We start from the raw sequence: 90,412 nt of genomic DNA on the forward strand, positions 1-90,412 counted from the left end.
TGTCAACCCAAAGTAGAAATGTCCCCTATTCCGCAAAGTAGAGATGTCCCCTGTTGGCGGGGGCAGGGGGCGAGATGCAGGGGAGGGGCCGCCGGGTCGGCGGGCCAGACGTAGGGAGCCCGTAGGGCGACCGGAGTCTGGCCCGCCGACCCGGCGGGGCGCCACGGACCGGGGTCAGACCGCGGGGGCGGCAGGGCTTGGCGCAGCGGTCGCGGCGCCGGGGATAGCTGGGCGGCGCCACGGATGGTCGGCGCCGGGCTTGGACGTGCGGTGCTGCGTGGCGAGCGCCGCGTCGACGCGCGCGTTGAGCGTCTTGTCGTCGGCCGGTGGCGGCGGGTGCTCGCCCTTGCGATAGGTCGTGTAAGGCAGCTCCCGCCCGTCGTAGAGCAAGGTGACCTCGCCACTCGGCAGCGCGCAGACCGTCACCTTGGCCCCGCGCAGGCGATACCCTGGTCCGTCGTGGCGAACCTGGTAGAGGACGTTGCGAAATTGCAGGGCGAGGTTCTTGGACAGGACCCGCTCGTGGTGCTCGCACAGGAGCAGGTCGAGCTCACGGGGACGGTGCGCAAGTGTTCGGTGCGCGTCCTCCTCAATGCTCGGGGCCACGGCGAAGCGGCGGTTGTAGTCGGCGATAAACTCGGGCAGGAAGGCGTTGGCAGCCACCATCGCGTCGATGCCGCGCAGGCGCAACTCCTTGACCAGCCGGTCCTGCAAGGTCTGATTGGCGCGCTCCACGCGCCCCTTGGCCTGCGGGCTGTGCGCCTGGATCGCCTCAATCTCCAACCCCGCCAGCGCGCGCCCGAACTGGGTCAGCGTGTGGCCGTTGGCGGCCTCCTCGCGCGTCAGCCGGAAGATGCTGTGGCGGTCGGAGTACAGCGCCACCGGCCGCCCATGACGCTCCAGATGCGCGCGCAGCAGTTGCATGTACGCCGCCGTGGTCTCGGCGGGGAAGAACCCCAATTGCACCAGCCGCCCGGTGGCGTCGTCGATGAAGACCAGGAGCGTGCAGCGCCCGCTGCGACCCTCGAACCAGTCGTGCGGCGAGCCGTCGATCTGGATCGGCTCGCCGAAGCGACCCCGCCGCGCGCGCAGTTGGTACGCACGTGCCGCCTTGCGCCGCTTGGGTTTCCACAGCGCCAGCTCGATTTGCAGCCCGCGTACCGTCTCCACCGAGACCGCCATCCCATGCACCTCGCGCAGCTTCTCGCACGCCAGCGTGGGACCGAAGTCCGCATAGCGCTCCACCAACAGGGCGCGAATGGCTTCGCGCACCGGCTCCTTCAGCCGCCGGTTCGACGGCCGACCCACCCGCTGGCTCACCAGTGCGCCCGCCCCGTCCCGCCGGTACGCCGCCACCAGCCGCTTCACCTGCCGCGTCGTCACCCCCAACTGCTCGGCCGCCTGCCCCTGCTTCAGCCGCCCCTCCGCCACCGCCTCGACCGCCCGCAGACGGTGCAGCGCCTTCTTCGTCATCTCGATGGTCTCCTCCGGCATCACGCCCCCTCGGTTGCCCAAAGGGGACATCTCTACATTGCACGGAGGGGACATTACTACTTTGGGTTAACACTGGCGGTGAGTAATGATTGTATCCGTGAGGCGGTTTATCGTAAACTACTGATGAATTAACCAACGAGCATGAGGCCAGCTATGATCGACTCGCGTGACATTCGTCCCACCGACGGCTTGCGCCAGGACGCACCCAGCGCTACCACGCAGGGGGCGCGGAAACTCTATCTGGCACCCCATATTCGGCGGATCGAAGTGGGCGGCGGCACCCAGGCCGGAACGGGGTCGTATAACGATGCGACCAATTATCCCGATCCGGGAATCTCCTAATCACTCAAAATCTCAGCAAAAAAAGACCCACCCCCAGACCACGCAGCAGGATGGTGAGGGCCCGGCGACTGGTGTCGCGCGTCACCGCCTGCCCCAGGTCTTGATAGGCGGCGTGCATTTTGGGCAGGTCAAGCCACGCGCGCGCCAGCGGGTGAGCGGTGAGCCGCGCCAGCGCCGCGCCGACTGCCGCGCGCTCTTGGTTCAGCCGATAGCCGACATCGGCCCCCTGCAGGCCCCGCGGACCCGGGTGCAGCACGGCGTCCGGCAGGTCGCCGCTAAACCCGGCCCGGATCAGACCGCGGCCCCGGCCCTGCGCCCAAAACACCGGGTCCGGCGTCTGCCAGCAGAATTCAATCACCCGGCGATCCCGGGTCGGGTCGCGGACCTCGAGTCGATGTGCAGCGCCGTTTTCCATCCACGCGGCCCCCAAGGTGGTCGAACCGCGTCGGCCCAGGCGAAACTGGGCGAGCAGGGGATGACGGGGATCGAACAGGGTACTGAAGTCGCCGTTACAACGGGCAGCGCGCATGCGCCGCGCGAGCCTCAGGTCGGCGGCGAACGCGGGATTGATCGCAGAATACTGCCCCCAGGGCACGGCGCCGCGACGGCCGATGCGCTGCACCGCTTGCCTGGCCGGCGCCAACAGCGGACGCACGAGCCGCCGTTTAATGAGCTGTCCCGCACCCAGCGGGCTGTCACGCAATGCGGCCCGCAGGGCACCCCAGCGGCCGCCCAGCAGCGCGGGCAGCAGGCTGCCGGTACCGCTCCACGAGACCGTGGCATTGCCACCCTGACCGGTCAGCAACACCCGCACACCGTGTTGCCTGGCCTGGGCCAGGATATCCAGTATCCAGTAGGCATTGGCGACGCCATGTTGCGGCTGATCGTGGAGCTCAAGCATCCGCTCGATGGCACCCACCAGGTCGGCGCGCGGGGCGGCGATCGGGATGAACTCGATGTTGCCGATATGCTCGGCGGTCGCGCGCGCCAGCGGGCCTTCATCGCCCAGCCGGGAGGCCCACAGGGCACTGGCCGGGCCGAAGTGGGGCACCGAGGTATAGGCCACCAGCCGTTCGCCGCGCGCCGCCAGACGCGGCGCGGCGAGGGCCGCCACCGATCCGGAATCGAGCCCCGCACTGAGCATGAGTGCCACCGGCCCCGCGGCGGTGCATAGACGATCCTGCACCGCGCGACCATAAACGTCTCGAAAGGCCGATAGATAGTCCCCGCCCGGCGCCGCCGCGAATTCACTCAACCGCTCGGGATACCACCAGCGCTCGACCGCCACGCCGCCGGGGCCGGCGCACAAGGCGCAGCCGCCGGGCAGACGGCGGATGTCGGCATAGGCGGTGGAGTCGGCCCGGGCGGGGTCATGGAAGACGGTCAACAGCCGGGCCAGGTAATCGGCATCGGGCCGCTTGGGGATCGCGGGATGAACCAGCAGCGCCTTGATACTGGTCGCAAACACCAGCCGACGGGCATCGTGCCAGAAATACAGGCCGGTATTGCCCGCTGCATCGCGCCCGATCCACAGACGGCGGCGGCGCCGATCCCAGATGGCACAGACCCAGTCGCCATACAGGTGCTGCGCACACGCCTCGCCCCAGCGCCGCCAGGCCAGGGCCACCAGCCGACTATCCGGGAGTGTCGGCCACGCGGCCCGCGCCACACCCAGCTCGCGGGCCAGATTGTCGCGGTCGTCCAGCCGGATATGGCCCGCCAACACCAGGTCCGACTCGATCAGCGGCTGGCAATCCTGGGTGTCCTGCGGCCTGATGTGCAGCAGGCGCGCACCCAGGGCCAGGGGGCCCTCCTGCCAGCGCCCGCCGCCATCCGGCCCCCAGTCCGCCATGGCCCGCTCCATGGCCGCCAGCGTTGCTGGCGCGGGACTCGCCGGCGCCAGCGAGAGTTCACCGTAGAGGCCAGCCATGGGCGATGCTCCAGGATCGATTGGAATGAAACAGGTTCGCGTAGAGATCGCGCCGCGACCCGGTGGGCGCGGCTTGCCGGCATCGGCGGGGCGCCGGACGCGCGGCGTCAGGCATCGAGATAGCCGAACCGCCGCATGACCTCGGCATGATCGTCGATGATGCGTTCGACCTGCCCAGCGGTCAATTGTGTGCGCCAGTCGCCACTGCGGCCCCGACGGAAGAAGCGTTCAGTGTGCTGGGGGCGTTCGTGAAAGCCCCGCTGCGCCTCCTGCCGGGCCAGTTCACCGAAGGCGCTGAAGCGGATGGCCTTGTCGATGCGTGCAGCGTCCTGCGGCAGGCCGAGAAAGGCCGCGGCAGCGGTAAAGGTGGGCCGCGGGGCGCCCAGCATGTCCTCGAAGCGGATAATCTTCACCCGCAACCCCGGCGCCTCCACCCAACTGCGCACATGCTCCGACCAAGTGCCCAGGCACTGTTGGACCTGGGACGGCAGCGCGCGGCGCGACTTGGCCAGGGCCATGCGCGGATTCCCCATCCGGGCGATCGCCTCCTCCACGGTGCAGTGCCAGTGATTGGCGGCCGAGGGGGCGACATCCAGCGGATTGCGGATGAGATAGAGCGCGCCCAGCGTGGCCTCCCGGCTGACGAGCGGTTCGCCGTCGGCGGTCAGGGTATAGGCATCATGGATCTTGTGATAGCCGATTGCCGCGCCCTCGTCTTGCAAGGACCAGCGGTAGACCGCCGGGCGCAGGCGCTCCACCTCCTCGGGCGTCAGTTCGGCGGTATCGAAGCCGAGCACCTGGTCCAGCCAGCCCCGGGCGCTGGCGATGTTGCCGGTGCGCAGTTCATTGATATCGACCGGGGCCTCGCCATCCTCTTGCAGATTGCGCAGGAAGGCACGCAACCAAGTATTGCCCGACTTGGGATAGGAGGCGAGCCAATAGATCCCGACCATTTCAGGGATGCGCGGCGAGGTCGGCGAGGATGCGATCCACCAGTGCGTCCAGTTCGAAACCGCGCTCCGGGCGGGTGATGCGGGTGAGGTGGATACGCCCGGCGAGCTTGCCACAGAGTTGCAGATGTTCGCGCTTGAGGGCCATCCCTTCCAGAAAACGGACGCGATAGGTGTTGTTGCGCAGCGGCGTAAAGCGCTCCAGACCGTGGATGGGCTCACAGCGGGTGTCCGGCAGCGGGTGACTGCCCAGGATGTAGACCCAGCGGATCGGCAGGGGCACCCCGATCACGGGGCTCGCCAGTGGATAGTTGAACTTCGCCAGCGCTGGGCGGATGCGGCGCAACTGCGCGGTGTCGATGTGCAGCCGCTGCGCAGTGTCCTGCCACAGCTTGATGCGCGGGAAGCCCGGCAGGGCGCGACAGTCGGCATCCACTGCAATGACGTCATCGCCCAGGATCTCATAACCGCGCCGCAGGAAGCCCGCCGCCAGGGTGGACTTACCCGCACCCGAAGCCCCGACGCAGACCATACATTGCTCGCCAATGCGAATGGCGTTGCCGTGCAGCACCAGCAGACCGCGTTGGAAGAGCAGCGCCCCGAGTGCCGAGCCGAGCAGAAAGACCCGGATGCTGTCCTCGTCCACGCCGGGTTCGGGGGCGATCGTAATCAGGTTCCCATCGCTCACCAGAAACCGCGCGATCCGCGGCACCCGCAGCCAGAGCGCACGGGGGCTAACCCACAGGAAGGGGCCGCGTTGCCGGCCGTCAGTCAAACCTTCAGTGGGAACCTGACCGAGGCGAATCTGCACATCGGGTTCGCTTCGCGCGGCTGAGGCAGCGGCGGCCAACAGTTCCGGCAGGGCGAGATCGCTGACGAAGGTCAGTCCGTAGCAGGTGTAGATCATCGCTGGACGGACGGCCGTAACGCCCGCCTGACGACCAAAAGGCGTGAAGGGCGCGCTGTCATGCGAGCTGCACCAGCCCCAGGCCGATCAATTCTTGGGTAAAGTGCAGCAGGTCGCTGCGGCAGGTGGGTTCGTCAACCGCGAATTCACCACAAATGGTCACGGCGAGCTCATCCACCGTCACCGGCCGCTCCAGCAATTCCCAGATACGCGGCCCGACGCCGCTGATACCGTAATATTCGCCTTCCTCAATGCTCATCATGACCAGATCGCCATCCATGTCGGCGGCGACCAGGTCCGAGTTGCGAATGATCGGGGTGGTCGGATCAATGGTCGTCATGGGTCCACAGCTCATGGTTGGAGGTCATTACGGCGAGGCGGCGGATGCGGCGAACGCGGGTTCGATGCAACAGCACCAAGGCAACACAAGACAACCTCTTAGGGGAGCCTTGAACATGACGCCGGGCACCCCACGGGGCCCGTCGGTGCCGCAATGTGCAATCAAGGTCCCAACATCTCGACTGGATTCCATGATAACCCAGATGCGCGCGCGCGTGCAGCACGGGCGGCCCCGGCTCAGGGTGGCGCGGGGTCCATCCAGGGTTCCGCGGGAATGTGCGCGGGGCTCTGGAGATAGCGGCCGCCGGGTGGCGGCGGTGTACTGTGCGCGGGGGACTTTGCCCGTTGCCGCTGCCGGGCGCTACGCTCCTCGAGCACGCGGCGGGTCTCGGCGCTCAATTGCCCCGTCATCGCGAGCCCGGATTCGCGTTGGAACTCGCGCAATACTACCGCAAAGGCGCGGTCGAAGCGGTCCGATGCCGGATCGCAAGGGTATCCCAAGTCACTGAGTTGCTGCCGCACCCGACGCCGCTCGTCGCTCGTGAGCGCGGGTGCCGACTGGGCGCGCGCGGGAGGCGGCTCCAGGTGCAGGCGCACGGTGACCGGCGCGGCGTCCGGCAGGTCGACCGTCGCCGCGGCGGGCGTGTAGCCGGGCGTGAGCGGAGACGCCTCGATGCGATGGCTACCGTGTCGCAGACCGGTCAATTCCAGGGGCGTCCCCACCCCAAAGGAGCCCTGTAGCTCGCCATCGAGCAGCACCATCGCACGGGCATCCAGCTCGATGCGCAGGCGTGCGTCCGCCACGCTGGCCGCCGCGCTGCCCCCCGAGGTGACGACCGGGGCGGCCAGCACCACCCGCAAGCCGGTGTCGGCGCTCGTCACGTCCCCGGCCGTATCATAGGGCTGGACCTCGACCCGGGCATCCGCGCGCAGTTCGTCATCGGCGCTGTGGATGCCCCCGCCCATCAACACATCGCCCCCGACCTGACCGGGGAACTGCGTTGAGCGATAGGGGTCGTTCATGACCTCCCAGGCGTTTCCATAGAGGTCATGCAGACCCAGCGGATTGGGCAGGCGCCGGCCGATGGGGGCAATCTCGCCGTCGGCATTGCGGTTGTACCAGGCGTGGCGCGCCAGTCCCTCCGGCATGGGATAACGGCGCGCCGCAAAGGTGTCGTCTGTCACCTGCGCCCCACCCCGGGCGGCATATTCCCATTCCGTACTCAGGGGCAGCCGGACGAAGGCCGGCTGGCCGTCGACCCGCGGCAGGCAGGGTGTTGGCCCAATCGTGCAGGGCGGAATCCGCGCGGCATTGGCGTGCAACCAGCGCGAGAGTTGCGCCGCAAAATTCACCGCGTCGATGCGGCTGACGCCGACCTGGGCGGTCGCCAGCATCGCCGCTTGGGCGTTCCCGGGGGGCGGCAGCGCCGGACAGGACCGCCCGGCAGCCTGCGCGATGACCGCCCGATACTGGAGGACCGTGACCTCGTATTTGCCGATCAGCAGATAGCGTTGCCCGGCCTCGCCGGGGCCGGTCACGGGGCCGGTAAAGGGCCCGACCAGCGTGGTGCGGGGGCTGCCCGCCGGGGTCGCGACCGGCCGGAAGGCCAAGGCACCGCCGCAGGGCAGCGGCAGGATCACGTCGTCGGGCAGTGGGCGGGGGTTGTAAGACCCCGGCGGCCAGGGCGACGGAGCGGCCACCGCACCCACCGCGGCGAGCACAAGTGCGGCCCCGAGAACGGGGCCGCACCTGGTCGCCGGACGCGACATGCTGGGCGTGTCGGTGAACACTGTCGTTGAACACGGTCCTTGAACCTGAGAGATCAGGCACTTATTTTAGAACTTATTCTGACGCCCAGTGGAACCCCATGCGCCCTGCCCCGCCCCTGCCCCAACGCCCCACCACCCGCAACCTGGGCCCGCTGCTGCGGCTCTTGAGCTTCGTCCGACCCTATCGGGGGCGCGTCCTGTTGGCCGCCCTCGCCCTGCTGGTGGCCGCCGCCGCGGTACTCGCCTTCGGGCAGGTGATTCGGGAGGTGGTGGACCATGGACTCAAGACCGGATCGGCGGACGCCCTCAACCGTTCACTCGTGTTCTTTCTCGCCGTAGTGCTGGCGATGGCCGCGGCCATCCTGGTGCGCTCCTACCTGCTCGCGTGGATCGGCGAGCGGGTCATCGCCGACGTGCGCACGGCGGTCTTTACCCGGGTCTTGAGCCTGGACGTGGGCTTCTTCGAGACCACCCGCACCGGCGAGGTCATCTCGCGTCTGACCTCCGACACCACACTGTTACAAACGGTGGTTGGCTCCACCCTGGCGATGGCGCTGCGCACCTCGCTCCTGGTGCTCGGCGGTCTGATCATGCTGGCCCTGACCAGTCCGCATCTCACCGGCCTGGTGCTGCTCGGGGTGCCGGTGGTGGTCCTGCCGCTGTGGCTGATCGGTTACCGCCTGCGGCGCCTGGCGCGCGCCAGTCAGGACCGCATCGCCGATGTCGGTGCCTATGTGGATGAGTCGATGCATGCCATCCGCACCGTGCAGTCCTTCTGCCACGAGGCGATCGACCGGGCGCGCTACGGTGAACGGGTGGAGTCGGCCTTCGAGACCGCCCGGCGGCGTGCCGGCCTGAGCGCCGCCCTGAGCGCCATCGCCACCGCGCTCACCTTCGGTGCCATCGGCGCGGTGCTGTGGGTCGGCGGCCGGGAGGTGCTGGCGGGACGCCTGAGCGGCGGCGAACTCTCCGCCTTCCTCTTCTATGCCGTGCTGGTGGCCAGCTCAGTGGGCAGCCTGAGCGAGTTGGTGGGTGAACTGTTGCGCGGCGCCGGGGCGAGCGAGCGGTTGATGGAACTGCTCGCCACCCAGTCGCAGATCCGTCCGCCCGCCGAGCCGCGGCCCCTGCCGAGCCCGGTGCGGGGACAAATCGACTTTGTGGACCTGGGGTTCGCCTATCCGGCCCATCCGGACCTGCCGGTGCTCCGGGACCTGCGGGTAACCATCGAACCTGGGGCCAAGGTCGCGCTGGTCGGTCCCTCGGGTGCCGGCAAGACCACCCTGTTTCAACTCCTGCTGCGTTTCTATGACCCGCAACAGGGCGCCATCCAGTTCGATGGGGTCGATCTGCGCGAGCTCGACCCGCAGCGCCTGCGCGGGCAGATCGCCGTCGTCCCCCAGGACCCGACGATCTTCGGCGCGGATGCCTGGGAGAACATCCGCTATGGCCTCACCGGCGTCCCGGATGCCGCGGTACGCCGCGCCGCCGACGCGGCACATGCAAGCGAGTTCCTGGACCGACTGCCGAACGGCTTCGACACCTTCCTGGGCGAGCGCGGGGTGCGGCTCTCAGGCGGCCAGCGCCAGCGCATCGCCATCGCGCGGGCGATCCTGCGCGACCCGGCCCTGCTGTTGCTGGATGAGGCGACCAGCGCGCTCGACGCCGAGAGCGAGCGGTTAGTCCAACTCGCACTGGAGGAGTTGATGAAAGGGCGCACCAGCATCGTCATCGCCCACCGCCTGGCGACCGTGCGCAAGGTCGACCGCATCCTGGTTATGGAGCACGGACGCCTGGTGGCCGACGGCACCCACGAGGCGCTGATGGGCCAGGGGGGGCTCTATGCGCGGCTCGCCTCGCTCCAGTTTCGCGACCAGGTAGGGGAATGAGGACTGCGCCGGCCACAACGATGGGCCTAAACAGCGCCGTTCTCACACGGAGACACAAAGATCACAAAGGCGTTCTGTGAGCGGTTTCCGGATTCAGACGTAGCCCGGATGGAGCGGCGGAATCCGGGTGCAGACTCGCAGAGGCACAAGATATCGGCCATTTGCGGCGGCGCCCTGGATTCCGCTGCGCTCCATCCAGGCTACAACGGCCGCGAGGTTCAGCGCTGCCAGCAGGTCGCTACGTCGCCGCTCGCCCCCTGAATCCCTGCCTGATCCAGTGTCAGGGTGCCACAGGCATCGCCGGTCATGGTTCCGGTCGGCACCGCGGACAGGGTGAAGCAGTGCCCCAAGGTGCAGGGCGCTTCGTCTGAATAGGCGACGGTGATAGTGTACTTGGCCGCGCCGCGCTCGGGCGATTGCTCGCGAGGGAGGCTCACGCAACCTGATCCGGGTGGGGTGCAGGCCGTCGTGCAGTTGGCATCCGTGCGATGGTAGCAATTGTTCACCGTATAGTTGCGCTCCAGAAATTGCGCATCCTCCAGCAGCGCCCCCTTGACCTCGGCACGGCTGCCGCGCCGCACCTGAGCGACATAGGAGGGATAGGCCACTGCCGCCAGGATGGCGACAATGACCAGAGTGACCATCAGCTCGACGAGGGTGAAACCCACCAACCCCGCACCCGGTGAGTGCCGCCCGGCGCTTTTGTTACAGTGCATCATCTTCACCACCCTGCCATTGTCTATCGGAGGATTTCCCGCCAATTCAAGCGCCCGGTATTGCCGAAACCGAAGTTGATCAGGGTCGAAACCAAGCGTCCATTGACCAATGACGAGACGCTCACACCGGTCCCGGCCCCGGGCGCGCCAGTGATCAGGGTGCTGCCGCCCAAGGCCGCGCCGACCTGGTATCCCGCTACGGGCTTGTCTTTTGAGTCGATCATACCATCGCCATTCGTATCGAATATATTGAAACTTGGCTGGCCACCGCTTTTCCAATCCAAGACCATAAGAAAACCAGTCCCGCCAGCGTCACAAGACTTTGTCCCAGCAGCGGCTGTCGAAGGAATCAAGGTGTTGAAAAAAATGAGGTTCCGAACCCGCTTCGGGATCCCCGTATTACGTTCTCCCGGCTTGATCATTGGAATAGAGGTCATGTTCATTAGGTCCAGATACCAACCCAGATGCGTTGCCGTGCAGGTACCCGTACAGTTTGCATCCGCACCCGTCGCTGCGGTGCGCCAGTTGATCGGGTTCGTGCTGACGATGCGGTATGCCGTCAATGACGCCGCTGCGGTCCCTGCGGTCACTGTTTGCTTAAGTAGATCCTGCCCACGCGACCGCCCCCCCACCGCCACCCGCGTTGCGCCATCGTGCCTGTCCCAAATACCATACAGCGTTTGTACCGCCGTACTAAGATTATCGGTCGTTTCGAGATACTTGCCGGTACCGATAAAGAGCATCTGTCCACCAAGGTCATGGAAGATCACCTCGGGCGGTGCCACGATGGGCTGGCGACTACCGGTGGGACCCTGAGCAACAAACAGTGGTGCGCCGGAGAAAGCGACTTTCGCGGTCGCTGTATCCGTCACGCTGACATCGCTCGCATTAGGCCCGATCAGGAATTTCCACAGGTTGCCTTGCAGATCGCCGGCATAGACGGTATCGGCATAACCGTCGCCGTCGCTGTCGATCGGGACTGGAGTGGAGAGGCCATTATCGACCGCCGTCATCGCGGCAGCAGCGGTAATCTTGACAAAGCCATCGGAACTCAGATGCCCGTCGCTGCCTGCTCCAATGAATGCGACATAGAGTACAGCGCCGCCTCCCGTGCGGTAACCGTTGCCCAGAACCACCGCCCACCTGCTGCTGGTACATGACGATGCCGTACCGGCGGTGCAGACCCGTACAATCTGCTTTGCCTGCCTGCTGTCTGCGGTGCTCGGGGACAAGTTAAAAACGTTGCCCATATCGCTATCATCCGCGTCGCCGAACTCCCATAGCAAGAGGTTTGCTGCGCTACCTTCGCTGAAGGTGGCCGGGTCTGAGATATCTAGGGCATAATAGCCCTTACCCCCGCCACCGAGGGAGCCGACCAACACCGTGCGCCAGTCGCCGGTCCCCATATCGGCATCCGCCACCATGGGCGACCCATCGACAAAGTACCGGTGATTCTTGTTGTAGCTCTGCGCCGCGAGGTACGAGACATTCGGACAATAGGTGGTAGGCGGAGATGCTGTGAGGTTTGTACATAAGGGATCAAGGGAAGTTGACGTCGTCACCACTCGCGGAAAGACCGCGGAAGGAACATAGGCCAATATCTCATTGCCCGCGGTGCTCGTGGGCTGGCCCGCCATGGTCAACGAGGCATCAAAGCCATGCAACATGCCGTCATTCCCACCCACATAGACCACCGGCTTACGGTTAAGCTTCCCCTTGCGGAAAATCGTATAAGACGCGTCCGCGAAGCCCGCCTGCGGCGCGCCCACATACCAGGGGCTGGAGTCGATGATGTCTCCCAACTTAAAATGGACACCCTTGGCCAAACGCTGGCGAAACTTGGTCGCCGTGCAGGTCCCGTTGGTAAAGATGCCGCTGATGCCCTCCCGGTCGGCGCTACCCCGCAGGAAGTCGACCCGATCCGCACCACAGTGATCCGTGACCCCTGCCGCGTTTCTATCGAACGACGCCTGCTGGTCCGTCGACAGACTTGAATAGATGAAGGGCACGCCTTCCGTGCTTCCCCGGGTGATGATTGTCCGGTCGCCCGGCTGCTGCGCGTTCATCTTATCACCCGCATCCCATTCGGGCATCATCGTCAATACGCCATTGGTATCAATCCGGTAAGACAGCAATTGGCCACTCCAGTCTGCACTGGAAAACTTCGCCTGAAAGATTCGGCTATTGATCTGAAGATTTGTCGAGTTGGTGGCGACCGCAGCGGCCGATGCGTCCGGTTGGGACGCCGCATCGAAGATGCTCGACAGGGCCGCGGCCAGCAGCGCCGGATTGCGTATCTCGTAATAGTTGTCAGGGATGCCATTCCCGTCCGCATCCCATTCCGATGTCACATTAGGAGCCGGGATTCCGATGGTCGGCGTGGACTCGGTGAACCCGCCGTACTTGGCCGCGTACCAGAGGGGACTCTTCAGGAGGCTGGCGCTGGATGTCCCTTGGGTGAAGGTGGTCACATCCGGGCTCGTCGCGCTGGCTGGTAATTTATCTCCGACGTTGAAATTCGCACCGCCCGGCCTCAGGATGGGATAAGAAGGTCCGTCGTTACTACTCCCCGAGACGGTATAACCAAAGGTGAGTGCGTGGCCCGCGTTTGCTTGTATCGCGCAGGTTACAATCTTGATTTCAGCGCTTGCAACATTCGTCCAGGGACCGATCGTGGCATACGCCTCGCTATTGGAATTATTCACATCATGGATCGGGCACAGCATCTTGAAGGTACCGCAAGCCGTCCCGACGCAATAGCCGAGTCGTTGGATGCCGTCCATATCATAGTCGTTACCCCAGGTGGAGTCCTCCCAAGTGATCGTATAGCACTGGGCGCTGGCACCATTGCCGCTGCAGGTCTTGGTCTTTGCTGTGGTGTCAGTGCCCACGTCGGCTTGGGCCACGTTGGTATCGACGATAAGATTGGTCATCGAGCAGTTACGCCAGCCGGTCGCGCTGGTGGTCCAAGCGCCGGTACCCCCGCTGCTGTTCGCTTGGCAGGCCGGCAGCAGGGTTACCTTGCCAGTACCGACGGTCGGGCTGAAACTCGGCAGCGACTCCGCCAGTTGCAGCACATAGGTATTGAGCGGCTGGCGCAGCGCCCAGTCCTTATTGATCGGATTGCTGCCGCCCCAGCGGGCCTCGCGATTCGTCAGATAGGCATGACGCAGGTCGATCGTCTTGGGTGCGTAGGCCAGGCCGGCGATGGCATAGCCCCCTTCAAGGCTCGGGACCTCAGGACAGATACCCTTGGCATGGGCCAGGTCGGTGACCGTTTTGGCGGTACATTGGTTATTTGCATCGGCGCCAGTCCCATCGATCAGATCGCCGATCAAATAGCTCTTGCCATTGAGATTCTCATGGGTTGCATCGCCCACGGTCACGGTGAGGGCCGCCGCATCGATCGCCGTCCCGCCGTTCGGCGTGAAGCTGGCGAGTTCGTCGGTATCGAATGAATTGAGCCCAGTGGATAAGACCACGATACTGGACAGACCACACCACTCATTCGTCGGGAGCGGATCGGTCCAGGTTACTTGTGGAATTTCAATGATTTTGGTCGGACTGATATCGCTGACATTGAAGGCCGATGTGGCGCCAGCGTTAGCAAAGTAGCGCAACGCCTCGAGATACATCTCACCCAAGGGATTTCCCCAATCGACGCAATGGCCATTGGTGAAACTCAAGATCCCGGGGCTGTTGCAGGAATACTGATGAGAGCCGTTTCGTCCCGCTGAGGTATATTGAAACCCTGCAATATGCAGTCGATTCAAAGTATTGATAATACCTGCATCAGCATTTGATTGATTGATGAACTGGCCGGTACAGACATCGATTTCGTCGTTCGCATTATTGTCGCCGCAGACATCGCTACTGGTGATGGAAGTATTATTGTTGTTGGTGAGATGCAGAACATTCTTGCGCAACACCCCGCCGGATTTATTAGCGGCGTAACTGCCGGTCATGAGGCCGAAGAGGGTTCGCCGATCCGCATCGACATCGCCGTATTTTTGCAACAAACCGGTGGGCTTGAGTATTTGTACCGCCGTGGTCGGGTGGGTGTAGGGCTTGCAGTTGCTTTCCAATTTATCGGTGACACACACCTGTACCCGAGCGTTATAGGTAGCCAATAGCACAGTGGGTTGCGTGCTGTTACCGATGTTTACCGCACATTGGGTCACCTCCGATGCATCCCATTGCGGCCAAGTACCCGACGCCACCTTGATCAGCGGGCTCGCCAGAGGAAAGGCCATCTGCCCTGTCAAGGTGGTGCTAGTGGTGTCGGTGACATTGCACAAGGAGATGGAAGTTTGCCCGCTCCTACCGGTGAGCGATTGGATGGACGGCATCGTACCTGTCGGGGTATAGACTTTGACGAATGCATGGACATCCACGGGCAGAAATTGGCGCTCCAGCACCGTCTCGTAACCGGTACCCACAGTATCGGTCGAGCGATAGCCGCCATACAGCGTCTTGCGTAGCAGGTCCATGCGCGTCATGCTGGCCCAGTTGAGAAAATTGCCGCTCCATGTGCTACCGCCGCATTTGTGAGTTCTGGTGGCTACTGCCTCAGCGGGTTCAAATCGCTTTTTTCCAGTGCCATCGTTATAGGTATAGCACCTGCCGAAATCAAAATAGCCATTATAGTCAATTGCATCGTTGTAGGTGCTGTCCGCGACTACATCCCCCGTCAGGTTGGTATAGTCCGTAAATGCCTTCATCGACAGTTGGTGATCGCGCGAGATCAGGAGCAGGATGCGTGGGTCCACCGACGCGTTGATCAGCGGGCCTTGCGAAAGGTTCAGAGCGAGGGTCGGCATCGACCACGCTCCCAACAACAAGACCGGCAGGATGCATTTGACGTTCATGTTTTCGCCTTCGATAATCGGCAGTGCTTGTATCTACCCGGGGTCTGGCAGTGCTTGTATCTACCTGGGGTCTTCGTCATGAATTACGGCGGGTTGGTCGGCAACGCCATGATGCAATTGGAGACCGGATCGATCCACCGCGTTAGCCGGTTGGTTTGAATACTTCCTCCATCATCACTTGCGTGCCGGGGCTGGCGCCGCGGGCAAGCACTGTGATGCGATAATAGGTGTCGGAGTTTTTTGTAAAGCATTCGATCAGATAGCGCGGCTGGGCCAAGACTCCCGGAATAGCCGTCGCATTCGTAAATCGTCCGTAAGGTACGCTCGGCGCCACTGTTGGCGAAGTGAGGTAACTATAGTTCGCTGTTGCGCTGTTACATTGACCGTCATCGCTGGTGTCGCTCGTGTCGCCTCCGCAAGCGGCCGTAAATCCACTACAACCGGAAATGGCACGCGCCGATCCGGGTACTGAATTCATCAGGTCTCGCTCCGCATCGCGCAGGCCCATTTCCGCGGCGCGCAGGGCGATGTCGCGGTCGCGCAGGTTGCCGGCCATGCGCTCTTCGAGCGAGCCCATACGCGCGGCGGACACCGCCATGAGCGTCATCATGACCAATAGGATCAGGGTCGTGATCAGGGCGATGCCGCGCTGACGAGGCGACTGTGAGCTGTGCATGGTCGTTCAGTCAGGTGTGCTGGAAATGCGGTTGCGCAGGGCGAAGGTCGCGACAAAGGCGCGGCGCTGGCGCGTGTCGGTCGCGGTCGTATAGCGGGCTGCACCGGTGGCGGTACCCAAGGCGCCGTCACAATTGAAATAGGTCTGGGGCGACGACACACTGCCTTGCCTTTCTGTTGCCGATTCCGAATCCGAACGGACCAGTACGCACACCCGCGCGGTGACGACCTTGCTCCAGTTGGCAGGGGTCGCCGAATAGCTGTCCACGGACTGGTTGCCGCTGGTATCGCTACCGTAGAGTATCCGTAAATCCTCGATGTTATCAAGCAAAATGTTATCGTTCGTCGCCGCGGCAGCGGTTGGGCAGGCGGTGGGGGGAGTCGGTGGGGTCGCGGCTTGGACGGCATTGCAGCGCAGGGAGAAGGTCCCGGTCGTCGCGTCCACGCCGATAAAGAAGGTCTGCTGGACGATTTGACCGGTAATCGCTTGCGCCTGACAATCCAGCTCGCCGGCAATGCCCTGATATTGAATAGCAAAAGCCATCGTCGGAGCGGCCGGGCAGGCGCTGCTGACAGTCGTGATCGGCGTCCCGGTAAAGGCGGTCGCGACGGTGCCCGAACCGAATGGGATGTTGATATAGCCGGCCTGACGCAGGTTGCGGCCGATCAGGTCCAGGGCATAGCGCCCGGTCTCCTGAATGCGCGCGGCATCTTGCGCCGTGCGGGAGGACTGGTTGCTGGCGAAGAAGACGGCGCCGACGGCGGCGATCAGCACCAAGCTGATGCCGAGTGAGATCATGAGCTCGATCAGCGTCACGCCGCGCTGTCGCTCGATCGCGAACTGGGTGGACCGGACCTTGGCGATGGAGATTGGACGCTGGGTGTTCATGGGGTAAAGCGGGTGACAAAGCATCGCGTATTCGGCGCGGTGCCGCTCGGGCAATTGGTGTCGGACGAGGCAGAACCCTGATCGTTCATCCCCTTTTCGTGCCACATCATCGTCACGACGAAAATGCGACCTGAACCGCCGATAGCGGCACTGACAGTCCCCGTGCCGCCTGGCAAGACGGCGGCGGTGGCCTGCAACCATTGATAGTGGTCGGTCTGCGCCATTTGGGCGACCGAACAACTGGAGGCAACGCAGCCCGGGTCGGCCGGGGGGGTCGCGGTCAGGTTGTCATAATTGCCCGCATTGGCTCCGACCAGATTGGCCGCGATCCGGTCGGCAATGTTGTAGGCCTGTTGGACGGCGATGGTCCGATAGAAGCTGCCATGGCTGTTGGCCAGACTGCGGGCCTGTAATCCGGCCAACCCCAGCAGGCCGATGGCGAGCAGGACCATGGTCACCAGCACCTCGATCAGACTGAAGCCGTGCGGGCGCGCCGTGGATGTCATGGACATGCGAGGCCAGATGCCAAGGGGCCGGTCTTCACGCGCCCCAATGCCGAGAGGACAATCCCCCGGGCCTTGGTCGCGCCCCGCGTATCGCACAGGCGTAAGGTATCGTTATTGCCCGTGCCAATAAAGCCAGTGCTTTGGAACGTGAATTTTGCCTTCGTCGCCTGCAACGTATTGCTCGGCAGGGCGGGATGGACCTGCAAGATCAGGTCGGAAGCGTCCACTGAGCCGTTTTTTCCGGGGTCGGTAAAGACCAGCCATCCCTTATCCCAGTCGGTGCTGTCAGCACAGGTGGTATCCGTCGCCCGGCCGCAGACGGTCACTGGGACACCACGCTTGACCGCCTCGCTCTTGGCATAGGTCAGGGCCAGGACTAAGTCATTGGCGAGCGCGGTGCGGCGACCATTGAACGCCAGCGCCTGAAACGACGGCGCGGCCAGCATGAGCAGGATGGCTGCAATGCTGAGGGTAAGCAATAATTCGACCAGGGTGAAACCCCCGGCCCTGTCTATGCGAATCATCAATGCGTACTCTTTAAACTCCAAGCCCGCTTGTTAGTCCTCTCCGACCGACCGTCCGTCCGGCAGTGTCGGGAAAAATAGCCTGCGTCCAAGAAGCTCTTCGGAGTTTTCGCCCCATCCGTGGTGCGCTATCGTTGTGGGTTTGCCGCAGTGAAGAATACTTCTGTTTGGCGAGATACGCAATCAGATTATTGTTAAGCGACTCTCAATATCGCTAAGTTCCTTCCGCATGGCTTAGGCAGTTAGCTTTTCCAGCCTCACAGGCAATGACAACATGCCGTAACAATACTGTCATCTCCGGCCAATCATCCCTGCGACGTAAAGCGCTGCGACTCTGGGGGCGCCGCACCCAAGTCACGGCCCGGCCCGGCCCCGCAGTAAACCGCAACGCGGCAATGACTTGCGAGGTTTCCCGCACTGGGGCGCGGCGCTCCCGGGCGGTCTGAAGGCCAACCTAAACGCCCCAGCGGCCGCAGCGCACAATCTCCAACGCCTGCGCCGCCAGCACCATCCCGAAGCTGGCCGTGACGGTGACGCATGAGCCGTAGCCATGGCAGTTGAGGCTGCCGTCCGCCGCGCAGCCACCGGCCGCAGGGGGGGCGACCGGCTCGCGCGAGAACACGCAACGCACGCCGATGTGTCCGGTGCGCGGCGCCCCGAGCTTGCGCAACCGCTGACGCAGCGCCGCCAGCAGCGGGTCGTGGGTGACCAGCGCCAGGTCATCGACCGTCACACACTGCGGCGCCGACTTACCCCCCGCCGCCCCAGCGCAGACCAGCGGGTGGCCGCCGAGCAAGGCCCACTGCGCCATGGCGAGCTTGGCCTGCCCCTGGTCGCAGGCGTCGATCACCACATTCACCGGACCGGGCAGCAGCGCCGGCCAGTTGTCGGCCTCGACAAAGGCCTCCACCGCCGTCACCTCGCAGTCGGGATGGATATCGGCGATGCGCCGGCGTAGCGCCTGCACCTTGGCCGCGCCTAGGGTGCTGCCAAGGGCCTGGACCTGGCGGTTGATATTGGACTCGGCCACATGATCCAGGTCGATCAGCACCAGCGCGTCCACCCCCGAGCGCGCCAGCGCCTCCGCCGCCCAAGACCCGACGCCGCCCACCCCGACGACGGCGATGCAGGCGGCGCGCACCCGGTCATAGGCCGCCTCGCCCCAGAGACGACGCAGACCGCCGAAGCGCCGCTCGGCGTCCGACGAGGGCGGCACGCCATCGATCGGAAGGGAGGGCAGGATAGGCTCAATGGTCATGTCGGACTGTGACGCGGTCTTGATTTCTTGTCATCTTGTGACGCTCGATGCCCCCCTTTGGCCTATGATTCACGAACGCGGGGGCCAGTCCCCCGGCCCAAAGCAACTTAACGAGAGAGGGATATGACGATGATCAAAATACAGACGTCGACAGCGATTCGCACCAGTGCGGAGATCCGCGGTTTCCGCTCGCTCAAACACCCGGTCGGGCCGCGCCTGCGGGCGCTGGACTGGGGCCGCATGATGCAGGGATGCGCGCAGCGGATGGCACGGGCGGACCATAAGGCCTGGCGCGCCAGCCAGGGCCGCTGATAGGTCACCCGGCGGCCGGGTGACCTTGGGGGCCGTTATGGACTGCCCCACATGACATTTTCCCCCGCCGCCGCCGCAGCCTCCAGTAGATCGATCAGCGGCAGTGTACGGTGGGCCAGGCTCACATGCTGGCCCTCCCCGTCGTCCTTGGTCCCGGGGGTGGGCGCGGGATCGAGCGGTTCGTCCGCGTGCTCGGAGACGGCGGCGCGCAGGCGTTGCAGTGCCTCCGGCACGTCCGCCGCCAGAATGGCGCCGGGGACGGTGCCGCTCTGGCCCATGAGCTTGAGCAGGCTGACCGCCACCTCGCCAAACATGGTGATATTGGCGTGGGCCTGGGTCTCGAAGGTGACCAACATAGGAGTCTCCCTAAGGTGTGTCGCGGCCGATGCGACCGCCTACCCACTCTAGCAAAATCGCGCCGCCGGCGGCCGGCCATGTCAGCAATGCCGCAGCACTGATCGATCGGGCATGCGCCCAAGCCCCGCAACGACTCATGCCAAGGCGCCAAGCTCGCCAAGGAATACAATAGGCTAGACCCAGTATCCAGATAACCCGCCAGCGACTCACCAGGGTTGGTAACATATTGGAAAATCTTGGCGAGCTTGGCGCCTTGGCGTGACAATACCATTTTTCTCGATCATCGCCGCCAAGCGTCTGCCCCTGCATCCGGCCGAGAAAGGACCCGCCCATGGATCAAGCCCAGCTCAACTGGCTGACCAACTTTATTTGGAATATCGCCGACCCTGAGCCCGCGGCCGGTGGGTGACCTACCCGGACTCGACAACCACTCGATGGGCACGCTGTTCGAAGAGCTGGTCCGCCGCTTCAACGAGGACAACAACGAGGATGCCGGCGAGCACTGGACACCGCGGGATGCCGTACGCCTCATGGCCAATCTGATGTTCCTGCCGGTGGCCGAGCGCATCGAGTCCGGCACCTACCTGCTCTATGACTGCGCCTGCGGCACCGGCGGCATGCTCACCGTGGCGGAGGAAACGCTCAAAGAGATCGCCGCCGCCACGGCAAACAGGTCGCCACCCACCTCTATGGCCAGGAGATCAACGCCGAGACCTATGCCATCTGCAAGGCCGACCTCCTGCTCAAGGGCGACGGCGAGGCGGCCGACAACATCGTCGGCGGACCGGCCCACTCCACCCTCTCGGCCGATGCCTTCCGCTCCCGCGAGTTCGACTTCATGCTCGCCAATCCGCCGTATGGCAAGTCCTGGAAGGGCGACCTGGACCGGCTGAACTACGGCGGGTCCAAGCAAGACATCACCGACCCGCGCTTCGTCATCAACCATGCCGGCGACCCCCAATACTCGCTGATCACCCGCTCCAGCGATGGCCAACTGCTCTTCCTGGTCAACAGGACCCCAATTTTCGCGAAAGAGGCAGAACGATGGTCTTACGGCATCACATCCGATATGTGGAGTCTCCGACCTGAGCATTTCAAAGTTATCTCTTCGGTGCTCCCGCCATCTGAGGAACAAGCCGCCATCGTGCGGTTCCTGGACCATGCGAATCGAAAGATCGACGGATTTATCCGCAACAAGCGCAAGCTGATTGGGCTACTGAACGAACAGAAACAGGCCATCATTCACGGTGCCGTTACCCGCGGGCTCAATCCCGATGCCAAACTCAAGCCTTCCGGCATTCCCTGGCTCGGCGACATCCCGGAGCACTGGGGCATTACCCCATTGAAAGGTGTCTGCTTAATCCAATCTGGGATTACCCTGGGAAAGACCTACGCTGAAAAACAGCTTAGCGAGTTTCCATATCTTCGGGTTGCCAACGTGCAGGCTGGTCATCTCTCGCTCACACAAGTAAAGTCAGTGCGACCGGAATTGGCGCTGGAAATCGATCCCGTGGTTACCGCCATCACCCGCACCGAACGCGAAATCGCCCTGATGCAGGAATACCGCACGCGGCTCACCGCCGATATCCTCACCGGCAAGCTGGACGTGCGCGAGGCGGCGGCGCGGCTGCCGGACCTGCCCGCCGACACCGCCGCGGACCCAACCGACGACGGACTCGACATGGCTGATATTGCCGATGACGCCGAGATCGAGGAGGATTGACCCATGACTGAACTCACCGTCGCTCTCCATCTCGTTCCCACGCTCCGCGTGGGAATGCATCCCGGGACGCTCCGCGTCCCGCGGTCGGCACCCTGCCCGAGCGGTCGCGACAGGCAGTGACTACGGGACGCAGAGCGTCCACAAATGCATTTCCACGCGGAGCGTGGGAACGAAACATAGGATGGGGCGGAGTACTGTAGCCATGACCGCTGATACCACCGAAAAGGGCCTCGAAGACCTGATCATGCGGTACATGACCGGATCGGATGGGCTGTTTCACGGACCCGGCACGGGCGTGGCCGAGCCGCTCGCCTTGGCTGGCGGCAGCGGCTGATTTGCCGGACACCCGGCCGCCTACGACCGCGAATACGCGGTGGACGTGGAGCACCTGTTCCGCTTCCTGAAGGACACCCAGCCGGAGCGCTATGCCAAGCTCGGCATCGGCGACTACCGGGACAAACTGGGGGTGGCGCGGCGGAAATTTCTCGCCCGCCTGCATACGGCGATCAGCCGGCGCGGGACCATGTGTACCGCGCTCAAGGGCAGCAAGGGGCGGGCCTTGGAGTCCTGGTTTCTGCCGTTCAACCAGGGCTGGAATGACGGGGCCGGCAATCCGCCCAACCCGGACGGCATCAAGACCGATTATCTGTGGCGGTGCATACTCACGCCGGCCGGACTCACCGACATCCTGGAGAACTATGCCCAGGTGGTCGAGGAGATCAATCCGAAGACCGGCAAGAAGCGTTACATTCAGGTCTTCCCCCGCTACCATCAATTGGACGGGGTGCGGCGCCTACTCGCCGCTGTCACGGCGCACGGCGTCGGTCAGCGCTATCTGGTCCAGCACTCCGCGGGCAGCGGCAAGTCCAACTCCATCGCCTGGCTGGCCCATCAGTTGATCGGCATTCTCAACGACGGCGGGGCGTTGTTCGACTCCATCATTGTCATCACCGACCGTCGCATCCTGGACCGGCCGATCCGCGCGACCATCAAAGACTTCGCGCAAGTCGGGAGCATCATCGGCGCGGTGCGCGACGGGGCCGGCTCGAAGACCGAGCAATTGGCCAAATATCTGAAGGACGGCAAGAAGATCATCATCTGCACGGTGCAGACCTTTCCCCATGTGGTCGAGAGCTATTACCGACTCGCCAAGACCATTACCGGCGATCCGCTGTTCGCGCTCAAACGGGTTATCACCGCACTCTTTACCGATGACGCCCAGTTGTTCAAAAAATTCCAGGACAACCAATCGTTCCGGCACTGGCTGACGGATACGATGTTTGCGATGACTTATGAAGATCAAGGCCGATGATCAAGGCCGATCGGCTCATCGTCCGCAACAGCGCTTGTACTTGGTCCCGCTGCCGCATGGGCAGGGCTCATTGCGCCCGGTACCGGCATATTTCTTGGTGGGCCGCCGCGGTGCCGGCCGCGCAATCTCGTGGGCAGCCACACTGGCGGACTCCGCGATGGGACCCATCTGGCTCATTCCCGGAAACAGCTCGTGGTGGCGTTCGATCATCGGCGTGACGATGGTGCGCTTGAAATCCGCAAATTCCTCGTCATCCATCTTCAGCTCCGGCTGCACGCCGGCCAAGAACTCGTCTCGCTTCTCCTGCGGCACCAACGCCAGGTTCCAGCAGAGTTGGCTCAGTGTCATCGCCTGTTGCAGCTGTTCTGGCGATCCGTCGGTCCCATCGATCAGCGGTTGTGCGAAGGTCGCAAAAGCTTTGCCAAAGGCCCCCATAAGAACATCTCCGGATAATAACGGCTAAACCGTTTGAATTAAGGCGTCGCGGCCGGGGCCGCTCCTACCTGACGACCGTTAAGCGCGCCGCCTTGGGTCGTTCAGGCTCCGCCGGCATCGCCGGCAGGGTGCCGCGCTGGTAGCAGACCGTCACCGACTCATTGCCGAGCAGGCGGCGCAATTGCTTGAGTAGCGCATCGCGCGGCTGCACCCGCCAGGCGTCGCCGCAGAGCAGGCGCGCACGCACGCCGGGGCGCTGGTAATCCATCAGGATGCGCAGATCGCCGCCGCGGAAGGGTTCCATGATGGTGCGCAATTGCTCGATCAAGGCCGGGTCGCAGGTCGGGCCGGCGCCGGGCGCCCCCAGGGTCAGGGCCAGGTGGTCGGCCTGGGATTCGCGCGCCTGCTCGAAGGTGCGCACGTCCTCGGCGCGAAAGGTCCAATCGTTGCGAAAGTCATCGAAGCTCAATGAGCCGGTGACGGTGATGAACTGGTCCGGGACCAGCAGACCGCGGGTCGTCTCATAGAGTTCGGAGAAGACCGTCACCTCGATCCGCCCGGTACGGTCGTCCAGCAGTACCGAGCCCATGCGCCCGCGCGGGGTCTTGCCGTGGCGCACGTTGACCACCAGCCCGGCGATGGTACGGCGGTCGCGCTCGCGCCGCTTGCTGTCCCAACGGGTCTCGGCCTCGGCGGGGTCGCGCTCGGTCTCCTTGAGACGGGCGATGCGGTTGCTCGCACCCACCATGGCGTCGATCTCGCCGCTATAGCGGTCGATGGGGTGGCCGGTGAGATAGAGCCCCAGGGTCTCGCGCTCGCCGGCCAGGCGCTGTTCGTCGTCCCAGTCCTCGCGCGTCTCAGACGCGATCTGCGGGTCCGGCGCGGCATGGGCCTGCTCGCCGGTGTCCAGCAGGTCGCCGAACAGGTCGAACTGACCGGCCGCCTGAGTAGCCCGATGCTGCTCGGCAAACTTGAGCGCCAGCGGCAACTGGGCCATCAGGGTGGCGCGATTGGGCGCCAGCCCGTCCAAGGCCCCGGCGCGGATCATCCCCTCCAGGACCCGGCGGTTGGCCTTGTGCAGGTCGATGCGCCGACAAAACTCCCAGATATCCCGGAAGGGGCCGCCGGTGCGCCGCGCCTCCAGCATGGCCTCAATGGCGCCCTCGCCCACCCCCTTGATGGCCCCCAGCCCATAGACCACGGTGTCGGGCCCGTCGATGGTGAACTGGTATTCGGAGCGATTGACCGCCGGCGGCCGCACGTCCAGCTTCATCAGGCGGCATTCTTCAATGAGGGTGACGACTTTATCGGTGTTGTCCATGTCCGCGGAGAGCACGGCGGCCATGAAGGCGGCCGGGTAGTGGGTCTTGAGCCACAGGGTCTGGTAGCTCACCAGGGCATAGGCGGCGCTGTGTGACTTATTAAATCCGTAACCGGCAAACTTCTCCATCAGGTCGAAGATATGGGCGGCAATCCCGCGGTCCACCCCGCGCCCTTCGGCCCCCTCCTGAAAGATGGCCCGCTGCTGGGCCATCTCCTCGGCCTTCTTCTTGCCCATGGCGCGGCGCAGCAGGTCCGCCCCGCCGAGCGAGTAACCGGCCAGGACCTGGGCGATCTGCATCACCTGCTCCTGGTAGAGGATGATGCCATAGGTGGGCGCCAACACCGGTTCCAGGTCCGGGTGCGGATAGGCGACATCGGCACGCCCGTGCTTGCGGTTGATGAAGTCGTCCACCATGCCGGACTGCAATGGGCCAGGGCGAAACAGGGCGACCAGGGCGGTGATGTCACCGAATGAGTCGGGCTGGAGCTTCTTGATCAGCTCCTTCATGCCGCGCGATTCGAGCTGGAAGACGGCGGTGGTCTCGCAGCGCTTGAGCAGCGCGAAGGCCTCCGGGTCCGCCGGGTCGAGTCTCTCGATATCGATCGGCTCGGCACCGGCCGGCAGCCGGGCATTGATGGTCTTGAGCGCCCAGTCGATGATGGTGAGTGTGCGCAGCCCCAGGAAGTCGAATTTGACGAGACCCACCGACTCCACGTCGTCCTTGTCGAACTGGGTGACCAGATTGACCCCGCCCGGCTCGCAATACAGCGGCGCGAAGTCCGTCAGCCGGGTCGGGGCGATGACCACGCCCCCGGCGTGCTTGCCGGCGTTACGGGTGCAGCCTTCGAGCTTGCGCCCCATGTCGATGAGTGCGTGGACCTCCTCGTCGTCCTCATAGGCCGCCTTCAGGTCCTCGCTGTCGGTGAGTGCCTTCTCCAGCGTCATGCCGAGCTCGAAGGGGACCATCTTGGCCACCCGGTCGACGAAGCCATAGGGATGCCCCATCACCCGGCCGACGTCGCGCACCACCGCCTTGGCCGCCATGGAGCCGAAGGTGATGATCTGGGAGACCGCCTCGCGCCCGTAGCGGTCGGCGACATAGTCGATGACCCGGTCGCGGCCCTCCATGCAGAAGTCGACATCGAAGTCGGGCATGGAGACGCGCTCGGGGTTCAGGAAGCGCTCGAATAGCAGGTCGTGCTGGATGGGGTCCAGATCCGTGATGCCGAGCGCGTAGGCGACCAGGGAGCCGGCACCGGAGCCACGCCCCGGCCCCACCGGGATGCCGTTGCGCTTGGCCCAGGCGATGAAGTCCGCGACGATCAGAAAGTAGCCGGGGAAGCCCATCTGGCAGATGACCCCGAGCTCCAGGTCGAGCCGCTCGGCATAAAGCTGGCGGCGCTCCACCTGATCGGTGGCAGCCCGCAGCAGACCGCGCTCGAAGCGGCGGCTGAGGCCTGCCGCGGATTCGGCGCGGAAGAACTCATCCATGGTCATGCCGGCCGGCACCGGGAAGTCCGGCAGGTAGTTCTTGCCCAGCTCCAGCTCCAGGTTGCAGCGCTTGGCGATCTCCACCGAGTTCTCCAGCGCCTCCGGACAGTCGGCGAACAGCTCGACCATCTCCTCGGGGGTGCGCAGATACTGCTCCTCGCTGAAGATGCGGGGGCGCCGCGGGTCATCCAGGGTGCGGCCCTCGTGGATGCAGACCCGCACCTCGTGAGCCTCGAAGTCGTCGCGTTTGATGAAGCGCACGTCGTTGGTCGCCACCACCGGCACGCCCTTGGCCAGCGCCAGGTCGACGCTGCGCTCCACGAGCTCCGCCTCCTGCTCCCGGCCGGTGCGGATCAACTCCAGGTAATAGCGGTCGCCGAAGATGGCCAGCCATTGATCCAACAGGACTTCGGCGCCCGTGCGGTGACCCGCCAACAGCGCGGCGGCGACATCGCCCTGGGGGCCGCCGGAGAGTGCAATCAGCCCTTCGGGGGCGGCGGCGATCCAGTCGCGCTCCACCTGCGGCACGCCCAGGTGCTGGCCCTCGACATAGGCGCGCGAGATCAGCCGGGTCAGGTTGCCATAGCCCTGCTTGTCCTGTACTAACAGCACCAACCGGTGCGGCTTGTTGGGGTCCGCGGGGTTCTTCACCCACAGGTCCGCCCCCGCGATGGGCTTGATGCCGGCAGTGAGCGCGGCCTTATAAAAGCGTACCAGGGCGAAAAAATTGCACTGATCGGTGATCGCCACCGCCGGCATCCCGGCCTGGCGCGCCGCCTTGACCAGGGGCTTGACCCCCACCAGGCCGTCGACCAGTGAATATTCCGTGTGCAGGTGCAGGTGGATAAAGCGGGGGTCCATGAGGGGCTCGGCTGTAGTTTGGGATGGGGACGTCGCGATCGCGGGGCGGGGAGTTTAACGTGAAAGTCGCGCTGGGAGCGCGGTCCGCTTCCCCTCCCCTATTGGGGGAGGGGAAGCGGCCAAGGCCGTTACAAAAAGATGGAGGGGCGAACGGGCGGCCAGACTCCCTGTGTGTGTTTTTGAGCTACAATGGCCATCTACCGAACGCTTAAGCCGGAGGGCAGCGATGGACCCCACGGCGAACCGAATCTTTGAGCAAAAATGAACTGTAAACCGGGGGATTTAGTCCTGATCCCTTTCCCCTCCGCCGACTTGCAGTCGCCCAAGAGGCGTCGGGTGCTGGTCCTGACCGCGCCGAATCAGCATGGCGACTTTATCGCCCTGGCGGTGACGAGTGTACAGCCGCCGGAACATGGGCTGGAGATTGGCAAGGATGCCCTGACGTCAGGCGCCTTGCCCTGTCAGAGCTGGGTCCGCCAAGACAAAATTTTTACCCTGAGCGAGGACGACAGCGTCAGGGCCTTCGGGCGGGTCACGCCGGATTTCCTGAGGAACGCGCTCGCTGGGCTGCGCGAACTGGTTGGACAAGAAAACAGCTCAACGCAGCGGCCCGGATAGGCACCGAGCAGGGTCTGCACGCAGACGGTCGGTTGGACATCTTGATGTGAGTCCCGGCTGGCGTTCCGCCCGCCAAGCCGTATAGTGGCCGACTGACCGGATCACGAGGAGCCTGACCATGGCCGCACCCAATCTGCAACCACTGCGCCCCTTGCAGGCGCAACTCAACGCCCATCCCATCTACAGTGCCATCCGCGAGCTGCGGGACCTGCGGGTCTTCATGAGCCATCATGTCTTCTCGGTCTGGGACCTGATGTCGCTGATCAAGTACATGCAGCAACACCTGGCACCGACCCAGGTGCCCTGGAGCCCACCCGGGGACCCGGCCCTGCGCCACTTTATCAACCAGTTGGTGCTGGAGCAGGAGTCGGACAGCGCCCCGACGCGCGACGGTGGGGTCCGCTATGGGAGCCAGTTCGAGTATTACTGCCAGGCGATGGACGAGGTCGGCGCCGACGGTAAGTCCCCGCGGCGCTTCCTCGCCCTGGTCGCCGAGCGTGGGCTCGATCAGGCGCTCTACTCCGACCTGGTGCCCCTGCCCGCCCGCTATTTCAGCGAGACCACCTTCGGTTTCATCCGTGAGGACCAGCCGCACGTGGTGGCCGCCGCCCTGGTGTTGGGCCGCGAGCACCTGATTCCAGACATGTTCCTGCGATTCCTGACGCAGATGACCCTGGGCCCGGCGCAGGCCCCATCCTTTCATTACTATCTGAACCGCCATCTCCACTTGGGCGAACACGGCCAAGGCCCACTGGCCATGCAGCTGCTGGAGAGGCTGTGTGACAACGACCCGGTGCGTCTTGAGGAGGCGGAAACCGCCGCAGAAGAGGCGATCTGCGCCCGGCTGCGCCTGTGGGACGGCGTGCTGGAGGCCATCGAAACCGGCCGCCGCTAGCCGCCCACCCGCTCCGCCGCCAGGTGCTGGAGCACCTGGCGCACATAGTTCTGGGTCTCGGGATAGGGCGGGATCTGATTGCCATTGCGGATCACGGCGTTCTCACCCGCGTTGTAACCGGCCAGGGCCAGGGTCAGGTCCTGGCCGAACAGGTTGAGCAGGTCGCGCAGATAGGCCGCCCCGCCGCGGACATTCTCCACCGGGTTGAATGAATCCTTGACACCGTAGCGCGCGGCGGTGCCGGGCATCAGCTGCATCAGCCCTTCGGCACCCGCCCGGGACACGGCCTCGTGGTTGTAAGCGGACTCGGTGCGGATCACGGCGTGCAACAACTGCGGACTCAGCCCATAGACCTGGGCATAGGCATTGATGACCCGCTCGAAGCGGGCGCGCCGCGCGGCCAGCGACTGATCCGTGGCCGATGCCGGAGGCAGCGCCGGGGCCAGCGGCGGAGCAAAACGGGGGGCGGGCACCGCCCTGAGGCTCAGGGCAGAGACCCCGGCGGGACTCGAACCGAGGCCGAGCTTGGCCAGGCGCTGGCGATTCTCGCTCACCAGGCGCTCGCGCTTCTCACTCGCCAGGCGCTCCGACTCCCGCTTCCACGCGAGCCGATATTTGGAGCCGGCGAGCGGGGCGTCGGTGAAATAGGTGTTGCCCTTGCCGTCCACATATTTGAAGACGTCCGCCCGGGCATCGGCCAGCAGCAGCGCCGACGCCGCGATCGCCAGTATCGGCATGACCCTCGGCATGTCTAACTACCCCCCGTAACAACAAGGACTGAAGCCGCCTCCACCCACCGGCGCACCGCCACGGCGAGCCCATCCGGGACTGCCCACCGACTCCGCCCACAACGCAGGCACGCTCGCCCGTGCCCGGAGTCCACACGGCGAGCCGGTCGCGACCGAGCCTCAGGAAGGCGTCGCTGAGTGACTCACGCGCAATGATCCCAACGTCCCAGCCCTTCTGCGAACCTTAGCACCGATTGTAGAAAAGTGCGACACCGAGACTGTGGAACAGTTCTCAAGTACCATCAAAGAGTCTCAGAGGCGTTCATTGATTCCAGAGATTTTTGATAAGGTTATATTTACCACTTAGTGTGGTGCTAGAACCAACGACCGTCTGTCGGTCAAATGCGATATTGCTATTGCGTTTCCGCTCTTCCTGCCTATAATCGCGCTGCATCGTCCACTACGTCCACATTGTCCGGGGGGAACATGAATCGACGTTATTTTCTAGGGTTGTCTTTGTCCGCGATGGCCGCACCCGTGCTGGCCAAGAAGCCAACGGAACGTCCACGCGCACTGTCCCTGCATCATATGCATACCGACGAGAAGATCTCAGTGGTCTACCGCGAGGGCGATCACTACAAACGCAGCGCACTGCAACAACTGAATTATTTCCTGCGGGATTTCCGCACCGGCACCACCATGCCGATGGACCCGCAACTGTTCGACCTGCTACACGATGTGAAGGTGTCGCTGGGCGACCCGGATGCCCGTTACGAGATCCTGAGTGCCTACCGCAGCCCGCAAACCAACGCGATGCTGCGCGCCGAAGGCCACGGCGTTGCACGCAACAGCATGCATCTGTACGGCCAGGCCCTCGACATCCGCTTCCCCGACTTGGGCATCAGCCACATCCGCGACGCGGCACTGTCCCTGGGTCGCGGCGGCGTTGGCTACTATCCGAGCTCAAACTTCGTCCATGTCGACACCGGCAATGTCCGGACCTGGCGCGCCTGACCGCCCGCCGCCCTTAATCGGCACAAAAAACGCGGGGCCTCGGCCCCGCGTTTTTTTGTGAGGATAACCTCCCGAGGTGGCCCGATCAACGCAGCACAACCGTCAGGCATTAGCCCAACACCCGGAAGCTGGCCGTCTGGGCCGGGATATCCACCTCGCGCACGGCGACCCGCACGCCCTGATTCAATTCCGGTTCATCGCGCAACCGCAGTCGCGTCTCCAGCGCCAGCGTCGGCACCAGGGCGAGCCCCTTGCGGTCGTCCTTGCCCACGATGGTCGCCTCCCCCTGCCAGTCCGGGTTGTCTTTGAGATAGACGAGCTTCCAGTGCAGATTCGACAGGCGCTCCGCGCGTCGCACCACCCCGGCGGCGGTCTCGGCCTCGGCGATGCGCTCGGTGACCTGCTCCACGGTGAGGAGCGGCTCCCCGCGCAGCCAGGCGCGGATCTGCTGGTGGACGAGCAGGTCCGAATAGCGCCGTAGCGGGCTGGTCGCCCGGGTGTAGAACTCCAGCCCCAGCCCCGCGTGCAGGTCCGGTGTACCCACCAGGCGGGACGGCTTGAAGGCGCGACGCCTGGCATACATGGCGGCCAGGTCGCGGGGCGGTTCGGCCGGCTCCGGCGGGGCCTGGGTCGCATAGGCAATCGGGATCGCGTGCTCCAGACAGAAACGCGCGGCACCCTCCCCCGCCATCAGCATGGCGTCCGCCACCAGTTCCCGGCTCGCCAGCCGCGGCAGGGGGCGGATCGACACCCGACCATCCTGGACCCGCACACTCACCTCCGGCAGGTCCAGGCTGGTGGCCCCGGCGGCGAGGCGGCGGGCGCGGAAGCGATCGGTCATGGTACACATGGCGGCGAAGGGGGCCTCCCCCAGGCGCCCCTCGACTTCTTCATAGGTCAGACGCTGGGCACGGATCCAGGTGCGATGCACCTCGGTAGCACACAGCGCCCCGTCGGCGTCGCAGCGCAAGGCAAATGACAGGGCGGGCGAGACCGGTTGCAACCCCAGCCCCAGGCGCTCGGTGACGCCCAGGGGCAGCATGTTGATAACCCCCTCAGGTAGATAGAGATTGCTCCCCCGGGCGCGCGCCTCGCGCTCGATCTCGCCCGTCGGCTCAATCAGTGCGGCGACGTCCGCCACATGGACCCACAGGCAGTCACCGTCCAGGCTCAGTGCATCGTCGGGGTCCTGGTTGCCGACGTCGTCGATCGCATAGGCGGGCAGCCCGGTGAGGTCCAGCCGGTCCTCCTCGGGAAGTTCCGCGACCGGCTGCACGGATTCAGCGGTCGAGATCCCACAGCGGCCGGGATAGGGATTGTGCCGATCCGCCCAGTAGCCGACCTGGATCAGCGCCCGATGGGCGTTGACCGGGTTCTGCTCATGCCCCAGTGCATCGAGGATGCGGCTCCGCTCGGTCTGCCCCAGGGCCAGGCGCTCCACCTCGACCAACCGCGGCCGATCCTCCGGTGCCGGGCGCGCCTGCGCCATCCGCGCGAGGAAGTCCTGCCAATCGCGCTCGGCCGCCGCCTTGGCCCCGCGCTCGGCGCGGTCGCGCTCCACCTCAGCGCGGGTGCGGGCACGCAGGGTCGTCGGGTTGCCGGTAAACTTGAGCCCATCCGCCACCAACTGCCAGGCCGCCCAGGCGGTCGCGGGGGTAAAGGCCTCAAAGGCGAGCTCGGCCAGTTCCTGCAAGGTCGTCATGCCGCCCTCCAGCAGTTCCCAGGCGGCCTCGGGTTCCCCTTGTTGTGGCAGTAAATCCCCCAGGCCGCGCAGCGGTCCCGGATGGAGCAGTTCCAGGTCCTTGGGCCGCACCCGCTTGGTCTGCCCCGCCTCCAGCTCGATCTCGATCTTTTCCCCGACGCTGACCACACGGGCGGGCCGTATCTTGTAGAGCACCAGGCTGTTCACGGGGGGGCTGGATTGATAGGTCGACAAGGGGCTGATTGCTCCGCGGTGATGGGGGCTCGGGACTGAGCTGGTTCGATGAATCGGGCGGGCGCGGCCCCGGAGCGGGACTCGGCTTTGGGTATGATACCCCGATGCCGCGATCGACTGGCGCCAGCGCACGGTACCGACCACCCGACTTTGATTGAGGACCACAACATGAACACAGACTGGAGCGCCTTTTTGGCCGCCCGCGGTACCCCTGGCGCCAACGGGGACACCGCGACTGACTGCACCCGCTACGACCTCTCACACCTGGGGCTGATCGCCGTCCAGGGCGCCGACGCGGATGGATTTCTGCAGGGGCAGTTGACCAACGACATCCGCACCTTGAGCGCTACCCAGTGCCAACTGACTGCCCATTGCAGCCCCAAAGGCCGCATGCTCGACCTGTTCCTGGCGCTGCGGCTGCCCGCTGGCATCGGCCTGCAACTGCCGCGCGAGCGGGTCGCCCCGGCGCTCAAACGCCTGGGGCTCTATGTGCTGCGCTCCAAGGTCACGCTGGTAGACCACAGCGACGGCCCGGTGCGCATTGGGCTGGCGGGCACCGGCGCTCCCCGGGAGTTGGAGCGCCGCGGATTACCGGTGCCCGAAGGGGATTTTGCCGCGGTCGCTGCCGATGGGGTAACCGTGGCGCGCCTACCCGGCACCGCACCGCGCTTTGAGCTGATCGCCGAATGCGCACGCCAGATCGACCTCTGGGACGCCCTAGCGCCGGTCTGCGCCTGGGGCGATGCGGACGACTGGGCCCGGCTCGACCTCCGCGCCGGCATCCCCAGCGTTTACACCGCCACCAGCGAAGCCTTCGTGCCGCAAATGGCCAATCTCCAGTTGCTCAACGGGGTCAGCTTCACCAAGGGGTGCTATACGGGACAGGAGGTGGTCGCGCGGATGCAATACCTGGGCACGCTCAAACGCCGGATGTATTGGGCAGAAGTCCAGACGCAGACACCACCCCAGCCCGGCGACGCGCTTGAATCGCCCGCCAGCACCTCGGAGCAAGGTGCTGGCCGGGTGGTGGATGCACGCCGCAGCGGTGAGGGCCGCTATGAACTCCTCGCCGTGGTCGAGATCGCGGCGGCCGAGACCGGCGAGGTGCGGCTCGGCGCGGATGGGCCGCAACTGAAGCTCCAGGCCCCGCCCGATGGCTTCCTGGCAGCCGCCGGGTAATCCGGCTCAGGTTAGGAGATCGCGCGCCGAAACGCCTGCACCGCGTCGTATTGGTCCGGCATCCGCGCATGGGCGGCGAGCAGGGCCAGGTCCAGGTCCGGCAACAGTCGGCTGCGGGTGGCGCGGCGGTAGCCATCCGGCTCCAATACATGGACCTCCAGGTCGCTATTGCGCCAGAGCCAGACCTCTGGGATTCTCAACCCCTGGTAGAGGGGCAACTTGCTCAGCGCCTCGTGGGTGATAACGACCTCAATGACCAGGTCCGGCAGGGGCTTGTCGGAGCCGATGCAGTAGGACTCATCCGGCTCCCCGGCGGCCCGCTCGGGCTGTTTCAGGGTGAAACCGCCGCGGCCGTAGAAGCGAATCCCTTTCGTGGTCAAATAGGCATCGAGCAGATAGCTGATGCTTCTCTTGCGTGTTTCGTGCTCTGGTCCGACCGGCGACATGATCTCCAGGCTCCCATCCAGGTAAGTGAGGCGGACGGCGCGGCTGTCCTCGAAGCAGGCGGACAACTGCTCGAAGCGCTGCCAGGGAATGCCTTCGAGCAGGATGCGCTGCGCCGCGTGGTCGGCGACGGCGGGTGGGGCGATGACGGTGGGCATGGGTAGGATTCCTCCCGTTCGGGTCGCGTTGGGCCGGTGCAATGGCGGCCGTGGCTCAACGATAGCACCGGCGGGGCTGGCGTGGAATCGGTGGCGGACGCCGAACCAATCCGCGCACCATTATCGCGGGTTGGGTCCAGGCCCTGCCGCCGGCCGAAAAAGACAGCCTGCTCGCCGACCTCCTGCTCTCTGAGCACCCGCACCCCCTCGCCGCCCTGCGGCAGGCACCCGGCAGGCCGGCAGCTACGGACAGGCCGTCACCCTGCTGCAAGACCTGCGCGACCTGGCAGCAATGGACCAGCAGCCGGACGCCTTCAGCGGGCGCATGGCCCGTCTGAGTGACGCACACGCGAAAAAACCGGCACTGATCCGCCGGTTTCGCGAGGCCAAGCTGATCGACCGACCGCCATGCTGAACCTTCCTCTGGACTAGACTCGTGACACCGTTGTGCAGTGTCACGCCTGTGTCAGGCGCTCTGCGCCGCGAGTGCAGACCGCCGCCGCCATCGCCCCCCACCGGAGAGCCACCGCCATGACCGAGCACATGCCGATTCAAGACCCGGAAGATTTCAGCCCCGAAGACCTGATGCGCCTCGCCGAGGTCCTCTTCTCGCCCTTGAGCGGCGTGAACGAACTGGAACGGGCCTGCATGACCCTGGCCCATCTGCCTACCGCCGAGGCCCAGGACCTCTTAAAGCGCTTCACTGCATCCTCGCGCGCGGCGGAGGTGAGCTGGCTGGAGTGTGCCGTCGAGGAGGGACAACAAGTCCTGATGGAACCGACAAATGACCTGGAGGAACGGGAGTTTCTCACCCTCAAGGTCATCCAGGAGCTGACCGACGAGTCCTATGAACTGGAGGCCAAGCGCGACCAGCAGCGGGTCTCCATCGAGAAGGGTGAGATTCGACTCGGTGCCCTCCAGGCGCTCGCCGCAGCCGGCAAATACGACCCCATTGCGGTCCTGGGTTATTCTGGCGGTATCGATTGCGAGCGCAATGACATGGACGAATTGACCGAGGAGATTGCACTCAAGGAGGCCATGATCGAGCACCTGCGCGCCTCGATCACCACCCCGAGATACCGCGATGTCGACCCGGAGTTCATGCGGCATGTGCATTGGGATGCCTAAGCTGGTGAACGCCCTTCTAGCAGGCTGTCGGACTTAGTGATGCAACCGATTGAATACAAAGAGTTTCCTCTTTTGCGCCAAAAAGTCGTTTTCCTGTTTAATCAATCGGTTACGCCATCAAGTCCGACAGGCTGCTAGCTCCCACGCTCCCGCGTGGGAGCAAGTGCGGGCGCTCCGCGTCCAGTGCCAAGACCGGACGCGGAGCGCCCGCACGGCATTCCCACGCTGGAGCGTGGGAACGAGAAACGGGAAGCGCTGCTTCCTGTGGCCAGCAGGGTCGGGCTTGCCGGAGTTCAACATGGCCACGTCCCGATCCACGGCAGCGGCCTTCTCCGGCTGCCCCGTGGCCTCGAACCAATCGCCGAGCGCATCCAGGCAGTTGCACCAGAAGACGTGCAGGTTGTGGACGTTGTATTGCTCCTCCCGGAAGGACAGGGGCAACAGCACCGCGCTCAGCGCCGGGGCGTCGCGCACCCCGATTGCCAGACGGCGCAGGAGGCTGGTCTTGCCCATGCCCCGCTGTCCCAGAATCAAGTGATGGGAGGCAAGACCCGAGGAATCAATCTCCGCGAGGCGACCGAGCAGACGCTCGACCAGATCGCCGCGGGCGACGAAGCTCGCGAGGAAGGCGGCATCGCTCAGGATGGCCGGGTTGTAGACGGCAAGACCCAGTAGATCGCCCATGGCTCAAAGCACCACGTACCGCAGCCACCACTCGCGCAGCAGGTGCAGCCGCGCCGGCGGGCCACGTCGGCAATAAAGTCGCGGGCCGTCTCGGGATCGAAAGGCCCCAGAGTGAAGGGGTCCAGGTCGTTGAGTGCGCCCTCCACCTGGTTACGCCGGGCGATCGTATCGAGCCCGATGGAGCCAGTGTAAAGCCAGCGGATGCGCCGGTGCTTCTGACGCATGCCGCGCAGCCAGTACAAGAACTCCCGGATCGCTGCCGCCCCGCCCCGTTCCTGGAGCGCCGCGACGAAGACCGGCAACTCGTCGATCAGGATCAACCAGGGCGGGGCCTCGTTGTGGTCGTCCAAGTGAGCGAAGAGTTGATCGGCAAACTCGGGCCAGTCGTCTCCCATCTGAAGGTGTTGCAAGTGTAGCACTACAAATCCGTAGCGCTACGGATTTGTAGTGACTGGCACCCCCTGGCAGCGATCCGATAACGGCTGCGGCGCCCCACCGCCATCTAACCTCACGAGCGACCCAGAAATCGACCTTGTTACGGCCGGTTCGGACGGCCGTTCGCGACCGTGCCGCGCTCGACAAGGTGGCGCTCGCTGACCTATTGCAACCGCTAGCTGGCCGCTTATCATTGTGATTCCTTATGTGGTTTCGCATAATTCCCTTCCCTGCGATCCGATTCGTCCCCAAAGGCCCCCCATGTTCCGACGCCTCCTCCTGGTACTCTTGGCCCTGGCCGCCGTGATCGGCGCTCTGGCCTATCTGAAATACGGCCAGATCCAGGGCCAGATTGCGATGTTCTCCAAGCCGATGCCGGCGCCGGTGGTGGCGGTGGCGCAGGTGCGGGAGACCCGCTGGGAGCCGACCCTGGACGCGGTGGGCTCGGTCCAGGCGGTGCAGGGGGTGGAGGTCAGCAATCAGGTGGCCGGCCAGGTGAAGGAGATCCGCTTCGACTCCGGGGCCACCGTGCGCCAGGGGGAGATCCTGGTGCGCCTGGACGACGACGTGGATCAGGCGGAGCTTGAGGGGCTCAAGGCGGCCGAGCGGCTCGCCGCACTCAAGCTCAAGCGCAACAGTACGCTGTTGAAAGATAAGGCAGTCTCGCTGGGCGACGTCGACGACCTGGCGGCCCAGCTCGACCAGACGCGCGCCCAGGTCAAGTCCAAGCAGGCGACCATCGACAAGAAGGTGATCCGCGCGCCCTTCGACGGCCAGCTCGGCATCCGTAAGGTCGACCTGGGCCAGTTTCTGAAGGAGGGCACCGCCATCGTGCTGTTGCAGGCGCTGGACCCGCTCTATGTGGACTATGCCCTGCCGGAGCGTGAGATCGGCCGCATCCGAGTCGGCCAACCGGTGCGGGTGCGGGTGGCCGCCCAACCGGATGCGGTATTCCAGGGCAGCATCGCCGCGATTGCACCCGGGGTGGACCGCGGCACCCGCAGCGTGCAGGTGCGTGCCCGCTTTGCGAACCCCAAGGTGCAACTGCGCCCCGGCATGTTCGCCCGGGTCGAGACCGTCCTGCCGGTGCAGGAGCGGGTGCTGACCCTGGCGCGCGAGGCGGTCACCTTCAACACCTATGGCGACTCGGTGTTCCTGGTGGAAGAGCAGGCCGGCACGCTCAAGGTCCAGCGCCGCCAGATCGAGACCGGCGCGGTGCGCGGGGATGAGGTGACGGTGGTGACTGGGCTCAAGGCCGGCGACCGGGTGGTCTCGGCCGGGCAGGTCAAGCTCACCAACGACCAGGCGATCCAGATCAAGGGTGCGGATCAGCCGCCGGCCGCGGCGACGGCGCCGACCCAGACCGGGGCCAAGCCCGAATGAAGTTCACCGATATCTTCGTCTACCGCCCGGTGCTCGCCGCCGTCGTGAGCCTGTTGATCTTCATCCTAGGGATTCGCGCCTTCATCGATCTGGAGGTCCGCCAGTACCCCAAGACCCAGAACACCGTGGTGACCATCACCACCGCCTACCCCGGGGCGAGCAGCGATCTGGTCAAGGGTTTCATCACCACGCCGCTGCAACAGGCCATCGCCGAGGCCGACGGCATCGACTTCCTGTCCGCCACCAGCACGGCCGGGGTCTCGGTCATCGAGGCCAACATGCGCCTCAACTACGACCCCAAGGCGGCGGTGGCCGAGATCCAGGCCAAGGTGGCGAGCCGGATCAATGTGTTGCCGGAGACCGCCCAGAACCCCGTCATCGACTCCACCACGGGCAACTCCACGGCCCTGATGTACCTGGCCTTTTACAGCAAGGTCATGGACCTGCCGCAGATCACGGACTATGTGCTGCGGGTGGTCCAACCCCAGTTGCAGGCACTGCAAGGCGTGGCCAAGGCGCAGTTGCTCGGCAACAAGACCTTTGCGATGCGCATCTGGCTGGACCCGGCGCGCATGGCGGCCCTGGGGGTGACCGGGGACGACGTGACGCGGGTCCTGCGGGCCAACAACTATCTCTCGGGCATTGGCAAGCTCAAGGGCGACCTGGTCCAGATCGACCTCTCGGCCACCACGGATGTCAGCCGGGTGGAGGACTTCAGCCGGCTGGTAGTGCGCGCCGACGGCGACACCCTGGTCCGTCTGGAGGACATCGCCCGCGTCGAGCTGGGCGCCGCGGACTATGACTCCACCACGCTCTACAAGGGCAACCCCGCCATCTTCATCGCGGTGGAGCAGACCCCCGGGGCCAATCCGCTCGATGTCGCCAAGCGGGTCCGCGACCTGCTGCCCAAGCTGCGGGCCGATTTCCCGCAGGGGCTCGACGCCTTCGTGCCCTATGACGGCAGCGCCTTCATCGATGAGTCGATCCGGGAGGTCTTCAAGACCCTGGTCGAGGCGGTGCTGGTGGTGCTGCTGGTGATCTTCCTGTCGCTTGGCTCGCTGCGCGCCGCCCTGGTGCCCGCGGTGGGGGTGCCGCTGTCCATCGTCGGGGCCGGGTTCCTCATGTTGCTGATGGGCTTCTCCATCAACCTGCTCACCCTATTGGCCATGGTGCTCGCCATCGGGCTAGTGGTGGACGACGCCATCGTGGTGGTGGAGAACGTCCATCGGCACCTGGAGATGGGCAAATCCAATATCCAGGCCGCGGTGGACGGGGCGCGCGAACTGGCCCTACCCATCATCGCCATGACCACGACCCTGGTAGCCGTCTATGCCCCCATCGGTTTCATGGGCGGGCTGGTCGGCACACTGTTCACTGAATTCGCCTTCACCCTGGCCGGCGCGGTCCTGGTCTCCGGCGTGGTGGCACTCACACTCTCGCCCATGCTCTCGGCCCTGGTGCTGCGCTCCGGTGCGCAACAATCCGCCTTTGAACTGCGTGTCGAGCACACCTTTGAGTCACTGGCCAGGGGCTACCGGGGGCTGCTCCATCGCTGGCTCGCCTTCCCCTCGCTCACGCTGCTGGTGGCGCTGGTCGTCATCGGTGCCATTTATGCCATGTACAGCATGACGCAGAAGGAATTGGCGCCCACCGAGGATCAGAGCATCCTGTTCTTCATGGGCACCGCGCCGCAGACCGCCACCATCGATTACGACATCCGCTATATCAGGGAGATGTTTCCCATCTTCGACGCCATCCCGGAATACACGGATTCATTCCTGGTGGCCGGCTTCGGCGGGGACCAATCCTCGGTCTTTGGCGGATTCAAGATCGCACCGGCGGCCGCGCGCAAACGCAGTCAGGACGCCATCCTGCCCGAGCTGCAAGGGGCGCTCTCGCAGATCGCGGGGCTCAATACGGTGGTCTTTCCGCTCCCCAGCCTGCCGACCCCAGGCAATGGTATCCCGGTGGACTTCGTGATAGTCTCCGACCGCGATTACAAGGAGTTGGACGGATTGGCGGACAAGCTCGTGGGCGCGGCCATGGGCAGCGGCAAGTTCATGTTCCTCTCCAAGGACGTGAAGCTGGAGCGCCCCCGCACCGTGCTGGAGGTGGACCGGGAACTGGCCGGCGCCATGGGTATCAGCATGGCGGACCTGGGTACGAGCCTTGCCAGCATGCTGAGTGAGAACTATGTCAACTGGTTCAGCCTGGAGGGGCGCAGCTACAAGGTCATCCCCCAGGTGGAGCAGCGCTTCCGCAATGACGCGAGCGAACTGAAGGACTATTACATCCGCAACAGTGCTGGGGAACAGGTGCCATTGAGTACACTGGTGAAAATCCGCCACGAGGTGGAGCCATCCAAGCGCACCCAGTTCCAACAATTGAACGCCATCACGCTCTCCGGGGTCCAGATGCCCGGCGTGACCTTGGGCGATGCGCTCGCCTTTCTGGAGGAACAGGCCAAGGCCATCTTCCCGCAGGGTGTGCGCTATGACTTCAAGGGCGAGTCGCGCCAGTTCAAGGGCGAGGGCACGGCCTTGGAGGTCACCTTCTTCCTCTCGCTCATCATCATCTATCTGGTGCTGGCGGCGCAATTCGAGAGTTGGCGCGACCCCTTCGTCATCCTGATGTCGGTGCCGGTCTCAGTTGCCGGGGCCATGGCCTTTTTATTCCTGGGTTTCGCCAGCATCAATATCTATACGCAGGTCGGCCTCATCACCCTGATCGGGCTGGTAACCAAGAACGGTATACTCATCGTCGAGTTCGCCAACCAATTGCGCACGCGCGAGGGTTTGAGCAGACGCGAGGCGGTGGAGCGCGCCTCGACCATCCGCCTGCGCCCCATCCTCATGACGACGGTGGCGATGCTGGTCGCCATGGTCCCGCTGCTGATCGCCAGTGGCCCCGGGGCGGTGAGCCGCTTCGACATCGGGCTGGTGATCATGACGGGCTTAGGCATCGGCACGCTCTTCACCCTGTTCGTGGTGCCCTCCTTCTATCTGCTGCTCTCGTCCGCGGTCCATGGGGGGCACGGGGTGCCGACGCAATCCGCGCGGCCGACCGACCATCCGCAATCTCAAGCATGACATCGCCCGCTTGTTCAAAGAAACCCCCAGCCTGCGTCGTTTCCTGGTGGAGGAACTGGGCGAGGCTTACCCTGAAGCGGTGGAATGGGCGGCAGACGAAACCGGGCTGATTGACGATACCTTTCCCTTGGCCTGCCCCTATTCAATAGACGACATCCTGAGCCGGGACTTCTGGCCGGAGTGAACAAGGCAAGGCCGCTGCCGCTCTGCGGCCTCGATCACCGTGTCGGCCGTCGGGGCCTGCGGCGTACAGCGTCTGACACATGCGTGCCACCGCTGGAGCGGTGGCACGAGCGCCGAGGAGGGGCGGCGTGGCCGGAAGGTCGATCACGGCCCGCTCGGCCGTACCGCGCGCGTCCCCGCGTTTTTCGCGTCAATCGCCTTGGACGATTGCAATTTCCGGTGTACGCACCATTTCCACAGGTCACACCCTGTTCGTTCTGGAGCGCCCATCGTGAAATCTACCCTGTTCGCCCTCGGCCTGGTCGCCATCAGCGGCGGCGTTTCCGCCGAGGCGCCGGCCACCGCGCCGGCCGCTGCCGCCTGCCCGCCCCTGCTCGATCTCAAGGTTCGCCGACTGGCCGGAGAGGAGGTCGTCGACCTCTGCGAGGCCTATCGAGGCAAGGTCATCCTGGTGGTCAACACCGCCAGCAAGTGCGGCTTCACCCCACAGTACGAGGGGCTGGAGGCACTCTATCGCAAGTACCGCGACCGCGGCCTGGTGGTGCTCGGCTTCCCGTCCAATGACTTCATGAAGCAGGAACCCGGCAGCGAGCAGGAGATTGCGAAGTTCTGTCGACTCACCTACTCGGTCGAGTTCCCGATGTTCGAGAAGGTCAGCGTGACCAAGGGCAGCGCCGCACCCCTGTTCGAGCGACTGGTGGCCGCCGGCGCCCCCTATCCCAAGTGGAATTTCTACAAATACCTGATCGACCGCAACGGCAACTATGTCGATTATTTCGCCAGCATCACCGGGCCGGAGAGTAACAAGGTCACGCAGGCGATCGAAAAGCTCCTGTGAGGACAGCGACCTGAGTAGGCACCATGTACGCGACACCGCAAACCGACGACGGCTGGATCACCCACGTCCATGGGCGGGAGGGCGAGGCCCTGGTGGTGGATGCGCACTTTGTCCTCCCCCACCAATTCTGCGAGCAAGTGCGCGGGCGGGAGTCGGAGTTGGTGTTCGCGGCGCGCAGCCGCCTGGCGCGGCTCGGAATCAACATCACCCCATTGGGTGAGCCGGTACTCGATGGGTGTGCGTGCGACCTGCGCCTGGAGGTCGTCGCCGCCATCCAGGCCTACGGGATGGCCGAGCACTTGGAGCGGCTGGCGGTCGCCGGGATGCGGGTCGGCCGGCTGGTCTTCTGCCCCCAGGATACCCGGCTCAATTCAACCGAGATCCACACACTGATTCGGGACAACCAGATCCAGGTGCCCGTCGGCTTTTCGCTGGACACCCACGGTTACCTGATCCTGCGGCCCCAACAGCAGGTCTTTCAGTTTCGCACGCCGCTCGCCTATGAGGAGGTCCACGCGGTCGCCTATCACGCGGATGGCAAGGAACTGCTCAACCGCCTCCAGGTCCGCACCCAGGTTGCCAATATCGAATTGGCCCCGATGGATGGCCTGGTGACGGCCTGCTCCATGTTCCTGCACCGACACTTTGTGGTCCTGCAGAACCGCGACGATGCGCTCGGCGTCCACCTTCAGGCCACCGTGCTGGACCCGATCTCCACCCGCGGCACCAACATCTATCTGGAATTCATCAACCGCTCAGACCAACTGATCGTCAACCCCACGGTGGCCGCCACCGTCCATCCGGCCACCCGCCGGGAGCCGCAGCGCCACTACTGGCACGGCGGGCCGCAGGACCAGCAGAGCGCGGCCGAGTCCGAGTACCGGGCGCTCATCCAGGTGTTCGACCGGCTGGAGGCCGCGCCGCCCCTGGCCGCGGACTGTCATCGGCTGATGGCCGCGACCAGCGACCCGGCGGCCCTGCTGCGCGGCGGCGCACCTGACCTGCTGTGCCTGCGACCGGACAGCCCCGAGCGCCCCCACACCGCCGAGGAGGCCGCCGCCGCCGGCACGACACCCCAGTGCGACGCCTGCCCCACCCCACTGGATCGACTCGCGGACGACGCCGGGGCAACCCTCTTGCTCGGCTATTTCCCCAACCTGATTGAACACGCTGAGATCTGCGCCGCGGCGCTCCGCCGCAAGGTGGCCAGTGTGTGCTTCCGGCGCACCGCCTTCGAGCACGGGGTCTTCCTCTCCGACCGCGACCACGGTCGCCTGGCAGACTATGAGGGGCTGGGGCTGAAGGTGTATTGGTGTAACGAGGCCCGCGGCCACGTCCTGCGGCATGTCTTTCGGGGCTTGCGGGGTTATTTCACTGAACCGGATACGGTCGACCGGTTCCGTTCAGCCCTGATCTTCGCCATCTATGGCTCGGTCAAACCACTGAGCGACCAAGAACTGGGCCACACCGAACGACTCATCGAACACCTCAAGGGGCTCTTCGGCAACGACATCGGCATACTCACCGGCGGCGGCCCCGGGTCGATGCAACAGGTCACCGACATCGCCAGCCGCCAGGGCCTCTTGATCGGCTCCAGCTTCATCGAGACCATGGATCAGGAGACCAACAAGAGCGCCGATTTCTACCAGACCTTCCAGGCACGCAGCCGCCAATCGCGCCAGCGCTGGTTCGAGATCGCGAGCTTCCACATCTTTCTGATCGGCGGCGTGGGTACGCTGGAGGAGATCGGGCTCACGCTCACCGACATGAAACTCGGGGTCATCGAGGCCAGCCCGGTGGTCTTCCTCGACAGCGCCGCCGGGGGCGACTTCTACTGGGAAGGGCTCAAGACCCAACTCACGCGCATGGTCCGCGCCGGGCGCGCGCCCGCGTGGCTGCTCGACAACATCCTGATGACCGCCGATCCGGAGGAGGTCCCGCGCTTCTACAAGAAGACCCTGCGGCTGGGGTAGCCTAGTACCCCATCCACCCTATGTTGCATGCCGACCCCAACGGGGTCGAACATATCAGCCCAGGGCAACGCCCTGGGTTAGCGTTGTTTATTAGGCCTAGCCCTGAAAGGGCGTGACATAACGGTGGGGCTCCTGATGTCACGCCCTTTGAGGGCTGGGGTCTGTTATCCGTCATACCCAGGGCGTTGCCCCGGGGCTGGTATGTCGCGCCCCTTCGGGGCTTGAGTACGCGCAAGAGTAGGCGGTATAAGGTACCATCCCTGACGCAGAAGTCGCGCAGGGACATTGGGGATCAGGACCCCGCAGCAGGGACCTGGATTCCGCTGCGCTCCATCAAGGCGACAACCAGCGCCCCGATGGAATAGGTGCCCAATCTCCATGGCGGACCACGGTGGCCCTAGTACACCCCCGTGCCGCCGTTCGGTTCGCACCCAGTGCTGGATCAGTAGCGACCGCCACCCTCCCTGCCACCGCCGTCGCGATCACGGTCGCGACCGCCGCCACCCCCCCAACCGCCGCCGCCACCGCCACCGCCACCGCCACCGCCACGCGGACGGTTTTGCTGCTCACGCGGGCGCGCCTCGTTGACGGTCAGCTTGCGCCCCTTGAACACGGACTCGTTCAGTTCTTTGATCGCGCTGTCGGCCGCGCCGTTGTCGGGCATGTCCACAAACCCGAAGCCCTTGGATTGTCCTGAAAATTTGTCCTTTATGACCTCCGCGCTCGCGAGCTCTCCATACTCGCCGAAGATTTCACGCAAATCATCGTCGGTGACGCTATAGGTTAAGTTGCCTACGTAGATCCTCATCGCTATCTCTCACGCTCTTGTGTATTGATCGTAGGGAGCCCGCCGAGCGACCAACACACAAGTCCGCTCGCCGGAAAGAATCTACGCGGCGCCCGGGGGTCCGGCAGCGCCTGGCCGTCGGCAGCCGGGGCGTGCGAACGACGATACGAGGTGAAAAGTAGTGGATCGGGATCGATGCGTCAACCGTCATTCGATCAAAATTATCGGCCGCTACGCGACGAGCGACGCCGACGCCGCTCGGTTGGCCGAGGCGGCGCGGCGCACCCGCGGCGAATCACTGATTGCCGAACAGTGACACAGGCATTTCAGACCCTCCCAGAATCGCTCATCGGTCGAAGGCCCCGCGTCAGCGGGAGCTCAGAGGCGGCGGATTACCCCCCGTATGCTGCGGCGCAGCAAGGCGGGGGTGCGGTCAAGAGCGCCGCCGCCGCAGCGTGGGCTCGTCATCGTGTTCAAGGGACTCGTCGATATGAAAGGCGGGGCCCGGGTCCAGGTCGCCATGGGCCGTGAGGATCGGTTCGATGCGCGGGGCGGACGCCGGGGGCGCCTTGGTCTGCTCTGGGGTCGGCGCTGGATCGGGGGCGGCGGACGGTACCGGCGCGGGCCGCTGGTCCGCCACCTTGGGACGCACCCGCACCGGCCGCAAGCGCGGCTCCCGCGCGTCGTCCACCGACACCTCGGAGAGGCTGTGCCGGACCTCCTCCGGCGCCTGGCGCACCGGCTCGGCTGGGCGCACCGGGGCCGGCGCCGGCGGGCGCAGTGCGTCGATGACGGATTGGACAAGCTGCGCCAACTCCGACTCAAAATAGCCGTCCGCCTCGCGCAGCCGCACGAAGGGCAGACCGGCGGCGGCGCAGACCCGATCCAGGGTGTCGCGCGGCACCGCCCGGCCCAGGCGCGAGCGGGGCACCAGATTCACCGCGCAGGCGATGGCCCCGGTCGCCGCCTGGCAGACCAGAAAGTCGAATTGCCGATCCCCCATGCGGGCATAGGCACGGCGCCGCGCCGCGCGGTCCAGCCGCGGCCGCAGGCCGATCACCTCCGCCACCCGCACCCGGCCATAGACCCGATAGTCCGGGCCCACCGCGCGCTCCAGCACCGCCAAAAAGGCGCGCTGGGGCGGCGAGAACAGCGCCTCATCCGCCACATAGGGCCAGCGCGCGCGGCGCCCGAAGCGCCGGTATAGGCTGAGGATCAGGGCCAGGAGGAGCAGCCCCGCCAGGCCGAGCAAAAAATAGAAATGTCCCACGTCAGTCACCTGATGGCTGGCCGCCGCGGCACCCGTCGCGCCGATGCAGCGCGCCCGCAGCCAGCCATACGTTTAGAGACACCGACCGCATGCTCGGCGCCGTCGTGAAAACAAAAGCTTAGAATATTACACGAGTAGCGCGCCGCAAGTCACGCGGGATGGCGCGCGATGTCACTCTGGCTGCCACGCTCCTGCGTAGGAGCAAGCGCGGGCGCTCCTAAGCTGGACCATCACTGCCATTAGATCAAAGGTTAAGCTCCCGCAGCGGCGCGGGGACGGGGGCATTGATCGTCATTCCGGTCGGGACGCCGGAATCCAGGCCAGGTACGGCAGCCTCTCGGCCGCCGCGAACGCGCAGAATATCGCGGACTGGCCGGAACGGTGTTCAAGGCCGGCCCGGGCAGTCAGAACAAGGCCATCTTTCTACTTGTCGCGCACTGCAATCCTGGCATGCGGCGCGCCCAGCCCGATGAAGTCTTGCCGCGGCGGCCCGGCAACGCCGATAATCTTCTTGGCAGGTGCAACAAAAGAGTTTTTGCAACGCCTGAAGCGTCCGGCGCGACTGCCGCAACACATTGCTTTTATTGCATTCTATCAGGCGCTGGCAGACAGGCTTACCAAAGCCCGGCTGGTGAGGTCCAACAAAATTTCCGGCAACGCTGACAACATTCTTAGTAGGTCCGCCAAAGTCTTCAGCAAGCCTGGCACCTTTCCCAGCAGGTCCGCCAAAGTTTCCAGCAAGCCTGACAACCTTCCCAAGAGGTTGAACTGGATGGCATCATTCCTGGCGATCCGAAAAGGTAAGCGCCCCCTGGCTTGCGCTGGCCGGGGGGCCTAGCTTATGCAGGTCTATGGCTCGGCTCCCCATCGCTCACTGACCCAGAATCGCCCTCCAACCACCGCGGTTTGGCAGGCAATTCCAGCAGAAGTTATCGACTGGTTTACCCTTGCAATTATAACAAACCAGGGCAAAGTCCTGATCCAAAGGGGTAGCGTTATTGGGCACGCCATCCCCGGCGATATTGGCCGCGGTGACGGTGATGGCGATGGCGATGGCCCCCGTCGTTGTGGCCGGCAGGAAGATGGCCTCGGCATTGTTGGCATTGTCCGCCGTTCCACCCGTCGTGCTCCAGCGACCGGCGAAGTGATTGCCCAGGTAGGTGACGCCGTTCACCACCACGGTCAGGTTGAGATTGTTCACCTGTGGGCTGGTGCCGATTGCGCCGGGGGCATCCGTGTAGCTCATGACGATGCGCAGGGGTTTGGTGGTGTCCGCCACTGAACCCGCCCAGGTCCAGGTCTGGCCCGTGCTGGTGAAGACATGCGACTGGTCGACCAGGGCGCGCGTGGTATTATCGAAGGCCGTCTTCATGTCTGGCATGCCGAAGCCCTGACTGTTGCTCGGCAGGGTATCATTGGCGGAAACGCCTGTAAGATACGTCGGATGGGCAAGCATGTAGGCCTTGATAAGCGCCGGACTGGGCGTCGCGAAGCCAGCATTGATTTGCAGCCACCGGTAATAGAGGGAGGCGATACCCGCGACCGCCGGCGCCGAGTGGCTGGTGCCGGAGGATGCTGCAAATAGTGTCTGGCCGGCAGGCTGGTACTGGTCGCATACCCCCGTGCCGTCATAGACGGCGCTCGTGCTGGCCGTGCCTTGGATATGGGTGCCGGGGGCGATGACCTCGGGTTTGATCCGACCGCCCGGGGCCGGTCCGCGACTGGAAAAATAGATGACATCCATGGCATTATTCGCACCCGTAGGACCAATGCCGCAGCCGTCGGTCCAGTTACCGGCCTCGTTAATGGGGCGCTGGTTTTCGGACGCACCCACCGTAATCATATTCTTGCCGTTGCCCGGGGTGCCGATGGTGTCCACCGTGGGACCGGAATTGCCGGCCGAGAAGACATAGACCATCGGCTGATTACCGGCCGTACTTGGATCAGCGTCGCGCACCCCACTATCATAGGCCTGCGAAGAAGCGTCATAGGTCCCCGCGCAAAAGTCGCAGCCCCAGGAGTTGGAGCTGATCAGCGCGCCGTTGTCATGCTCGCTCTTGATCAAGCTGGTGTCCGTGCCGCCACAGCCGGAGATGTCGTAATACCCAATGTTGGCGAAGATCTTGGTGTTGCCCGTCCGACCGTAGGGGTTGATGCCCAACCCGCGCTGATAGGCGCTCGGATACTGGTACGGAAAGCCCGTGCGCGCGTCGTAGCTGCTGATGATGCTGGTGTTGATATGACCATGGCCAGCCGCACCGTCGGCACTGGCGTCGGTCGTGCAGTTCTTGGCAAAGGCCACGCGGCTGACTGTACCGCCGCCCAGGGCGGTCAGGGTCACATCGCCAGCGCCGTTGATCGTCGTACCATTGCCAACACCATCATCCGCTACCGAAACAATCGGATAGTCAGTCGGGCTCTGGCTGAAGCCCAGGCTGTTCAACCAAGCCTGGTAGCCAGGTCCACTGGGGCCACTGCCTGCCCCATCGAGGTTCCCGGCGACAATCTGCCCCTGGACCTCGTCCATCAAATGGCGCGGGAAACGCTCGCCGATCCAAACTACATCGGGTAGCAGGGCAATGCTCAGAAGGTCCGAAGCCCGCACTGAGACCATAGTGTTTTCAAATGCCAGGATCGGTGACCAGTCAGACAGGCGCTTGACTGTCAGGCCGGCAATGAAGTCTTGCGAGGCCTTCTTGTTCGGGTGGTTGTAAAGTTGGATGACCACCGGCACGACCTCGCTGCCATTAGCGCCGCTCAGGATGCGGTTCTCGATGGAGGCCCCGAGCTTGAAGGCTGGCTGATGGGGCGCGCTGTATTGTACGAAATCCCTGGCCTTGGCCATGTTATCCAACTGGGTACGGCCCGCTGCGGCGGTCCAGACGAGATAACCATTGTTGGCAATGTATTGAACGGGAGTGCCGCCGGCAGCAACGACCGCATCCAGCCAAGCCTGCTTGATCGGCCCCACGAACTGTATGACCTGCAGGGCCGCTCCCGCATTATTCTGGCTTGCCAGTACTGAAGGGAGGTTAAGCTGACCAGCCCGGGTGTCTACCGGATGCCGATCGAACAGGAGCGTGTCCATGAGTGGGTCCACCTGGACCTGGGCACTCGTCTGCGCAGATAGACTGGCCCGCGCTGGGTCGCTGACTTTATATAGCGCAAAGGTCCCGTAGTCATGCCAGAGTGTCACCCCAGGCTTCCCACTATCGAGTACCCCAGCCGGAGCGATGACCTTATGCACGGTGGTTCCGCTCTCTGGCGCGGAACTCACCGGCACAGCAGGAGAAAGGGGCATGGCAATGCCCGTGACCATGAAAGCGGCTAACAGCTTAACCTTACCCGATTTATACATACGTGCTCCGAATCGTCTTGGTCAACAGCAAATTGGTGCCGAAGTGCGAGCTCAACCGGCGGGTTGTGCAGCCGAGTTCAGCGCCGGAGGGCAGTCCACCGTCGGGGTTCGAGCGCCGCCCCGCATACGAGAAGGCCGATGGGCCAACAACGCAGTACGACCCGACGTCAGGGCTAAAGGGGCCAGGCTCGAATACATTCCGGCACGACATAACCGAAATTAACTCGCATCCGATCCATTTATCCTATTCGTGCCCTGGCTGCCCCAAACAATTGGGGCAAATGCTAGCTGAAGTTTCCGGCTTTTCCAGGGGGGTACCAGAAGGGCGGGGGGGTACGCTGGGGGGATTTTCGAGGGGTTTGCCCAGATCCAGTCAAACCCTGCGAAAACTCCCGGCCCCAAGTGCCTAGCCCTGGACGGTTTTCAGAACCCGCAAGCTTCTGATGCTAGTACATGACCAACAACCAGTCAAGTCATACTGAAAAAGATTTGTTGACGCTGAGATCGCTATATTAAGCAACCTTTACACATGGGGCGCCCCATTATCAGAGCCACCCGCAGACGCCCTCATTCCTGCCGCCTTGCGCACCGCTGGCCGGGCTGAACGACGTCATCAAGGGCCAGCCCCTGGTGATCGCTGAGAGCGATGGGGAGGCGATCCGCCCGCATCCGAAGTTCCGGGTGTTCGCCACCGGCTACTCGGTGGGCGCGGGGGGCGGCTCGGGCCTCTATCAGGGGGGCTTACGCCAAGACCTGGCCTTCGTGGACCGCTTCCGGGTGGTCCTGGTCGGTTACCGGGAACCTGCGGTCGAGAAGGAGATGACCTATCCGGATGGATCGGTCAAGGAGTGGGGCTACGCCGAGTTGGGCACCGAAATTGACTTGCCCCCGATCTGCAACCAGAATGCAGGTACTTTTGAGATTGCTGGATACGGATGTCTGTATCGAGTCCCTGCGCGGCAACCCGCTGGTCATGGAGCAACGACGCGCGACCCAGGACCGCGTGGCAACCACCTGGATCACCGCCTGCGAGCTGGCCTACGGCGCCGCTAACTCACGGGCAGCGGCAGCGAATCGGAGCCTAGTGACCGAATTTCTGGCCACCCTCCCGATCCTGGATTTCAATCTCCCCGCGGCCCTTGATTTCGGTCACCATAAGGCACGATCGCCCTGTAGGCCTTCGTCATTAGTCCGGCCAGATCCCGGCTGGCACTCGTCGCGGCCTGGGGGCCGCTCCTACGGCGTAGGAGCGGCCCCCAGGCCGCGACGGGCTGCGGCGACGACCCATGGCCGGAATTTATGATCAAGGCCGCGCAGTACCCTTGCGAGCGCCGCCCCGGGAGCGAACTACGCCATGAGACTGTTCGACATCATCGCCGCACTGATCACGCTGTCGGCGCTGTTCAGTTGGTTCAACTACCGCTTTTTGAAGCTGCCGACCGCCATCGGGCTGATGCTGATCGCGCTGCTCGCCTCCCTGGCGCTGCTGCTGCCGATCCCGGGCAACGACGGCTTGGAACAGGAGGTGCGGCGGCTGCTCGACAGCATCGACTTCGACGAGACCGTGCTGCACGGCATGTTGGGCTTTCTGCTGTTTGCCGGGGCGCTGCATGTGCGGCTCGCCGATCTGGCCAGGCACAAATGGGTGATCCTGCTGCTGGCGAGCGTGGGCGTGCTGATCTCCGCCGTGCTGGTGGGCCTGGGCGCCTGGCTGCTGTTTTTCCTGGTCGGTCTCCCGATCCCGCTGATCTATTGCCTGCTGTTCGGCGCGCTCATCTCACCCACCGACCCCATCGCGGTGCTCAGTATCCTCAAGCAGGCCGCGGCGCCCAAGAGCCTGGAGAACAAGATCACCGGCGAGTCGCTGTTTAACGACGGGGCGGCCGTGGTGCTGTTTCTGGTGCTGGCGCGGATCGCCGGCGGCGACGAGTTGGCCCACCCCGGTCTGTTCATCGAGGCCTTCCTGACGGAGGCGCTCGGCGGCCTGGCCTTGGGGCTGGCGAGCGGTGGACTGGCCTATCTGATGATGCGCGGCATCGACAACTATCAGGTGGAGGTGCTGCTGACCCTGGCGGTGGCGAGCGGCGCCTATGCGGTGGCGGAGCACTGGCACGTGTCGGCGCCGATTACGGTCGTGGTCGCCGGACTCTTGATCGGCAATCTGGCCCGCGAAGGGGTCTGGTCGGCCGAGACGATGCGCTATGTCGACGCCTTCTGGGAGCTGATCGACGAGGTCTTGAATGCGGTGCTGTTCGTGCTGATCGGCCTCGAGGTGATGGTGTTGACCCTCAGCGGGTCCATTCTGCTCGCCGGCCTGCTGGCCATCCCGCTGGTGCTGCTCGCCCGGGCGGTCAGTACCGCCCTGCCGCTTGCGGCACTGCGGCGCTTCCGCACCTGGTCGCCGGGGGTGGTCGCGATCCTCACCTGGGGCGGGCTGCGCGGCGGCATCTCGGTGGCGATGGCGCTCTCGCTGCCGCACGGCGAGGTCCGCGACCTGCTGGTCTCGGTGACCTATATCGTGGTGGTCTTCTCTATTCTGGTGCAGGGACTCACCCTGGGACCCTTCATTCGGGCGACCGGCCGGCGGGCCGATCTGGAGTTCTCTGCCAGTCGATGACCTGCCGATGCCATCAGTTCCCGCCCTAGGGTCGGCGCGCGCGCTCCAGCGCGGCCTCCGCGGCCTGCACCTTCTGCTGGGCCGCGGCCACCCGCCGCTCGTAGTCAGGAGTGGAGATGCGGTCGCCGCCGGGGGTGACCTGCCAGTCCTCCGCGCCGTGGATCTTCGTCTGCTCCAGTTCAGCCGTGGCCTGGATCACGGCCTGCTGGGCCTGCCTCACCTGGTCTGGATTCGGCGTCGGGGCCGTTTCAGGCGGGGGCGTCGCCGGGGTCTTGGTCTCACCCGGCGCGTCTGGTGCGCCGGTGCGGACCTGCAACTCCTGCACGGTTCGCGCGCCACCCGCGGGCGGGGCCGCCGAATAGGTCACACGGCCCTCGGCGTCCACCGATTTGAAGATCGCCTCGGCACCGACCGGCCCGGCGACGGCCAGTACACAGACGATCACCCACGCGCCGCGCGGGCGGGTCAGGGGGCGTATCCAGGAGCGGATGGAGACGAGATTCATCTGGGCGTTACCATTGAAGTCAGGCCAGGACCCGGTGGGAGCGGCTTCAGCCGCGACCCGCCCTCGTCGCGGCTGAAGCCGCTCCCACGGGCGGTGGCGCGGGCGCCATGGCGGCTAATGTAACGCGGCGGGCAGGTGCTTGGCTACGCGCCTTTACGCGCCTTTAATGATAATGCTCGGTGCTGTACTGTCCCGGGGCATTGCGGCGATGCCGCACCAGTCCGCGCGCCTCCAGGAGGAGCTTGACCTCCTTGATCATGGCGGCGTTACCGCACAGCATCACGTGACTGGCGGCCGGATCGATGCGCACCCCCACCCGCGCCTCCAAGTCCCCACTGGTCAGCAGATCGGTGATGCGCCCAGCCAGGGCTTGGGGGCAGGACTCCCGGCTCACCACCGGGACGAAGATGAACCGCTCTCCCCAGCGCTGGGCGATGGCGGCGATGGTCTCGCCGTAGACCAGATCGGTGGCACTGCGCACCCCATGGACCAGGACCACCCGCTCAAAGCGCTCCCAGGGGTCCGGGGTGCGCAGGATGGAGAGATAGACCCCAATGGCCGTGCCAGTGGCCAGCAGCCAGAGGGTCGCGGCGGCCTCGACCGCCTCCAGGGTGAAGATGCCCCCGGCCTTGGCCGAGACCCACACGGTGTCACCGGGGTTGAGGGCCGAGAGATAGGGGGTCAGCGGCCCCCCCGGCAGCTCGTTGAAGAGGATCTCCAATGGACGCTCAGACGGCGGATTGACCAGCGAGTAGGGCCGCCCCACCCGCTCGCCCGCGATATCCATGGCCACCTTGACGAACTGGCCCGCCCTGAACTCGCCCAGCGGGGCGTCCAACTGGATGCTATAGAGGCCCTCCGTCCAGGTATGCTTACCGACCACCGTCCCCTTGACCCATTCGTTCATCATCGTCTCTTACCTGCCCAGGAGTTGCCGAATCTCAGTCCCAGGGGGCCCCGCACCCCCTGTCACCTATGTGCGGGGTTAGATTGGTCCGGCGGGACGCGCATTCAAACCGCGGCCAGCCCTCAGTCCCCATACTCCGCCGCCCGCCGGGCGTCGCCCCGCACACGCTCCGCCGGATAGCGCTGCTCGTTGATGGCAATCTTGCGGTAGGCGGCGGCGATAGGGTCGACCCCGAGGCGCTCGGCGATCCGGATCAGATAGATGAGGCAGTCGGCCACCTCCATGGCCACCTGCTCCTTCTTCTCCGGGGCCAGGTCCAGACTCTGCTCCTGGGTCAGCCACTGGAAGTGTTCCAACAGTTCGCCCACCTCCCCCGCCAGGGCCATGGACAGATTTTTGGGTGAGTGGAACTGCTCCCAGTCACGCTCCTGGGCAAAGCGGATCAGGCGGGCATTGAGATCGTCCAGGCTGTCCATCGCCGTTAGCCCGCGGCCAACCGCGCGCGGGCGCGGGCGATGGCGGCGCGCACCTGGGCCGGCGCCGTGCCCCCCAGGTGGTCGCGGGCGGCCACCGAGCCATCCAGGGTGAGAACGGCGAAGACATCGGGTTCGATGCGGTCCGAAAACCCGCGCAGTTCATCGATGGTCAGCAGTGCCAGGTCGCGCCCCTCCCGCACCCCCAGGGCCACCGCCTGACCGACGATCTCATGGGCGTCGCGAAAGGGGATGCCCTTGCGCACCAGATAGTCCGCCAGATCCGTGGCGGTGCTGAACCCCTGGGCGGCGGCGGCGCGCATCCGCTCCCGTCGGCAGGCGACGTGGCCCATCATGTCGGCATAGACCTTGAGACAGCCCTTCACATTGTCCACGGTGTCGAAGAGTGGCTCCTTATCCTCTTGATTGTCCTTGTTGTAGGCGAGCGGCTGACCCTTCATGAGGGTCAATAGCCCCATCAGATGGCCGAAGATCCGCCCGCTCTTGCCGCGCACCAACTCAGGCACGTCCGGATTTTTCTTCTGCGGCATGATGGACGAGCCGGTGCAGAAGCTATCCGACAGCTCCACGAAGGCGAACTGCGCGGACGACCAGAGGATCAGCTCCTCGGAGAAGCGCGATAAATGCATCATCAGGATCGCCGCCGCGGCGCTAAACTCAATGGCAAAGTCGCGATCCGAAACGGCGTCCAAGGAGTTCTCCGCCGGGTGGTCGAAGCCCAGGAGTTGCGCGGTCAACTGACGGTCGATGGGGTAGGTGGTGCCGGCCAGGGCGGCGGCCCCCAGCGGCATGACGTTGACGCGGCCCCGGCAATCGGCCAGGCGCGCGCGGTCGCGCTCCAGCATCTCGAACCAGGCCATCATGTGATGACCGAAGGTAATCGGCTGGGCCACCTGGAGGTGCGTGAAACCGGGCATGACCGTGTCCGCCTCGCGCTCCGCCAGGTCCAGCAGGGCGGCCTGGAAGCGAACGATCGCCTCGCGGATGGTGTCGATCTCATCGCGCAGCCACAGGCGCACGTCGGTGGCGACCTGGTCGTTACGCGAGCGCCCGGTATGCAGACGCTTGCCGGCCTCGCCGATGGCCGCCGTGAGGGCCGTCTCCACATTCATGTGGACGTCCTCCAGCGGGATGGACCAGATGAAGTCGCCGGCGTCGATGCGCTCACGCACCGCTGTGAGGCCGGCGACGATCTGGTCGGCCTCCGTCTGGCTCAAGATGCCCTGACGGGCCAGCATGGTGGCGTGGGCGATGGAACCCTGGATGTCGTAGCGGTAGAGTCGACGGTCGAAATCTACCGAGGCGGTAAAGGCCTCGACGAAGGCGTCCGTCGGGGCGCTGAAGCGCCCGGCCCAGGGTTTCCCGGCGACGGCGGACGGGGTGTGACTTGGCTCGTGCATCATGAGGTCTGACCGGTGACAAATGGGTCATTCTACATGCGCCCCGTCCGCGTCGCACGGTCGGCCGCCAATAAACGCCAACGAACGCAAATAAATTCAAGGGGTTCAACCCGCTGGTGGAGAACGCGGTATGACAGCAGCAACGACGAGCCAGGTGGATGACAACGCCCGCGACGCGGCCGAGCCGGGGCGACGGCGCTCGCTCAGCGCGCGTTACCTGGGCGGACTGCGCCGCGTACCGATCGATGACATCATTTTTCTCCTGGCCGAGCACAAATATGTCACGGTGCGCCACACCGGGGGCGAGCTCCTGGTGGACGAATCGCTGAAGGCCCTGGAGCAGGAGTTCGCCGACTGCTTCCTGCGCATCCACCGCAACGCACTGGTGGCGCGTTCGCGGCTGTTGGCCGTGGAGAAGGGCGCGGCCGGCGGCCTCGCGGTGCGGCTGCGCGACTGCCCGCAGCGACTGCCGGTGAGCCGTCGACACCTCGCCGAGTTGCGCCGGTGGCTGAGTAGCAGCGCGCGCCCGCGTGCCGCAGAGTAAAAATCGCAACGCCGCCTGACGCTAAAGTGGACCCCATGCGTTGGTCCTCAGCGATGGGTACAATCGCACCCATCGCGCAGGCGCTAGACCTGCCCCACTGCCGCCCGGCGTCGCCGGGCCGATTTAGAGGTGACCATGCCCGGCTTGCTCCCCGCCGTCGATCCCGACGGCCTGCTCGAATATTCGGTGGTCTTCACCGACCGCTCGCTCAACCACATGTCCCAGTCCTTCCAAGGCGTGATGCGCGACCTCTCCGCCATGCTCAAGGAGGTGTACCACGCCCACGCCGTGGCGATCGTGCCCGGCGGCGGCACCTACGGCATGGAGGCCGTCGCACGCCAGTTCGCCACCGGCAAGAAGGCGCTGGTGATCCGCAACGGCTGGTTCAGCTACCGCTGGACTCAGATCTTCGACATGGGCTCGATCCCGGCCGAGTCCGTGGTGCTCAAGGCGCGACCGGTGGACGCGGGACCGCAGGCGGCCTTTGCGCCGGCGCCGATCGAGGAGGTGGTGGCCGCGATTGCCCAGCACCGGCCGGACATCGTGTTCGCGCCCCATGTCGAGACCTCGGCCGGCATCATCCTGCCCGACGACTATCTGCGCGCGGTAGCCGAGGCGGTACACGCCGTCGGGGGGCTCTTCGTGCTCGACTGCGTCGCCTCGGGCGCCATCTGGGTGGACATGCAGGCGATCGGCGTGGACATCCTGATCAGCGCACCGCAGAAGGGTTGGACCAGTTCGCCCTGCGCCGCGCTGGTGATGCTGAGCCCCTTGGCGCGCGAGCGCATCGACGCCACCACCAGCACCAGCTTCGCCTGCGATCTCAAGAAGTGGCTACAGATCATGGCCGCCTACGAGGGTGGCGGTCACGCCTACCACGCCACCATGCCCACCGACTCACTGGCGCAACTGCGCGACGTGATGAAGGAGACCGCGGCCTATGGGTTTGAGAAGGTGCGGGCGGAACAGTGGGAACTCGGCACCCGGGTGCGTGCGCTGCTCGCATCCCGCGGCATCCGCAGCGTGGCGGCCGAGGGCTTCCAGGCGCCGGGCGTGGTGGTGAGCTATACCAGCGACGACGGGCTCAACAGCGGCGCCAAGTTTGCCGCCGTTGGCGTGCAGAGCGCGGCCGGCGTGCCGTTGCAATGCGACGAGCCGGCGGGGTTCAAGACCTTCCGTGTCGGCCTCTTCGGGCTCGACAAGCTGCACAATGTCGAGCGCACGGTGGCGAACCTGGAGCGGGCGCTGGATCAAGTGCTCTGAGGCACCGGGTCATTCCGCTTAGTGGAGCGGGCGCTGGATCAAGTGCTCTGAGGCACCGGGTCATTCCGCTTAGTCGCGGCCTGGGGGCCGCTCCTACGGCGTAGGAGCGGCCCCCAGGCCGCGACCGGTCGCCACAGGAGTGCCCGGCATTTTGATCACGGTTGGAACGCGAAGAGGGGCAAAACGCCATGCAGAAACCGTTGTTCGTCCATGCTGACTGGGATGAAGAGGCTGGCGTCTGGGTCGCCGACAGCGTCGAGGTCCCCGGCCTGACCACTGAGGCCGCAACCGTCGAAGACCTGGTCGCCAAGCTCAAGGTCATGATTCCCGAACTGTTGACCGCCAACGGCACGCCGATTCAGGAGGCGGTCCCCTTCGAACTCCTGATCCGGCGCTTCGACACCGCTTACCGTGCCGCGGCCTGATGGGCAGCAGCCTCACCCCTGAGTTGAAGCGGCTGCTGACACAGGCCGGCTGCGCCTTTGAACGACACGGCAAGGGCGACCACGACATCTGGTACAGCCCGCTCACCGCGCGCCGCTTCACGGTCGACCATAAGATCGTGTCCCGTCACACGGCCAACGGCGTACTGCGGCAGGCGGGTTTACCCAAGGCGTTCTGATCCGGCCAGCCGCATCCATGCATACTGCCCGGCGCCCGCCATGGTGGATGCGCTGCCCTTACCCACCCTACGGCTTTGATTGTGTGATGGAGTCCTTGCCATGCCCCGCTACCTGCTCGCCGCGCTGCTGCTGGCCGCCCTGCCCTGCCTGGCCCAGGAAACCGGCTTCTCCCGCGAGGAGATCCGCACCATGCACGACTTCGGGGTGCGGATGGCCCTGGAGGGCGAGCGCAGCCCCTATGTCATCCCCGCCGACCTCGACCCGGGGCGGCTGGTGCAGGCCGAGACCGTCAGCTTCCACGGGCTCGACCTGCAACGCCTGCCGCCCTGGCTCGGGCGCTTCACCCGGCTGCGGCACCTGGATCTGTCCGGCACCCAGGTCAAGGCGGGCCAACTCGCCCCCCTGCGGGGGATGAGCGTATTGGAGCACCTGGACCTGACCGGCGTCCCGCTGTTCGCCGCCGGGGGCGGCGCGGCGGACATGGACCCACTCTGGGGCGCGCTGCGCAATCTGCGCATCCTCAAGCTCGGGGGCACCAAGGGTACGGCGGGCGCCTACGGCACATTGGGGCAACTGACCAACCTGACCCACCTCGACCTCTCCGGCAATGGCCTGTCCGACCTGGCCCCGCTGGGTTTGGCCTCGCTCCAGTCGCTGCGCACACTAAACCTGAGCGGCAGCGCGCTGGGCCGACTCGACCCCGGTCTGTTGCCGCCCAATCTGAGCGAACTGGATCTGGGCAATAGCCGACTCACGGCCTTCACCTGGCGCGACGGGCTCGATTTTCCGCAACTGGCTCAGTTGAAGCTCGGCGGCAATCCGGGCCTGACGATCGATCCGGGCTGGGGGGATGTCTTTCTCATGCAGCGGCTGGTGGCGCTGGAGGTGGATAGCACGGTGGCGGTTCCCAAGGGCTGGCGGGAGAAACTGATCCGCCCCCAACTCGACGCCTTCAAGCAGGCGCAGCCCGGGCGCATGGCCGCGATCAAGGCCGGCTGCTTTGCGATGGGTGAGAAGGGCCAGACGCACCAGGTCTGTGTGGACGCCTTCAAGATCGGCCGCCATGAGGTGACCTTTGCCGATTACGACCTGTTCTGCGATGCCACCGGCCGGGCCAAGCCGGCGGACGCGGGCTGGGGCCGCGACCAGCGGCCGGCGATCAATATCGATTGGCAGGATGCCACCGCCTATGCAGACTGGGTCAGCCAAGTCACCGGCGGGCGCTACCGGTTGCCGACCGAGGCCGAGTGGGAATATGCCGCCCGCGCCGGGACCGGTACCGACTATTGGTGGGGCGATGCGATCGGCCAAAACCGGGCCAACTGCGATGGCTGCGGGAGTCGATGGGACAACAAACAGACCGCCCCGGTCGGGAGCTTTCCGGCCAATCCCTGGGGGCTGCATGATACGGTCGGCAATGTCTGGGAATGGACCTGCTCGGCCTATGATGCGACCTATGGTGGTGGGGAGAAGACATGCGCACGCAAGAATGATGCCGCTGCCCGGGTGTTGCGTGGCGGCTCCTGGCTCTCCTACGCGAGGCGCGCCCGCGCGCCGGTACCGTTTCGGGTACGGCGCCGGCTACCGCTTCCTCAACCTCGGCGTGCGGCTCGTCCAGGACTATTGACCTTTACACTTTATGACTTTTTCCCTTTTTCTCTCGTTCCCACGCTCCAGCGTGGGAATGCCGCGCGGGCGCTCCGCGTCCGGTCTGGCCGCTGGACGCGGAGCGCCCGCACTTGCTCCCACGCAGGAGCGTGGGAGCCAGAGTAACGGGGTACAATCAACGGGTCCGGGCGGTTCGCCGCCGCCCGGCTCAGTCCCAGCATCCATCTCTGCCGATTGGGGTCGCTCGCCATGGTCAGCCGCATCGCCGCCTCTTCCGCCCGGGTCGATCAGGACCGCCGCCGTCTGTTGCAAGCGCTCGGCGCCACCCCGGCACTGTTCCTGCCGGCCGGTCTGGTTGAGGCCAGTGCCATGGACGTGACCCGCCTGCACCCCACCCGCTTCGTCGGCGGTCTGATCCTGGATTTTGCCGCGGCGGTGCTGGTGAACCTGGCGTCCGGCTATGTCGCCGACCAGTTGCGCGCCGGTTCGGTCGCGGCCGGCCGCGTGACCCTTGCCACCGCCGTGCCCCAGAACGAGGGCGGGGCCGGGGCCTTCGACCATGTGGGTTACAAGGTGTCGGTGGTGCGCCTGGGTGTGGTCGACTACCAGGCCAATCAGCGTCGGCTGCTGGCCCTGCTGCTCAAGGAGCCGGGCCAGGAGGCGCGCTTCGCCGCCCTGCGTGACTATCTGCGCGACGAGCGCATCCGCGTCAAGCTAGCGGACGGCGACTACTCCCAGTTGCTCGGCGCCGACCTGACCCCGGACGACCTGTTTACGCTCGACTATCTGGACGTCCCCGCCGAGCGGCTCCCCGCGCACTACCGCAACCTGATCCAGGCGAGCGGCGCGCGGGTGTTCGATACCTGGTACGGCTGACCGTGGCGATGCGCCGCCGCGACAACTGGAGGTCGAGGCTTCAGCCGGTGGAGTCCGGCTGAAGCCTCGACCTCCGGCAGCGTCTTGGGCGGGCGAAACCTCATCGCGGCCCCCGATCCGCCTCCCATCCCTTGCAGGCAAGCGCGATATAGCGCGGCACCGGTCGAGCGCCGGTGCCGTAGGCGCTCACCGTGCGGGGTGTCAGGCCCAGGGCGGCGGCGGCCTGGGCGAGCGACAGGCCATGACGCGCGCGCCACTGCACAAAGGTGCGGGTGTTTTCGTCCGGGGCCTGTTGCGCCTGTACGTCCAGCCAGAGGGTGTCGGCACCGATCTGGATGTCCAGCGCCGGCCAGGTGACGGCCCAGCCCTCGCCGGGGATCACCCTGGCCCCGGCAAAGGCGGATGCCTCGCGCAGCGGGGCGAGGCCCGGGGAGGCGTCGAGCAGCGGCGTGAAATCGAGCGTGTAGGTCCGTCCGTCAACGAATGTCAGGCGCAGCCGGTGCCCGGTAAGGGCTTCCGCGCCGCTCAGGCGGGGGCGTTTCATGAGTGCCATCGGTGCCATTCCTCCATCAATTCGTCGCGATGCGCGGTAACCCAGGCCAACACGTCGGCTTGCAGTCCGCGGGGCCAGACGCCATCCGAGTCCAGGGTCGCAAGATCGATGATCACATCGACGCTGCCACCAACCAGGTGGACGTGTGCCGGCGCGTGGTCACGCTCGCGCAATTCCAAGCGGTACTTGCCGCGAAAGCGGTGTTTGCTGGTCATGCGTCGATGGTATAGAAATTATTTCTAGCGCGCAACAGCGTGTAACCAGCGTTCCCGGCTCAGAGGGCCGGTACAGGTGTGACACCGCTAGAGAGATTGTGAAAGTATTCGATACGTGTTGTCGTCGTAGCCTGGATGGTGTGCAGCGGAATCCAGGTCTCGGCCGCAACCAACTGATTCATAGTGTATCTGCGAGGCCGCCCCCGGATTCCGCTGCGCTCCATCCGGGCTACATCGGGCACGCTCCGAATACTTTCACAGTCTCTGGAGCAGTGTCACGAGGGGAAGCCTCCCCTTCCGCCGGGCGGGCGGCGCCCAAAACAGGATGTTTTATTTGCGTTTATTGGCGTTCATTTGCGGACACCCAATCTTCTCAGGTTGAGTAACCCCCGCCGATCCCCGATCATGCCGACCCAACCCGCAGATCTTGAGCAGTGCGCACATGAAATACGCCGACCTCCGTGACTTCATCGACCAACTGGAAGCCCGCGGGGAGCTCAAGCGCGTCCGCCTGGCGGTGGACCCGTACCTGGAGATCACCGAGATCTGTGACCGCACATTGCGCGCCGGCGGTCCGGCGCTGCTGTTCGAGCGGCCCAAGGGGTCGCGGGTGCCGCTGCTCGGCAACCTGTTCGGTACCCCGCAACGCGTCGCCCTGGGCATGGGCGAGGAGTCCGTGACGGCCCTGCGCGAGGTCGGGCGGCTGCTGGCGTTCCTCAAGGAGCCGGAGCCGCCCAAGGGGATGCGCGAGGCCTGGGCGGCGCTGCCGATCTTCAAGAAGGTCCTGGACATGGCCCCGAAGGTGCGGCGCAACGCGCCCTGCCAGGAGCAGGTCGTTGCCGGTGAGCAGGTGGACCTGGGGCGCTTTCCTATCCAGCACTGCTGGCCGGGGGACGCCGCGCGGCTGATCACCTGGGGCCTGGTCATCACCCGCGGGCCGGAGAAGGCGCGGCAGAATCTCGGCATCTACCGCATGCAGGTGTTGGGGCGCAATCGGGTCATCATGCGCTGGCTGGCGCACCGCGGCGGGGCCTTGGACTTCCGGGACTTCCAACGCGCCCACCCGGGCCAGCCCTTCCCGGTCGCGGTCGCCCTGGGGACGGACCCGGCGACCATCCTGGCGGCCGTCACCCCGGTGCCCGACAGCCTGTCCGAGTATGCCTTCGCCGGGCTGCTGCGGGGCAGCCGCACCGAGGTGGCCGCCTGTCTGGGGTCGGACCTGCAAGTGCCGGCGCGCGCCGAGATCGTGCTGGAGGGCCACATCTACCCGGATGACCTGGCACCGGAGGGCCCCTTCGGCGACCACACCGGTTATTACAACGAGGTCGACCGCTTCCCGGTCTTCACCATCGAACGGATCACGGCGCGCGCCGAGCCCATCTATCACAGCACCTATACCGGCCGGCCGCCGGACGAGCCGGCGATCCTCGGGGTGGCGCTCAACGAGGTCTTCGTGCCGATCCTGTGCAAGCAGTTCCCGGAGATCGTGGACTTTTACCTGCCGCCCGAGGGCTGCTCCTACCGACTTGCAATCGTTAGTATGAGGAAGCAGTATCCGGGGCACGCCAAGCGGGTGATGATGGGTGTCTGGTCATTCCTGCGTCAGTTCATGTACACCAAGTTCGTCATCGTGGTGGACGAGGACGTGAACACGCGGGACTGGAAGGACGTGATCTGGGCCATGACCACCCGCATGGACCCCGTCCGCGATACGGTGCTGATCGAGAACACCCCGATCGATTATCTGGACTTTGCCTCCCCGGTATCCGGGCTCGGCTCCAAGATCGGCTTCGACGCCACCAATAAGTGGCCGGGGGAGACCACCCGCGAATGGGGTCAGCCGATCCGCATGGATGAGGCGGTGCGCGAGCGCGTGGATCGGATCTGGGCCGACCTTGGGATTGCCGATTGACTGTGAAAGTCGCGCCGGGAGCGCGCTCCACGTCTCCCTCGCCTGTTGGGGGAGGGTGGCGCAGGCGCCATGGCCGTTAGCGACGCAAAACACCAATAAAATATGGTTATGCGTCCGGTTGCCCGGTATGGCATAGTTGGTCCGGCGCCACCGACTTCGGTGAGAAGGACTTTGGTATCGCTATGATTTCTGCGAGACTTACCCGACTGTGCCAAGCGACCACCATCACTCTCACAGGTCCATGCCGAGGAAGGCCGTGCAATTCCCAGATACCGAGTATTTTTCGCTTGAGCTTGCGAGTCCGCAGGGCGACGGCGCAATCGAGCCAAAGCACCAGGCCTGCCTGATTCCCCAGGCAGCAAACGCGACGCCCTTCGCCCTGGATGCCCCGCAGAGCATCGTCGGGCGCGGCCACGACGTGGACTATTGCATCAACGATGTCCGGGCGTCGCGTCGGCATGCCAAGGTGCTAGCCTTGCACAATCGCTACTATGTGCAGGACTTGGGCAGCACGAACGGCACTTACCTTAACGGCGACCGCATCGAGAACGAGCGTCTGGCCCACGGCGACCTGATCACGTTCGGCCGCACCCAGTTCCGGTTCGAGATCGGGACCGACCTGGATGCCAATTATCTAAAAAAACTGACACTGGATACAGTGACATCCCTGGCCGAGGCGGTCGACAAGAAGGATCCATACACGGGGAGCCACTCACAGTCAGTCGCTAAGATCAGCGAGCGCTTGGCCCTGGCACTGGGTCTGGACCAGGCCGCCGCGGAGCGGGTGCGCATCGCCGCCCGGCTGCACGATATCGGTAAGATCGGCGTCCCGGACGCGGTGCTGCGCAAGCCGGGGCCACTCACCGCGGCGGAATTCGCCCTGATCCGTAAGCATCCGGTGGATGGTGCGAGCATCCTCGCCCCGCTCGGCTTTCTGGCTGACCTGTTGCCGGCGATCCGGCACCACCATGAGCGATTCGACGGCGGCGGCTATCCCGACGGGCTGGTGGGTGCGGCCATCCCGCTGGCGTCCCGCATCATCCAAGTCGCCGACACCTATCATGCAATGGCCTCCAACCGACCCTACCGGCGCGCCCAGCCGCCGGAGTTCATCCGTACGGAGTTGACCCGGCACGCAGGCACCCAGTTCGACCCAGAGGTCATCGCCGCCCTCCTGGATATGTTGTCGTCCCTGCATGCGCCCGACTGAGGAAGGCGCACGGGCCGGCCGCTGGGTGAACAACCGGTAAGTTGTAGAACGCGGCCCCAGCGTATAAGGTTGCCTCCTTTCGCCAGCCAGCGAGCGCGGGACGCGGGCACTGCGCGGCCGACCTCGTCACCCATTTACCTTACGGATTACCCCCTCCCTATGCTCCAGGCGGCGAAGCTCGAATGTCGGCGCGGCGACCGCTTGCTGTTCTCCGGGCTGGATTTTACGATCGACGCGGGGACCCTGCTGCATGTGCGCGGGCGCAACGGCAGCGGGAAGACCACGCTGCTGCGCACCCTCTGCGGGCTCTTCACCCAGGAGGCGGGTGAGGTGTACTGGAAGGGCGAGTCGATCCGCACCCTGGCTGAGGATTACCGGAGCGATCTGCTATATTTCGGTCATCTCAACGGCATCAAGGGCGATCTTACCGGGGTGGAGAACCTGCGTCTGGCGGCGACCCTGGATGGGGACCGGGTCGGCATTGATGCGGTATGGTCGGCCCTGGGGCGGATCGGTCTCGCCGGTTTCGAGGACCTGCCGACCCGGATGCTGTCCCAGGGCCAGAAGAAGCGGGTGGCCCTGGCACGGCTGATTCTGAGCCGCGCCCCCCTGTGGATACTGGACGAGCCCTTCACTGCACTGGACATGGACGCGGTGAACCTGCTCCAAGGGCTGATCGCAGACCATGTGGCGGCGGGGGGGCTCGCGGTACTCACCACGCACCAGGAGGTCCCACTGACCGCGGGCCAGGCGCGTCACCTGGACCTGGGCGCCTGATGTTCAAGGTCTTCTGGAGTGTACTGCACCGCGACCTGCTGCTGGCCATGCGCCGGCGCACGGACGTGCTGACCACGCTCTTTTTCTTTGTGATCGTGGTGAGCCTGTTTCCCTTAGGCGTCGGGACCGAGCACGCGGTGTTGCGGGTCCTGGGCCCCGGCGTGGTCTGGGTGGCGGCCCTGCTGGCGTCCATGCTGGCCCTGGAGCGGCTGTTCGCCGCGGACTACGAGGACGGGACCCTGGAGCAGCTCCTATTGACCGATCAGCCGCTGGTGCTGCTGACCCTGGCCAAGGTCACGGCCCATTGGCTGCTGACCGGACTGCCCCTGGTGTTGATCGCCCCCCTGGTCGGGATGCAGTATCGCCTGACCGACACGGCCGTCGCGGTCATGATGGTCTCCCTGCTCTTGGGCACCCCGGTGTTGAGCTTGATCGGGGCCATCGGCGCGGCCCTGACGCTGGGGCTGCGCGGCGGCGGCATCCTGTTGGCGTTGCTGATCCTGCCGCTCTACATCCCGGTGCTGGTCTACGGCGCCGGGGCGGTGACGGTCGGCGCGCTGGCATTCGGCGACGCCAGACCCTATTTGACACTGCTCGCCGCGTTCCTCGTCGCGGCGCTTGCCCTGGCGCCCTTCGCATCCTCCGCGGCATTGCGTATCTCCATTGAATAACAAGCACCTGCAGCAATAACCGATGACACTTTCCTGGTCCAGATTTGCCTCCCCGGCGACCTTCTACCCACTGGCTGGCCGGCTGATCCCGGTCTTCTGGGTGCTGGCGGCCGCCCTGATCCTGCTCGCGTTTTATTGGGGCTTCTTCGAGACCCCGGACCAGCTCGGCGGCAGCAATGCCCAGAAGGGGTATTACCGGATCATCTTCATCCATGTCGGCACCGCCTGGATGTCGATGTGGCTCTACGGCATGCTGGTGCTCTGGGCCGCGGTGGGGCTGGTCTTCAAGACCCGGCTGTCCTTCATGATGGCCAACGCCATTGCACCGACCGGCGCCATCTTTACCTTTCTGGCGCTCTGGACCGGGGCCATCTGGGGGCGCCCGAGTTGGGGGACCTATTGGGACTGGGACCCGCGCCTGACCTCCGAGCTGATCCTGTTCTTCCTCTATGTCGGCTATATTGCCCTGCACTCGGCCATCGACGACAGCCGCCGGGCGGATCGGGCGGCCTCGCTGCTGGCGATCGTGGGACTCGTGATGGTGCCGGTGATCTTCTGGTCCATCAACTGCCCCGACCCCAACCAGTGTGCGGCCCTGCACCAGCGCTCCGGGCTCGGCAAGGTCGACGGCAATATCCTGTTCGCGATGCTCACCATGACCCTGGGATTTTGGATGTATTCATTTGCCACCACACTGATGCGCCTGCGCGGCATCATCCTCACCCGCGAGGCCGAGACCACCTGGGTTCAGGACCTGTTGCGCAGTGAGGGCCGGCCAGCATGAAGTCAGTCACGGAATTTCTTGCACAGGGCGGCTTCGCCGGTTATGTCTGGAGCGCCTATGGCATGACGCTGGCCCTGCTGATGGCCGAGACGGTGGGCCTGCGCCGCCAGCGGCGAACCATCCTGGCCCGCCTGGGTCGCCTGCTGCGGCTGCGCAACGCCGGAGAGCAGACATGAAGGCCAGACAGAAACGACTGGTGCTGGTGGCGGTAGCGATCCTCGGCGTCGGCGCCGCGGCGACGCTCGCGATCAGCGCGTTGCAGAGCAACATCTCCTATTTCTTCAGCCCCAGCCAGGTGGTGAAGCATGAGGCCCCGACCGACCGGGTCTTTCGGATCGGCGGGCTGGTGTCCAAGGGCTCGCTCGCGCGGGCAGCGGACGGGTTGACGGTAACCTTCGACGTGACCGACCTGGCGCAGACCGTCAAGGTCTCCTACACCGGCATACTGCCGGACCTGTTCAAGGAAGGGCAAGGGGCCGTGGCCAGGGGGCGTCTGGGACCGGACGGGGTGTTCCGCGCCGAGGAGGTGCTGGCCAAGCACGACGAGGCCTATATGCCGCCCGAGGTCGCCGATAGCCTCAAGACCGCCCATGCCGAAGGCGTGGCCAAAGCGGCGGCCAACCCGCCCAACCTGCAGGGGGCCGCGCGCCCTGAGAAGGTAACCCAATAATGACCCCCGAACTCGGACACTTCGCCCTCATCCTGGCCCTGGGGCTCGCCATCACCCAGGCGGTCGTGCCGCTCTGGGGTTCATTCAACGGCCGCCGCGCCTGGATGGAGATGGCCCGGCCGCTGGCCTGGGGGCAGTTGACCTTCTTAGGTATTGCCTTCGCCTGTCTGGTCCAGTCCTTCCTGACCAGCGACTTCTCCGTACTCTATGTCGCCAGCAACTCCAACAGCCTGCTGCCGACCATCTACAAGGTCTCCGCCGTGTGGGGCGCCCATGAGGGCTCGCTGCTGTTGTGGGCGTTCCTGCTCGCCGGCTGGGGCGCGGCGGTCGCCAGCTTCAGCCGCAACCTGCCGCTGCCGATGATCTCGCGGGTCATCGCGGTCCAGGCGATGATCGCCATCGGCTTCCTGCTCTTCATGCTGCTGACCTCCAACCCCTTCGAGCGGATCTTTCCGGTGCCGATGGAGGGCCGGGACCTCAATCCGCTGCTCCAGGACTTCGGGTTGGCGATCCACCCGCCCATGCTCTACATGGGGTATGTGGGCTTCTCGGTCGCCTTCGCCTTTGCCATCGCGGCGCTCATCGGCGGCAACCTGGACGCCGCCTGGGCGCGCTGGTCGCGGCCCTGGACCACGGTGGCCTGGATCTTCCTCACCATCGGCATCGCACTCGGCTCCTGGTGGGCCTACTACGAGTTGGGCTGGGGCGGCTGGTGGTTTTGGGACCCGGTGGAGAACGCATCCTTCATGCCCTGGCTGGTGGGCACCGCGCTGATCCATTCGCTGGCGGTGACCGAGAAGCGCGGGGCCTTCAAGAGCTGGACGGTACTGCTCGCCATCGCCGCCTTCTCGCTCTCGCTGCTGGGGACCTTCCTGGTGCGCTCCGGGGTGCTGACCTCGGTTCACGCCTTTGCGACCGACCCGGCGCGCGGCGCCTTCATCCTGATCTTCCTGGTGATTGTCATCGGCGGTTCGCTCGCGCTCTATGCCTGGCGCGCCCCAGCCATCTCCGGCGGCGGGCGCTTCGATCTGGTCTCGCGCGAGAGCTTCCTGCTGATCAACAACCTGCTGCTGGCCACCCTGGGCGCGCTGGTCCTCTTCGGCACCCTCGCCCCGTTGATCTATGAGGCGGCCGGCTGGGGCAAGATCTCGGTCGGTTTCCCCTGGTTCAACATGATGTTCGTCGCACTCACCCCGCTGCTGGTGCTGGCCATGGGCATCGGCCCACTGGTGCGCTGGAAGCACGATGAGCCGGCCCGGCTGCTACGCCTGCTGTGGGTCGCGCTGGCGTTGAGCCTGGCACTGGGGGGGCTCGCCGCCACCGGCAAGGTCCTGCCCGGCAATTTCCATGTCGGACTCGGGCTCGGGCTTACCGCCTGGATCGTACTCACACACCTGATCGCCCTGGGCGAGCGCCTGACCCATCGTGGGCTGCGTGGGTTTACGACCGACCTCAAAGGGCAAGGCCGCAGTTGGTACGGCATGTGGCTGGCCCATATCGGCATGGCGGCCAGTATCGTCGGTGTCGCCATGGTCACCAGCTTCGGCATCGAGACCGACGTGCGGATGTCACCCGGGGCATCGCACGAGGTGGCCGGCTACCGCTTCCAGTTCAACGGCGTGACCACCCGCACCGGGCCGAACTACCAGGCCAGGCGGGGCGAGGTCGTGGTCTACCAGGGCAGCCGCAAGGTCACCGTCCTGCGCCCGGAAAAGCGCGCCTATGTGGCGGGCGGCATGCCTATGACCGAGGCCGGGATCGACCCTGGCCTGCTGCGCGACCTCTATGTCTCACTGGGTGAGCCCGTGGGCGACCAGGGCGACTGGGCCGTACGTCTCTACTTCAAGCCTTATGTACGCTGGATCTGGCTGGGCGGGATCCTGATGGCGCTGGGCGGCGGACTCGCCGTGAGCGACCGCCGCTACCGTGCTTCAGGCCGCCGCACGAGCGCTGCGCCTGCATCAGGCGCTGTCGCGGCGGCGGCCTGAAGGATAAAGAATCGAATCGGCATTTCAATGCATCAACAATCCGCTCGAGTAACCCATGAAATCCGACAATAATCCGCATCCAGAGAAGGACCAGCCTCGTAGCGCCAGCCGCTATTTCTTTTATCTTATCCCCTTGGTGGTATTTATACTGCTGGTCTGGCTTTTCTTTAAGGGGCTCGGACTGGACCCCAGCAAGGTCCCCTCCCCCCTGGTCGACAAGCCCTTGCCGGCCTTCCAGCTTGAGTCGCTGAAGGACCCCGGCAAGATGATCGGTTCAGATCTGCTCAAGGGCAAGGTCTCACTGGTCAACGTCTGGGCCTCCTGGTGCCCATCCTGCCGCCAGGAGCACGCCGAGCTGGTACAGATTGCGCGTGAGTCCGGGGTTCAGGTCATCGGTTTCAACTGGAAGGACGAGCGCGCGGCCGCCTTAGAGATGCTGCACCGCTTCGGCGACCCCTACGCGATGGTGTTCTACGACCCGAACAATCAGGTCGGGATCGACCTGGGGGTCTACGGGGCACCCGAGACCTTCATCGTCGACCCCAACGGGATCATCCGCCACAAACGCATCGGACCCATCGACCGCAAGGTCTGGGAGGAAGAGATGCTGCCCGTTATTCAACAGTATGGCCCCACGAAATGAGCACCAAACACCTGCTCGCCCCCGCCCTGTTGGGCGCCCTGCTCGCCTGGGGCCTGGTCCCGACCGAGGCCCCGGCCGCTTCGCTTCAGGAGTTCACCTTCGACACCCCGGCCCAGGAACAGGCCTTCCGCGAGCTGACCGGCAAGTTGCGCTGTCTGGTGTGCCAGAACGAGTCCCTGGCCGCCTCCGGGGCGGAGGTCGCACAGGACTTGCGTCGCAAGGTCTACACCATGATGAAGGAGGGTAAGGACCAGGACGCCATCGTCGCCTTTCTCGTCGACCGCTATGGCGACTTCGTGCTGTACCAGCCCCCGGTCAAACCATCGACCTACCTGCTGTGGTTCGGTCCATTCATCCTGGTCGGGGTCGGCGGCTTCTTGCTGCTGCGCAGCCTGCGCCGCCAGGGCACCGCACCCGAACCCACACTGAGCCCGGCCGATGAGGCCCGGATCGCGCAACTACTCGCCGCCGGCGACGACCAACAAGACCGAGCCAAATGACTATTTTCTGGATACTCGCCGCCGGACTCACCGCGCTCGCCGTCCTGTTCATGCTGTGGCCCTTGCTGCGCACCCCGACGGCGGGCGCCAGGCCGAGCCAAGGGCAGTTGAATCTCGAGGTCTTTCGCCGTCGCCGCGAGGAACTGGACGGCGACCTGGCCGCCGGGGTACTCGAACAGGCGCAGTACGACACGGCGCTCAAAGACCTGGAGCGGGAACTGCTGCATGATCTCGCCGGGGGCCCCGCAGTCGCGGCGGCGCCCCCGGCCGGTGCCGGGCGGGCGCCCATCCTGGCGCTGGTCCTGGCGCTCGCGCTGCCCGCGGGGGCCATCCTCGCCTATTTGCAACTCGGCGATCCCGGCATCATCGGGGCGCTCGCGGCGACCGGCGGGGCCGGGGACGCCGCGGCTGGCCCGGCGGACCAGGCACCGCCCTTGGATGCCTTGGTACAGGGGCTGGCCAAACGCCTGGAGACAGACCCCGGCAACGTGGACGGTTGGCTGATGCTCGGACGCACCTACTTCGCCATGGAACAACCGGCGAAGGCCCTGGCGGCGGTGGAACACGCCTACCAACTCGCCCCCGGGCAGGCGAACGTATTGGTCGCCTATGCCGAGGCCCTGGCCGCCAACGCCGGCAACAACCTCAACGGACGCCCGGCGGAGCTGATCCGCAGCGCCCTGGAGCGGGAGCCCACCAACCCCGGCGCCCGCTGGCTGGATGGCATGCTGGCCTATCAAGAGGGGCGTTTCGCCGCGGCGGCACAGGCCTGGCAAGGGGTCTTGGACGAAATCGACCCGGCCGGTCAAGACGCCCAGCAAATACCCGAGATGACCCAAATGGTCGCGGAGGCACGCCGCCGCGCGGGCCTGCCGGCGGCCGCGGCGCCAACACCGGCCCCGGCGGCGGAGCCGGCCGTGCCGGCCGGGGACGAAGCGGCCAACACGGGCGCCCTGGCCGCGGGCGGGCGCATCCAGGTGACTGTCGCACTGGCACCGGCGCTCGCCGCCCAGGCCGCCCCGGACGACACCGTGTTCATCTTCGCCCGCGCCGCGAATGGGCCACCCATGCCGCTGGCGGCCCTGCGCATCAAGGCCGCCGACCTGCCGACCACCGTGACCCTGGACGATAGCATGGCGATGATGCCGGCCATGCGGCTCTCCGCCTTCCCCGCCATCGTGGTCGGGGCGCGTATCTCCAAGCGCGGTGAGGCCACGCCCAGCCCGGGCGACCTGGAGGGACAGACGGGCCCGCTCAAGGCGTCCGAGGGGCCGACGGTCGCGGTGACGGTCGACCATGTCAGGCCCTGAACCGGATCGACTGACGCGGCGGCTCGGCCACATCAAAAGGATTGAATAAATCTGAGAACCAATGCCGCTTTTGCATCTCGACCTGTGGTATCTTACGTTAAGATTTCTTGACAATTGCGGCCCGCGACCTTAGTCCCCCGGTCGGCCCCCGGCCCAGAAAGCGCAGCGAAGTCAGCATTGAAGATGAAATTCCAGCAATCACATAGCCGATGATCGACAACCCGGCCTAGAATCACGCCATGGAACCTGGCTCAAGATCGGCCGCCGAGACCACGACGAAGTCAGCCGTTAGCTACCTAACGAACGATCGAGGGTCATCATCGGGTTATCAGAACAAAATCGCCCTAGAGACGGTTTTACCACTCCCTAGCTGTGCGTCCTTCGGCGGCCGAAAGGCCGCCTTTTTTTGCCCGGCGTTTTGTGTCTACGATCATGCCGCGCGCGCACATTTCACGCCGCCAACGGCCGGGCCGGGCGGGAAGTTACGGTATAATTTCCGGCTTGTGACCCATCCAGACGGGACCCGACCGGCCGATCTCCGTCGATCCGCGCCCGTCATGCCCGTTACCATCCAACACAGGATCACCGATGTCTGATTACAATGCCGAGGACGTCCGCAACATCGCCTTAGTCGGGCACGCCGGCAGCGGCAAGACCACCCTGGTCGAGGCCCTGCTCGTCGCCGCCGGGGTGCTCCCCGTGGCAGGCAGCATCGCCAAAGGCACCACGGTGTGCGACTTCGACCCGCTGGAGAAGGAGTTGCAGCACTCGCTGGACTCCGCCATCACCAGTCTCGACGCCCACGGCAAGCACATCAACATCATCGACACCCCCGGCTACCCGGACTTCCTGGGGCGCAGCATCTCGGTGCTGCCGGCGGTGGAGACCGCCGCGGTCGTCGTCAATGCCCAGGCGGGGATCGAGTCGGTCACCCAGCGCATCATGAAGCTGCTGGACAACCGCAGCCTGTGTCGGATCGTCATCGTCAACCAGATCGACGCACCCGATGTCGACTTGGGCGAACTCACCAGCCAGATCCGCGAGACCTTCGGCGCCGAGTGCCTGCCCATCAACCTGCCGGCGGACGGCGGCACCCGGGTCATCGACTGCTTCTTCCAGCCGCAGGGCGAGGGTGCGGACTTCTCCTCGGTCGCCGAGGCCCACGGCCACATCATCGACCAGGTGGTGGAGGTGGACGAGGCCCTGATGGAGGTCTATCTGGAGCAGGGCCAAGACCTGGCCCCCGAACAACTGCATGACCCCTTCGAGGTGGCGCTGCGCGACGGCCATCTGATCCCGATCTGCTACTGCTCCGCCACCACCGGGGCCGGCATCCCGGAGCTGCTGGAGATCCTGGTGCGGCTGATGCCCAACCCGTCCGAGGGCAACCCGCCCGCCTACATGAAGGGCGAAGGCGCGGGGATGGAACCGGTCAGTGTCGCGCCGGACCCGACCCGGCACGCCCTGGCCCATTGCTTCAAGATCATCAACGACCCCTTCCGCGGCAAGCTGGGCATCTTCCGCATCCATCAGGGGCGCATCGCCCAGAACAGCCAGTTGTTCATCGGCGATGCGCGCAAACCGTTCAAGGTCAACCACCTGTTCCGGCTCCACGGCAACCAGCAGATCGAGGTGACGGAAGGCGTCCCCGGCGACATCCTGGCGGTCGCCCGGGTGGATGAGATCCACTTCGATGCGGTGCTGCACGACTCGCACGACGAGGATCACCACCACCTGAACACCATGGAGTGCCCGGTGCCGGTGTTCGGGCTCGCCATCACCACCGCCAAGCGCGGCGACGAGCAGAAGCTCAACGACGCACTGCACAAGCTCCAGGCCGAGGACCCCTGCTTCCACGTCGAGCACCACGCCGCCACCAACGAGACCATCATGCGCGGCCTGGGTGAACTACACCTGAAGGTCCTGCTGCGGCGGCTCTCCGAGCAGTTCCATGTGGACGTGACGACCAGCGCGCCGAGCATCCCCTACCGCGAGACCATCACCGCCAAGGCCGAGGGGCACCATCGGCACAAGAAGCAGACCGGCGGCGCCGGTCAGTTCGGCGAGGTCTTCCTGCGGATCGAGCCGCTGGAACGGGGTGGCGGGTTCGAGTTCGTCGACGCCGTCGTCGGCGGCGTCATCCCGGGCAACTTCATCCCCTCCATCGAGAAGGGCGTGCGTCAGGTGCTGGCCGAGGGCGCCATCGCCGGCTACCCGCTGCACGACGTTCGGGTCACGGTGTACGACGGCAAGTTCCACCCCGTGGACTCCAAGGACATTGCCTTCTCCACCGCCGGGCGCAAGGCCTTCATCGACGCCATCGACAAGGCCAAACCGGTGATCCTGGAGCCGATCGTGAAGATCCGCATCGCCGCCCCAGACTCCTGCATGGGCGATCTGGCGGGTGATCTGTCCGGCCGGCGTGGGCGCATCAGCGGCAGCGAGACCAAGACTGCCGGGCACATCGCCATCGACGGCGAGGTGCCGCTGGCGGAACTCAGCGGCTATGACGCGCGCCTCAAGGCCCTGACCGGCGGCGAGGGGACCTATGGCATCGAACTCAGCCACTATGAGGCGGTCCCGGCCAACATCCAGAAGCAATTGGCGGACGCCTATCAGCGCAGCGAGGACTAGACACCCTTGAAACACTGAGGTTCCGCCCCCATTCTGCGGAGCCTTGGCGCGTCATCGCGCCCCCGCCTGCCCGGCGGGGACGCCGCATCCCGCCTATCGCGTGAGAGTCCACCGTCGGCCGCACGGCCGATCAACCAGCATGGCACCGGCCAGGAACGAAGAGCATGAGCAAAGAACGCAGCCCCAAGAAAGAGACCAAGAAAAAGTCCGATCTGAGCCTCAAGGAAAAGCGCGCGGTCAAGAAGACCAAGCAGGACAACAGGTCCTAGCAAGCCGCGGGCGGGCCTGGGGCTGCGTGCCCCGGCGGCCCGCCCCCAAGACGTTTTTTTCGCCACCCCATCATGCTTACATTAGCCCCCCTCTTCATTTTATTCTGCTTTATGCAATAAGCCACAAAACCTCATCATGCCATACCCCATCCATTTAACAGATATGCGCCCGATAGTGGGGCCACCACCTATTGCCGTCCGAATAATCTCGGGATTTGTTTGGGAACACTTTATTGAGCCAGAATTACATAGAAGCAGGACAAGTGGCGGACCTCTTCCCAGAATGGGCACGCCTGGAACAACGAGAATATATATTACCGACCCACAATCTGTGGCGGTATGCACTCGGGCTGAAGACTTCGCTTTTCGGATGTCTTTTCCGTCGACCCCCAGCCCAATGTTCAGCCCTACACCAAGGCCACTCCCCATTGATGCAGACCCCCTTCGATTAATAAGATCATATGGATGCGTCCTCGTATTTTTTGTACCTCCTGCTGTAAGAATTGAAAGCCCACCCCCCACATCTGTAAACGGCCGAAACCCCTCTTCCCCAGGCTTAACTCTTGGAGGCGCCAGAGAGTGGGTTATGTACGCAAACCCGGAAATCAACTTATTGAGTATGGAGGCATTCTTTATTTCACCTTCTGGCACCCGATGGGGACCGATTCAACAATAACCTAAAGTGAGAAAAATTATGGATTGGAAGAAGACAATTACTGAATCACTGACCGGAGAAGCATTTAACCTCCCCGAATCTCGCCTCGACTGGACAGGCTATTCAGCCGTTTACTCTCTGTTTGCCAATGCCAATTCAGACGAAAAAGGCAAGATCCTTCTCGCTATAAGGGAGATAATCGAAGACTCCTTACAGTCCTGGGACGAGCAGCGTTGGCGCGTCGCCGCGAATATAATACACCTTAGCTCCTTTTTAGGCGGCACCATTGAAATACTAGGACCAACCATTGCCAAGATTAGACTCACTCGCGCACCATCAACGGAGCTGCAAGAAATAATAAACTACTCATGCGCAGCTTATTGGTCATCCAATCCTTCGCACGAAAGATTAAACACCTTTGGAGATGCCTCGATTGAGGCTCGAGAGAGTAATGCACGGCAAAATCACACAAGAGAAAAAATCATTGATTCAGACGACCAAATAAGTTGAGCTAGACCAGGTAACCGCGACTTGGGCCATTTTCCTAACGGCCGCCCTGGCTAACGTATTGAAAAACAAGAGCACCTAGAATTAATCGAGGTTAAGGAACCGTTGGACCGACGGGTACCCCGCGAGGAACCCCTGGCGCTTCTATGAGCAACCACAACACATTGATTATAATAATTCTAAGGCGAAGGAAATAGCTAAAGTCGAGGAAACAGGAGTGGTGCTCACACTATTTCTCGCCATCCATCGTATTGTCGGCGAAAGCCACCCATCAAGCACAAAGCGTAAGCCATAAGTCACTGCCTTACTAAGCCCAGGCAGACTGATCGATACTCAAACCAAGGCCCTTTGATTCAGGCATCGCTCGCGCCATTGAGGCGTTTACCCAGCTCACCGACCGGTTCCGAAGCATGTCCGACGACTTCGACAGCCCGTGGAAGGATATCCTGGAAGGCTACTTCCCGGACTTTATGGCCTTCTTTTTCCCCGCGGCCGCCTTGGAGATCGACTGGTCGCGTGGCTTCGAACCGCTCGACAAGGAACTGGCTCAAGTGGTCCGGGACGCCGAACTGGGGCGGCGCTATGCTGACAAGCTGATCAAGGTCTTCCTGGCCGACGGCCGCGAGGAATGGCTGCTAGTCCATATCGAGGTCCAGGGCCAACGGGACCCGGATTTTCCGGAACGCATGTTCGTCTACGGCTACCGCATCTACGACCGCTACCGCCGCGAGATTGTCAGCCTGGCAGTCTTGGCCGATACCGCACCCGGTTGGCGTCCAGCCGGATTCGCGGTCGGGCGTTGGGGCAGCCGTCTGGGGCTGGTCTTCCCCAGCATCAAACTGCTCGATTATGGGACGCGACAGGCCGAGTTGGAGGCGGACAGCAATCCGTTCGCGACAGTGGTGCTCGCCCATTTGGCCGCCCAAGCGACGCGCGGCGACGACCAGGCCCGGTACGCGCGCAAACTTGCTCTGACCCGGCGCCTCTACGAGCGGGGCTTAAGTCGGCAGCAGATCATCGATCTATACCGTTTTATCGATTGGATACTCCGACTACCTGATGACCTGGAGTTGCAATACACCGATGAGGTCTACCGAATCGAGGAGGGTTTGCAGATGCCATATGTGAGTTTTGTCGAACGTCGCGGTATCGCTGTCGGGGAGGCGCGCGGCGAGGTGCGCGGTAGCATCCGCCTATTACGCGGCCTGCTCGAAAAGCGCTTTGGAGCACTGCCCCCGGATGCGCTCGAGCGTCTGGAGTCTGCCGATGTCGACCGGTTGATCGTATTGGCGGAGCGGGTCTTTGAGGCCCACACGCTGGACGAACTCTTTGCGGACGATGCCTAATCATTCATGCCGGAATTCCCAGATGCCGAGCTGACTCCATGCGCTTTTTCAACACCGAAGGCCCGGTTCGACCGCAAGACCACTATTGCCTGCCGCCCCTGCAACGCTGGGACCTCGACGAGGTCCTGCGGCTGATTGAGCAGAAAAAATACTTCCTGCTCCATGCCCCGCGCCAAACCGGCAAGACCACCTGCCTGCTGGCGCTGATGGAACTCCTGAACAGCGCGGGCCAGTATCGGACCCTCTATGCCAACATCGAAGGGGCACAGAGCGCGCGTGAGAATGTCGACGACGGGATGGCCACCATCTGTAGCGTGCTGGGCCGCTCGGCTCGGCTCTATCTGGGGGATGGGCGGCTCGCCGACTGGTATCGGGACGGCGGCGCCGCCGTGCCGGCCGGCGACCGACTCGCCCAACTGCTGGAGTTCTGGGCCGCGGCCGACCCGCGGCCGGCGGTGCTGCTGTTGGACGAGGTGGATGCCCTGGTCGGAGACACCCTGATCTCGGTGTTGCGCCAGTTGCGCGCGGGCTACACCCAGCGCCCCACCGCCTTCCCGCAGACCGTCATCCTGTGCAGGGTGCGCGATCTGCGCGACTATCGGATCCATGCGCGCTCCGAATCCAGTCCCATCACCGGCGGCAGCGCATTCAACATCAAGGCCAAATCACTGCGGCTGGGAGATTTCACGGCCGCCGAGGTGAGCACGCTGCTCGGCGAGCACACCGCCGAGACCGGCCAGGTCTTCACGGCTGCGGCGCTGGCGCTGGTCTGGCAGCTCACCCGGGGCCAACCCTGGCTGGTCAATGCACTGGCCTATCACACCTGCTTTGAGATGCCGGCGGGCCGCGACCGCACACGCCCGATCACGGTGGACCTGATCGAGGAGGCCAAGGAGTATCTGATCCTCAACCGGGTCACCCATCTGGATCAACTGTCTGACAAGCTGCGCGAGGAGCGGGTGCGCCGCGTCATCGAGCCGATGCTGGCCGGCACCCAGTTGGGTGAGGTCGCCGAGGACGACATCCAATATCTGATCGACCTGGGGCTATGCCGGATGGCTCAGGGTCAGGGGCTCACGATCGCCAACCCCATCTACCGCGAGGTGCTCCCCCGCGCACTGACCTTCACCTCCCAGGCATCGCTGCCTCAGATCAATCCGACCTGGCTCAACACCGACGGCACCCTGAACCCCGAGCGCCTGCTGGACGCCTTTCTCGTCTTCTGGCGCCGCCACGGCCAACCGCTCCTGAGCAGCGCCCCCTATCACGAAATCGCCCCGCACCTGGTCCTGATGGCCTTCCTGCACCGGGTCATCAACGGCGGCGGCGCGCTGGAGCGCGAATATGCCATCGGCTCCGGGCGCATGGACCTGTGTCTGCGCTACGGGGCCTTGACGCTGGCGATGGAACTCAAGGTCTGGCGCGACGGGGCGCCGGACCCGCTCGCCGAAGGACTGGACCAGTTGGATGGTTACCTGGCCGGACTGGGACTGGACACTGGCTGGCTGGTGATCTTCGACCGCCGGTCGCATCAGCCGCCGCTCGCGCAGCGCACCGCGAGTTGCGAGCAGACCAGTCCGCACGGTCGGCGCATTGAGGTGATCCGCGCCTGAGCGGCGGATTGCGGCATCCGGCACCCAACGTGACTCAGCCCCCGCCACATCCTGACCCCGCCGCCCCCCAGTCCCACTGGGAGGGCGGCCGGCTGGCACTGCTCGACCTCTGGCACGACCGCCGCGCCACCCTGGTACTGGTGCTCACAGTGGCCGCCATCATCGCCCCACTGATGCTGCTGCTCGGGCTCAAGACCGGCGTCATTGCCACCCTGCGCCAGGACCTGCTGAACGACCCGCGTACCCGCGAGGTCATCATCTACGGCGCCCACCATCTGGACCGCGCCTGGTTCCAGACCCTGGCGCGGCGCCCCGATGTCGGCTTCCTACTACCCCGCACACGCACCATCAACGCCACCATCGACCTGCTGGACGGCGCCCTGCGCCCGGCGGAGGCGATCGACCTGATCCCGACCGCCGCGGGCGACCCACTCCTGCCGCCCGGCCTTTCCGCCCCGACCCGCGCGGACCAGGTGCTGCTGACGCAGACCCTGGCCAAACGCCTGGGGCTCGCGTCCGGCGCGCCACTGAGCGGGGTGTTCCGCCGCTCCCGCAACGGCAGCCCGGAGCAAGCCCGGCTGGCCTTGGAGGTCATCGGCATCATCCCGGAGGCGATGGTGGCGCGTGAGGCGGTCTTCACCCACCTGGCGCTCTTGGTCGCCGCCGAGGACTATCGCGACGGTCTGCGCCCCACCCTCGCCGACCTGCACACGCTCAACGCCGACACCCGCTTGGAGTTCGCCGGCGCCCGACTCTATGCCCGCGATCTGGAGGGGGTCGACACCCTGGCCGCGACCCTGCGCTTACAGGGGATCGAGATCCGCACCCAGGCCGAGCGGATTGCCACCGTGCGTGCCTTCGACCGGACACTCTCATTCATCCTGCGGGTCATTGCACTGATCGGACTCACCGGTGGCGCGCTGGCCCTGGGGGGCGCACTCTGGGTGAACGTGGGGCGCAAACACCGCGACCTGGCACTGCTGCGCCTGTTCGGCTTCCAACCCGGCACCGTGCTCCTGATCCCGCTGGTCCAGTCCGCTGTCATCGCGGCGCTGGCCTTCCTGCTCGCCGCGCTGGCCTATCTGGCGGGCGCCCTCGCCTTCAACCGCAGCCTCGGTCAGAACCTGGCCGGCCAGGGCTATGTCTGCCGGCTGGAACCCGCGCACCTGGCCGGCGCCGCCGCGGCCACCCTGCTGGTCGCCCTGATCGCCGCGGCTGCCGCCGGCTATCGGGCGAGCCGGATCGATCCGGCGGAGTGCCTGCGGGACAGTTGAAAGCGCAAGCGTTGGGCGCTATACGCCTGCTCGGTTCACCCGCAGCCAGCGGCGGGCTTGCGGGAGGTCAAGCAGCCGCCCTGGGTACGGGGCCTCGGGGTCCAGGTAGGCATGCAGGTTCATGCCCTCCCCGATCGGCGGCCACGGCGGCGGCGGGCGCTGGAAGCGGCCGCGAAGGTCACGCATGTGGCTGCGGTCGCTCGCAAATTCGCGCCGGTAGTCGGCTGCCGGGATCACTCGGAGCAGCGGGGCATAGATGGCCGGCAGTTGGTCGGCCAGGGCAAAGGTCCGATCCAGCCAGTCCAGGCCTGGGGTCGGCAGCGGCAGGCGGGTATCCTGGTCCCAGACCCTACCCTCACCGTCCACCACCACCACGTGATAGTCCCAGGCGATCAGCTCGCCCGGCGGGGCCTCCCGCTGGTGGAGCAGCGGACAACGCCCGACGCGGCTCAAGAGAAAGACCACATGGCGCTCGCCAGCACCCAGGAGCGGCTCGATGCACAGCCACCAGGTGTTTTCCTCGCAATAGAAGGGTTGGTAGTGGAAGTCGTGGTTCAAGGTCGCGACAACGCTCAGGGCCAACCCTCAACCGACCGTCCGGCAATTGCTCACGCCAAGTTCACGCATAGAGGCGTAGGCCCTGGGTCTGCGCCAGCCAATCCGCCTCGTCTGCCGCCAGGCACTGTTCCAGGTCGCCGGGGCGCGCCGCTCGATCATCCACCCACTCGCGCAGATCGGTGCCGCCGGCCAACAGGTCGATGGCGAGCCGCTCGGTCTCGTACTCATAGGGAAAGGCACGCCACAGCGGATAGTCCGGGTATTCCAGGCGCAGCGACTTGAGCAGGAGTGCAATCAGCCGATAGGGCCTGAACTGGTCATGGCGGTACTGTGCGTTATCGGTATGGAACTGGAGCCCGGAGCAGAGTTGGCCGGCGTGTTTGTGAAAGGTCGGCTCAAACCAACAGGGCCGGATGAAAACACCCGCGGTCCACGCGGCACACTCGGACTCCATGCGCGCCAGGATGCGCCCGAAGTCCAGGTCCGGGGCACCCACCAGTTCCAGTGCAACGGTGGTCCCCCGCCCTTCCGACAGGGTCGTCCCCTCAAACAGCACGGTCCCGGGAAAACAGCGGGCCATGTTCAGGCTGGAGGCGTTGGGGCTGGGGTTGACCCAGGCCAGTTCCGCCAGCGGCCAGCCGTAACCCGGCGCCTCATCCGGCCGATAGTCATCCATCGGGATCACTTGCAGGTCGATGTCCAGGCGGCGCTCACCGACGAACCAACGGGCCAACTCACCCAGCGTGAGCCCGTGGCGCATGATCAGCGGCCCGGCCCCGACAAAACTCTCCCAGCCGGGCTTGAGGATACTGCCCTCGACCGGGCGGCCCGCGGGGTTGGGCCGGTCCAGGACCCACAGCGACTTGCCCGCAGCGGCGCAGGCCTCCAGCAGGTAGGCGAGTGTGGTCACATAGGTATAGATGCGGGTGCCGATGTCCTGCAGGTCCACCAGCAACACGTCGAAGTGCTCCAGCATCGTCGGGGTGGGATAGCGCACGTCGCCATAGAGGCTGAAGATCGGGATACCGTGGCAGGGGTCGATACAATCGGCGCTCTCCACCATGTTGTCCTGCTTGTCCCCGCGCATCCCGTGTTGGGGGCCGAAGGCGGCGGTGATCTGTAGATCGCCGAGTTCCATCAGGACATCCAGGCTGTGACGACCGCTGGATGTGACCGAGGCGGGATGGCCGAGCACGGCCACACGGCGACCGCGCAGAGGCCGACGGAGCCCCGGGTCGGCGAGCAGGCAATCGATTCCGAGCTGGATCATGGGCAGACCTGGGGAACGGGACAGGGCCGGGAATTGTCGCCGCATCCCCGGCGCAACTCAAGCCGCGCAGACGCCAGCCCGGGAACCCGGTAAACTGCCGCGCCCGAGCGCCCGCGGGCGCCCTTCCAGTCAGCAGCGAGATCCGTCATGTCCGAGTTCAGCCAAGTCACCGTGGTTCGCGAGGCGAACATCTTTTTCAACGGCGGGGTTACGAGCCGCACCGTCCTCTTTGCGGACGGCACCAAGAAGACCTTAGGGATCATGCAGCCCGGGGAATACGAGTTCAACACCAGCAGCGGGGAGCTGATGGAGATCCTGGCGGGGGACCTAGACGTACAACTCCCCGGAACGGACGCCTGGCAGACCTTCGCGGGCGGCCAGGCGTTCGAGGTGGGGGCCGGGGAACGCTTTGGATTGCGGGTCCGATCAGTGACCGATTACTGCTGTTCCTTCCTGCCCTGAGTCCGCCGGGGCCGGACCTTCAGGGCCGGCGCCGACTCACCACTGCAAGCGCTGGCGCAGTTCCTCGCGCCGCGCCTCGGTGGGAAACACCTCGACGCCGGTGTCGTCAAAGAGCGCGATGGACAAGCTCGGGCAGCCCTCGGCGACCTCGCGCAACTGCTTCTCGGCGGCCAACCGACCGGTGGTGCCGGCCTTGTACTCCTCGCCCACCTCCACCTCGCGGAAGGTATCGGGGCACACTACCCAGCAAGTCCCGCAGCCAATACAGGTCGGTACGTCAACTTCGACTTTTTGAATCATAAGGCCGTCTCCTCGCGGCAGAATAAATGAAGGACCGTCGGTGTCGGGTCTGCCGACGGGGGCGCCAATTGGCACCCCACGGGCCGGACATTTCAGGTCGAGACTGGTCCTTGAGTGGCCCGGGACACCCGGCGCCGGCCCGGCCGCGACCCTGAAGGGTGACAACGATAGACGCTTTCGCTCCCGGCAAGCAAACCGACGACGTCCGATCGCTGCGCGACCGGACGCGCGGGGGGGTTGCCAACACTCGCAGGGGCCGGCCCGGGCGCTGGCCAACCCCAGCGGCAGTCGGGCGCCGATCGCCGGATACTGACCTCGCACCACGACATACAGGGCCTTGGCGACCCTGTAGGCACTAGATGTTGTAATCCGCCCTGGACATCTGCGCACCTTTGCCTAGAATGGGCAGATCGCGCAAGCGCCCCCAACGGCCCGCGCCGACCCTGCAACGATCGCCAACACCGAGGACCCGCCGCCATGCTCAATTGGGATGATCCGCTCGCCGTGACCCGGCCCGCCGCACGCACCGCAAGCGCCGCGGTCCAGCCGGCCCGGCCCACCCAGTCGCCGCCGGCACCCGCCCGCTGGAGCGCCCACGACACCAGCGCCCATGTGCGCCCGGGTCGCGGGGTGGTCGAGAACGCGACCCTGATGAGCACCGCGGGCAGCGCCCCGGTGGTCGACCCCAACCCCTTCCAACCCCAGGTGGAACTGCCCTTCGAGGACACCCTGCTGTCCGGCTTGGGCGGGCGCCAGGCGCCGGCCGGGGCCGACACCGAAGCCACGGGCGGGGCCTCCGGGCTGGAGTCGTTGGAGATGGGTGCCGGCCGGGTGCGGGTGGATGACAAGCGCATCATCAACTGCCGTGCGGATCTGAACCAGCTCGTGCCCTTCAAGTACGACTGGGCCTGGCAGAAATATCTGGACGCCTGCGCCAACCACTGGATGCCGCAGGAAATCAACATGAATGCGGACATCGCGCTGTGGAAGGACCCCAACGGTCTCACGGACGACGAGCGCACGATCATCAAGCGCAACCTGGGCTTCTTCTCCACCGCCGACTCATTGGTCGCCAACAACCTGGTGCTGGCCGTCTACCGGCACATCACCAATCCCGAGTGCCGCCAATACCTGCTGCGCCAGGCCTTCGAGGAGGCCGTCCACACCCACGCCTATCAATATGTGGTGGAGAGCCTGGGCCTGGATGAGGGCGAGATCTTCAATATGTACCGCGAAGTACCTGCGGTGGCACGCAAGGCGGAATGGGCACTGCCCTTCACCCGCTATCTGGCCGACCCGCACTTTCATACCGGCACCCGGGAGAACGACCAGAAGCTGCTGCGGGAGTTGGTCGCCTTCTATGTGATCTTCGAGGGGATCTATTTCTATGTCGGCTTCGTGCAGGTCCTCTCCATGGGCCGGCGCAATAAGATGACCGGCACCGCCGAGCAGTTCCAATACATCCTGCGCGATGAGTCGATGCACATGAACTTCGGCATCGACGTGATCAATCAGATCAAGATCGAGAACCCGCACCTGTGGACCGAGACCTTCAAGCAGGAGCTGATCGATATGATCCGCGAGGCGGTGCAGTTGGAGGCGCAATACGCCCACGACACCATGCCGCGCGGGGTACTGGGGCTCAATGCGCCGCTGTTCGAGGAATATCTGCAATTCATCGCCAACCGTCGCTGCGCCCAGATCGGCCTGGCGGAGCAATACCCGGGCGCGACCAACCCCTTCCCCTGGATGTCGGAGGTGCTGGATCTCAAGAAAGAAAAGAACTTCTTCGAGACGCGGGTCACCGAATACCAGACCGGCGGCGCACTCAATTGGGATTGAACCCCTCATCGGGCCGCTGAATCGTGAAGAAAGAGTCTCACGCCAAGGCGCCAAGGCGCCAAGTAAGCAAGCGGTTGGGCCTTGAGCATCAATCCGGCCACTGGGCGCGCCGCACCCCAGTGCGGCCCGATCTCGCAAGCGGCCGCGGCGTCGCGTTTTGCCGATGGGCCGGGACGCACTGGGGTGCGGCGCGCCCAGTCGGCGGTATCGCAGAAGAGAGCCTTGGCGTCTTGGCGTCTTGGCGTGAGACAGTCCGTGTCTAGGATGAGCGACGCCATGGAACCCGATCCCGCAGCACCACCACGCCCCGGCGACCCCAAGTCGCGCGGGGCCTACTTCACCCCCACGGATGTTGCACGCTTCATCGCCGTGTGGGCCATCCGCGGCGCCGCCGACCGGGTGCTGGAGCCGTCCTGCGGCGAGGCCGCCTTTCTCACCGAGGCGGTGGTGCGCCTGCGCGAACTGGGTCTTACCGACACCGGTTGGCCAGCGGCCCTGCACGGACACGAGATCCATCGTGAGACCGCGGCGGTGGCGCGGCAACTGCTGGCCGGGTTGGGGGCCGCGGCGACCATCGCGGAGGGCGATTTTTTCGTCCGCGAGGCGCGGCCCGAGTTCGACGCGGTGATCGGCAACCCACCCTATGTGCGCTATCAGCACTTCAGCGGGGAGGCGCGCGCCCGCGCACTGGCGGCGGCGCTGCGCCAAGGGGTGCGACTCAGCGGGCTGGCCAGCTCCTGGGCGGCCTTCGTCGTGCATGCCGGCGCCTTCCTGAAACCGGAGGGGCGCCTGGGCTTGGTGCTGCCGGCCGAACTGCTGTCGGTCAAATACGCGACCGAGATCCGCCACTTTCTGCTGCGGCGCTTCGCCCGGGTGCGGCTGGTGCTGTTCGACCACCTGGTGTTCCCCGGGGTGCTGGAGGACGTGGTCCTGCTGCTCGCCCAGGGGTCCGGCGGGACCGACCATTTCGAGGTCTATCAGGCCGCCCGGCCACAAGACCTGATGCAGTCGCTGGCACAGGAGGGCTGGACCGGCTTTCACCCCCGTCCCGACACCAAATGGACCTCGGCCCTGTTACCGGCCGAAGTGCTGGCGCTCTATGGGGCGGTGAGCGAGGGCGATGGCTTCGAGCCGATGGCCCGGTGGGGCGGCAGCTTCCTGGGCTCGGTGACCGGCAACAATGGCTTCTTCGCACTCTCACCGGCGCGCGCCGCGGCCTTGCGGCTGCCGGCCCATGAACTGCTGGCCATCTCACCGCCGGGCGGCCGGCACCTGATGGGCCTGCACTTCGACCGCGCGGACTGGGAACGGCTGGGTCAGGCCGGGGCCGCCACGCTGCTCTTTGCCCCCGGTGAGACCCCCACCGCGGCGGCCCGGCGCTATATCGCCCAGGGCAAGCGCGAGGGCGTGAGCGACGCCTATAAGTGTCGGGTGCGCAGCCCCTGGTGGCGCGTGCCCCTGGTGGACCGACCCGATCTGTTCTGCACCTACATGAACCATCGGCGCCCGCGCCTGCTCGCCAATCAGGCCGACGCCTTGGTCCTCAACTCCATCTACGGGGTGCGGCTCACGCCGTCGCGCCGCGACCTGGGGCGTCGGCTGCTGCCGCTGGCGGCGCTCAACAGCCTGTCCCTGCTCGGTGCCGAGATCGGCGGGCGCGTCTACGGCGGCGGGATGCTCAAGCACGAGCCGCGTGAGATCGACGCCCTGCCGGTCCCCTCCATCACCCTGGTGACGCAACTGGCCGCGGAACTGGAGGCGCTGCTGCCCGAGGTCGAGCGGCTACTGGGCCAGGGGGACGAGACCCGCGCCACGGCGCGCGTCGATGACCTGATCCTGCGCCACGGACTGGGACTCGCCCGCGAGGCGCTCGACACCCTGCGAGCGGCCCGCGAATACCTGCTCGACCGCCGACTGACCCGGGGGCGCGGCACCCATGGCTGAGATCGACGACGCACTCACCGCGGCCCTGGCCACCCTGCCCCCCAAGCCCGGCGACGAGGCACCCCAGGCGGCCAAGAAGCGCTACAGCGAGCTGGTCTCCCAACAGGTCGCACTCGCACTGGGGACCGAACTGCGACGGCGCGGGCTCAAGGAGGCGCGGCCGGGCGCCGGCACCGAGACGGGCGCGGGTGCGGGTGCGGAGCGGCGCATGGCCGGCGGTCTGGGGGCGAAAAAGGTGGACGTGACCTGGGCGACCGAGGAGTCCGGTCTGCTGCTGGGGATTTCGGTCAAGACCATCAATTTTCGCGACAGCAAGACCCGCAACTTCCAGAAGAACCTGGTCAACCGGCGCGGCGACATGCTGATGGAGGCGGTGACCCTGCATCGGCGCTTCCCCTACGCGGTGCTCGCCGGGCTCTTCTTCCTGGACAGCGAGGCGGCCAACGACGGCACCGACAAGCGCCGCTCCACCTTCCTCAACGCCCACGCCCGGCTGCAACTGTTCACCGGACGCAACGACCCGGCGGACCGCGAGGAACAATTCGAGCGCTTTTACCTGATTCTGCTGGACTCGGGCCAGACCGGAGCGGCTCCCGAAACGGCGGCGCCACCGCCGCCGACACCGCCCACCCCAGCGGGTCAAACCGACGATCTTTTTGCCACCGCACCCCTGGTAGCGGCGACTCCGCTTACCCCCTCCCCCCTGGTGGGGGAGGGTCGGGGTGGGGGGGGAACCCCCCTATTGCGCCCCTTTCAGGTCGGCACCCCCGACCGCGAGTTGGCGCTGGGCGACATCCTCGACGACCTGCTCGCCCTGGTGGCACAGCGCAACCCGGATTTTTATGAGCTACGGGATGGGCGACTGATACCGGCCTAAGCACCGACCTTGGTCGTCCTGGCCGGGATGCCAGGACCCAGGCCACGGACGGTATCCCTCAGGCCGGTCGAGGCATAGCAGCCTGGATAGCGGCCCAATTACCATAGCTTAACGGATGGTGAACGTGTCGACAGCGACCCGCCCTGCTACCGCAGCAGCCGGGTCACGACGCTGCTTCTGCCGACGCCCGCCAAGACCCGCGCCCCCGCGCCACCGCCCCGGCGACTCATCAGCACCCTGCCCAGCCTGGCCCGCCAGCCGGCCGCGACCGAGCCGAGCGCCGCACCACCGGCGCCAGCCCCCACGGGCGACCCCGCCGTGCTCCTGACCAAGCTACGCCAACTGTGCAAACCACTGCCCACAGGCGGCTACCCTGCCACGGACATCGGCCAGGCCCTCCAGAAACTCGGGCTCGATCTCAAGGCCCGACGGCACTTTCTCACCAACACCCCCGGCATCAAGGTCGAGGGAACCTCGACCAACAAGGTCTACCGGTTCTGAGCGGGCCGCATTCCCACCGGATGTCGGCGCTCCCGCAGCGCGCTCAATCCTCCGGCGGGCCCGCCGCCGGGCCATCGCCATCCACCGGCGCCGGGACTCGCTCGCCGCTATAGGTGAGTTGGCTACGGGGCACCTGCTCTTCGAGCCATTCGCGCCAGACGGCGAGCAGCACGGCGATGACGATGGGGCCCAGGAACAGCCCCAGCAGGCCGAAGGCGGAGATGCCGCCCAGCACTGAGAACAACACCAGCAGATAGGGGATGCGGGTGGAACTGCTGATCAACATGGGCCGCAGCACATTGTCGATCTGACTCACCACCAGGAGCCCCCAGGCGGCCAGCCCGAGACCGGCCCAGGTGTGGCCGTTGGCCATCAACCAGACACTCACCGCCCCCCACACCAGGGGCGTGCCGAAGGGGACCAGGGCCAGGATCGCGGTCAAGACACCGAGCAACACCGGGGCCTCCACCCGCACCGCCCAATAGCCCAGACCGGCCAGCACGCCCTGGGCGAGCGCGGTCAGCACCAGACCGTAGAGGACCGCCCTGGTGGTGGTGCCGATGGCGAATAGATAGGCCCCGGAGCGGGCGCCGATCAACCCGTAGAGCAGACGCCGCACCTGGTCCAGCAACTCTTCGCCGTCACGGTAAAAAAAGAATGCGGTAAACAGTGCAAAGATGAATTTGAAGGCGGTGAAGCCGATGCCGCCCAGGACATCCAGCGATTCATCCACCCAGGGTTTGCCCCACTTCACCACCTCCTTGCGCAGGGCCTCGGGGTCGTCGGCGGAGAGTGCCAGCACCCGCTGAACCTCCTCCCCGAGCCACGGGATGTGCGCGATAGCGGGCGGCACCGACTCCGGCCCGCTCAATAGGACCTCGACCGACCGGCTATAGGCGGCCGGCACCTCTTTCTGCAGCATGCCGATCATGGACAGCAGGGGCAGCGCAAAGGTCAGCGTCAGAAAGAGCGTCATCAACAATGCGCTCAGGTTGACCTTGCGCCCAAAGAGCGTGCGCAGCCGGCGGTAGATGGGCCAGGTGACATAGACCAGAATCGCGGCCCAGGCCACCGGTATAACAAACGGGGCCAAGACCCGCCAGCTCAACAACAGGAGTGCGGTAAGGAACAGCCCGAGCGCGATACGCGCCCCCAAGATATTCGTGAAGTTCGTATTTTTCATTCGTTGTCGACGCTGCTGTCAAGACGGCTCATGTAACCCGTAACGGCGGATCAGCCGATAGATATTGCGTTCGCTCACGGCCAGCACCTGCGCCACCTTGGCGCGGTGCCCGGAGTGTTTGGCGAGTTGCAGTCGCAGATATTCGGCCTGGAGTTCATCGAGTGTGGGGGCCTGCTCGAAATGCATCGAGACCTTGACATTGGCCTGGCCATGACCCGCACCGAGGGCCAGGTGGTCGGCCCGGATGGTCTTGGACTCGCGGGAGAGGATGATAGCACGCTCGATCAAGTTCTTGAGTTCGCGCACATTGCCGGGCCAATCATAGGCGGTGAGTTGGCGCAGCGCCGCGCCGCCGACGACCTGGGGGACACGGCGCGAACAGTTGTGGTGTTGCATGAAATGGGCGACCAGCGCGGGGATGTCTTCGCGCCGCTCACGCAGGGGCGGCACCGCGATGACGAAGCTGCTCAGGCGGTAGAAGAGGTCGGAGCGGAATTGCCCCTGACCGCTCATCGCGTACAGGTCGCGATGGGTCGCAGCGACGATACGGGCATGGGTCCGGAGGTCCTTGGTGCCGCCGACCCGCCGGAATACGCCGGTCTCCAGGACGCGCAACAACTTGGCCTGGGTCGACGGCTCGAGCTCGCCGACCTCGTCGAGAAATAGGGTGCCACCCTGAGCGCTCTCGATCAGACCGCGCCGCTGCCGGTCGGCCCCGGCGAAGGCACCCCGCTCGTGACCGAAGAGTACGGATTCAAAGTCTCGCGCCGACTGCGTGCAGCAGTCCACCGCGACGAAATGGCGGCGAGCGGGGTCGCCGCGCTCATGGATGGCGCGGGCGACGAGTTCCTTGCCGGACCCACCCTCCCCCTGGATCAAGACGTTGATGTCGGTGCCGGCCACGGCCCCGATGCTCTCCTCGATCCGCCGCAGGGCGGCACTACGCCCGATCATGCAACCGCCCGCCCCCTCGGTCGACTTGAGCCGCTGCCGATAGAACCGGTGGTCGCTGCGCAGGGCCGCGTCGTCCAGTGCGCGCCGCACCGTCAGGGCCAGTTCCTCCGGGCTCGCCGGTGTCAGCAGATAGTCATAGGCCCCGGCCTTCATGGCCGCGACCGCGCTGCGCACCGAGCCGAAGGCCGCCAGCACCACCACCGGCTGATGGCTCACCAGATCGGGCAGGCGCTCCAGGGTATCGCCATCGCGCAACCGCACGTCGGCGATGATCAGGGGCGACTCATGGGCGGCCAGGAAATCGTCCGCCGCCCGCCACGAGGTCACGCCCGTCGCCGGGTAGCCCAGCCCTTGTAGCTGGGTGACCATCAACTGGTTCAGGGCCAGGTCGTCTGCGACGATCAGGAGGTGGTTCTGCATCGGTTCGGGTCCGCGGCGCTGGCAAGTCCGCAGGGTATCACACTGACAAGATGTCAGTACCGCCGCCCCAACCGGGCAGGCATACTGGCCACCGACCACGGAGGCGCCAACGCGCCATTGCCGGGCCCTCGGAACATGCCACTTTGGCATAGCTCACCCACTCGCCGGCCCGGCGTCGGCTCGTCTAGAATCTGCGCAGCAGCGCAGTGAACAGACCTAAAGAAACGGGTTGTCGCCAAAAAAAGAGGTTTATGAAAACCCGATCCGGCGGCACCCACGAGGAGGAGCGCGAAACAATGAGCGACTTGATCCACGCATACCGCCAGCCGGCGGGGGGGGCTATCGGTGGCCTGCGCCAAGCGGTGGCCGACGACCTGCTGGCCCTATCCCGGCTCCACGGCGGCAAACTCGACTGGCACACGATCACGACCCTCCAGCGACGCGCTTACGATGACGTACTGGAGCTGCCAGTGCGGGGTGAGCCGGCGCTGACCGCCCTGGCGATGCTGCGCGCGGGGCTCCCGGTGATCCCGACCTCGCTCGTTGAGTACACCCTGAACCGGCTCAATGCCGACTATGCCAAGATCTATCCGGCCTATCTGGATGAACTGCGCGCGCTTGGCCAACTTACGGGACCTGCCACGCGCCACTGCGGGCGCCCTCGACACGCGCCGGGCCGGGGGGGGGGGGGGGGGGGCGAGCCGGATCAGCGGTCAGCGCATTCAGCCCAACCGCGCGGAGGCCATGATGAAGACCATCCTGAA

The 90,412-nt window shown here is 65.2% G+C and carries 82 protein-coding genes and 3 pseudogenes; 49 read left to right on the forward strand and 36 right to left on the reverse strand.

Going from position 1 to position 90,412, the window contains the following annotated elements:
• Positions 1–174 precede the first annotated feature (174 nt).
• On the reverse strand, positions 175–1,473 hold the full coding sequence (locus QZX93_RS18020) for an ISNCY family transposase (RefSeq protein WP_295394813.1): 1,299 nt from the start codon (positions 1,471–1,473) through the stop codon (positions 175–177).
• A 174-nt stretch (positions 1,474–1,647) separates the two neighbouring features.
• Between QZX93_RS18020 and QZX93_RS18025 the strand changes: the two genes are divergently transcribed.
• Positions 1,648–1,836 carry a hypothetical protein gene (locus tag QZX93_RS18025; RefSeq protein ID WP_295393064.1) on the forward strand — a complete coding sequence of 63 codons (189 nt, stop codon included), beginning with the start codon at positions 1,648–1,650 and terminating at the stop codon, positions 1,834–1,836.
• Positions 1,837–1,840: 4 nt separating this feature from the next.
• On the opposite strand, the gene QZX93_RS18030 is transcribed toward QZX93_RS18025, so the two are convergent.
• From QZX93_RS18030 to QZX93_RS18050, 5 genes are all read right to left on the reverse strand, one after another.
• Positions 1,841–3,766 (reverse strand): asparagine synthase-related protein, encoded by a 1,926-nt coding sequence (locus QZX93_RS18030; protein ID WP_295393065.1) that lies wholly within the window; start codon positions 3,764–3,766, stop codon positions 1,841–1,843.
• Between the two features lie 107 nt (positions 3,767–3,873).
• Complete coding sequence (locus QZX93_RS18035) at positions 3,874–4,719, reverse strand: sulfotransferase domain-containing protein (protein WP_295393066.1); 846 nt, start codon at positions 4,717–4,719, stop codon at positions 3,874–3,876.
• A gap of 1 nt (position 4,720) precedes the next feature.
• Complete coding sequence (locus QZX93_RS18040) at positions 4,721–5,623, reverse strand: hypothetical protein (protein WP_295393067.1); 903 nt, start codon at positions 5,621–5,623, stop codon at positions 4,721–4,723.
• A 58-nt stretch (positions 5,624–5,681) separates the two neighbouring features.
• Positions 5,682–5,963 carry a PqqD family peptide modification chaperone gene (locus tag QZX93_RS18045; protein ID WP_295393068.1) on the reverse strand — a complete coding sequence of 94 codons (282 nt, stop codon included), beginning with the start codon at positions 5,961–5,963 and terminating at the stop codon, positions 5,682–5,684.
• A gap of 236 nt (positions 5,964–6,199) precedes the next feature.
• Positions 6,200–7,732, reverse strand: coding sequence for an SUMF1/EgtB/PvdO family nonheme iron enzyme (locus tag QZX93_RS18050; RefSeq protein WP_295393069.1), 1,533 nt, complete (start codon positions 7,730–7,732; stop codon positions 6,200–6,202).
• A 98-nt stretch (positions 7,733–7,830) separates the two neighbouring features.
• Between QZX93_RS18050 and QZX93_RS18055 the strand changes: the two genes are divergently transcribed.
• Positions 7,831–9,618: an ABC transporter transmembrane domain-containing protein gene (locus QZX93_RS18055; protein ID WP_295393070.1), complete on the forward strand. Its 1,788-nt coding sequence runs from the start codon at positions 7,831–7,833 to the stop codon at positions 9,616–9,618.
• A 218-nt stretch (positions 9,619–9,836) separates the two neighbouring features.
• On the opposite strand, the gene QZX93_RS18060 is transcribed toward QZX93_RS18055, so the two are convergent.
• From QZX93_RS18060 to QZX93_RS18090, 7 genes are all read right to left on the reverse strand, one after another.
• A complete protein-coding gene (locus QZX93_RS18060; protein ID WP_295393071.1) occupies positions 9,837–10,334 on the reverse strand; it encodes a type IV pilin protein in 498 nt (165 codons plus the stop codon).
• 23 nt (positions 10,335–10,357) lie between these two features.
• The gene (locus tag QZX93_RS18065) at positions 10,358–15,202 is read right to left on the reverse strand and encodes a PilC/PilY family type IV pilus protein (RefSeq protein ID WP_295393072.1); all 4,845 of its coding nucleotides are present in this window, start codon (positions 15,200–15,202) and stop codon (positions 10,358–10,360) included.
• Positions 15,203–15,344: 142 nt separating this feature from the next.
• Positions 15,345–15,878 (reverse strand): PilX N-terminal domain-containing pilus assembly protein, encoded by a 534-nt coding sequence (locus tag QZX93_RS18070; protein ID WP_295393073.1) that lies wholly within the window; start codon positions 15,876–15,878, stop codon positions 15,345–15,347.
• 6 nt (positions 15,879–15,884) lie between these two features.
• The gene (locus tag QZX93_RS18075; RefSeq protein ID WP_295394817.1) at positions 15,885–16,766 is read right to left on the reverse strand and encodes a PilW family protein; all 882 of its coding nucleotides are present in this window, start codon (positions 16,764–16,766) and stop codon (positions 15,885–15,887) included.
• Positions 16,763–17,278, reverse strand: a complete 516-nt coding sequence (gene pilV / locus QZX93_RS18080) for a type IV pilus modification protein PilV (protein WP_295393074.1) — start codon at positions 17,276–17,278, stop codon at positions 16,763–16,765. Before pilV ends, QZX93_RS18075 begins: the two co-directional genes overlap by 4 nt.
• Positions 17,269–17,820, reverse strand: a complete 552-nt coding sequence (locus QZX93_RS18085; protein WP_295393075.1) for a GspH/FimT family pseudopilin — start codon at positions 17,818–17,820, stop codon at positions 17,269–17,271. The genes pilV and QZX93_RS18085 overlap by 10 nt, the downstream gene beginning before the upstream one ends.
• Before the next feature lie 430 nt (positions 17,821–18,250).
• Entirely contained in the window at positions 18,251–19,054 is an 804-nt protein-coding gene (locus QZX93_RS18090) for a tRNA threonylcarbamoyladenosine dehydratase (RefSeq protein ID WP_295393076.1), read from the reverse strand.
• A 123-nt stretch (positions 19,055–19,177) separates the two neighbouring features.
• On the opposite strand from QZX93_RS18090, the gene QZX93_RS18095 reads away from it, so the two are divergent.
• Entirely contained in the window at positions 19,178–19,366 is a 189-nt protein-coding gene (locus tag QZX93_RS18095; RefSeq protein WP_295393077.1) for a hypothetical protein, read from the forward strand.
• Positions 19,367–19,401: 35 nt separating this feature from the next.
• Here QZX93_RS18095 and QZX93_RS18100 read toward each other — a convergent pair whose 3' ends face one another.
• The gene (locus QZX93_RS18100) at positions 19,402–19,722 is read right to left on the reverse strand and encodes a DUF1840 domain-containing protein (protein WP_295393078.1); all 321 of its coding nucleotides are present in this window, start codon (positions 19,720–19,722) and stop codon (positions 19,402–19,404) included.
• Positions 19,723–20,157: 435 nt separating this feature from the next.
• Here QZX93_RS18100 and QZX93_RS18105 point away from each other — a divergent pair.
• Positions 20,158–20,313, forward strand: a pseudogene (locus tag QZX93_RS18105) (N-6 DNA methylase); the annotation flags it as partial.
• Here the strand turns inward: QZX93_RS18105 and QZX93_RS18110 are convergent.
• Positions 20,313–20,516, reverse strand: coding sequence for a hypothetical protein (locus QZX93_RS18110; protein ID WP_295393090.1), 204 nt, complete (start codon positions 20,514–20,516; stop codon positions 20,313–20,315). The pseudogene QZX93_RS18105 and the gene QZX93_RS18110 sit on opposite strands and share 1 nt — an antisense overlap.
• On the opposite strand from QZX93_RS18110, the gene QZX93_RS18115 reads away from it, so the two are divergent.
• The 3 genes from QZX93_RS18115 to QZX93_RS18125 all read left to right on the forward strand — a co-directional run bounded on the left by QZX93_RS18115 (position 20,424) and on the right by QZX93_RS18125 (position 22,758).
• A complete protein-coding gene (locus QZX93_RS18115) occupies positions 20,424–21,446 on the forward strand; it encodes an N-6 DNA methylase (RefSeq protein ID WP_295393089.1) in 1,023 nt (340 codons plus the stop codon). The genes QZX93_RS18110 and QZX93_RS18115 overlap by 93 nt on opposite strands.
• 202 nt (positions 21,447–21,648) lie before the next feature.
• Positions 21,649–21,780 carry a hypothetical protein gene (locus QZX93_RS18120; protein ID WP_295393079.1) on the forward strand — a complete coding sequence of 44 codons (132 nt, stop codon included), beginning with the start codon at positions 21,649–21,651 and terminating at the stop codon, positions 21,778–21,780.
• Between the two features lie 39 nt (positions 21,781–21,819).
• Positions 21,820–22,758: a hypothetical protein gene (locus QZX93_RS18125; RefSeq protein ID WP_295393080.1), complete on the forward strand. Its 939-nt coding sequence runs from the start codon at positions 21,820–21,822 to the stop codon at positions 22,756–22,758.
• A 15-nt stretch (positions 22,759–22,773) separates the two neighbouring features.
• On the opposite strand, the gene QZX93_RS18130 is transcribed toward QZX93_RS18125, so the two are convergent.
• Positions 22,774–23,193: an SEC-C metal-binding domain-containing protein gene (locus QZX93_RS18130; RefSeq protein ID WP_295393081.1), complete on the reverse strand. Its 420-nt coding sequence runs from the start codon at positions 23,191–23,193 to the stop codon at positions 22,774–22,776.
• A gap of 64 nt (positions 23,194–23,257) precedes the next feature.
• Positions 23,258–26,869 carry a DNA polymerase III subunit alpha gene (dnaE, locus tag QZX93_RS18135; RefSeq protein WP_295393082.1) on the reverse strand — a complete coding sequence of 1,204 codons (3,612 nt, stop codon included), beginning with the start codon at positions 26,867–26,869 and terminating at the stop codon, positions 23,258–23,260.
• Between the two features lie 261 nt (positions 26,870–27,130).
• On the opposite strand from dnaE, the gene QZX93_RS18140 reads away from it, so the two are divergent.
• The gene (locus QZX93_RS18140; protein ID WP_295393083.1) at positions 27,131–27,487 is read left to right on the forward strand and encodes a type II toxin-antitoxin system PemK/MazF family toxin; all 357 of its coding nucleotides are present in this window, start codon (positions 27,131–27,133) and stop codon (positions 27,485–27,487) included.
• A 118-nt stretch (positions 27,488–27,605) separates the two neighbouring features.
• A complete protein-coding gene (locus QZX93_RS18145) occupies positions 27,606–28,382 on the forward strand; it encodes a DUF3050 domain-containing protein (RefSeq protein ID WP_295393084.1) in 777 nt (258 codons plus the stop codon).
• Here the strand turns inward: QZX93_RS18145 and QZX93_RS18150 are convergent.
• Positions 28,379–29,119 (reverse strand): lytic transglycosylase domain-containing protein, encoded by a 741-nt coding sequence (locus tag QZX93_RS18150; protein WP_295393085.1) that lies wholly within the window; start codon positions 29,117–29,119, stop codon positions 28,379–28,381. The genes QZX93_RS18145 and QZX93_RS18150 overlap by 4 nt on opposite strands.
• Positions 29,120–29,596: 477 nt before the next feature.
• Here QZX93_RS18150 and QZX93_RS18155 point away from each other — a divergent pair, with 477 nt between their 5' ends.
• Positions 29,597–30,124 (forward strand): DUF882 domain-containing protein, encoded by a 528-nt coding sequence (locus QZX93_RS18155; protein ID WP_295393086.1) that lies wholly within the window; start codon positions 29,597–29,599, stop codon positions 30,122–30,124.
• Between the two features lie 109 nt (positions 30,125–30,233).
• On the opposite strand, the gene QZX93_RS18160 is transcribed toward QZX93_RS18155, so the two are convergent.
• Complete coding sequence (locus tag QZX93_RS18160) at positions 30,234–32,060, reverse strand: RNB domain-containing ribonuclease (RefSeq protein ID WP_295393087.1); 1,827 nt, start codon at positions 32,058–32,060, stop codon at positions 30,234–30,236.
• 168 nt (positions 32,061–32,228) lie between these two features.
• Here QZX93_RS18160 and QZX93_RS18165 point away from each other — a divergent pair, with 168 nt between their 5' ends.
• Positions 32,229–33,239, forward strand: coding sequence for a folate-binding protein (locus tag QZX93_RS18165; protein WP_295394820.1), 1,011 nt, complete (start codon positions 32,229–32,231; stop codon positions 33,237–33,239).
• 11 nt (positions 33,240–33,250) lie between these two features.
• Here QZX93_RS18165 and QZX93_RS18170 read toward each other — a convergent pair whose 3' ends face one another.
• The gene (locus QZX93_RS18170; protein WP_295392850.1) at positions 33,251–33,841 is read right to left on the reverse strand and encodes a Uma2 family endonuclease; all 591 of its coding nucleotides are present in this window, start codon (positions 33,839–33,841) and stop codon (positions 33,251–33,253) included.
• A 292-nt stretch (positions 33,842–34,133) separates the two neighbouring features.
• On the opposite strand from QZX93_RS18170, the gene QZX93_RS18175 reads away from it, so the two are divergent.
• Together QZX93_RS18175 and QZX93_RS18180 are read left to right on the forward strand one after the other, a co-directional pair.
• The gene (locus QZX93_RS18175; protein ID WP_295392851.1) at positions 34,134–34,256 is read left to right on the forward strand and encodes a hypothetical protein; all 123 of its coding nucleotides are present in this window, start codon (positions 34,134–34,136) and stop codon (positions 34,254–34,256) included.
• Between the two features lie 116 nt (positions 34,257–34,372).
• Positions 34,373–34,969 (forward strand): hypothetical protein, encoded by a 597-nt coding sequence (locus tag QZX93_RS18180; protein ID WP_295392852.1) that lies wholly within the window; start codon positions 34,373–34,375, stop codon positions 34,967–34,969.
• Positions 34,970–35,086: 117 nt separating this feature from the next.
• Here QZX93_RS18180 and QZX93_RS18185 read toward each other — a convergent pair whose 3' ends face one another.
• On the reverse strand, positions 35,087–35,653 hold the full coding sequence (locus tag QZX93_RS18185; RefSeq protein ID WP_295392853.1) for a hypothetical protein: 567 nt from the start codon (positions 35,651–35,653) through the stop codon (positions 35,087–35,089).
• A complete protein-coding gene (locus QZX93_RS18190) occupies positions 35,608–36,048 on the reverse strand; it encodes a hypothetical protein (protein ID WP_295392854.1) in 441 nt (146 codons plus the stop codon). Before QZX93_RS18190 ends, QZX93_RS18185 begins: the two co-directional genes overlap by 46 nt.
• A gap of 301 nt (positions 36,049–36,349) precedes the next feature.
• Here QZX93_RS18190 and QZX93_RS18195 point away from each other — a divergent pair, with 301 nt between their 5' ends.
• The 5 genes from QZX93_RS18195 to QZX93_RS18215 all read left to right on the forward strand — a co-directional run bounded on the left by QZX93_RS18195 (position 36,350) and on the right by QZX93_RS18215 (position 43,554).
• Positions 36,350–37,471: an efflux RND transporter periplasmic adaptor subunit gene (locus QZX93_RS18195; protein WP_295392855.1), complete on the forward strand. Its 1,122-nt coding sequence runs from the start codon at positions 36,350–36,352 to the stop codon at positions 37,469–37,471.
• Positions 37,468–40,560: an efflux RND transporter permease subunit gene (locus QZX93_RS18200; RefSeq protein WP_295392856.1), complete on the forward strand. Its 3,093-nt coding sequence runs from the start codon at positions 37,468–37,470 to the stop codon at positions 40,558–40,560. The genes QZX93_RS18195 and QZX93_RS18200 overlap by 4 nt, the downstream gene beginning before the upstream one ends.
• 10 nt (positions 40,561–40,570) lie before the next feature.
• Complete coding sequence (locus tag QZX93_RS18205) at positions 40,571–40,744, forward strand: DUF29 family protein (RefSeq protein ID WP_295392857.1); 174 nt, start codon at positions 40,571–40,573, stop codon at positions 40,742–40,744.
• A gap of 270 nt (positions 40,745–41,014) precedes the next feature.
• Positions 41,015–41,581: a glutathione peroxidase gene (locus QZX93_RS18210; RefSeq protein ID WP_295392858.1), complete on the forward strand. Its 567-nt coding sequence runs from the start codon at positions 41,015–41,017 to the stop codon at positions 41,579–41,581.
• A gap of 23 nt (positions 41,582–41,604) precedes the next feature.
• Entirely contained in the window at positions 41,605–43,554 is a 1,950-nt protein-coding gene (locus QZX93_RS18215) for an LOG family protein (protein WP_295392859.1), read from the forward strand.
• A gap of 532 nt (positions 43,555–44,086) precedes the next feature.
• Here the strand turns inward: QZX93_RS18215 and QZX93_RS18220 are convergent.
• The 3 genes and pseudogenes from QZX93_RS18220 to QZX93_RS18230 form a co-directional block, all read right to left on the reverse strand.
• A pseudogene (locus QZX93_RS18220) lies at positions 44,087–44,362 on the reverse strand (RNA-binding protein); the annotation flags it as partial.
• A 412-nt stretch (positions 44,363–44,774) separates the two neighbouring features.
• Positions 44,775–45,611: a DUF2726 domain-containing protein gene (locus QZX93_RS18225; protein WP_295392860.1), complete on the reverse strand. Its 837-nt coding sequence runs from the start codon at positions 45,609–45,611 to the stop codon at positions 44,775–44,777.
• 871 nt (positions 45,612–46,482) lie between these two features.
• A complete protein-coding gene (locus tag QZX93_RS18230; RefSeq protein ID WP_295392861.1) occupies positions 46,483–48,699 on the reverse strand; it encodes a S8 family serine peptidase in 2,217 nt (738 codons plus the stop codon).
• 855 nt (positions 48,700–49,554) lie between these two features.
• Between QZX93_RS18230 and QZX93_RS18235 the strand changes: the two are divergent.
• The 3 genes and pseudogenes from QZX93_RS18235 to QZX93_RS18240 all read left to right on the forward strand — a co-directional run.
• A pseudogene (locus tag QZX93_RS18235) lies at positions 49,555–49,791 on the forward strand (CbbQ/NirQ/NorQ/GpvN family protein); the annotation flags it as partial.
• Between the two features lie 151 nt (positions 49,792–49,942).
• A complete protein-coding gene (locus QZX93_RS27455) occupies positions 49,943–50,272 on the forward strand; it encodes a hypothetical protein (protein ID WP_366760690.1) in 330 nt (109 codons plus the stop codon).
• 51 nt (positions 50,273–50,323) lie between these two features.
• Positions 50,324–51,586, forward strand: a complete 1,263-nt coding sequence (locus tag QZX93_RS18240) for a sodium:proton antiporter (protein ID WP_295392822.1) — start codon at positions 50,324–50,326, stop codon at positions 51,584–51,586.
• Between the two features lie 25 nt (positions 51,587–51,611).
• Here QZX93_RS18240 and QZX93_RS18245 read toward each other — a convergent pair whose 3' ends face one another.
• From QZX93_RS18245 to argH, 4 genes are all read right to left on the reverse strand, one after another.
• Positions 51,612–52,091 carry a DUF4124 domain-containing protein gene (locus QZX93_RS18245; RefSeq protein WP_295392823.1) on the reverse strand — a complete coding sequence of 160 codons (480 nt, stop codon included), beginning with the start codon at positions 52,089–52,091 and terminating at the stop codon, positions 51,612–51,614.
• A 163-nt stretch (positions 52,092–52,254) separates the two neighbouring features.
• Positions 52,255–52,998, reverse strand: a complete 744-nt coding sequence (locus QZX93_RS18250; RefSeq protein WP_295392827.1) for a ferredoxin--NADP reductase — start codon at positions 52,996–52,998, stop codon at positions 52,255–52,257.
• A gap of 122 nt (positions 52,999–53,120) precedes the next feature.
• A complete protein-coding gene (locus tag QZX93_RS18255; RefSeq protein ID WP_295392824.1) occupies positions 53,121–53,474 on the reverse strand; it encodes a nucleotide pyrophosphohydrolase in 354 nt (117 codons plus the stop codon).
• A gap of 5 nt (positions 53,475–53,479) precedes the next feature.
• Positions 53,480–54,892 carry an argininosuccinate lyase gene (gene argH / locus QZX93_RS18260; RefSeq protein ID WP_295392828.1) on the reverse strand — a complete coding sequence of 471 codons (1,413 nt, stop codon included), beginning with the start codon at positions 54,890–54,892 and terminating at the stop codon, positions 53,480–53,482.
• 130 nt (positions 54,893–55,022) lie between these two features.
• Here argH and QZX93_RS18265 point away from each other — a divergent pair, with 130 nt between their 5' ends.
• From QZX93_RS18265 to QZX93_RS18290, 6 genes are all read left to right on the forward strand, one after another.
• The gene (locus tag QZX93_RS18265) at positions 55,023–55,436 is read left to right on the forward strand and encodes a LytTR family DNA-binding domain-containing protein (RefSeq protein ID WP_295392825.1); all 414 of its coding nucleotides are present in this window, start codon (positions 55,023–55,025) and stop codon (positions 55,434–55,436) included.
• Positions 55,437–55,571: 135 nt separating this feature from the next.
• The gene (locus QZX93_RS18270) at positions 55,572–56,699 is read left to right on the forward strand and encodes an aminotransferase class V-fold PLP-dependent enzyme (protein WP_295392826.1); all 1,128 of its coding nucleotides are present in this window, start codon (positions 55,572–55,574) and stop codon (positions 56,697–56,699) included.
• Positions 56,700–56,887: 188 nt separating this feature from the next.
• On the forward strand, positions 56,888–57,124 hold the full coding sequence (locus QZX93_RS18275) for a DUF1902 domain-containing protein (protein WP_295392980.1): 237 nt from the start codon (positions 56,888–56,890) through the stop codon (positions 57,122–57,124).
• Entirely contained in the window at positions 57,124–57,321 is a 198-nt protein-coding gene (locus tag QZX93_RS18280; RefSeq protein WP_295392979.1) for a type II toxin-antitoxin system HicA family toxin, read from the forward strand. Before QZX93_RS18275 ends, QZX93_RS18280 begins: the two co-directional genes overlap by 1 nt.
• Before the next feature lie 100 nt (positions 57,322–57,421).
• The gene (locus tag QZX93_RS18285) at positions 57,422–59,095 is read left to right on the forward strand and encodes an SUMF1/EgtB/PvdO family nonheme iron enzyme (RefSeq protein ID WP_295392978.1); all 1,674 of its coding nucleotides are present in this window, start codon (positions 57,422–57,424) and stop codon (positions 59,093–59,095) included.
• A gap of 84 nt (positions 59,096–59,179) precedes the next feature.
• Positions 59,180–59,806, forward strand: coding sequence for a hypothetical protein (locus QZX93_RS18290; RefSeq protein ID WP_295392977.1), 627 nt, complete (start codon positions 59,180–59,182; stop codon positions 59,804–59,806).
• Between the two features lie 100 nt (positions 59,807–59,906).
• Here QZX93_RS18290 and QZX93_RS18295 read toward each other — a convergent pair whose 3' ends face one another.
• Entirely contained in the window at positions 59,907–60,359 is a 453-nt protein-coding gene (locus tag QZX93_RS18295; protein WP_295392976.1) for a DUF2442 domain-containing protein, read from the reverse strand.
• Positions 60,347–60,574, reverse strand: a complete 228-nt coding sequence (locus QZX93_RS18300) for a DUF4160 domain-containing protein (RefSeq protein ID WP_295392975.1) — start codon at positions 60,572–60,574, stop codon at positions 60,347–60,349. Before QZX93_RS18300 ends, QZX93_RS18295 begins: the two co-directional genes overlap by 13 nt.
• Positions 60,575–61,016: 442 nt before the next feature.
• Here QZX93_RS18300 and ubiD point away from each other — a divergent pair, with 442 nt between their 5' ends.
• The 16 genes from ubiD (at position 61,017) to QZX93_RS18380 (ending at position 79,337) form a co-directional block, all read left to right on the forward strand.
• The gene (gene ubiD / locus QZX93_RS18305) at positions 61,017–62,486 is read left to right on the forward strand and encodes a 4-hydroxy-3-polyprenylbenzoate decarboxylase (RefSeq protein ID WP_295392974.1); all 1,470 of its coding nucleotides are present in this window, start codon (positions 61,017–61,019) and stop codon (positions 62,484–62,486) included.
• A 256-nt stretch (positions 62,487–62,742) separates the two neighbouring features.
• A complete protein-coding gene (locus QZX93_RS18310) occupies positions 62,743–63,696 on the forward strand; it encodes an HD-GYP domain-containing protein (RefSeq protein ID WP_295392973.1) in 954 nt (317 codons plus the stop codon).
• A gap of 159 nt (positions 63,697–63,855) precedes the next feature.
• The gene (ccmA, locus tag QZX93_RS18315) at positions 63,856–64,473 is read left to right on the forward strand and encodes a cytochrome c biogenesis heme-transporting ATPase CcmA (protein WP_295392972.1); all 618 of its coding nucleotides are present in this window, start codon (positions 63,856–63,858) and stop codon (positions 64,471–64,473) included.
• On the forward strand, positions 64,473–65,144 hold the full coding sequence (gene ccmB / locus QZX93_RS18320; protein ID WP_295392971.1) for a heme exporter protein CcmB: 672 nt from the start codon (positions 64,473–64,475) through the stop codon (positions 65,142–65,144). Before ccmA ends, ccmB begins: the two co-directional genes overlap by 1 nt.
• Positions 65,145–65,166: 22 nt before the next feature.
• Complete coding sequence (gene ccsA / locus QZX93_RS18325; RefSeq protein ID WP_295392970.1) at positions 65,167–65,928, forward strand: cytochrome c biogenesis protein CcsA; 762 nt, start codon at positions 65,167–65,169, stop codon at positions 65,926–65,928.
• Entirely contained in the window at positions 65,925–66,104 is a 180-nt protein-coding gene (ccmD, locus tag QZX93_RS18330) for a heme exporter protein CcmD (RefSeq protein WP_295392969.1), read from the forward strand. Before ccsA ends, ccmD begins: the two co-directional genes overlap by 4 nt.
• Complete coding sequence (gene ccmE, locus QZX93_RS18335) at positions 66,101–66,598, forward strand: cytochrome c maturation protein CcmE (RefSeq protein WP_295392968.1); 498 nt, start codon at positions 66,101–66,103, stop codon at positions 66,596–66,598. Before ccmD ends, ccmE begins: the two co-directional genes overlap by 4 nt.
• The gene (locus QZX93_RS18340; RefSeq protein WP_295392967.1) at positions 66,598–68,586 is read left to right on the forward strand and encodes a heme lyase CcmF/NrfE family subunit; all 1,989 of its coding nucleotides are present in this window, start codon (positions 66,598–66,600) and stop codon (positions 68,584–68,586) included. The genes ccmE and QZX93_RS18340 overlap by 1 nt, the downstream gene beginning before the upstream one ends.
• 55 nt (positions 68,587–68,641) lie before the next feature.
• On the forward strand, positions 68,642–69,229 hold the full coding sequence (locus tag QZX93_RS18345) for a DsbE family thiol:disulfide interchange protein (protein WP_295392966.1): 588 nt from the start codon (positions 68,642–68,644) through the stop codon (positions 69,227–69,229).
• A complete protein-coding gene (locus QZX93_RS18350) occupies positions 69,226–69,729 on the forward strand; it encodes a cytochrome c-type biogenesis protein (RefSeq protein ID WP_295392965.1) in 504 nt (167 codons plus the stop codon). Before QZX93_RS18345 ends, QZX93_RS18350 begins: the two co-directional genes overlap by 4 nt.
• Positions 69,726–71,039, forward strand: a complete 1,314-nt coding sequence (gene ccmI, locus QZX93_RS18355) for a c-type cytochrome biogenesis protein CcmI (RefSeq protein WP_295392964.1) — start codon at positions 69,726–69,728, stop codon at positions 71,037–71,039. Before QZX93_RS18350 ends, ccmI begins: the two co-directional genes overlap by 4 nt.
• 588 nt (positions 71,040–71,627) lie before the next feature.
• Positions 71,628–73,673 (forward strand): elongation factor G, encoded by a 2,046-nt coding sequence (gene fusA / locus QZX93_RS18360; RefSeq protein WP_295392963.1) that lies wholly within the window; start codon positions 71,628–71,630, stop codon positions 73,671–73,673.
• Positions 73,674–74,636: 963 nt separating this feature from the next.
• The gene (locus tag QZX93_RS18365) at positions 74,637–75,107 is read left to right on the forward strand and encodes a hypothetical protein (protein WP_295392962.1); all 471 of its coding nucleotides are present in this window, start codon (positions 74,637–74,639) and stop codon (positions 75,105–75,107) included.
• Between the two features lie 407 nt (positions 75,108–75,514).
• Positions 75,515–76,450: a cytosolic protein gene (locus QZX93_RS18370; RefSeq protein WP_295392961.1), complete on the forward strand. Its 936-nt coding sequence runs from the start codon at positions 75,515–75,517 to the stop codon at positions 76,448–76,450.
• A gap of 38 nt (positions 76,451–76,488) precedes the next feature.
• Entirely contained in the window at positions 76,489–78,063 is a 1,575-nt protein-coding gene (locus QZX93_RS18375; RefSeq protein WP_295392960.1) for an AAA-like domain-containing protein, read from the forward strand.
• Positions 78,064–78,092: 29 nt separating this feature from the next.
• Complete coding sequence (locus tag QZX93_RS18380) at positions 78,093–79,337, forward strand: FtsX-like permease family protein (protein WP_295392959.1); 1,245 nt, start codon at positions 78,093–78,095, stop codon at positions 79,335–79,337.
• A gap of 18 nt (positions 79,338–79,355) precedes the next feature.
• Here QZX93_RS18380 and QZX93_RS18385 read toward each other — a convergent pair whose 3' ends face one another.
• Together QZX93_RS18385 and QZX93_RS18390 are read right to left on the reverse strand one after the other, a co-directional pair.
• Positions 79,356–79,895: a hypothetical protein gene (locus QZX93_RS18385; RefSeq protein ID WP_295392958.1), complete on the reverse strand. Its 540-nt coding sequence runs from the start codon at positions 79,893–79,895 to the stop codon at positions 79,356–79,358.
• 61 nt (positions 79,896–79,956) lie between these two features.
• Entirely contained in the window at positions 79,957–81,165 is a 1,209-nt protein-coding gene (locus QZX93_RS18390) for a DUF1343 domain-containing protein (RefSeq protein ID WP_295392957.1), read from the reverse strand.
• 147 nt (positions 81,166–81,312) lie between these two features.
• On the opposite strand from QZX93_RS18390, the gene QZX93_RS18395 reads away from it, so the two are divergent.
• Complete coding sequence (locus QZX93_RS18395; protein ID WP_295392956.1) at positions 81,313–81,627, forward strand: pyrimidine/purine nucleoside phosphorylase; 315 nt, start codon at positions 81,313–81,315, stop codon at positions 81,625–81,627.
• 36 nt (positions 81,628–81,663) lie between these two features.
• Here the strand turns inward: QZX93_RS18395 and QZX93_RS18400 are convergent, their stop codons facing one another.
• Positions 81,664–81,927 carry a ferredoxin gene (locus tag QZX93_RS18400; protein WP_295392955.1) on the reverse strand — a complete coding sequence of 88 codons (264 nt, stop codon included), beginning with the start codon at positions 81,925–81,927 and terminating at the stop codon, positions 81,664–81,666.
• A gap of 477 nt (positions 81,928–82,404) precedes the next feature.
• Between QZX93_RS18400 and QZX93_RS18405 the strand changes: the two genes are divergently transcribed.
• From QZX93_RS18405 to QZX93_RS18420, 4 genes are all read left to right on the forward strand, one after another.
• Positions 82,405–83,769: a ribonucleotide-diphosphate reductase subunit beta gene (locus QZX93_RS18405; protein WP_295392954.1), complete on the forward strand. Its 1,365-nt coding sequence runs from the start codon at positions 82,405–82,407 to the stop codon at positions 83,767–83,769.
• Between the two features lie 276 nt (positions 83,770–84,045).
• Positions 84,046–85,713, forward strand: a complete 1,668-nt coding sequence (locus QZX93_RS18410; RefSeq protein WP_295392953.1) for an N-6 DNA methylase — start codon at positions 84,046–84,048, stop codon at positions 85,711–85,713.
• A complete protein-coding gene (locus QZX93_RS18415) occupies positions 85,706–86,590 on the forward strand; it encodes a hypothetical protein (RefSeq protein WP_295392952.1) in 885 nt (294 codons plus the stop codon). Before QZX93_RS18410 ends, QZX93_RS18415 begins: the two co-directional genes overlap by 8 nt.
• A gap of 318 nt (positions 86,591–86,908) precedes the next feature.
• Positions 86,909–87,091, forward strand: a complete 183-nt coding sequence (locus tag QZX93_RS18420) for a hypothetical protein (protein ID WP_295392951.1) — start codon at positions 86,909–86,911, stop codon at positions 87,089–87,091.
• Positions 87,092–87,134: 43 nt separating this feature from the next.
• Here QZX93_RS18420 and QZX93_RS18425 read toward each other — a convergent pair whose 3' ends face one another.
• Both QZX93_RS18425 and QZX93_RS18430 read right to left on the reverse strand, forming a co-directional pair.
• Positions 87,135–88,274, reverse strand: coding sequence for an AI-2E family transporter (locus QZX93_RS18425; protein WP_295392950.1), 1,140 nt, complete (start codon positions 88,272–88,274; stop codon positions 87,135–87,137).
• Between the two features lie 18 nt (positions 88,275–88,292).
• On the reverse strand, positions 88,293–89,648 hold the full coding sequence (locus QZX93_RS18430) for a sigma-54 dependent transcriptional regulator (protein ID WP_295392949.1): 1,356 nt from the start codon (positions 89,646–89,648) through the stop codon (positions 88,293–88,295).
• Between the two features lie 251 nt (positions 89,649–89,899).
• On the opposite strand from QZX93_RS18430, the gene QZX93_RS18435 reads away from it, so the two are divergent.
• On the forward strand, positions 89,900–90,412 hold a 513-nt coding region (locus QZX93_RS18435), incomplete at its 3' end, for a hypothetical protein (protein ID WP_295394825.1).

Source organism: uncultured Thiodictyon sp. (genome assembly GCF_903946935.1).
In the GTDB taxonomy this organism is placed as follows: domain Bacteria; phylum Pseudomonadota; class Gammaproteobacteria; order Chromatiales; family Chromatiaceae; genus Thiodictyon.

Excerpts from the sequence above, each read along its gene's own strand:
- QZX93_RS18215 (WP_295392859.1), top strand. The coding sequence starts at position 41,605 with ATGTACGCGACACCGCAAACCGACGACGGCTGGATCACCCACGTCCAT.
- QZX93_RS18295 (WP_295392976.1), bottom strand. The coding sequence starts at position 60,359 with ATGGCACTCATGAAACGCCCCCGCCTGAGCGGCGCGGAAGCCCTTACC.
- QZX93_RS18070 (WP_295393073.1), bottom strand. The coding sequence starts at position 15,878 with ATGCACAGCTCACAGTCGCCTCGTCAGCGCGGCATCGCCCTGATCACG.
- QZX93_RS18180 (WP_295392852.1), top strand. The coding sequence starts at position 34,373 with ATGACCGAGCACATGCCGATTCAAGACCCGGAAGATTTCAGCCCCGAA.
- QZX93_RS18190 (WP_295392854.1), bottom strand. The coding sequence starts at position 36,048 with ATGGGAGACGACTGGCCCGAGTTTGCCGATCAACTCTTCGCTCACTTG.
- QZX93_RS18285 (WP_295392978.1), top strand. The coding sequence starts at position 57,422 with ATGCCCCGCTACCTGCTCGCCGCGCTGCTGCTGGCCGCCCTGCCCTGC.
- QZX93_RS18275 (WP_295392980.1), top strand. The coding sequence starts at position 56,888 with ATGCAGAAACCGTTGTTCGTCCATGCTGACTGGGATGAAGAGGCTGGC.
- QZX93_RS18405 (WP_295392954.1), top strand. The coding sequence starts at position 82,405 with ATGCTCAATTGGGATGATCCGCTCGCCGTGACCCGGCCCGCCGCACGC.
- QZX93_RS18415 (WP_295392952.1), top strand. The coding sequence starts at position 85,706 with ATGGCTGAGATCGACGACGCACTCACCGCGGCCCTGGCCACCCTGCCC.
- QZX93_RS18140 (WP_295393083.1), top strand. The coding sequence starts at position 27,131 with ATGAACTGTAAACCGGGGGATTTAGTCCTGATCCCTTTCCCCTCCGCC.
- QZX93_RS18290 (WP_295392977.1), top strand. The coding sequence starts at position 59,180 with ATGGTCAGCCGCATCGCCGCCTCTTCCGCCCGGGTCGATCAGGACCGC.
- QZX93_RS18060 (WP_295393071.1), bottom strand. The coding sequence starts at position 10,334 with ATGCACTGTAACAAAAGCGCCGGGCGGCACTCACCGGGTGCGGGGTTG.
- QZX93_RS18370 (WP_295392961.1), top strand. The coding sequence starts at position 75,515 with ATGTCCGACGACTTCGACAGCCCGTGGAAGGATATCCTGGAAGGCTAC.
- QZX93_RS18145 (WP_295393084.1), top strand. The coding sequence starts at position 27,606 with ATGGCCGCACCCAATCTGCAACCACTGCGCCCCTTGCAGGCGCAACTC.
- QZX93_RS18050 (WP_295393069.1), bottom strand. The coding sequence starts at position 7,732 with ATGTCGCGTCCGGCGACCAGGTGCGGCCCCGTTCTCGGGGCCGCACTT.
- QZX93_RS18375 (WP_295392960.1), top strand. The coding sequence starts at position 76,489 with ATGCGCTTTTTCAACACCGAAGGCCCGGTTCGACCGCAAGACCACTAT.
- QZX93_RS27455 (WP_366760690.1), top strand. The coding sequence starts at position 49,943 with ATGGAGCAACGACGCGCGACCCAGGACCGCGTGGCAACCACCTGGATC.
- QZX93_RS18365 (WP_295392962.1), top strand. The coding sequence starts at position 74,637 with ATGGATTGGAAGAAGACAATTACTGAATCACTGACCGGAGAAGCATTT.
- fusA (WP_295392963.1), top strand. The coding sequence starts at position 71,628 with ATGTCTGATTACAATGCCGAGGACGTCCGCAACATCGCCTTAGTCGGG.
- QZX93_RS18245 (WP_295392823.1), bottom strand. The coding sequence starts at position 52,091 with ATGAATCTCGTCTCCATCCGCTCCTGGATACGCCCCCTGACCCGCCCG.
- ccmA (WP_295392972.1), top strand. The coding sequence starts at position 63,856 with ATGCTCCAGGCGGCGAAGCTCGAATGTCGGCGCGGCGACCGCTTGCTG.
- argH (WP_295392828.1), bottom strand. The coding sequence starts at position 54,892 with ATGCACGAGCCAAGTCACACCCCGTCCGCCGTCGCCGGGAAACCCTGG.
- QZX93_RS18155 (WP_295393086.1), top strand. The coding sequence starts at position 29,597 with ATGAATCGACGTTATTTTCTAGGGTTGTCTTTGTCCGCGATGGCCGCA.
- QZX93_RS18230 (WP_295392861.1), bottom strand. The coding sequence starts at position 48,699 with ATGGACACGCTCCTGTTCGATCGGCATCCGGTAGACACCCGGGCTGGT.
- QZX93_RS18345 (WP_295392966.1), top strand. The coding sequence starts at position 68,642 with ATGAAATCCGACAATAATCCGCATCCAGAGAAGGACCAGCCTCGTAGC.
- QZX93_RS18195 (WP_295392855.1), top strand. The coding sequence starts at position 36,350 with ATGTTCCGACGCCTCCTCCTGGTACTCTTGGCCCTGGCCGCCGTGATC.
- QZX93_RS18020 (WP_295394813.1), bottom strand. The coding sequence starts at position 1,473 with ATGACGAAGAAGGCGCTGCACCGTCTGCGGGCGGTCGAGGCGGTGGCG.
- ccmD (WP_295392969.1), top strand. The coding sequence starts at position 65,925 with ATGAAGTCAGTCACGGAATTTCTTGCACAGGGCGGCTTCGCCGGTTAT.
- QZX93_RS18240 (WP_295392822.1), top strand. The coding sequence starts at position 50,324 with ATGAGACTGTTCGACATCATCGCCGCACTGATCACGCTGTCGGCGCTG.
- QZX93_RS18300 (WP_295392975.1), bottom strand. The coding sequence starts at position 60,574 with ATGACCAGCAAACACCGCTTTCGCGGCAAGTACCGCTTGGAATTGCGC.
- QZX93_RS18410 (WP_295392953.1), top strand. The coding sequence starts at position 84,046 with ATGGAACCCGATCCCGCAGCACCACCACGCCCCGGCGACCCCAAGTCG.
- QZX93_RS18055 (WP_295393070.1), top strand. The coding sequence starts at position 7,831 with ATGCGCCCTGCCCCGCCCCTGCCCCAACGCCCCACCACCCGCAACCTG.
- QZX93_RS18165 (WP_295394820.1), top strand. The coding sequence starts at position 32,229 with ATGAACACAGACTGGAGCGCCTTTTTGGCCGCCCGCGGTACCCCTGGC.
- QZX93_RS18100 (WP_295393078.1), bottom strand. The coding sequence starts at position 19,722 with ATGTTGGTCACCTTCGAGACCCAGGCCCACGCCAATATCACCATGTTT.
- QZX93_RS18170 (WP_295392850.1), bottom strand. The coding sequence starts at position 33,841 with ATGCCCACCGTCATCGCCCCACCCGCCGTCGCCGACCACGCGGCGCAG.
- QZX93_RS18430 (WP_295392949.1), bottom strand. The coding sequence starts at position 89,648 with ATGCAGAACCACCTCCTGATCGTCGCAGACGACCTGGCCCTGAACCAG.
- QZX93_RS18350 (WP_295392965.1), top strand. The coding sequence starts at position 69,226 with ATGAGCACCAAACACCTGCTCGCCCCCGCCCTGTTGGGCGCCCTGCTC.
- QZX93_RS18035 (WP_295393066.1), bottom strand. The coding sequence starts at position 4,719 with ATGGTCGGGATCTATTGGCTCGCCTCCTATCCCAAGTCGGGCAATACT.
- pilV (WP_295393074.1), bottom strand. The coding sequence starts at position 17,278 with ATGTCCATGACATCCACGGCGCGCCCGCACGGCTTCAGTCTGATCGAG.
- QZX93_RS18095 (WP_295393077.1), top strand. The coding sequence starts at position 19,178 with ATGACGATGATCAAAATACAGACGTCGACAGCGATTCGCACCAGTGCG.
- QZX93_RS18120 (WP_295393079.1), top strand. The coding sequence starts at position 21,649 with ATGACCGCTGATACCACCGAAAAGGGCCTCGAAGACCTGATCATGCGG.
- QZX93_RS18340 (WP_295392967.1), top strand. The coding sequence starts at position 66,598 with ATGACCCCCGAACTCGGACACTTCGCCCTCATCCTGGCCCTGGGGCTC.
- QZX93_RS18270 (WP_295392826.1), top strand. The coding sequence starts at position 55,572 with ATGCCCGGCTTGCTCCCCGCCGTCGATCCCGACGGCCTGCTCGAATAT.
- QZX93_RS18265 (WP_295392825.1), top strand. The coding sequence starts at position 55,023 with ATGACAGCAGCAACGACGAGCCAGGTGGATGACAACGCCCGCGACGCG.
- QZX93_RS18175 (WP_295392851.1), top strand. The coding sequence starts at position 34,134 with ATGGACCAGCAGCCGGACGCCTTCAGCGGGCGCATGGCCCGTCTGAGT.
- QZX93_RS18400 (WP_295392955.1), bottom strand. The coding sequence starts at position 81,927 with ATGATTCAAAAAGTCGAAGTTGACGTACCGACCTGTATTGGCTGCGGG.
- QZX93_RS18280 (WP_295392979.1), top strand. The coding sequence starts at position 57,124 with ATGGGCAGCAGCCTCACCCCTGAGTTGAAGCGGCTGCTGACACAGGCC.
- QZX93_RS18390 (WP_295392957.1), bottom strand. The coding sequence starts at position 81,165 with ATGATCCAGCTCGGAATCGATTGCCTGCTCGCCGACCCGGGGCTCCGT.
- ubiD (WP_295392974.1), top strand. The coding sequence starts at position 61,017 with ATGAAATACGCCGACCTCCGTGACTTCATCGACCAACTGGAAGCCCGC.
- ccmE (WP_295392968.1), top strand. The coding sequence starts at position 66,101 with ATGAAGGCCAGACAGAAACGACTGGTGCTGGTGGCGGTAGCGATCCTC.
- QZX93_RS18030 (WP_295393065.1), bottom strand. The coding sequence starts at position 3,766 with ATGGCTGGCCTCTACGGTGAACTCTCGCTGGCGCCGGCGAGTCCCGCG.
- QZX93_RS18075 (WP_295394817.1), bottom strand. The coding sequence starts at position 16,766 with ATGAACACCCAGCGTCCAATCTCCATCGCCAAGGTCCGGTCCACCCAG.
- QZX93_RS18040 (WP_295393067.1), bottom strand. The coding sequence starts at position 5,623 with ATGATCTACACCTGCTACGGACTGACCTTCGTCAGCGATCTCGCCCTG.
- dnaE (WP_295393082.1), bottom strand. The coding sequence starts at position 26,869 with ATGGACCCCCGCTTTATCCACCTGCACCTGCACACGGAATATTCACTG.
- QZX93_RS18130 (WP_295393081.1), bottom strand. The coding sequence starts at position 23,193 with ATGGGGGCCTTTGGCAAAGCTTTTGCGACCTTCGCACAACCGCTGATC.
- QZX93_RS18200 (WP_295392856.1), top strand. The coding sequence starts at position 37,468 with ATGAAGTTCACCGATATCTTCGTCTACCGCCCGGTGCTCGCCGCCGTC.
- QZX93_RS18395 (WP_295392956.1), top strand. The coding sequence starts at position 81,313 with ATGTCCGAGTTCAGCCAAGTCACCGTGGTTCGCGAGGCGAACATCTTT.
- ccsA (WP_295392970.1), top strand. The coding sequence starts at position 65,167 with ATGACACTTTCCTGGTCCAGATTTGCCTCCCCGGCGACCTTCTACCCA.
- QZX93_RS18065 (WP_295393072.1), bottom strand. The coding sequence starts at position 15,202 with ATGAACGTCAAATGCATCCTGCCGGTCTTGTTGTTGGGAGCGTGGTCG.
- QZX93_RS18045 (WP_295393068.1), bottom strand. The coding sequence starts at position 5,963 with ATGACGACCATTGATCCGACCACCCCGATCATTCGCAACTCGGACCTG.
- ccmB (WP_295392971.1), top strand. The coding sequence starts at position 64,473 with ATGTTCAAGGTCTTCTGGAGTGTACTGCACCGCGACCTGCTGCTGGCC.
- ccmI (WP_295392964.1), top strand. The coding sequence starts at position 69,726 with ATGACTATTTTCTGGATACTCGCCGCCGGACTCACCGCGCTCGCCGTC.
- QZX93_RS18425 (WP_295392950.1), bottom strand. The coding sequence starts at position 88,274 with ATGAAAAATACGAACTTCACGAATATCTTGGGGGCGCGTATCGCGCTC.
- QZX93_RS18185 (WP_295392853.1), bottom strand. The coding sequence starts at position 35,653 with ATGGGCGATCTACTGGGTCTTGCCGTCTACAACCCGGCCATCCTGAGC.
- QZX93_RS18090 (WP_295393076.1), bottom strand. The coding sequence starts at position 19,054 with ATGACCATTGAGCCTATCCTGCCCTCCCTTCCGATCGATGGCGTGCCG.
- QZX93_RS18255 (WP_295392824.1), bottom strand. The coding sequence starts at position 53,474 with ATGGACAGCCTGGACGATCTCAATGCCCGCCTGATCCGCTTTGCCCAG.
- QZX93_RS18025 (WP_295393064.1), top strand. The coding sequence starts at position 1,648 with ATGATCGACTCGCGTGACATTCGTCCCACCGACGGCTTGCGCCAGGAC.
- QZX93_RS18250 (WP_295392827.1), bottom strand. The coding sequence starts at position 52,998 with ATGAACGAATGGGTCAAGGGGACGGTGGTCGGTAAGCATACCTGGACG.
- QZX93_RS18150 (WP_295393085.1), bottom strand. The coding sequence starts at position 29,119 with ATGCCGATACTGGCGATCGCGGCGTCGGCGCTGCTGCTGGCCGATGCC.